Annotated in this window: 115 protein-coding genes and 4 tRNA genes; 49 read left to right on the plus strand and 70 right to left on the minus strand. The window is 64.1% G+C overall.

Going from position 1 to position 107,861, the window contains the following annotated elements; genetic code table 11:
* Nucleotides 1–139 precede the first annotated feature (139 nt).
* From ACFOHJ_RS14225 to ACFOHJ_RS14245, 5 genes are all read right to left on the minus strand, one after another.
* Nucleotides 140–1,405, minus strand: coding sequence for a phage portal protein (locus ACFOHJ_RS14225; protein WP_378221597.1), 1,266 nt, complete (start codon nucleotides 1,403–1,405; stop codon nucleotides 140–142).
* Nucleotides 1,402–3,126 (minus strand): terminase large subunit, encoded by a 1,725-nt coding sequence (locus tag ACFOHJ_RS14230; protein ID WP_378221599.1) that lies wholly within the window; start codon nucleotides 3,124–3,126, stop codon nucleotides 1,402–1,404. Before ACFOHJ_RS14230 ends, ACFOHJ_RS14225 begins: the two co-directional genes overlap by 4 nt.
* Nucleotides 3,123–3,551, minus strand: a complete 429-nt coding sequence (locus ACFOHJ_RS14235; RefSeq protein WP_378221601.1) for a hypothetical protein — start codon at nucleotides 3,549–3,551, stop codon at nucleotides 3,123–3,125. Before ACFOHJ_RS14235 ends, ACFOHJ_RS14230 begins: the two co-directional genes overlap by 4 nt.
* A gap of 173 nt (nucleotides 3,552–3,724) precedes the next feature.
* Nucleotides 3,725–3,955: a hypothetical protein gene (locus ACFOHJ_RS14240; protein ID WP_378221603.1), complete on the minus strand. Its 231-nt coding sequence runs from the start codon at nucleotides 3,953–3,955 to the stop codon at nucleotides 3,725–3,727.
* A gap of 11 nt (nucleotides 3,956–3,966) precedes the next feature.
* Nucleotides 3,967–4,362: an HNH endonuclease gene (locus ACFOHJ_RS14245; protein ID WP_378221604.1), complete on the minus strand. Its 396-nt coding sequence runs from the start codon at nucleotides 4,360–4,362 to the stop codon at nucleotides 3,967–3,969.
* Between the two features lie 43 nt (nucleotides 4,363–4,405).
* On the opposite strand from ACFOHJ_RS14245, the gene ACFOHJ_RS14250 reads away from it, so the two are divergent.
* Complete coding sequence (locus ACFOHJ_RS14250; protein WP_378221606.1) at nucleotides 4,406–4,645, plus strand: hypothetical protein; 240 nt, start codon at nucleotides 4,406–4,408, stop codon at nucleotides 4,643–4,645.
* Nucleotides 4,646–4,664: 19 nt separating this feature from the next.
* On the opposite strand, the gene ACFOHJ_RS14255 is transcribed toward ACFOHJ_RS14250, so the two are convergent.
* A complete protein-coding gene (locus ACFOHJ_RS14255; RefSeq protein WP_378221608.1) occupies nucleotides 4,665–4,886 on the minus strand; it encodes a TraR/DksA C4-type zinc finger protein in 222 nt (73 codons plus the stop codon).
* A 90-nt stretch (nucleotides 4,887–4,976) separates the two neighbouring features.
* Between ACFOHJ_RS14255 and ACFOHJ_RS14260 the strand changes: the two genes are divergently transcribed.
* Complete coding sequence (locus tag ACFOHJ_RS14260) at nucleotides 4,977–5,123, plus strand: hypothetical protein (RefSeq protein ID WP_378221610.1); 147 nt, start codon at nucleotides 4,977–4,979, stop codon at nucleotides 5,121–5,123.
* 69 nt (nucleotides 5,124–5,192) lie between these two features.
* Here the strand turns inward: ACFOHJ_RS14260 and ACFOHJ_RS14265 are convergent, their stop codons facing one another.
* The 15 genes from ACFOHJ_RS14265 to ACFOHJ_RS14335 form a co-directional block, all read right to left on the minus strand.
* Nucleotides 5,193–5,405, minus strand: coding sequence for a hypothetical protein (locus tag ACFOHJ_RS14265; RefSeq protein ID WP_378221611.1), 213 nt, complete (start codon nucleotides 5,403–5,405; stop codon nucleotides 5,193–5,195).
* Between the two features lie 507 nt (nucleotides 5,406–5,912).
* The gene (locus ACFOHJ_RS14270) at nucleotides 5,913–6,566 is read right to left on the minus strand and encodes a hypothetical protein (RefSeq protein ID WP_378221613.1); all 654 of its coding nucleotides are present in this window, start codon (nucleotides 6,564–6,566) and stop codon (nucleotides 5,913–5,915) included.
* Nucleotides 6,538–6,963, minus strand: coding sequence for a hypothetical protein (locus ACFOHJ_RS14275; RefSeq protein ID WP_378221615.1), 426 nt, complete (start codon nucleotides 6,961–6,963; stop codon nucleotides 6,538–6,540). Before ACFOHJ_RS14275 ends, ACFOHJ_RS14270 begins: the two co-directional genes overlap by 29 nt.
* The gene (locus ACFOHJ_RS14280) at nucleotides 6,960–7,625 is read right to left on the minus strand and encodes a ribonuclease H family protein (RefSeq protein ID WP_378221616.1); all 666 of its coding nucleotides are present in this window, start codon (nucleotides 7,623–7,625) and stop codon (nucleotides 6,960–6,962) included. The genes ACFOHJ_RS14275 and ACFOHJ_RS14280 overlap by 4 nt, the downstream gene beginning before the upstream one ends.
* A 14-nt stretch (nucleotides 7,626–7,639) precedes the next feature.
* The gene (locus tag ACFOHJ_RS14285) at nucleotides 7,640–7,825 is read right to left on the minus strand and encodes a hypothetical protein (RefSeq protein WP_378221617.1); all 186 of its coding nucleotides are present in this window, start codon (nucleotides 7,823–7,825) and stop codon (nucleotides 7,640–7,642) included.
* Between the two features lie 88 nt (nucleotides 7,826–7,913).
* The gene (locus ACFOHJ_RS14290; protein WP_378221619.1) at nucleotides 7,914–8,189 is read right to left on the minus strand and encodes a DUF6074 family protein; all 276 of its coding nucleotides are present in this window, start codon (nucleotides 8,187–8,189) and stop codon (nucleotides 7,914–7,916) included.
* On the minus strand, nucleotides 8,186–9,508 hold the full coding sequence (locus ACFOHJ_RS14295; RefSeq protein ID WP_378221621.1) for an AAA family ATPase: 1,323 nt from the start codon (nucleotides 9,506–9,508) through the stop codon (nucleotides 8,186–8,188). Before ACFOHJ_RS14295 ends, ACFOHJ_RS14290 begins: the two co-directional genes overlap by 4 nt.
* 3 nt (nucleotides 9,509–9,511) lie before the next feature.
* Nucleotides 9,512–9,709 (minus strand): hypothetical protein, encoded by a 198-nt coding sequence (locus ACFOHJ_RS14300; RefSeq protein WP_378221622.1) that lies wholly within the window; start codon nucleotides 9,707–9,709, stop codon nucleotides 9,512–9,514.
* A gap of 112 nt (nucleotides 9,710–9,821) precedes the next feature.
* Nucleotides 9,822–10,031: a hypothetical protein gene (locus ACFOHJ_RS14305; RefSeq protein ID WP_378221623.1), complete on the minus strand. Its 210-nt coding sequence runs from the start codon at nucleotides 10,029–10,031 to the stop codon at nucleotides 9,822–9,824.
* Nucleotides 10,024–10,275: a hypothetical protein gene (locus tag ACFOHJ_RS14310; RefSeq protein ID WP_378221625.1), complete on the minus strand. Its 252-nt coding sequence runs from the start codon at nucleotides 10,273–10,275 to the stop codon at nucleotides 10,024–10,026. Before ACFOHJ_RS14310 ends, ACFOHJ_RS14305 begins: the two co-directional genes overlap by 8 nt.
* Entirely contained in the window at nucleotides 10,268–10,690 is a 423-nt protein-coding gene (locus ACFOHJ_RS14315; RefSeq protein ID WP_378221626.1) for a hypothetical protein, read from the minus strand. The genes ACFOHJ_RS14310 and ACFOHJ_RS14315 overlap by 8 nt, the downstream gene beginning before the upstream one ends.
* An 80-nt stretch (nucleotides 10,691–10,770) precedes the next feature.
* On the minus strand, nucleotides 10,771–11,061 hold the full coding sequence (locus ACFOHJ_RS14320) for a twin-arginine translocation signal domain-containing protein (RefSeq protein ID WP_378221628.1): 291 nt from the start codon (nucleotides 11,059–11,061) through the stop codon (nucleotides 10,771–10,773).
* Nucleotides 11,058–11,390, minus strand: a complete 333-nt coding sequence (locus ACFOHJ_RS14325; RefSeq protein ID WP_378221630.1) for a hypothetical protein — start codon at nucleotides 11,388–11,390, stop codon at nucleotides 11,058–11,060. The genes ACFOHJ_RS14320 and ACFOHJ_RS14325 overlap by 4 nt, the downstream gene beginning before the upstream one ends.
* The gene (locus ACFOHJ_RS14330; RefSeq protein WP_378221631.1) at nucleotides 11,387–11,557 is read right to left on the minus strand and encodes a hypothetical protein; all 171 of its coding nucleotides are present in this window, start codon (nucleotides 11,555–11,557) and stop codon (nucleotides 11,387–11,389) included. The genes ACFOHJ_RS14325 and ACFOHJ_RS14330 overlap by 4 nt, the downstream gene beginning before the upstream one ends.
* Nucleotides 11,554–11,760, minus strand: coding sequence for a DNA-binding protein (locus tag ACFOHJ_RS14335; RefSeq protein ID WP_378221633.1), 207 nt, complete (start codon nucleotides 11,758–11,760; stop codon nucleotides 11,554–11,556). Before ACFOHJ_RS14335 ends, ACFOHJ_RS14330 begins: the two co-directional genes overlap by 4 nt.
* A gap of 112 nt (nucleotides 11,761–11,872) precedes the next feature.
* On the opposite strand from ACFOHJ_RS14335, the gene ACFOHJ_RS14340 reads away from it, so the two are divergent.
* The 3 genes from ACFOHJ_RS14340 to ACFOHJ_RS14350 all read left to right on the plus strand — a co-directional run bounded on the left by ACFOHJ_RS14340 (nucleotide 11,873) and on the right by ACFOHJ_RS14350 (nucleotide 13,691).
* Nucleotides 11,873–12,367: a hypothetical protein gene (locus ACFOHJ_RS14340; RefSeq protein WP_378221635.1), complete on the plus strand. Its 495-nt coding sequence runs from the start codon at nucleotides 11,873–11,875 to the stop codon at nucleotides 12,365–12,367.
* Nucleotides 12,364–13,521: a tyrosine-type recombinase/integrase gene (locus ACFOHJ_RS14345; protein ID WP_378221636.1), complete on the plus strand. Its 1,158-nt coding sequence runs from the start codon at nucleotides 12,364–12,366 to the stop codon at nucleotides 13,519–13,521. The genes ACFOHJ_RS14340 and ACFOHJ_RS14345 overlap by 4 nt, the downstream gene beginning before the upstream one ends.
* A gap of 80 nt (nucleotides 13,522–13,601) precedes the next feature.
* A tRNA-Ser gene (locus ACFOHJ_RS14350) sits at nucleotides 13,602–13,691 on the plus strand.
* 73 nt (nucleotides 13,692–13,764) lie between these two features.
* Here the strand turns inward: ACFOHJ_RS14350 and ACFOHJ_RS14355 are convergent.
* Complete coding sequence (locus ACFOHJ_RS14355; RefSeq protein ID WP_378221637.1) at nucleotides 13,765–14,214, minus strand: GNAT family N-acetyltransferase; 450 nt, start codon at nucleotides 14,212–14,214, stop codon at nucleotides 13,765–13,767.
* Nucleotides 14,215–14,264: 50 nt separating this feature from the next.
* Nucleotides 14,265–14,477 (minus strand): DUF4287 domain-containing protein, encoded by a 213-nt coding sequence (locus ACFOHJ_RS14360; protein WP_378221639.1) that lies wholly within the window; start codon nucleotides 14,475–14,477, stop codon nucleotides 14,265–14,267.
* A 237-nt stretch (nucleotides 14,478–14,714) separates the two neighbouring features.
* Here ACFOHJ_RS14360 and ACFOHJ_RS14365 point away from each other — a divergent pair, with 237 nt between their 5' ends.
* From ACFOHJ_RS14365 to ACFOHJ_RS14375, 3 genes are all read left to right on the plus strand, one after another.
* The gene (locus ACFOHJ_RS14365; protein ID WP_378221641.1) at nucleotides 14,715–16,253 is read left to right on the plus strand and encodes a sensor histidine kinase; all 1,539 of its coding nucleotides are present in this window, start codon (nucleotides 14,715–14,717) and stop codon (nucleotides 16,251–16,253) included.
* A complete protein-coding gene (locus ACFOHJ_RS14370; protein WP_378221643.1) occupies nucleotides 16,250–16,858 on the plus strand; it encodes a response regulator transcription factor in 609 nt (202 codons plus the stop codon). The genes ACFOHJ_RS14365 and ACFOHJ_RS14370 overlap by 4 nt, the downstream gene beginning before the upstream one ends.
* An 88-nt stretch (nucleotides 16,859–16,946) precedes the next feature.
* Entirely contained in the window at nucleotides 16,947–17,435 is a 489-nt protein-coding gene (locus tag ACFOHJ_RS14375; protein ID WP_378221795.1) for a GlcG/HbpS family heme-binding protein, read from the plus strand.
* Nucleotides 17,436–17,497: 62 nt separating this feature from the next.
* Here the strand turns inward: ACFOHJ_RS14375 and ACFOHJ_RS14380 are convergent, their stop codons facing one another.
* The gene (locus tag ACFOHJ_RS14380; protein WP_378221645.1) at nucleotides 17,498–18,415 is read right to left on the minus strand and encodes a LysR family transcriptional regulator; all 918 of its coding nucleotides are present in this window, start codon (nucleotides 18,413–18,415) and stop codon (nucleotides 17,498–17,500) included.
* Nucleotides 18,416–18,531: 116 nt separating this feature from the next.
* On the opposite strand from ACFOHJ_RS14380, the gene ACFOHJ_RS14385 reads away from it, so the two are divergent.
* The 3 genes from ACFOHJ_RS14385 to ACFOHJ_RS14395 all read left to right on the plus strand — a co-directional run bounded on the left by ACFOHJ_RS14385 (nucleotide 18,532) and on the right by ACFOHJ_RS14395 (nucleotide 21,545).
* Nucleotides 18,532–19,356, plus strand: coding sequence for an aldo/keto reductase (locus ACFOHJ_RS14385; RefSeq protein WP_378221646.1), 825 nt, complete (start codon nucleotides 18,532–18,534; stop codon nucleotides 19,354–19,356).
* Nucleotides 19,357–19,387: 31 nt separating this feature from the next.
* Nucleotides 19,388–20,587 (plus strand): MFS transporter, encoded by a 1,200-nt coding sequence (locus ACFOHJ_RS14390; protein ID WP_378221648.1) that lies wholly within the window; start codon nucleotides 19,388–19,390, stop codon nucleotides 20,585–20,587.
* Nucleotides 20,588–20,894: 307 nt separating this feature from the next.
* Nucleotides 20,895–21,545: a TerC family protein gene (locus tag ACFOHJ_RS14395; protein WP_378221650.1), complete on the plus strand. Its 651-nt coding sequence runs from the start codon at nucleotides 20,895–20,897 to the stop codon at nucleotides 21,543–21,545.
* Between the two features lie 66 nt (nucleotides 21,546–21,611).
* Here ACFOHJ_RS14395 and ACFOHJ_RS14400 read toward each other — a convergent pair whose 3' ends face one another.
* The 5 genes from ACFOHJ_RS14400 to pcsA form a co-directional block, all read right to left on the minus strand.
* On the minus strand, nucleotides 21,612–22,679 hold the full coding sequence (locus ACFOHJ_RS14400) for a BMP family ABC transporter substrate-binding protein (RefSeq protein ID WP_378221652.1): 1,068 nt from the start codon (nucleotides 22,677–22,679) through the stop codon (nucleotides 21,612–21,614).
* A gap of 48 nt (nucleotides 22,680–22,727) precedes the next feature.
* On the minus strand, nucleotides 22,728–23,702 hold the full coding sequence (locus tag ACFOHJ_RS14405; protein WP_378221653.1) for an ABC transporter permease: 975 nt from the start codon (nucleotides 23,700–23,702) through the stop codon (nucleotides 22,728–22,730).
* Nucleotides 23,702–24,802: an ABC transporter permease gene (locus tag ACFOHJ_RS14410; protein ID WP_378221654.1), complete on the minus strand. Its 1,101-nt coding sequence runs from the start codon at nucleotides 24,800–24,802 to the stop codon at nucleotides 23,702–23,704. The genes ACFOHJ_RS14405 and ACFOHJ_RS14410 overlap by 1 nt, the downstream gene beginning before the upstream one ends.
* A complete protein-coding gene (locus ACFOHJ_RS14415) occupies nucleotides 24,799–26,376 on the minus strand; it encodes an ABC transporter ATP-binding protein (RefSeq protein ID WP_378221655.1) in 1,578 nt (525 codons plus the stop codon). Before ACFOHJ_RS14415 ends, ACFOHJ_RS14410 begins: the two co-directional genes overlap by 4 nt.
* A 130-nt stretch (nucleotides 26,377–26,506) precedes the next feature.
* A complete protein-coding gene (gene pcsA, locus ACFOHJ_RS14420; protein ID WP_378221656.1) occupies nucleotides 26,507–27,316 on the minus strand; it encodes a phosphatidylcholine synthase in 810 nt (269 codons plus the stop codon).
* 321 nt (nucleotides 27,317–27,637) lie between these two features.
* On the opposite strand from pcsA, the gene ACFOHJ_RS14425 reads away from it, so the two are divergent.
* Together ACFOHJ_RS14425 and hspQ are read left to right on the plus strand one after the other, a co-directional pair.
* Entirely contained in the window at nucleotides 27,638–28,861 is a 1,224-nt protein-coding gene (locus tag ACFOHJ_RS14425) for a UbiH/UbiF family hydroxylase (RefSeq protein WP_378221657.1), read from the plus strand.
* A 74-nt stretch (nucleotides 28,862–28,935) separates the two neighbouring features.
* Nucleotides 28,936–29,259 carry a heat shock protein HspQ gene (gene hspQ, locus ACFOHJ_RS14430; protein ID WP_378221658.1) on the plus strand — a complete coding sequence of 108 codons (324 nt, stop codon included), beginning with the start codon at nucleotides 28,936–28,938 and terminating at the stop codon, nucleotides 29,257–29,259.
* Nucleotides 29,260–29,286: 27 nt separating this feature from the next.
* Here the strand turns inward: hspQ and aspS are convergent, their stop codons facing one another.
* Nucleotides 29,287–31,077, minus strand: a complete 1,791-nt coding sequence (gene aspS, locus ACFOHJ_RS14435) for an aspartate--tRNA ligase (RefSeq protein ID WP_378221797.1) — start codon at nucleotides 31,075–31,077, stop codon at nucleotides 29,287–29,289.
* Between the two features lie 199 nt (nucleotides 31,078–31,276).
* On the opposite strand from aspS, the gene rnd reads away from it, so the two are divergent.
* The gene (gene rnd / locus ACFOHJ_RS14440) at nucleotides 31,277–32,428 is read left to right on the plus strand and encodes a ribonuclease D (protein WP_378221659.1); all 1,152 of its coding nucleotides are present in this window, start codon (nucleotides 31,277–31,279) and stop codon (nucleotides 32,426–32,428) included.
* Nucleotides 32,429–32,573: 145 nt separating this feature from the next.
* On the opposite strand, the gene guaB is transcribed toward rnd, so the two are convergent.
* From guaB to ACFOHJ_RS14470, 6 genes are all read right to left on the minus strand, one after another.
* Nucleotides 32,574–34,073: an IMP dehydrogenase gene (gene guaB, locus ACFOHJ_RS14445; RefSeq protein ID WP_378221661.1), complete on the minus strand. Its 1,500-nt coding sequence runs from the start codon at nucleotides 34,071–34,073 to the stop codon at nucleotides 32,574–32,576.
* A 222-nt stretch (nucleotides 34,074–34,295) separates the two neighbouring features.
* Complete coding sequence (locus ACFOHJ_RS14450) at nucleotides 34,296–35,102, minus strand: DUF2497 domain-containing protein (protein WP_378221663.1); 807 nt, start codon at nucleotides 35,100–35,102, stop codon at nucleotides 34,296–34,298.
* A gap of 295 nt (nucleotides 35,103–35,397) precedes the next feature.
* Nucleotides 35,398–36,759, minus strand: coding sequence for a TolC family outer membrane protein (locus tag ACFOHJ_RS14455; protein WP_378221799.1), 1,362 nt, complete (start codon nucleotides 36,757–36,759; stop codon nucleotides 35,398–35,400).
* A gap of 212 nt (nucleotides 36,760–36,971) precedes the next feature.
* Nucleotides 36,972–37,640, minus strand: a complete 669-nt coding sequence (locus tag ACFOHJ_RS14460) for a protein-L-isoaspartate O-methyltransferase family protein (protein ID WP_378221665.1) — start codon at nucleotides 37,638–37,640, stop codon at nucleotides 36,972–36,974.
* A 77-nt stretch (nucleotides 37,641–37,717) separates the two neighbouring features.
* A tRNA-Cys gene (locus ACFOHJ_RS14465) sits at nucleotides 37,718–37,791 on the minus strand.
* Nucleotides 37,792–38,054: 263 nt separating this feature from the next.
* On the minus strand, nucleotides 38,055–39,986 hold the full coding sequence (locus ACFOHJ_RS14470) for a type I restriction enzyme subunit R domain-containing protein (protein ID WP_378221666.1): 1,932 nt from the start codon (nucleotides 39,984–39,986) through the stop codon (nucleotides 38,055–38,057).
* Nucleotides 39,987–40,820: 834 nt separating this feature from the next.
* Here ACFOHJ_RS14470 and ACFOHJ_RS14475 point away from each other — a divergent pair.
* Nucleotides 40,821–41,318 (plus strand): hypothetical protein, encoded by a 498-nt coding sequence (locus tag ACFOHJ_RS14475; RefSeq protein ID WP_378221668.1) that lies wholly within the window; start codon nucleotides 40,821–40,823, stop codon nucleotides 41,316–41,318.
* Nucleotides 41,319–41,512: 194 nt separating this feature from the next.
* On the opposite strand, the gene ACFOHJ_RS14480 is transcribed toward ACFOHJ_RS14475, so the two are convergent.
* Nucleotides 41,513–41,785 (minus strand): PGPGW domain-containing protein, encoded by a 273-nt coding sequence (locus tag ACFOHJ_RS14480; protein ID WP_378221669.1) that lies wholly within the window; start codon nucleotides 41,783–41,785, stop codon nucleotides 41,513–41,515.
* 194 nt (nucleotides 41,786–41,979) lie between these two features.
* On the opposite strand from ACFOHJ_RS14480, the gene ACFOHJ_RS14485 reads away from it, so the two are divergent.
* From ACFOHJ_RS14485 to ACFOHJ_RS14495, 3 genes are all read left to right on the plus strand, one after another.
* A tRNA-Asn gene (locus tag ACFOHJ_RS14485) sits at nucleotides 41,980–42,054 on the plus strand.
* Nucleotides 42,055–42,304: 250 nt separating this feature from the next.
* Entirely contained in the window at nucleotides 42,305–42,733 is a 429-nt protein-coding gene (locus ACFOHJ_RS14490) for a hypothetical protein (RefSeq protein WP_378221670.1), read from the plus strand.
* Between the two features lie 26 nt (nucleotides 42,734–42,759).
* Nucleotides 42,760–43,359 carry a DUF3011 domain-containing protein gene (locus tag ACFOHJ_RS14495; protein WP_378221672.1) on the plus strand — a complete coding sequence of 200 codons (600 nt, stop codon included), beginning with the start codon at nucleotides 42,760–42,762 and terminating at the stop codon, nucleotides 43,357–43,359.
* Nucleotides 43,360–43,386: 27 nt separating this feature from the next.
* On the opposite strand, the gene ACFOHJ_RS14500 is transcribed toward ACFOHJ_RS14495, so the two are convergent.
* From ACFOHJ_RS14500 to ACFOHJ_RS14540, 9 genes are all read right to left on the minus strand, one after another.
* Nucleotides 43,387–43,677: a Dabb family protein gene (locus ACFOHJ_RS14500; protein ID WP_378221674.1), complete on the minus strand. Its 291-nt coding sequence runs from the start codon at nucleotides 43,675–43,677 to the stop codon at nucleotides 43,387–43,389.
* 150 nt (nucleotides 43,678–43,827) lie between these two features.
* Nucleotides 43,828–43,956 carry a hypothetical protein gene (locus ACFOHJ_RS14505; protein ID WP_378221675.1) on the minus strand — a complete coding sequence of 43 codons (129 nt, stop codon included), beginning with the start codon at nucleotides 43,954–43,956 and terminating at the stop codon, nucleotides 43,828–43,830.
* Between the two features lie 86 nt (nucleotides 43,957–44,042).
* Nucleotides 44,043–44,516 carry an Lrp/AsnC family transcriptional regulator gene (locus ACFOHJ_RS14510; protein ID WP_378221676.1) on the minus strand — a complete coding sequence of 158 codons (474 nt, stop codon included), beginning with the start codon at nucleotides 44,514–44,516 and terminating at the stop codon, nucleotides 44,043–44,045.
* Between the two features lie 345 nt (nucleotides 44,517–44,861).
* Nucleotides 44,862–45,419, minus strand: a complete 558-nt coding sequence (locus ACFOHJ_RS14515; protein ID WP_378221678.1) for an OmpA family protein — start codon at nucleotides 45,417–45,419, stop codon at nucleotides 44,862–44,864.
* A gap of 101 nt (nucleotides 45,420–45,520) precedes the next feature.
* Nucleotides 45,521–46,090, minus strand: a complete 570-nt coding sequence (locus ACFOHJ_RS14520; protein ID WP_378221679.1) for a GNAT family N-acetyltransferase — start codon at nucleotides 46,088–46,090, stop codon at nucleotides 45,521–45,523.
* Nucleotides 46,087–46,938 carry a 3-mercaptopyruvate sulfurtransferase gene (gene sseA, locus ACFOHJ_RS14525; RefSeq protein ID WP_378221680.1) on the minus strand — a complete coding sequence of 284 codons (852 nt, stop codon included), beginning with the start codon at nucleotides 46,936–46,938 and terminating at the stop codon, nucleotides 46,087–46,089. Before sseA ends, ACFOHJ_RS14520 begins: the two co-directional genes overlap by 4 nt.
* A gap of 45 nt (nucleotides 46,939–46,983) precedes the next feature.
* The gene (locus ACFOHJ_RS14530) at nucleotides 46,984–47,727 is read right to left on the minus strand and encodes an alanyl-tRNA editing protein (protein WP_378221682.1); all 744 of its coding nucleotides are present in this window, start codon (nucleotides 47,725–47,727) and stop codon (nucleotides 46,984–46,986) included.
* Nucleotides 47,727–48,761 carry a cysteine synthase A gene (locus ACFOHJ_RS14535; protein ID WP_378221683.1) on the minus strand — a complete coding sequence of 345 codons (1,035 nt, stop codon included), beginning with the start codon at nucleotides 48,759–48,761 and terminating at the stop codon, nucleotides 47,727–47,729. Before ACFOHJ_RS14535 ends, ACFOHJ_RS14530 begins: the two co-directional genes overlap by 1 nt.
* Before the next feature lie 284 nt (nucleotides 48,762–49,045).
* Nucleotides 49,046–50,461, minus strand: a complete 1,416-nt coding sequence (locus ACFOHJ_RS14540; protein WP_378221685.1) for a DEAD/DEAH box helicase — start codon at nucleotides 50,459–50,461, stop codon at nucleotides 49,046–49,048.
* A 385-nt stretch (nucleotides 50,462–50,846) separates the two neighbouring features.
* Here ACFOHJ_RS14540 and ACFOHJ_RS14545 point away from each other — a divergent pair, with 385 nt between their 5' ends.
* Nucleotides 50,847–52,379: an acyl-CoA carboxylase subunit beta gene (locus tag ACFOHJ_RS14545; protein WP_378221687.1), complete on the plus strand. Its 1,533-nt coding sequence runs from the start codon at nucleotides 50,847–50,849 to the stop codon at nucleotides 52,377–52,379.
* A gap of 49 nt (nucleotides 52,380–52,428) precedes the next feature.
* Here the strand turns inward: ACFOHJ_RS14545 and ACFOHJ_RS14550 are convergent, their stop codons facing one another.
* Nucleotides 52,429–52,605, minus strand: a complete 177-nt coding sequence (locus ACFOHJ_RS14550; RefSeq protein WP_378221688.1) for a hypothetical protein — start codon at nucleotides 52,603–52,605, stop codon at nucleotides 52,429–52,431.
* 293 nt (nucleotides 52,606–52,898) lie between these two features.
* Between ACFOHJ_RS14550 and ACFOHJ_RS14555 the strand changes: the two genes are divergently transcribed.
* Nucleotides 52,899–53,309 carry a hypothetical protein gene (locus ACFOHJ_RS14555; protein ID WP_378221690.1) on the plus strand — a complete coding sequence of 137 codons (411 nt, stop codon included), beginning with the start codon at nucleotides 52,899–52,901 and terminating at the stop codon, nucleotides 53,307–53,309.
* On the opposite strand, the gene cckA is transcribed toward ACFOHJ_RS14555, so the two are convergent.
* Complete coding sequence (gene cckA / locus ACFOHJ_RS14560; protein WP_378221800.1) at nucleotides 53,304–55,895, minus strand: cell cycle histidine kinase CckA; 2,592 nt, start codon at nucleotides 55,893–55,895, stop codon at nucleotides 53,304–53,306. The two genes, ACFOHJ_RS14555 and cckA, sit on opposite strands and share 6 nt — an antisense overlap.
* Nucleotides 55,896–56,107: 212 nt before the next feature.
* On the opposite strand from cckA, the gene ACFOHJ_RS14565 reads away from it, so the two are divergent.
* Entirely contained in the window at nucleotides 56,108–56,872 is a 765-nt protein-coding gene (locus ACFOHJ_RS14565; protein WP_378221691.1) for a hypothetical protein, read from the plus strand.
* A gap of 121 nt (nucleotides 56,873–56,993) precedes the next feature.
* On the opposite strand, the gene dksA is transcribed toward ACFOHJ_RS14565, so the two are convergent.
* Nucleotides 56,994–57,410, minus strand: coding sequence for an RNA polymerase-binding protein DksA (dksA, locus tag ACFOHJ_RS14570; protein ID WP_378221692.1), 417 nt, complete (start codon nucleotides 57,408–57,410; stop codon nucleotides 56,994–56,996).
* Between the two features lie 255 nt (nucleotides 57,411–57,665).
* On the opposite strand from dksA, the gene ACFOHJ_RS14575 reads away from it, so the two are divergent.
* The 6 genes from ACFOHJ_RS14575 (at nucleotide 57,666) to ACFOHJ_RS14600 (ending at nucleotide 64,019) form a co-directional block, all read left to right on the plus strand.
* Complete coding sequence (locus ACFOHJ_RS14575; protein ID WP_378221694.1) at nucleotides 57,666–58,196, plus strand: SixA phosphatase family protein; 531 nt, start codon at nucleotides 57,666–57,668, stop codon at nucleotides 58,194–58,196.
* A 39-nt stretch (nucleotides 58,197–58,235) separates the two neighbouring features.
* The gene (locus ACFOHJ_RS14580) at nucleotides 58,236–59,708 is read left to right on the plus strand and encodes a YcjX family GTP-binding protein (protein ID WP_378221696.1); all 1,473 of its coding nucleotides are present in this window, start codon (nucleotides 58,236–58,238) and stop codon (nucleotides 59,706–59,708) included.
* The gene (locus tag ACFOHJ_RS14585; protein WP_378221698.1) at nucleotides 59,705–60,802 is read left to right on the plus strand and encodes a YcjF family protein; all 1,098 of its coding nucleotides are present in this window, start codon (nucleotides 59,705–59,707) and stop codon (nucleotides 60,800–60,802) included. The genes ACFOHJ_RS14580 and ACFOHJ_RS14585 overlap by 4 nt, the downstream gene beginning before the upstream one ends.
* 120 nt (nucleotides 60,803–60,922) lie before the next feature.
* The gene (locus tag ACFOHJ_RS14590) at nucleotides 60,923–61,477 is read left to right on the plus strand and encodes a hypothetical protein (RefSeq protein ID WP_378221700.1); all 555 of its coding nucleotides are present in this window, start codon (nucleotides 60,923–60,925) and stop codon (nucleotides 61,475–61,477) included.
* Between the two features lie 144 nt (nucleotides 61,478–61,621).
* On the plus strand, nucleotides 61,622–63,460 hold the full coding sequence (locus ACFOHJ_RS14595; RefSeq protein ID WP_378221701.1) for a monovalent cation:proton antiporter-2 (CPA2) family protein: 1,839 nt from the start codon (nucleotides 61,622–61,624) through the stop codon (nucleotides 63,458–63,460).
* Between the two features lie 10 nt (nucleotides 63,461–63,470).
* Nucleotides 63,471–64,019, plus strand: a complete 549-nt coding sequence (locus ACFOHJ_RS14600) for a DUF924 family protein (protein ID WP_378221703.1) — start codon at nucleotides 63,471–63,473, stop codon at nucleotides 64,017–64,019.
* Here the strand turns inward: ACFOHJ_RS14600 and folK are convergent.
* Entirely contained in the window at nucleotides 64,009–64,530 is a 522-nt protein-coding gene (gene folK / locus ACFOHJ_RS14605) for a 2-amino-4-hydroxy-6-hydroxymethyldihydropteridine diphosphokinase (protein ID WP_378221705.1), read from the minus strand. The two genes, ACFOHJ_RS14600 and folK, sit on opposite strands and share 11 nt — an antisense overlap.
* Before the next feature lie 14 nt (nucleotides 64,531–64,544).
* Nucleotides 64,545–65,396 (minus strand): dihydropteroate synthase, encoded by an 852-nt coding sequence (gene folP / locus ACFOHJ_RS14610; protein WP_378221707.1) that lies wholly within the window; start codon nucleotides 65,394–65,396, stop codon nucleotides 64,545–64,547.
* Nucleotides 65,397–65,523: 127 nt separating this feature from the next.
* On the opposite strand from folP, the gene ACFOHJ_RS14615 reads away from it, so the two are divergent.
* Nucleotides 65,524–66,138, plus strand: coding sequence for a DUF922 domain-containing Zn-dependent protease (locus tag ACFOHJ_RS14615; RefSeq protein WP_378221709.1), 615 nt, complete (start codon nucleotides 65,524–65,526; stop codon nucleotides 66,136–66,138).
* A 240-nt stretch (nucleotides 66,139–66,378) separates the two neighbouring features.
* Complete coding sequence (locus ACFOHJ_RS14620; protein ID WP_378221710.1) at nucleotides 66,379–67,860, plus strand: MDR family MFS transporter; 1,482 nt, start codon at nucleotides 66,379–66,381, stop codon at nucleotides 67,858–67,860.
* Nucleotides 67,861–67,866: 6 nt separating this feature from the next.
* Here the strand turns inward: ACFOHJ_RS14620 and ACFOHJ_RS14625 are convergent, their stop codons facing one another.
* The 3 genes from ACFOHJ_RS14625 to ACFOHJ_RS14635 form a co-directional block, all read right to left on the minus strand.
* Entirely contained in the window at nucleotides 67,867–68,895 is a 1,029-nt protein-coding gene (locus ACFOHJ_RS14625; RefSeq protein ID WP_378221712.1) for an NAD(P)/FAD-dependent oxidoreductase, read from the minus strand.
* 103 nt (nucleotides 68,896–68,998) lie between these two features.
* Nucleotides 68,999–69,319, minus strand: a complete 321-nt coding sequence (locus ACFOHJ_RS14630) for a 2Fe-2S iron-sulfur cluster-binding protein (RefSeq protein WP_378221713.1) — start codon at nucleotides 69,317–69,319, stop codon at nucleotides 68,999–69,001.
* A gap of 151 nt (nucleotides 69,320–69,470) precedes the next feature.
* Nucleotides 69,471–69,839, minus strand: a complete 369-nt coding sequence (locus ACFOHJ_RS14635) for an Hpt domain-containing protein (RefSeq protein ID WP_378221714.1) — start codon at nucleotides 69,837–69,839, stop codon at nucleotides 69,471–69,473.
* 273 nt (nucleotides 69,840–70,112) lie between these two features.
* Here ACFOHJ_RS14635 and ACFOHJ_RS14640 point away from each other — a divergent pair, with 273 nt between their 5' ends.
* Both ACFOHJ_RS14640 and ACFOHJ_RS14645 read left to right on the plus strand, forming a co-directional pair.
* Entirely contained in the window at nucleotides 70,113–76,685 is a 6,573-nt protein-coding gene (locus ACFOHJ_RS14640; protein WP_378221716.1) for an apolipoprotein A-IV repeat region-like domain-containing protein, read from the plus strand.
* Between the two features lie 253 nt (nucleotides 76,686–76,938).
* Nucleotides 76,939–77,014 (plus strand) — tRNA-Lys (locus ACFOHJ_RS14645).
* Between the two features lie 80 nt (nucleotides 77,015–77,094).
* Here the strand turns inward: ACFOHJ_RS14645 and ACFOHJ_RS14650 are convergent.
* Nucleotides 77,095–77,448, minus strand: coding sequence for a gamma-butyrobetaine hydroxylase-like domain-containing protein (locus ACFOHJ_RS14650; protein ID WP_378221718.1), 354 nt, complete (start codon nucleotides 77,446–77,448; stop codon nucleotides 77,095–77,097).
* Nucleotides 77,449–77,654: 206 nt separating this feature from the next.
* Here ACFOHJ_RS14650 and moaA point away from each other — a divergent pair, with 206 nt between their 5' ends.
* The 7 genes from moaA (at nucleotide 77,655) to ACFOHJ_RS14685 (ending at nucleotide 83,935) form a co-directional block, all read left to right on the plus strand.
* Nucleotides 77,655–78,650 carry a GTP 3',8-cyclase MoaA gene (gene moaA / locus ACFOHJ_RS14655; RefSeq protein WP_378221719.1) on the plus strand — a complete coding sequence of 332 codons (996 nt, stop codon included), beginning with the start codon at nucleotides 77,655–77,657 and terminating at the stop codon, nucleotides 78,648–78,650.
* A 114-nt stretch (nucleotides 78,651–78,764) separates the two neighbouring features.
* Nucleotides 78,765–79,685, plus strand: coding sequence for a DMT family transporter (locus tag ACFOHJ_RS14660; RefSeq protein WP_378221720.1), 921 nt, complete (start codon nucleotides 78,765–78,767; stop codon nucleotides 79,683–79,685).
* Nucleotides 79,686–79,799: 114 nt separating this feature from the next.
* Nucleotides 79,800–80,309 (plus strand): molybdopterin-guanine dinucleotide biosynthesis protein B, encoded by a 510-nt coding sequence (gene mobB / locus ACFOHJ_RS14665; protein ID WP_378221721.1) that lies wholly within the window; start codon nucleotides 79,800–79,802, stop codon nucleotides 80,307–80,309.
* Nucleotides 80,310–80,455: 146 nt separating this feature from the next.
* Nucleotides 80,456–81,232 (plus strand): ABC transporter substrate-binding protein, encoded by a 777-nt coding sequence (locus tag ACFOHJ_RS14670; protein ID WP_378221723.1) that lies wholly within the window; start codon nucleotides 80,456–80,458, stop codon nucleotides 81,230–81,232.
* 168 nt (nucleotides 81,233–81,400) lie between these two features.
* Entirely contained in the window at nucleotides 81,401–82,114 is a 714-nt protein-coding gene (locus tag ACFOHJ_RS14675; protein ID WP_378221724.1) for an ABC transporter permease, read from the plus strand.
* Nucleotides 82,111–82,947: an ABC transporter permease gene (locus ACFOHJ_RS14680; RefSeq protein WP_378221726.1), complete on the plus strand. Its 837-nt coding sequence runs from the start codon at nucleotides 82,111–82,113 to the stop codon at nucleotides 82,945–82,947. Before ACFOHJ_RS14675 ends, ACFOHJ_RS14680 begins: the two co-directional genes overlap by 4 nt.
* A 118-nt stretch (nucleotides 82,948–83,065) precedes the next feature.
* The gene (locus tag ACFOHJ_RS14685; protein ID WP_378221727.1) at nucleotides 83,066–83,935 is read left to right on the plus strand and encodes an NAD(P)-dependent oxidoreductase; all 870 of its coding nucleotides are present in this window, start codon (nucleotides 83,066–83,068) and stop codon (nucleotides 83,933–83,935) included.
* 55 nt (nucleotides 83,936–83,990) lie between these two features.
* Here the strand turns inward: ACFOHJ_RS14685 and ACFOHJ_RS14690 are convergent, their stop codons facing one another.
* The 4 genes from ACFOHJ_RS14690 to ACFOHJ_RS14705 form a co-directional block, all read right to left on the minus strand.
* Nucleotides 83,991–84,482, minus strand: coding sequence for an Lrp/AsnC family transcriptional regulator (locus ACFOHJ_RS14690; protein ID WP_378221729.1), 492 nt, complete (start codon nucleotides 84,480–84,482; stop codon nucleotides 83,991–83,993).
* 107 nt (nucleotides 84,483–84,589) lie between these two features.
* Nucleotides 84,590–85,207 (minus strand): uracil-DNA glycosylase family protein, encoded by a 618-nt coding sequence (locus ACFOHJ_RS14695; RefSeq protein ID WP_378221731.1) that lies wholly within the window; start codon nucleotides 85,205–85,207, stop codon nucleotides 84,590–84,592.
* Between the two features lies 1 nt (nucleotide 85,208).
* A complete protein-coding gene (locus ACFOHJ_RS14700; RefSeq protein ID WP_378221733.1) occupies nucleotides 85,209–85,820 on the minus strand; it encodes a glutathione S-transferase in 612 nt (203 codons plus the stop codon).
* Nucleotides 85,817–86,512, minus strand: coding sequence for a thermonuclease family protein (locus ACFOHJ_RS14705; RefSeq protein WP_378221735.1), 696 nt, complete (start codon nucleotides 86,510–86,512; stop codon nucleotides 85,817–85,819). The genes ACFOHJ_RS14700 and ACFOHJ_RS14705 overlap by 4 nt, the downstream gene beginning before the upstream one ends.
* A gap of 50 nt (nucleotides 86,513–86,562) precedes the next feature.
* Here ACFOHJ_RS14705 and ACFOHJ_RS14710 point away from each other — a divergent pair, with 50 nt between their 5' ends.
* Nucleotides 86,563–88,086 (plus strand): sensor histidine kinase, encoded by a 1,524-nt coding sequence (locus tag ACFOHJ_RS14710; protein WP_378221737.1) that lies wholly within the window; start codon nucleotides 86,563–86,565, stop codon nucleotides 88,084–88,086.
* A gap of 7 nt (nucleotides 88,087–88,093) precedes the next feature.
* Here the strand turns inward: ACFOHJ_RS14710 and ACFOHJ_RS14715 are convergent, their stop codons facing one another.
* A complete protein-coding gene (locus ACFOHJ_RS14715; protein WP_378221738.1) occupies nucleotides 88,094–89,089 on the minus strand; it encodes a nicotinate-nucleotide--dimethylbenzimidazole phosphoribosyltransferase in 996 nt (331 codons plus the stop codon).
* 160 nt (nucleotides 89,090–89,249) lie between these two features.
* On the opposite strand from ACFOHJ_RS14715, the gene ACFOHJ_RS14720 reads away from it, so the two are divergent.
* Both ACFOHJ_RS14720 and ACFOHJ_RS14725 read left to right on the plus strand, forming a co-directional pair.
* A complete protein-coding gene (locus ACFOHJ_RS14720) occupies nucleotides 89,250–89,483 on the plus strand; it encodes a DUF1289 domain-containing protein (RefSeq protein ID WP_378221739.1) in 234 nt (77 codons plus the stop codon).
* Complete coding sequence (locus ACFOHJ_RS14725; protein ID WP_378221741.1) at nucleotides 89,480–90,184, plus strand: TIGR02281 family clan AA aspartic protease; 705 nt, start codon at nucleotides 89,480–89,482, stop codon at nucleotides 90,182–90,184. The genes ACFOHJ_RS14720 and ACFOHJ_RS14725 overlap by 4 nt, the downstream gene beginning before the upstream one ends.
* A gap of 119 nt (nucleotides 90,185–90,303) precedes the next feature.
* Here the strand turns inward: ACFOHJ_RS14725 and dusA are convergent, their stop codons facing one another.
* Complete coding sequence (gene dusA / locus ACFOHJ_RS14730; protein WP_378221743.1) at nucleotides 90,304–91,332, minus strand: tRNA dihydrouridine(20/20a) synthase DusA; 1,029 nt, start codon at nucleotides 91,330–91,332, stop codon at nucleotides 90,304–90,306.
* A gap of 177 nt (nucleotides 91,333–91,509) precedes the next feature.
* Between dusA and ACFOHJ_RS14735 the strand changes: the two genes are divergently transcribed.
* Nucleotides 91,510–92,013 (plus strand): GNAT family N-acetyltransferase, encoded by a 504-nt coding sequence (locus ACFOHJ_RS14735; protein ID WP_378221744.1) that lies wholly within the window; start codon nucleotides 91,510–91,512, stop codon nucleotides 92,011–92,013.
* A gap of 59 nt (nucleotides 92,014–92,072) precedes the next feature.
* Here ACFOHJ_RS14735 and ACFOHJ_RS14740 read toward each other — a convergent pair whose 3' ends face one another.
* From ACFOHJ_RS14740 to ACFOHJ_RS14750, 3 genes are all read right to left on the minus strand, one after another.
* Entirely contained in the window at nucleotides 92,073–92,870 is a 798-nt protein-coding gene (locus ACFOHJ_RS14740) for an FAD binding domain-containing protein (RefSeq protein ID WP_378221745.1), read from the minus strand.
* Nucleotides 92,871–92,883: 13 nt separating this feature from the next.
* Nucleotides 92,884–95,235: a xanthine dehydrogenase family protein molybdopterin-binding subunit gene (locus tag ACFOHJ_RS14745; RefSeq protein ID WP_378221746.1), complete on the minus strand. Its 2,352-nt coding sequence runs from the start codon at nucleotides 95,233–95,235 to the stop codon at nucleotides 92,884–92,886.
* Between the two features lie 127 nt (nucleotides 95,236–95,362).
* Nucleotides 95,363–95,863, minus strand: a complete 501-nt coding sequence (locus tag ACFOHJ_RS14750; RefSeq protein WP_378221748.1) for a (2Fe-2S)-binding protein — start codon at nucleotides 95,861–95,863, stop codon at nucleotides 95,363–95,365.
* Nucleotides 95,864–96,082: 219 nt separating this feature from the next.
* Between ACFOHJ_RS14750 and ACFOHJ_RS14755 the strand changes: the two genes are divergently transcribed.
* Nucleotides 96,083–97,282 carry an FIST N-terminal domain-containing protein gene (locus ACFOHJ_RS14755; RefSeq protein ID WP_378221750.1) on the plus strand — a complete coding sequence of 400 codons (1,200 nt, stop codon included), beginning with the start codon at nucleotides 96,083–96,085 and terminating at the stop codon, nucleotides 97,280–97,282.
* 8 nt (nucleotides 97,283–97,290) lie between these two features.
* The gene (locus tag ACFOHJ_RS14760) at nucleotides 97,291–98,628 is read left to right on the plus strand and encodes an ATP-binding response regulator (RefSeq protein WP_378221752.1); all 1,338 of its coding nucleotides are present in this window, start codon (nucleotides 97,291–97,293) and stop codon (nucleotides 98,626–98,628) included.
* On the opposite strand, the gene ACFOHJ_RS14765 is transcribed toward ACFOHJ_RS14760, so the two are convergent.
* Entirely contained in the window at nucleotides 98,625–99,302 is a 678-nt protein-coding gene (locus tag ACFOHJ_RS14765) for a response regulator (RefSeq protein WP_378221753.1), read from the minus strand. The two genes, ACFOHJ_RS14760 and ACFOHJ_RS14765, sit on opposite strands and share 4 nt — an antisense overlap.
* Nucleotides 99,303–99,509: 207 nt before the next feature.
* Between ACFOHJ_RS14765 and ACFOHJ_RS14770 the strand changes: the two genes are divergently transcribed.
* Complete coding sequence (locus tag ACFOHJ_RS14770) at nucleotides 99,510–100,550, plus strand: zinc-dependent alcohol dehydrogenase family protein (protein ID WP_378221755.1); 1,041 nt, start codon at nucleotides 99,510–99,512, stop codon at nucleotides 100,548–100,550.
* A gap of 13 nt (nucleotides 100,551–100,563) precedes the next feature.
* Entirely contained in the window at nucleotides 100,564–101,367 is an 804-nt protein-coding gene (locus ACFOHJ_RS14775) for a creatininase family protein (protein ID WP_378221757.1), read from the plus strand.
* On the opposite strand, the gene ACFOHJ_RS14780 is transcribed toward ACFOHJ_RS14775, so the two are convergent.
* Together ACFOHJ_RS14780 and cobD are read right to left on the minus strand one after the other, a co-directional pair.
* Nucleotides 101,364–101,867, minus strand: a complete 504-nt coding sequence (locus ACFOHJ_RS14780) for a tyrosine phosphatase family protein (protein ID WP_378221802.1) — start codon at nucleotides 101,865–101,867, stop codon at nucleotides 101,364–101,366. The genes ACFOHJ_RS14775 and ACFOHJ_RS14780 overlap by 4 nt on opposite strands.
* Nucleotides 101,868–101,869: 2 nt before the next feature.
* The gene (gene cobD, locus ACFOHJ_RS14785) at nucleotides 101,870–102,901 is read right to left on the minus strand and encodes a threonine-phosphate decarboxylase CobD (RefSeq protein WP_378221804.1); all 1,032 of its coding nucleotides are present in this window, start codon (nucleotides 102,899–102,901) and stop codon (nucleotides 101,870–101,872) included.
* On the opposite strand from cobD, the gene cbiB reads away from it, so the two are divergent.
* Entirely contained in the window at nucleotides 102,900–103,868 is a 969-nt protein-coding gene (gene cbiB / locus ACFOHJ_RS14790) for an adenosylcobinamide-phosphate synthase CbiB (protein WP_378221759.1), read from the plus strand. The genes cobD and cbiB overlap by 2 nt on opposite strands.
* Before the next feature lie 12 nt (nucleotides 103,869–103,880).
* Here cbiB and cobU read toward each other — a convergent pair whose 3' ends face one another.
* Entirely contained in the window at nucleotides 103,881–104,393 is a 513-nt protein-coding gene (gene cobU, locus ACFOHJ_RS14795) for a bifunctional adenosylcobinamide kinase/adenosylcobinamide-phosphate guanylyltransferase (protein ID WP_378221760.1), read from the minus strand.
* A 40-nt stretch (nucleotides 104,394–104,433) separates the two neighbouring features.
* Nucleotides 104,434–105,633 carry an MFS transporter gene (locus ACFOHJ_RS14800; RefSeq protein WP_378221762.1) on the minus strand — a complete coding sequence of 400 codons (1,200 nt, stop codon included), beginning with the start codon at nucleotides 105,631–105,633 and terminating at the stop codon, nucleotides 104,434–104,436.
* A 222-nt stretch (nucleotides 105,634–105,855) separates the two neighbouring features.
* Here ACFOHJ_RS14800 and ACFOHJ_RS14805 point away from each other — a divergent pair, with 222 nt between their 5' ends.
* Nucleotides 105,856–106,851 (plus strand): heparan-alpha-glucosaminide N-acetyltransferase, encoded by a 996-nt coding sequence (locus ACFOHJ_RS14805; protein ID WP_378221764.1) that lies wholly within the window; start codon nucleotides 105,856–105,858, stop codon nucleotides 106,849–106,851.
* Nucleotides 106,848–107,324: a methyltransferase family protein gene (locus ACFOHJ_RS14810; protein ID WP_378221766.1), complete on the plus strand. Its 477-nt coding sequence runs from the start codon at nucleotides 106,848–106,850 to the stop codon at nucleotides 107,322–107,324. The genes ACFOHJ_RS14805 and ACFOHJ_RS14810 overlap by 4 nt, the downstream gene beginning before the upstream one ends.
* A 21-nt stretch (nucleotides 107,325–107,345) precedes the next feature.
* Here ACFOHJ_RS14810 and ACFOHJ_RS14815 read toward each other — a convergent pair whose 3' ends face one another.
* Complete coding sequence (locus tag ACFOHJ_RS14815) at nucleotides 107,346–107,732, minus strand: MerR family transcriptional regulator (protein WP_378221768.1); 387 nt, start codon at nucleotides 107,730–107,732, stop codon at nucleotides 107,346–107,348.
* Nucleotides 107,733–107,861: the final 129 nt, after the last annotated feature.

A 107,861-nucleotide genomic window follows, 5' to 3' on the forward strand; every position in this document is an offset into this window, starting at 1 on the left:
GCGCGCCACGACCTCACTGAACCAACCGCCAATATCTGCAACCTCGCCGAACACGGCGGCATAGCCGGTCACGGTCATTTTGCCGTTGGCGTCGGCCCGATACTCGACCGGCCGGACAAGCGAGCGCTTTTCGGCGCCCTCAGGCTTCTGGCTCATTGCCATCTCCATTTTCGGTTTTCGGCTCAGCCGGGGCAGGCTTCAACGGCTGCTTGCCGAGCACGACAGTCGCACCCTGCACCAGCAGTTCGTCGGCATCCGGATTCCCGTGCTTCGGCCTGTTCTCCAGGGCGCGGGCTTCGTTTGGCGTGATCTGCGCCGTCTGGATCGCGCGGGCGATGCCCTCGATGCGGCTCTTGAAGTCGCCGCGCTGCAGCCCGTCGAGGTTGTGTTCGACATAGCGGCCAGACCTGCCGCGGCCAAACAGCTTCAGATTGGCCTCGTCCTCGAAGGCCTTCGCCCACTGGCTGATCAGGTGTTTGACCAGATGGAGATCCTGCTGCTCGACGTTGGCGAATGTGCCCTTGCTCAAGTCCTGCAGGAAGGCTGGCGGCAGCTGCCAGGCTCGGGCGATCTCCTGTATTTGGAAGAGGCGAGCCTCTGTCATCTGCCCTTTGTCGGGCTCGTACCCGACCGGCTTCAACTCATGTCCAGGCGGGATCGGCACGATGTTCTTGCCACTGGAATGTGCCTCGTCGATGGCACGGCGCGTATCGGACAGCGCTCGCTTCAGACCGTCGGCACCCTGCGGCAACGGCCCGACGAGCGCTAGCGGGGGCACACCGCCACCGGCAAAGAAGTTCGAGCCATATTCGTTCATGGCGAGCGCCAGCTGGATCGCCTTTGCGGCCATGCGCACCGGGCCGTAGTGGCCGACCTGATCTTCCCTCAGCATGAAGGGGATATCGATCACATCGGCGGCCGGATACGTCTTGTCTTCGAACTTGTAGACCAGGTCGAACCCCACCCGCTTCACGGTCGTTTTGCGCGGGTCCATCGGCCACAGAGCTTCGATGGCCGACCCGTTGCGCTCGACCCATGCAAGCCCACGTCCGCCGGTGAACACCTGCTGCCAGAAATACTGGCGGAACTTGAACGAGCCCATGAGGTCGTTCGGTGCATCGTGGATCGTTGTTGCCGTCTTGCCCGTCAGCCTCGTCGCACCGTCCTTACCTTCACGATAGGCGTGCAGCGGCAAAGTCGCCATCGTGCGGGACAGGAACGCGACTGCGGCCAGAACGGCCGGCACGGTCAGCGCGCGGTCGATCGTGACGGCCGGCAGCTTGACCGAGTCCAGTCCGAAAAAGGCCATGAACTCCGCCGTCTGCGATACCGGAACCGCAGGGTTCTCAATGCTAGCCGACCGCGCTTCACTAGCGCCGCGGCTGATTTCCAAACCGATCTTCATGCGCCTACCAGACTGAAGTTGGGATCGTCCCACGGGGACGTGGGCGGAGCGAACGCTGCAGGATTCCGGCTCATCAGCTTTGCCGCGTTGAGCATGGCTATGAACGGGTCGATTTTGGCCGTACCCGACGTCTGCTTTGTGATCGCGCGAGCGGAGCCCTTGAGGATCTCTTTGGCGTTGCCGACCGCCCACGTCATCAGAGCCTGGCCAGCGTGCTTCAGTGTGCCGTCGGCCAGCTTGCGAGCCACGCCCACGATAACGTCGTTCAGAAAGCCGCCCTGGCCGATGCCGGTGATCGTCCCGCCATTCGCGTCCGTTTGGAACTCGGCGGCAATGAGAGCGTCCACCAGCGCCGGCAGACCGAGTTTATCGACGCCGATCCCTTCCTTTTCGGGCAGCAGGCCGGCGTCGCGCACCTGACAGCAGATCGCGACGACTTCCTCCAGGTCCTGTGTCGGCTTCTGGCAGAATACCAGTTCCGGCGGCTCGGCCTTGGCGAAGTCGCGAAGCTGCTCGGCAATCTCCTTGCGCCGCTTGAGCACGATCGGGTGCGCCCATGCCTTCGACCAGACCAGCCAATGGCGGGTTTCCTTCTCCCGCCCGACTACGGTCAGCCCGAGAAGGTCATCAAGACCGCCCCCGTCGATGCCGATCGTCGCGACCTCGCAGCGCTCCAGCAGGCTTTCGAGCGTCAGGCCGGGCTCGACCGCAGCTTCCCAATAGTCGGTCCCCGACCAGCGATCCCGCCGGTTCCGCAATCCGATCTCGACGTTCAGGTGCTTGGCAAGAAACGTCTGGAGGTCTTCGCCTTCCTCGCCTTCGCCGCGCAGCAGCTGCCTCAGCTTGTTCTCGAGCCAGGACTGTCGCACCGACCGGCCGAGGTTCGGGTTGGTCATGTAGAACGTCTTCGGGTCGAGGTGCTCCTCGGCCTCGATCATCTCCTGCGGGTGCTCATAGATGACGGGAAGGAACCGAGGATCCTCGATCACACCGTCACGTACGTCGCGCGCGTATTCCAGCTTCTCCTTGAACACACCAACCGGCGGCTCGTCGCTCTGGGTAGACAGATAGATGACGAAGCCCTCCGGGCGCGATGCCAGGCCGCCCGTCGCTTCCTGCAGCATTGCGCCGGCGCCGTCCCGCTTACCGAACATCCAGAGTTCGTCGACCAGAACAAACGCCGCCTTCTTGCCGCCGACCGTTTCCGAATCCGCGGCCACGATCTTCAAGACCGCATTGGTGCGCCGGTGCCTGATCGTGCGGACGTTCTCCTGCACATGCATCAGATCGAGCAGTTCCGGATCGGCGTAGACCATGTCGCGCGCGGGCTCGAACGAGTTCTTCGCGATCTCGATCGTCGGCGCCAGAATGTTCAACTCTGCCGAGAGCCGCCAGTTGCGGATCAGTGCCGTGAGCATGATGCCGGCAGCGATGGTGCTCTTCGTGTTCTTCTTGCTGATGAGTAGGAAGAACTCTTCGATCAGCCGTTCGGCCGTGCCGTGGTCGTAGGCGCCGAAGATTGCCCGGACGAAGCCAAACACCCACTCGTCGCTACACTCGCCGAAGGTCGGACTGCCGGCGATGTCGACGACGCGCAGCGACTTGAAGACGGAAAGCGCCGCCTCGGCCTCGTCGGGAAACAGCGGATCGAACGGGATGAGCGAACGACCCTCAACGATCCTTTCCCGCCAGTCGGGACAGGCAGTGCTCCATTTCCTCATTTGCCGTTGTTGACGACCAGCTTCGGCGGCGCGGGCGTAGCGAACTTGCCACCCACGTTCTCAGCGGCGATCCTGCGCTCTTCCTTCTTGCCCAGCTTGGGCGCTTTCGTCTCGCGCGCCTTGACCGCGTCGGCAGCGCTGGCAACCCGCCCCATTTCCTCCAGCTTCTTGATCGCCGCGACATTCTTCGACGAAGCGGCCTCGAACAGGTAGCCGATCACCTCTCGCCGGCGGTTGGCATGTCCGTTCTCCAGTTCCTCGCCGAAGTGCTTCCGCAGCGTGCCGACGTCGATCCCGAGCGAGCGCGCAATCGTGTTTTCGCTCTCGCCGCAGAACTTCATCTGCTCGACCGTCTCTCGCTCCTTCAGCGTCGGACGATATGCTGGCCGCCCACGTTTGGCGGGCGCGTCCTTAGATTTTTCCATGGATCACCGAATTCCAGCCGAAATTCCGAGCCGGCAGAAAAAATTGTGCAAATGCGGGGGGCGCGGGTCTAGGCGTCGAGGCCTTCCAGACTTTGACCTACCCCCCCTCCCGAGTGGATGGCCCGCCATTCGGCCACAGGAGGCGCAGGAGGCGCTTTCGCCAATGGGGCGGATCATTTCACCGGATGCATCACGATCGTTCTGGTGCTGCCCGCATCCCTGACCTCACAGGTCATGAACACACTGCTGCCCAATGCCACGTCTTCGCTCTCCATTACCAAGCGCACCGTGCCGTCATGCTCGCTCTTCTGCGATCCGACGACGCGATACGTCGAGGGGAACAACGTCAACGCCTGCGGGAGGAGACGAGCGTCTACGTCTATGATTGCCGTGCCCTTGGCCATGCTTTTTTCGCTCAATACCACACACCCTTGATCTCGCCCTGCTCGGCCTTCTGCTTCTCGCTGTCGTGGTAGGCCTTCGACACTGCCATCAGGTTCGCCTCATCCCAGAACAGGTCCGGGTCGCCGCGGTGCGGCTTGATGTGGTCCACCACCGGACTGTTCGGTGCCGGGTGCTTGCCGATCAGCAGCACGCCGGTGCGCTGGCAGGTGTAGAGGTCGCGCTGTAGCACCTGGCGGCGAAGCGCCTGCCATCGAGATGTCTTGTACCATTCCCGCCATGGGGCGGTCGCTGCCCGCTGCTGGTCGCGCTCAGGGCCGGTATGGGCCTGGCTGGCGAAGCGGGAGGCGATGCCGCCAAGCCGTGGCCCAATCGTCTTAAGAGATACTCCCTTGCCGCCGCGTGCCACCTTTGATTACCTTTGATTGTTTTCACATATGGGCATGGGGAAAATGGCACACGAAATTCATCTCGAAACGAACGTCAATCAGGTGGTGAACAAGGACGTCACCATTACCGTCAAGACCGGGACCAAGGCGAAGCTCAACAAGCTGGGGTCGCTCTTGATCAGCAAAGGCAACATCGAGTGGATACCCGCCAAGAATTCTGCCAACAAATACCGTATGTCTTGGGCAGACCTTGGCAAACTGATTGCCGAAAACGGCAAGCAGGTCAAAATCAACGGCGGCTAACTTCGCGCCACTCCTGCTCTCACCGCCGAATGATGGCGATGTCGTCGTCCCTCATCGTTTCCAGCATTTTGCGGTGACGGCGCTCGCGGGCCTTCTCGCATGAGATGCAGCGCCGAGCCTTGGGCTGCACCTGCAACCGGGCCGTCTCGATATCGTCACCGCAGTCGCCGCACATGCGAGGCTTGGGTAGCGCTTTGCCGAGCTTCTGCCGGCCGCGCGCCAGACTGACGACGTTGCCCATGTATGTCCGCCGCTCCTGATAGGGTGCGAGGTCCAATTTTAGTGATCCCGTCAACCGGCCTTTAGCCGGGAGCGCGTACCGTGAACCACCATGGACGCTACCGACATAATAATATCCGCCGCGATCATGCTGATCGGCGAGAAGTGGAAAACAGTCCTCGTCCTCGTGCTGTTGGCTGGCGCTTTCTTTGGCGCCTACTACCATTCCGATATTCTGGCCTGGGTGAAAGCCCTCTAGATCATTGATCCGGAGCCGCGTCCCGGGCTGCGGAGCCTAACCTCTCTGGCTGTATGGGTGCGAGGCGGGCTACGCGACCGCGCCCATGATGCGGAGATTGCGCTCGCGCCTGCGCTGCCGCTTTGCCTCCGCAGCGGCGATGCGTGCCTGTGCTGCCGTTCTTTCGGCTCTCGACAGGCGCGGCCGTGCCGGTGGGATGATCGGGTTGGAAAGGTCGATCTCACGCCGCGAGGTAATCCGGGGGGCGGCTTTCGCCAGGCCGATGGACGCAAAGGTGCTCATCGACGCCGCCAGCATGGCAGCGCCTGCAAAGGATAGGCGCATAGAGGATCCTTCCGAAATGCTGCAAGGCGGGTTGCCGGACTGAAACCGGCTGTTGCGGCGGATTATCCTGACCGCGTTCGCCTCGCCTCGCTGCGAGGAGTGCCGAGCGCCATCCCCTGCGGGAAAGTCGGCCATCAAGGCACCAGTGTGTGCCGCTCCTCGCTACACCGTCTTGCGACGGCGGTTGAATGGGCGGGGGCCTCTCTTACGGACCTCACGGCTTGCGCCCTCCTGACAGGAGCGACCTGTTTCGCTGGATGCGCCCAACTCTGCGCCCGCTCCCCTATCCTGCCGAGTGGCAGGAACGCACACCATCCGGTGACAGTTCGGGGAAGCGTGGCGACTTTCGTGCAGATTTTGCACATAAATGACAGGACGGGCGGGCCTTGGCGTTGGCCTCTTACCTTCCGTCGCTCGCCCGCTGTGGTGGGCCCGTCCTGATCTCTATCCGCCGTGACGGAAACTCTATGCCGACTTCCGCCGGGCCTTCTGCTTTTGCAGCCGTTTGTTCGATTTGGTGATGGCCTTGGCGAGCTCGCGCATCAACACAGGGTCATCGATATGAACCGGTACCGCATCGTCAGCCCGTTCGAACGTGGGTCGCGACATCTTAGCCAGATCGATACCCGAAACCCGCAACATTGGCGACACCCGACTCCAGTTGGGCACGTGTAACGATCTTGCGCTTTTGCAAAAATATTGCGCAATGCCGTTGATTTCAGCGTCTACCCAGCGCTGCGGCGTCCTACGATTTGCCTGTGTTTTGTCGCAGAAATTTCGGAACGAGCCCCACGTGCTGGCCCCGGCCATGCAGGCGGCATACTGCCCGAGCACGTAGCGGTGTGCATCATCTGTGACCAAATCGGGCAGCCACGAGTGATAGACTTCCTCGGCTCGGGATATCGCCGAAGCCGACGGCCGGTATCGCAGGCTGACCTCACTGTAATCCAGCGCCGCTTCCGGCCAGAATCCGCTCCTGTCGCTCGGGCTCAGACCGCGCAACTGGATATGCTGGAAGGTGTCGGCAGCCTCTATAAGCCTCGCCCTTACGACCAGGTGTATATCGGCAAGGTCCGCAGCAGCGGCCCAATCAAACCGCAAGCCGGTGCTCTGGTTCATCGAGGATCGCTTCCAGTCTTTTGAAGATGAGGGTACGCAGTGTCGCTCGTACGGGCCAAGGTCGGAGTTTTACCGCCTCACCACGTAGCACGCCAAGCGGAATGGCATCGAATGCTTCCATAAGTTCCCCAGCGCGCTCCATGGCCCAATCCGGCCGCTGGACCAGGATGTCGGATATGGCGCCGATTGTTTCCGACCAGAGCTCATCCCGGTTGTTCCTTGTCTGCCGGATACAGCGCAGGACGAAAATCAGGTGACCGTCGCCGTACTGGTTGCGGATTTCATGCATGGTGCCGCGGGCATGGCTCTGTGCGGCCGCGCGCCGACGGTAGATCGGGACCAACTTGATCCCGAGCCCGTCGAGCAAAGTGTCCAGCTTTCCTTTCGGACTGCTCACCAGCCACCTCGCGCGCTGTAGTCGAGCTGTTCGTCAATGAGAGAACGGACGGGAGCGAGGACTGATTCGCGGCCCATCAGGCTCAGCTCGTCGGCGCGCTCGTTACCGATGATGCCGGCATGGCCCTTGACCCACTCCAACTGGATGGGGACGGCGGTCAGGGCCGCGTCCAGTTCCTTCCATAGCTCGAGGTTCGCAATGGTGCGGTTCTCTGGCTTGGCCTTGGGGCCGCCGCGTTGCCATCCCTTGCGCTTCCAGCCGTGCCGCCAACTGTTCGCACCGGACACGACGTACTGGCTGTCGCAGAACAGGCGCACGGAAACGGGGAAGCTGCCATCCATGGTAAGCGGCTTACCATCCATGGTAGCGATCCATCGCAGCGCCCTCAGCGCGCCGGTGAGCTCCATGATGTTGTTCGTGGTCGGGTTCGAGCCGCCGCAATCCGAATGGATCTCGACACCGTCGCGGTAGACCACGAAGCCCCAGCCGCCGGCGCCGGGGTTCGGCTCGCATGCTCCGTCGCAGTAGATCACGAGGCCGGGAGGCACGGCGCGCTCTATCCGATAATTGCTGCGCTTCGCCTTCCTGCAGCAATTTCCAGACAATCCAGCAATTTCGTGCAAGGGTGCTGCGGCAGCCCCGAATAGGTCGCGTTGCTTCATCCGTACGTGCCTGGTCACTTCCCGGATTTCTCCCGTTCCTCGCGCCTCCGGCGCTTTAGCCACTCTTCGCGGGTTTCGTTCATGCGGTCCCCGAAGTGCCGCCTCTTCGTCTCGACCGTCGTCTTGACGAGCGGCCTGCCGTACATGGCTTTCTCCACGCCGCGTTTCACATCCTCGGGAATGTCGTCTTCGTCCATCATGACCAAGCCCTCCCGAGGACGAAACCAAGACCCACGCCGCCGGCAAGCGTCAGGTAGAGCATCACGAGTACAATTCGGGCATCGCGCTTCATGCTTGAATCTCCCGTCGCACGGCCATTGCGTTGAGTTCGGCTTGCACGGCGTCCTGAAACGCCATGATCTGCCGGCGGACCTCGATCTCCTCCACACCGGCATCACGAAGGCTGCGAGCCATGTCCCTGCAAATGCGCTTCCAACCGCGTTCAGCGTAGATTCCGCCACGCACGACGTTGAGGAATTTAGCGGCACGGATCACTTCCACGCGCCGGCGGTCGGCAGGGAAAGCCACCACCTCGGCCTTGAAGAGGTCGAGTTGCGATATCATCGGCTAGCCCTCCGTGCGCCCATCAACCCGTCACCGTCACCGGCGCGCAAAGTCATAGTGGGGTCTTCGACCCCCGCACCCCGAGGAAGGACATTCGTCCTTCCGACCTCTCCATGGAGGACAGAGCTTCGTCCTTCGCCGTTTGCTCTATCTGGCTTTTGAAATGGAACTTCGTTCCCCTCGCTGCCCGTCCGCCCCGCACTGTCACCCCCTTCTATAGAAGGGGGGGTGGTGACGGTGACGGTGACGTTTTCGGGTTGAGGCGTCACCAAGGGTGTCACCATAGCGTCACTGGTGACGGTGACGGTGACGTTTTCACCGGAGATCGAAACAATGCCATCGTCGATCAATTGCCGGCGGTTCTTGCTAAAGACCTTCCGGCGGGTCTCGGGTGACTTGTCCGGCCACATCTCGTAGCAGGCATCCTGCCAGTTCGAAGCGTTTGTGGAACCGTTGGTGGAAATGCGGATCAGCACCCCGAGCATCTGGTCGGCGATGGTCTGCTTGCGTTGTTCTTTTGTCGCCTCTTCATCGGTCGCCGGCTCCAGCGCGCGAAGCTGTCGGATCACCTGCACCGAGATTGTGCCGCCTGCCGTCTCCAGGTCAGCACCAGCTATGTCATAGGCGAAGCGGGCGCCCTTCGGGCCGTTCCGCATCTTCTCGACCTCGACGAAGGTAACGCCGCCCTTGCCCTGGTTCACCCTTACGACGGCATCGGCGCGGTCGAAGAACACACGGCTGCCACGCATCCCGCTATTCTCGTTCTTGCCGGTGTGGTGAATGGACAGGAAGGCGCATTCCAGTTCGCGGGCGGTCCTGTCGGCATTGCTCATGTATTCCGACGCGGCGGTGGCGTCGTCCTGGCTTTTCGGCCCGAAACTAGCCGCCAGCGTGTCGACGATGACGGCGGCAATCGGCAGATTGAAATTCTTGGCGAGGGCCTGTGCGGCACCAACTACGGCAATCCGCGCAGAATTGCTGACAAGCCCGTCGGCCGGCGCTTCCATGATCGCTACGGGCAAGGTGGAAGGATCGAGGCCGAGTTCTCGCGCGGCAGCAACGAGGCGGACCTTTGCACCTTCAATATCTTCGCCGGCCACGTAGAGGACACTTCCGCGGCTGATCATCCTACCTGCCCACTGGAGCCCACCAGCCACGGCAACACCGGTTCGGATTGCGATGCCGGTTTTGCCGACTCCGCTCGGGCCGTAGATCAGGCAAGGACCAGCCGGGAGGACATCGGGAATGATGATCCGGCGGCGCGGCTTATCATGCAGCAGCCCACGTTCGATTTCTGCGATGGTGACAAATGCTGTCACAGGTCAGGATCCTTTCTGCTCGGCCGCGTTGGCATGACGGATGGCTTCAATCGCCTGCCGGGGCGTGAGCCCAAAACGATTGCGGAGTTCGGGAACGACGTGGCCCTGCCGTTGCCTGATGGTTTCGCGGTTCGCGACGTACCAGCGCGCCGCTGCGAATATGGCTTGCTCGGCCACCTGTTTTGAGATGGGAGCATTCATCGGCCAGCCCTTTCCAGAACGGCCGCTCGGCGGTCCATGTGGTGCCTATACGCCCGGGATTGAACCCGGGCGCGGCGTGCGTGGTAGTAGGCCAGGAGGGCGAGGAGGAGCCTCATTCGATGCCCTCCAAATCGCGCATCACGAGAATGAAGGTAAAGTCTTCCTCGATGGTGACGCGACAGGGGACGGAATGCATTTCCGACAGCATCGCGGAAAGAGCTTCCGCAGCGCGGCGTATCTGGTCGCCTCGCGTATCTGTCAGAGCGTTCGTGATGCAGGCTGGGAGAGCCGGCCCGCGCGGCTTGTGAGAGATGTCAGCCATTGACGCCTCCCCGCGAAGCTTTCTCGGCCAGGCCATAGGCGCGGATCAACAGATCACGGTTTTCAGGAGAGGCGTCGTCTTCCTCGCCGCCGTTACCGGCCTCCACCCATTCGGAAAAGCGATCGAAGCTGGCCAAGGCTTCTTCGAGGGTGACTTCGCCGAACCTGGAGTGGCTGCCGCGACCGTTCGCGAACCAGACCCTGCCGCCCATGCCGACCAGAACGAGATTGCAGAGGTCAGGCATTCGCGCCTCCCGCTTTCACCGCCTTCGCCATATCACGAGCGAGGCGGAACAGCATCCGCTCGGCGACGTCGGATGGCTTCGGGTCCAGCTCGAAATCGCCCTGATCGAAGGCTATGGCGGCCGCCTTGACGGCAAAGCCTTCCAGCGTCGTCGCCTTGACCCGGTGGATTGCCTTCATCAAGACGACGCACTCGTGGATCGCCGCATTGGTGCCATCGCTGACGGCCTTGTAGCCGGTGTCCCGATAGAGTTCCCGTTCGAGGGTGCGCTGCACCTCTGACCGATCACCGGGATTCTCCGGGATACCGGCGACAGCCAATTCCGCTTCGTATTTCTTGTAGGCGCTCTTGTAAGCACCATCGAAGGAACGCGCCTTCGCCTTGGCAGCTTCGAACTGCCGCCCGAGTTCGATCAACTTGGCGTCCGGGTGCGAGAGGTCAGCGACGATCGCCGGCAACTCGTCGAGAGGGCTTTCGGAACAGGTGCGAGCCACCTTCATGATTCACCCCCTTTCGGGGCGAACATGCCTTTATTGTCCATGAGGCGACCGCTGTAATGGATGCCGAGGCACCGGCAATCCTCGTTACCGGTATAGGACCCAATGACCTGCACGACGACGTTGCTCGCTCCGTCCACCTTGGCGAGACGTTCAAGCTCGCGCAGATGCCAGAGGGCCTTTTTGCGCGGCGTAATCTCCGCCTCAGCGGCTGCCACCGGAGCGGCGACGGCAGCGACAACGCCAGCCGAAGCGGTGTGGCGCAGGAAAATGCGACGGGTGATGCTCATGCCGACGCCCTCCCGTTCTGAGCGCGCTCAAGGGCGATCTCTGCCTCGGAAAGCCTCTCGCCAGCCAGATGGAGAACAGAGCGAAGGGCATCCTGCTCAGCGGCGTGATCGTCCCGATCCAGCGCTCCCGCAGCCATCCAGGCCGCGTGGATAAGGTACTGTGCGTCGTTGATGACGTCTTTCGCCCGATGGAGTGCGTCTTGCCGCTTGGGCGCGGCGATGTTATCTGTCGTCATGTTCTGAATGTCCTGCGATGGATTGTTGGAACCACGGTCCGGGGCGATGGCAGTCGCTGCCGGGCCATTTGCTTTCTGGAGGGTCGAGGTCACTTGCCCTCGCTTTCGAGGAAGGCTTCAACCTCCTCCAACGTGGCCGGGGTGGCCCGCACAACACCGTCACCGTTCTTGGTGGTGATGACGAAGTGTCCGGCATCTATCCGCGTGACAGAGAAGCCTTTGCGGCCGGCGTCTTCACGTATTTTCTGGAGGGTGCTCATGCCGCCCTCCCGATGGTTGCCCGCAGGCCAAGCTTTTCAGCCAGCGGCACGACCGGGACCATGATCCTGCCGCCGATCTTGATTGTTGGGATGTCGCCGCTCCTGGCGGCTTCGTAGGCTGCGTTTCGAGCAAGCCCGAAAAACAGCTTCCCGGCATCTGGGACCGAAATGGTCGGCCGGGAAAGGGCTTCATCAATTGTCATGCGGGATACTCCTTTCGTGCATATCGTGTGCACGAATGAAGGGGTGCCATGAATTTAACCGCCTTGCAACTATTTTGTGCGCACGATATGCACTTATCCCGGAGTGTTTATAATGGCCCGACCAAAGCTAGGTGACAGCGAGACAGAGCGGCTGCACCTGAAGATCACTGCCGATGAAATCTCGGCGATTGACGAGTGGCGTTATGAAAATCGCGTGCCGTCGAGGTCGGAAGCGGTTCGTCGTTTGGTTCAAATGGGACTGCAGGCGGATCATAGTTTCAACCACGTCAAAGCGCAGACAGATGGGACTTTCGAGTTCATCGCCGATCGAATTCAAACGCACGTCGTCAGGAAAAAAGCTGAGTCCGAAGGTGGTGCACGGCCAGGAACCAGCGTCAGGGATTTCGCGGATATGCTCATCGACACGCTTACGATGGTCGGTAACCTCGCTGGAACTGTGAGCGCCGCAGCACGAAAGGTTGAGATTATGAAGAGGGGTGGCGAAGTCACTGAGCTTATTCAACAGTCGAAGCATTTCGAGACCGTAACGAATAAGACTGCCGAGAGGGTATCCAAGATGTTTTCGAAGTTGGAGACTGACGAATGAAAGGCCACGTCCGCGAGCGCAGTCCTGGCAACTGGGCCATCGTCATCGACCTCTACGACGAAGACGGCAAGCGCCGGCGGAAGTGGCACACCTTCCACACGACATCGAAGCGCAGGGCCGAGGAAGAATGCGCCCGGCTGATCACGCTGATGACGTCGGGCAACTACGTCGAACCCAGCAAGCAGACCGTCGCGGAATACCTCGACGAGTGGCTGGACTTCGTCAAACCGTCGGTGTCTCCGAAGACGCATGAGCGCTACAGCGAGATATGCCGGAAGACGATCGTCCCGCAGATCGGGGACGTGATCCTGTCAAAGCTGAAAACGGACAAGATCGACGCTGCCTTTTCGAAGATGCTCACCTCGGGCCGCAGGAACGGAAAGGGAGGGCTTTCGCCCCGGACGGTCCATCATGCCCGCCGGGTGCTTATCAAGGCCCTCGGGCAGGCTGTGACCTGGGAACGGCTGACAAAGAACCCTGCACAGGCGACGACGCCCCCGAAGGTCGAGCGTAAGAAGATGCTCGCCTACGACGCCGAGCAGACGGCCCTGTTGTTGGAGGCGTTCCGCCCTACCCGCAGCTTCATCCCTGTGCTGCTTGCGGTCATGTGCGGCCTGCGCCGCGGCGAAGTTCTCGCGCTGCGCTGGCGCCATGTCGAGCTGGGTGACAATCGGAGGAGCCTGTCTGTCGAGGAAAGCGCCGAACAGACGAAGGAAGGGGTGCGCTACAAGGAACCGAAGTCGGGCAAGGCGCGCACGGTTTCCCTTTCGTCCACGGTCGTTGCTGAGTTGAAGGCACATCGCGCCAGGCAGGCGGAAGAGCAGTTGCGCCTTGGCCTTCGCCCCGACGGCGACAGCTTCGTCGTTGCCCAGGCGGACGGCAGCCCTATCCAGCCGCAGTCGCTGACGCATGAATGGGTCCGGTTGCTCGGGAAGACCACCCTGCCCCGTATCCGGTTCCACGACTTGCGCCACACACATGCCAGTCAGATGCTTGCGGCCGGCGTGCACCCGAAGGTTGCCAGCGAAAGACTCGGGCATTCGACGATCGGCATAACCCTCGACCTTTACAGCCACGTTATGCCAGGAATGCAGGCGGATGCTGCGGAACAGGTTGACGCTGCGATCAGGAGCGCGGTAAAGGCGAAGCCTTGAAAGGCGTTCGGTAGCAGAATGGTAGCAAAGGCGGGGAATACCTTGCCTCTCATGCCAGAAAAGCTAACGAAATCAACGCCGGAAGGGTGGCCGAGTGGTTTAAGGCAGCGGTCTTGAAAACCGCCGAGGCAGTGATGTCTCCGTGGGTTCGAATCCCACCCCTTCCGCCATTGGCCGACGACCACACGCGATAGCCCGATATATCTTGATGGTCAGCGACCGTGGCAGGCAATCTGTGCGGCTCTATGGCAGGTCCTTGAGCAGTTCCACCGCCGGCTCGAAATCAGTCGCGGTCGTTCCGGCAAACCGGTATCCAGAAGCTTCGTAGAACGGACGGGCTCGCTCGCCTGCTACGACGTGAAGCGTTCGTGCTCCGCGCGTGGCGGCGCGATGCTCGGCTTCGGCGAGCAGCTTCCTGCCTATTCCCGTTCGCCATAGCTTTGGTGCGACGAACAGGTCCTTCAGTTCGGCCTGCATGGCATCCCTGCCCGCAACGACCGTTGCAAAGCCCACGATCCGCCCGTCAAGCTCTGCGACAATGGCATGCGGCAGGTGCGCGACCGGAATCTCCCCCGCTTGCGGAAGTGACCGCAGTTCTTCAGCATGGTCTCCCCAGGCCAGCGAAGACTGCAGCTTGACCGCCCCGAGGGCATCCCTGTCCCCTGCATGAGCCTCTCGAATGAAAACGGCCATCGCAAGTCTCCCCATGCGAACAGCGGACGACAGGCCGCGTCGGGTCGCAGTCAGGCTGCCTTCCGCGACCGGTGATAGGCAACGAGCGCATTGGCGTGCCCGTGGCCCATGCCGTGATCCGACTTGAGCAACGAAACCAGTTCCATGTGCTTCCGCTCCTTCATCGTATCGATAAGCGCCAGCCAGTAAGATATTGGTTCTCCGTATGTCTTCTCGATGGAAGGAAAATACGAAGCCGGGCCTTTCACTTTTTCCGTAGCCATGCAGGAAACCTCGTAGCCGTCTTGAACAGGATCGGTGCCAGCATAGGAAGACGGCTAAGGCGTGCAATACCCAATGGCCGTTCAAATCGGATTCGCCAGGTCGGGTGCGTGCGGCAGACAAATGCGGACGGCGCCGACCGCAAGAAACTCACCGCTTCGCGAAAAACCGGATACGATGTAGCAGCAATATCGGCGGGTGATATTTCGATCGCGCGCATCAACCGCAAGAACGCGTCCATGGCAGGCAACAGTCGTCCAGTCCTCCAAAGCCCGCTCCGGCTGATCGCCCTTGGCCTGCTTCTACTGCTGGCCGCCGCCGGTGTTTTGGCGGTCGTGGAGCGCCAATCGCTGGTTGTCGAACTGGAGCAGGAAAGCATTGTCCTGCATCGCCTGGTGTCCCAGCGGGCCGATCAGCATGACGCCCACCTGACGGCGCTTTCGGCGCTTGCCACGGCGGCGCAGGGCGAGCGGCAGGACTTGTTCCTCGACGTCGCCGAGACCATCTCGCGCTTTTATCCCCGCATCGACGAGGTGCAGTTGGTCCCGCTCGACCCGCAAGCCAGGATCGTCGGCACGGCACCGATCGACGAAGCGCTTGCCGTCGCCATCCGCTCGGCAGCGAAAGCTTCGACCGGCAGCATCGCCCTGTTGCCCTACCCTGGCAAGCCGCACCACTACGTCATGGTCAAGCGCAGCCCCAATTCGGATGCGGCGCGCTACGGCCTGATGGTGGGCATCGATGCCGAAAAGCTGCTTGACGAGGCGGGACCGTTCTGGTCGCGGAGCGGCGTCGCGCTCACCTTGTCGATGCCCGACGGCGTTCCGTTCGTGAACCGGGGCGCCAGCACTGGTACACTCCGGTTTTCCAGGGTGCTGGGCAGCGCTTCGCAGCCCTTGCTTCTGGAAGCGGGAGTTGGAATCGGGCTTGCCGACCTGTTTCCTCCCCTCACCACCGGGTTGACCCTGCTGGGCGTGGCGCTTGCCTATGTCGCCGCCCTTTCTGCCCTGAGAGAGCGTGCGCGGACACGTCGGGCGGTCGAGCAGGCGCGGCTCAGCGCGCTGGATTCGCGCCTTGCCCATGCCTCGCGCGTCAATGCGCTGGGGGAAATGGCAAGCGGACTCGCCCACGAACTGACCCAGCCGCTGACCGCCATCCTCGCGCAGGCGCAGGCCGGGCGGCGCATGCTGGGGCAGGACAACACAGCGGCGCTGGCGCCCGTCCTCGACGATACGGTGACGCAGGCGCGCCGGGCTTCCGCCATTCTGGAGCGGTTTCGCAACTGGTCGCGGCCCCAGAAGGCGGCGCGGTTGGCCTTCGACCTGCGCGATGCCCTGAAAAACGTGGAAACCCTGCTTGGTCCCCAGGCTGCCAGCCAGGGCGTCACACTGGCCTTCGACACCCCCCCGTCCCCTGTCCACGTCACCGCCGACCCGGTGGAGATGGAGCAGATCGTGTTCAACCTGGTGCGCAACGCGATCGATGCCACGGCCGGCCAGGGCAATTCGGCCGAGGTGACGGTGACGCTGCGGCAGGCCGGGGCTGAAATGGTGCTGGACATTTCCGACAACGGTCCGGGGGTGCCCGCCGAGATACGCGCGCGCCTGTTCACGCCGTTCACCACGACCCGCACCGACGGCACGGGGCTCGGGCTCGCGTTGAGCCAGCGGCTGGCGGAGCGCGCCGGCGGAGAGATCGCGCTGGTCGACAGCGATGCCGGGGCGACCTTCCGTGTCGTGCTGCCGTGCAAGCAGGAACTGGCGGAGGCCGGAGAATGATCCATCCCGTCTATCTCGTGGACGACGACGAGGCGGTGCGCAAGGCGCTCACCCTGCTTTTGTCCACCGTCGGCATCAGCGTTACGGGCTTTGCCGACCCGCAGGCCTTTCTCGCGCAGGTGCCGAAGCTCGGGCCCGGTTGCCTGATCCTCGACATAAGGATGCCGGCGATCTCCGGCCTGAAATTGCAGGAGCGGCTCGCCGAACAAGGAATCGACTGGCCGACGATCGTCATTTCCGGCCATGGCGACATCGAGGCGTGCCGCCGGGCCTTCCGCAACGGCGCGGTGGACTTCCTGTCCAAGCCCATTGACGAGCAGGACCTGATCGATGCCATCCAGAAGGGGCAGGAAGCGCTGGCGCGCACGCTCAACCTCCGCGCCGAAAAGGCCGAGACGCTGGCGTTGCTGGCGGCCCTGACGCCGCGCGAGAGCGAGGTGCTCGACCGCATCGCCGAGGGTTTCACCACCCGCCAGATCGCGGAAGGGCTCGGCCTCTCGCCGCGCACGGTGGAAAGCCATCGCGCCGCCATCGGGGCCAAGCTCGGCACGACCTCGCAGGCCGAGATGACGCGGCTATGGTTGGAGGGACGCGAGGCTCCGTAGAACTACGGATACGGCGTGTATCGCCTACGAATACCAGAAAATCGGGGGGCCGATTAGATGATGGCCATCAACAGGAAAGGAACCCATGATGATCCGCAATATCGTTTTTGCCGCCACGCTTCTCGCTCCGCTGGCCGCTACCGCGCAGGAACTGCCGACCGCTCCGTACCTGCCGCTGGAAACGGCCATCAAGGCTGCCGACGCTGCGCTCAAGGCATGCGTCGCCGACGGCAACAACGTCAGCGTCGCCATCGTCGGGCGTGACGGTTCGACCAAGGTGCTGCTGAAGGCGGATAATTCCGGCGCGCATACCGTCACCAGCGCGACCGGCAAGGCGTTCACCTCGGCGTCTCTGGGCCGCGATACGGCCGGCCTCGCCGAGTTCATCGCCGCCAAGCCGGCCAACGAAGGCCTGCGCGACATGGATCCCCGCATGGTCATCCTGGGCGGCGGCCTGCCGATCAAGTTCGGCAAGGCGCTGGTCGGCGGCATCGGCGTCGGCGGTTCCCCCTCGGGCGATATCGACGCCAAGTGCGCCGTTGCCGGCCTGAAGGCGATCGGCGCTGCCACCGAGTAAGTTTTTCGCCGGATAGCAAGCGGCCCGCCATCCGTGCGGGCCGTTTTCGTTTCCGGGGCGATTCAACTGGGCGTCGTAGCCCCGCTGAGAAAAGCCTGCATGCGCGGCACGATGAAGTCGAGGAACACGCGCACGCGCTGCGGCATGCGGGTTCCGCCCAGGAATACGGCGTGGATATATTCCTCGTCCGGCTCGACCACGTCGGCAAGCACTTCCACCAGACGGCCGGCGGCAAGATCGGCGCGCACGTGATAGTCGCCCATGCGCGCCAGGCCGACGCCGGCGAGCGCGAGGCGCCGTACCGTTTCGCCGTTATTGGCAAGCAACGATCCCCTGACCGCGCGATCGACGATGCGCCCGCTTTCCCGCATCGGCCATACCGGCGCGGCACGGCGGAAATTGAAGCCGAGGCAATTGTGCCGCGCGAGGTCGTCGACTGTGCGGGGGATGCCGTGCCGATCGAGATAGGCGGGCGCGGCGACGATCTTGCGGCGGGCAATGCCAATGCGGCGTGCAATCATGCCGGAGTCAGGCAGCGTCCCGACACGGAAGGCGATGTCGGTTCGGTCGAGATAAAGATCGACGATCTCGTCGGACAGCGACAGGTCGACCACGACATTGGGATAGAGGCGCCAGAATTCGGGCAGCAGGGGTTCCAGCCCGAGCACGCCCAAGGCCACCGAAATATTGACCCGCACCGTGCCGCTGGTTGTTGCCGCCCCCTGCGAGACCTCACGCTCGGCCTCGTCGAGTTCATGCAGCAGGGACTGGCTGCGCTCGTAGTAGATCTGACCCTCCGCCGTCAGCGACAGCCGCCGTGTCGAACGCTCCACCAAGCGTACGCCAAGCCGGGCTTCGATGCGCGAGACGAGCTTGCTGACGGTCGAGGGTGTCATGCGCAAAAGCCGCGCGGCTTCGGAAAACGAGCCCGTTTCCACTACCCGCAGGAATACCTGCATTTCGCCGGTGCGATTGTCCATCGAAGCGCCATCTTTGATTTCGTTTCACAGATGATGGGAAAAACGGGCGGATTATCAAGCCCGGATCGACGCTCTATCTCATGGCCCACGACAGGTATTTCCAGAAGGAGATTTCGATGCAGACCGTTTCCGCGCATGGCGCGACCATTCCCGCCCTTGGTTTCGGCGTGTTCCGCATGTCGGACGAGGAAGTGGAGCGCGTCGTCCCGGCCGCGCTCGAAGCCGGCTTCCGCCATTTCGACACCGCGCAAATCTATCAGAACGAGGCGGCGCTTGGCCGGGCGCTGCACGCCGCCGGTGCCCGCCGCGACGATCTGTTCCTGACCACCAAGGTTTGGATCGGCAATTATCGCCCGGAGAAATTTGCCGCTTCGGTCGATGAAAGCCTTGATGAGCTGAAGGTCGACCAGGTCGATCTGTTGCTGCTGCACTGGCCGGCTCATGAGGTGCCTGTCGCGGCGCAGGTCGAGATGCTGAACGCGGTGCAGGAAGCCGGCAAGGCGAAATTCGTCGGCGTTTCCAACCAGAACATCGCCCAGATGCGCGAGTCGATCGAGCGCTCCAGGGCGCCTGTCGTCACCAATCAGGTGGAATTGCATCCTTATCTGCCGCAGCAGGCGCTGGTCGCGGCAGCCAGGGACAGCGGCGTCGCCGTCACCGCCTATTACGGCATGGCCGATGGAGCCGTGCCGAAGGACCCGGTCCTGCAACGGATCGGCGCCCGATATGGCAAGAGCGCCGCACAGGTCGGGCTGCGCTGGCTTGTCCAGCAGGGCCATATCGCCCTGTCCAAGACGGCGAAGCCCGAACGGGTGAAGGAAAACATCGCCATCTTCGATTTCACCCTCGATGAGGCCGACATGGCCGCCATCGCCAGGCTGGCACGGCCGGATGGCCGGCTCGTCAGCCCGCCCGGCCTCGCGCCGGAATGGGATATCTGAAACACCTGAGGGATCCGTCATGAGCGTGCAAATGCCAGCGGCCGCAGTGGCCGCACCGTCTTCCCATGCCCGCTGGGCGCTGCTTGCGCTCGCCATCGGCGCTTTCGGCATCGGTACGACCGAGTTCTCGCCGATGGGGCTGCTACCCGTGATTGCCGAGGGGGTCGATGTCTCGATCCCCACGGCCGGGCTTCTCATCAGCGCCTATGCCATCGGCGTCATGGTCGGCGCGCCGGTCATGACGCTCGCCTTCAGCCGCTTCGGCAAGCGTACCGCGCTGATGCTGCTGATGACGATCTTCACCATCGGCAACCTGATGTCGGCCATGGCTCCGGGCTATTTCACGCTGCTTGCGGCGCGGCTGGTCACCAGCCTCAACCATGGCGCGTTCTTCGGGCTTGGCGCGGTGGTGGCGGCAAGCGTCGTGCCGAAGGAAAAGCAGGCGAGCGCTGTCGCCGCCATGTTCATGGGGCTGACCGTCGCCAATATCGGCGGTGTACCGGCCGCGACCTGGGTCGGACAGCAAGTCGGCTGGCGCATGGCCTTTGCCGGGACGGCGCTGATCGGCATAGCCGCCATCTCGGCGCTGTGGATCGCCCTGCCGAAAGGCGAGCGTGGCGCGATGCCCGATATCAGGCGTGAACTCTATGTCCTGACGCGGCCGGCCGTATTGCTCGCCATGGCGACCACGGTGATGGGCGCGGGTGCGATGTTCACGCTCTATACCTATGTGGCTCCGACGCTGACGACGTTGACGGGCGCGTCCGACGGTTTCGTAACCCTTGCGCTGGCGCTGATCGGCGTCGGCTTCACCATCGGCAACGGGCTCGGTGGGCGGCTGGCCGATTGGTCGCTGTACGGGGCGACGACGATATTCCTTGGCGCGCTGGCCGCCATCATGTTCGTTCTGCCGTTGCTGTTTGCCAGCCATATGGGCGCCACCGTTGGCCTGCTTGTCTGGGGCGGCGCCGCCTTCGCCATCGTCCCGCCGGTGCAGATGCGGGTGATGCAGGCCGCGGCCGAGGCGCCCGGCCTTGCTTCCTCGATCAATGTCGGGGCCTTCAACCTCGGCAACGCAATCGGTGCCGCGGTCGGGGCCTGCGTCATCAGCCTCGGCTTCGGCTATGGCACCGTTTCGGTCGCAGGAGGCCTGCTGGCCGCCGCCGGACTGGTGCTGGTCGTGGCCGGTGCGCGCGAAAAGTACCGGCCCGTCCAGGCATGCCGGGCCTGAGCGGGCGAGCTCAGTCCGGCGGTGGAAGGTCATCCGGCGGCCAGACACTTCGTCTTCGTAATGCGGCTCGTGACATTCGAGCCGCCCTGCCCTCTTGCCGGCTTCGCGCTGGCCCAGATGCTGCCGTCGATCCAGATTCCGGCCGGAAAACTCTGGTCATCATGGCATTTTCTGTGTCAAAAGCGTCCCATTCCAGGCGGCAACGTTTGCGCAGGCGGCATATCGACGTGTGATTTCGCGCCAGCAGCCCTCTAAGCCAGAAGCCCGGCTGGTGGATCGTTGAATCGAGGGAAAGGGCAAACGGACGATGGAGATTTTCACGGCGGCGGGTTTTGCCGCATTGCTACAGGTCATTGCCATCGACCTGGTACTGGCGGGGGACAACGCCATCGTCATCGGGCTTGCGGCAGCCGGGTTGCCGGCCGAGCAGCGCAAGAAAGCCATCCTGATCGGTGTCCTCGCCGCAACGGTGCTGCGCATCCTGTTTGCCGTGGTGACCGTCAAGCTGCTGGCCATCGTCGGCCTGCTGCTGGCCGGCGGTATCCTGCTCCTGTGGGTGTGTTGGAAAATGTGGCGCGAGCTGCGTGTTTCGGCAGAAGATGAGCGCGAGGCGACGGAAGCGCTGTCCAATTCACCCGGCGATGCCGCGGCGGGTGCCAAGCCGCGAAAGACGCTCATGCAGGCCGCAGTCCAGATCGTGGTCGCCGACGTCTCCATGTCGCTCGACAACGTGCTGGCCGTCGCCGGTGCCGCGCGCGAGCACCTGACGGTGCTGATCGTCGGCCTCATCCTGTCGATCGGCCTGATGGGGCTTGCCGCCAGCTTCATCGCCAAGCTGCTGCACCGTCACCGCTGGATCGCCTATATCGGCCTGCTGATCATCCTCTACGTGGCGCTCGACATGATCTACCGCGGCGTCTTGGAAGTATGGCCGCACGTGAACGGCATCGCCGGCTGAGGCCGCTTCCCTCCCAAATGAAAAGGGCGCCACGCGGCGCCCTTTTTTATTCGGTGATCCTGCCGCTTATTGCGGTAGCTTGTCGTCCACGCCCTTGACGTAGAAGTTCATGCCGAGCAGCGTGGCGTCGTCGGCGACCTCGCCGTCCTTCAGCCACTCGCTGCCGTCCTGCTTGGCGATCGGGCCGGTGAAGGGGTTCCAGCCGCCGGCGATCTTCTTCTCGGTCGCCTCGGCCATCGCCTTGGTCTCATCCGACATGTTGGCGAACTCGGCCATGTGGACCGCGTCGTCCTTGATGCCCAGCCAGACGTTGTCCGGCTTCCAGGTGCCGTCGAGAACGGCCTTCACGCGCTCGACATAGTAGTGGCCCCAATTGTCGACGATGGCCGTGTACTGTGCCTTCGGGGCGAACTTGATCATGTCCGAGGCCTGGCCGAAGCCATGGAAGCCGCGCTCCTGCGCCACCTGCAGCGGTGCCGTGGAATCGGTGTGCTGGACGATGACGTCGGCGCCTTGGTCGAACAGCGCCTTGGCGGCGTCCGCTTCCTTGCCCGGGTCGAACCAGGAGTTCACCCACACGATCTTGGCCTTGAAGTCCGGGTTGACCGACTGAGCGCCGAGCATGAAGGCGTTGATGCCCATCACCACTTCGGGGATCGGGAACGACACAATGTAGCCGGCGACGCCCGTCTTGGATTCCTTGGCGGCGATCTGGCCGATCACGTAGCGGCCTTCGTAGAAGCGGGCGTTGTAGATGCCGAGATTGTCGCCGGTCTTGTAGCCGGTGGCGTGCTCGAACTTGATGTCGGGGAAGCGCTTGGCGACCTTGACCTCGGAATCCATGAAGCCGAACGAGGTGCCGAAGATGATCTTGCAGCCTTCGCGCGCCAGGCGCTCGAAGGCGCGGTCGGCATCGGGGCCTTCCGCGACGTTCTCGAGATAGGCGGTATCGACCTTGTCCCCCAGTTCCTTCACCACTTCGAGGCGGCCCTGGTCGTGCTGGTAGGAATAGCCGAAATCGCCGATCGGGCCGACATAGACCCAGCAGGCCTTGAGTTTTTCCTGAGCCTGCGCGCTGACCGCCATGGACATGGCAGCCGTCGTCGTCATCAGGGCAATGAGCAGTTTTTTCATTAAGTCACCTCTCCGTATTAAGCTTGCAGCTTGCGATCATCTACCGTGTCAGCGATCCGGAACAAAGGCCTGGCCGAGCGATGCGGGCGTATTCATCATCGTCAGGCGCTTGTTGCGGGAGATTAGAACGAGAACAACGATGGTTGCCAGATAGGGCAGCGAAGAAAGGAACTGCGGCGGGAAGGATTTTATGAATTCCATCAGGCCGTAGACGATCCGCGGAGCCCCGGCGAAATCGTTCAGGTCGATTGCCTGCACATGGAGCTGGCCGATCCAGATGGCGCCGAAGATATAGGCGCCCGCCAGCACGCGCCACGGCCGCCAGGAAGCGAACACGACCAGCGCCAGCGCGATCCAGCCCCGCCCCGCGCTCATGTTCTCCACCCATTGCGGCGTATAGACCAGCGACAGGTGGCCGCCGGCGAGTCCGGCGCAGGCGCCGCCGAACAGGACCGCCAGATAGCGGTAGCGGATGACCTTGATGCCGAGCGCGTGCGCCGAGCCGTGGCTGTCGCCGATCGAGCGCAGGGTGAGGCCGCTGCGGGTGCGGAACAGGAACCACATGACGGCGACGACCAGCACGATCGAGATGTAGAAGATCGGGTCCTGGCCGAAGAGAAGCCGTCCGACGACCGGGATCGACGTCAGCCCCGGAATATCCAGATTGGGCAGCCTTTCGCCGGGAAGGCCGACGAAGCTCGTTCCCATCATGCCCGAAAGGCCGAGGCCGAGGATCGTCAGCGACAGGCCGGTCGCCACCTGGTTGGTGGCAAGCGTCAGCGTCATCACGGCAAACAGCATCGAAAAAATCGCACCGAGCGCGATGGCGGCAAGCACGCCGATCCAGGGCGAACCGGTGTAATAGGCCGCGCCGAAGCCGCCTACCGCGCCCATGATCATCATGCCTTCGACGCCGAGATTGAGCACGCCGGAGCGTTCGACCACCAGTTCGCCCATGGCCGCGATCAGAAGCGGCGTCGCGGCGGTGGCGATGGTGAGCAGGATGTTGACGGTGATATCCATCAGTGGGCCTCTTCAGCTTTCGGTGCGGCGGCCATCAGGCCGACGAGGCGGATGCGGTAGTGGATGAGCGTGTCGCAGCCCAGCACGAAGAACAGCAGCATGCCCTGGAAGACGCGCGCCACCTTGTCGGAAACCCCGAGCGCGGTCTGCGCCGCTTCGCCGCCGAGATAGGTCAGGCCAAGCACGAGGCCGGCGGCGACGATGCCGAGCGGATTGAGCCGGCCGAGGAAGGCCACGATGATGGCGGCAAAGCCGTATCCGGGCGAGATCGAGGGTTGCAACTGGCCGATGGCGCCGGAGACTTCCGAGATGCCGGCAAGGCCGGCAAGCGCGCCGGAGAGCATGAAGGCGAAGAACACCATCCGGTTGAAGCTGAATCCGGCGAAGCGCCCTGCCCGCGGGCTCGATCCGAGGACGCGGACCTCGAAACCCTTGAGCATGCGGCTCATCAGGATCCAGACCAGGACGGCGGCGACCAGCGCAAAGACAAAACCCCAGTTGGCGCGGCCGGAATCCGGGAAGATTTGCGGCAGCGTCGCGGCGTCGCTGAAAAGCACCGTTTGCGGGAAGTTGAAGCCCTTCGGATCGCGCCAGGGGCCGCGCACCATCCAGTCGAGCAGAAGCTGGGCGACATAGACCAGCATCAGGCTGGTCAGGATCTCGTTGGTGTTGAAGCGCGCCTTGAGGAACGCCGGGATCGCCGCATAGGCAGCACCGCCGACCATGCCGAGGATGAGCATCAGCGGCAGCACGACCGGGCTTTGGAAATCCGGATACATCACCGGAATGATCGAGCCGACGATGCCGCCGAGGATGAACTGGCCTTCGGCGCCGATGTTCCAGATATTGGCCCGGTAGCAGACCGAAAGGCCGACGGCGATGAGGATCAGCGGCGCTGCCTTGATCGCCAGTTCGTGCAATTGCCAGACCTGCGTGACCGGCGAGATGAAGTAGGTGTAGAACGCCTTCACCGGGTTGACGCCGAGCAGCGCGAACATGATCGAGCCGGCGATGACGGTCAGAACGAAGGCGATGAACGGCGACAGCATCGAAAACAGCACGGAGCGCTGCGGCCGCTTGACGAGTTCGAGGCGCATCATGCGGTCTCCAGCGTTTGTTCCTGGTGCCCCGTTTCGGCGCCGCCCATCAGGAGGCCGATCTTCTCGAAGCTGGCCTCGGCAATCGGCATGGGCTGCGACAGGGTGCCGTTGTGCATCACCGCGATCGAATCTGAGACTTCGAACAGTTCGTCGAGGTCCTGGCTGATGATCAGCACGGCCGAGCCGCGTCGCGCTAGTTCGATCAGGGCCTGGCGGATATGGGCGGCAGCGCCCGCGTCGACGCCCCAGGTCGGCTGGTTTACCACCATGACGGCCGGGTTGCGGTCGAGTTCGCGGCCGACGATGAACTTTTGCAGGTTTCCGCCTGAGAGGGCGGACGCTTCCGGGTCCGGCGCGCTCTTGCGCACGTCCATCTCCTTGATGATGCGCTGGGCCGCCGCATAGACCGCCCCGGCCTTGACCGAACCGCCTGAGCCGACGAACGCCTTGCCGTCGGTGGCGTGGCGCGTCAACAGCAGGTTTTCCGAAAGCTTCATGTTGGAGGCGGTGCCGTGGCCAAGCCGTTCCTCCGGAACGAACGCGGCCCCGAGCAACCTGCGTCCGGTGATGGACAGGTCGCCGGCGTCCTTGCCGCGGATGCGCACAGAGCCGCGCTCGTGCTGGCGCACTTCGCCGGAGATCGATTCGAAGAACTCGCCCTGACCGTTGCCGGCCACGCCCGCGATACCGATCACCTCGCCGGCACGCACGCTGAGGCTGATGTCGCGAAGCGGGATCGAGAACGGCGTCGCCGGCTTGCGGCTTAGGTTGCGAACCTCGAGCAGCACGGGCGCCTGCTCGATGCCCTTGGCGGGCTCGCGCACCACCGCCTGCACCTCGTTGCCGACCATCATGCGGGCCAGCGAAGACGCTGTCTCCTCCCGCGGATTGCAGTGGCCGACGACCTTGCCGTGGCGAAGCACGGTGGCCCGGTCGCAGATGCGCTTCACCTCTTCCAGCCGGTGCGAGATATAAAGGATCGACTTGCCCTCGTCCCGCAGCCTGAGCAGCGTTTCGAACAGCTTGTCGGCCTCCTGCGGCGTCAGCACCGAGGTCGGCTCGTCGAGGATGATGAGTTGCGGCGTTTGCAGCAGGCAGCGGATAATCTCGATGCGCTGGCGCTCGCCGACCGACAGGTCGCCGACCAGCGAATTGGGGTCGAGCGGCAAGCCGTAGCTATAGGAGAGCGCCCTCGCCTTGGCCGCAATGCTGCTGATCGGCGATCCGTCGTCCAGCGAGAGCGCGATGTTCTCGGCCGCGGTCAGCGCCTCGAACAGCGAGAAATGCTGGAACACCATGCCGATGCCGAGCTTCTTGGCCACGCCGGGGCTGGTGATCCGGACGGGCTCGCCGTTCCAGAAGATTTCGCCGGAATACGGTTCGAGCGAACCGAACAGCATCTTCACCAGCGTCGACTTGCCGGCCCCGTTCTCACCGAGAAGGGCGTGAATCTCGCCCTTTGCGATTTCGAGATTGATATGATCGCACGCGGTCAGCGAGCCGAATATTTTGGTCAGGCCGCGAACCTCCAGGAGGTTGGCGGCGTCCTCTTGTCCACTCACAGTGCCTCCCATCTGCTACCAGACATGTTCTGTGTTCCCGCAAGCATCGTAGGCACCACTTTGCCGGAACGCAAAGTAAGGCACGCCTTGAAAGTGCTTCAAGAATTTCAGCGGGAAGCCGGTCGCCGCCCCGCCCCGCCGATCATCCGGTTTTCTTTGCCCCAAGCTTCGGAAAAAGCTGCATGATTCCGCCGATGCAAAACAGGTAGAGGCCGGTGCTGGCGATGCCGATCTTGGTGAACAGGCTGACGTTTTCGGCCAGCACGCCGATCTGGCTATAAAACTGCGCCAAGGCCGACTCCGCCAAAGCCAGTGCTCCGAAACCGCACCACAGAAGCGTGACGGTGAGGTTGGCCGGCCGCAGCCTCTTGACGCGCACCGGATGCAGGAAATGGATCGGGACGAAGGTGAGGAGGGCCGCAATGACGACGACGGCAAAGGAGGGCCATTCGCCCGGCCCGACCACGAACAGGGTGAACACGACCATGTTCCACACCACCGGGAAGCCCTTGAAGAAGTTCTCCTTGGTCTTCATGCCGGTGTCTGCGTAGTAGATCGCGCTCGACACCACGATGATCGCCGCCGACAGGAACGACAGTTTCTCGCCCATCAGCCCGAACTGGTAGAGCGCGAAGGCGGGGATCAGCACGTAGGTCACGTAGTCGATGATGTTGTCGAGCAGTTCACCCGACCAGGTGGGCAGGATTTCCTTCACATCGAGCTTGCGGGCAATCGGCCCGTCGATGCCGTCCACGAACAGCGCCAGCCCCAGCCACCAGAACATCGCCGTCCATCGCTCTTCGCTGGCAGCGACGAGCGACAGGAAGGCCAGGAAGGAACCCGACGCCGTCAACAGGTGGACGGAGAAAGCGCGCGCCTGCGGCCAGGTGACTTTCTTCTTCGGCCTCGGTATCCGGGCGGCGATTTTCTGTTTGCGTACGGTCTTGGTCACGGTCACCGGCAATCTGCCTCGATGGCTTCGGGCGGATGGCAGGAAGGAGCCCGGCGCAAGCAACGGCGTCCTGTGGGCATGCTTGCCACCCTCGTTTCGCGGTCAGCCATCGGCTCTACCCCATTGGTGCGGATGACTAAACAGCAGCGCCCGCCTGCGGACAAGGGGCATCGCACCTGTAAATCCAGTTAGGCACGGTTGATTGCGTCGATACGTCCTTTTGCCCATCGGTTGGTCAGCCGGCCGGATCATTCTATAAGAAGCGATATCCATGGCCCCTCTGCCTTGAAGGGCGATGCAATGCGCACCGGGGAACCTGCTTTGGCCGCTCTCGAATCTTCGCAACTGCTGGTGGCGGGCACCGGGCCCGCCGGCCTGATCGCCGCGCTGCGCCTGGCCGAGGCCGGGTTCCCGGTGACGCTGGTCGGCCCGGAAGCCTCCGCAACGGACGGGCGCACGACGGCGCTGATGAACCCGGCGCTGGAGACGCTGGAGCGCATCGGCGTACTGGAAAGGTTGGCGCAAGGTGCTGCCCCCCTGAAGGCGATGCGAATCATCGATGCCACGCAACGGCTTATCCGCAGCCCCGTGGTGACCTTCCGCGCCAGCGAGATCGGCGAGGAGCGGTTCGGCCTGAACATGCCGAACAAGACGCTGGTCGCGACCCTCGCGGCTGCCGTCCACGATCATCCGGCCATCTCGTGGCGCAAATCGCTGGTCGCTGCATGGCGGCTGGAGGCAGGCCATGCCGTCGCCGAACTGGCCGACGGCTCATACGTCGCGGCCTTGCTGGCGGTGGCCGCCGACGGACGGCACTCGGCTGCGCGGCAGGCCGCAGGCATCTCCACGCGGGCGCATCCCTACCCGCAGGCCGCGCTCGTGCTCAATTTCGGCCATAGCCGCGAGCATGGCTTTATCTCGACGGAATTCCACACCGAAACCGGGCCGTTCACGCAGGTTCCCCTGCCCGGCAACCGGTCCAGCCTGGTCTGGGTGGTGAGGCCGGAAACGGCAACGGAACTCGCCGCCATGGATGATTCCGACCTGTCGATGCTGATCGAAGAGAAGATGCAGTCGATGCTCGGTCGCGTCACGGTCGAATCCGGCCGCCAGGTCTATCCGCTGTCGGCGGCCACCCCTCACCGCTTTGCCCAGCGGCGCATCGCTTTGATCGGCGAGGCGGCGCACCTGTTCCCGCCGATCGGCGCCCAGGGCCTCAACCTCGGCATCAGGGACATCCAGGACCTTGCTGATATCGTTGGTGAAAACCGACTTGATCCGGGCGCGGAAAAGGCGCTTGCGGCCTATGATTCCCGTCGCCGCCCCGACATCCTGGCCCGTTCGAGCGCGGTCAACCTGCTCAACCGGTCGCTGCTTTCGGACCTGTTGCCGGCCCAGGTGGTGCGCAGCGCCGGCCTCGGCATGCTGAAAGCCTTCTCGCCGCTTCGCAGCTTCTTCATGCGCGAAGGCCTGCGCCCGGGCAGCGGCCTCGGTGCGCTTTCCCGGGATCTAGCCCGAGGTGTGGGAAGCCGGCTGCAGCGGTAGCAAACGGCTGGCGGGATTGAATTTTACCCGGCCCTGCTCCAGATTGTACCGAGTGTATCGAGTGGTATGGTGCGATGAAAACAGCCAAATTTTCCATCGGGCAGGTCGTTCGGCACCGACTGTTTTCCTTCCGCGGCGTCATCTTCGACGTCGATGCGGAGTTTGCCAACACCGAGGAGTGGTACGAAGCGATCCCGGCCGAGGTCCGACCGCGCAAGGACCAGCCGTTCTACCATCTTCTGGCCGAGAATTCGGAAACGGAATATGTCGCCTATGTCTCCGAGCAGAACCTGCTCGAGGACGATACGGGCGAGCCGGTCCGCCACCCGCAAATCCGCGAAATGTTCGAGAAGAAGTCCGACGGCCGCTATCTGCCGAAGGGCCAGTTGCGGCACTGAAACGCCGCAACCGGCATTCCGTCCGGCTCAGCCTTCCTTCTTGACGGCGGCAACCCGCAGCGACAGTTCGCGCAACTGCTGCGCGGTCGCCTCCGAGGGCGCGTTCATCAACAGGTCGTAGGCCTGCTGGTTCATCGGGAACATGGTGATTTCACGCAGGTTCTTCGCGCCGACCAGCAGCATCACCACCCGGTCCACGCCTGCCGCCATGCCGCCATGCGGCGGCGCGCCATACTGGAACGCGCGGTAGAGGCCGCCGAAGCGCTCTTCCACCGTCTGGCGGTCTAGCCCGACGATCTCGAATGCCTTGACCATGGTTTCAGGCAGGTGGTTGCGGATGCCGCCGGAGGCGATCTCGAAGCCGTTGCAGACCATGTCGTACTGGAAAGCCTTGATCGACAGCGGGTCGGAGCCGTTCAGCGCGTCGATGCCGCCCTGCGGCATGGAGAACGGATTGTGGCCGAAATCGATGCGCTTTTCGTCCTCGTTCCACTCGTAGAAGGGGAAATCGACGATCCAGCACAGTTCGAAGCGGTCGCGATCGACGAGGTTCAGTTCCTCGCCGGCGCGGGTGCGTGCGGCGCCGGCAAAGGCGACGAATTTCTTCGGGTCGCCGGCGACGAAGAAAGCGGCGTCGCCTTCGCTCAGGCCGAGTTGCTGCCGGATCGCCTCGGTGCGCTCCTCGCCGATGTTCTTGGCAACCGGCCCGGCGCCCTCGATCTTGTCGCCTTCCTTGCGCCAGAAGATGTAGCCGAGGCCCGGCTGCCCCTCGCCCTGCGCCCATGAATTCATGCGGTCGCAGAAGGCGCGCGAGCCGCCGGTCCTGGCGGGGATAGCCCATACTTCCGCCTTCGGGTCGTTGGCGAGGATGTTGGCGAATACCTTGAAGCCCGAACCGCGATAGTGCTCGGAAACCTCCTGCATCTCGATCGGGTTGCGCAGGTCCGGCTTGTCGGAGCCGTATTTGCGCATAGCTTCGTCATAGGCGATGCGCGGGAATTTCTGCGTCACCGGCTTGCCGTCGGCGAAGGTCTCGAACACGCCGCGCATCACCGGCTCCATGGTGGCCAGCACCTCGTCCTGCTCGACGAAGCTCATTTCGAGGTCGAGCTGGTAGAATTCGCCGGGCAGCCGGTCGGCGCGCGGATCCTCGTCGCGGAAGCACGGCGCGATCTGGAAATAGCGGTCGAAGCCCGACACCATGATGAGCTGCTTGTACTGCTGCGGCGCCTGCGGCAGCGCGTAGAACGTGCCGGGGTGGATGCGCGACGGCACCAGGAAGTCGCGTGCGCCCTCCGGCGAGGAGGCAGTGAGGATCGGCGTCGAGAACTCGGTGAAGCCCGCCTCGCCCATGCGGCGGCGCATCTCGGCGATGATCCGGGTGCGCTGGACAATATTCTTGTGTAGCGTCTCACGGCGCAGGTCGAGGAAGCGGTACTTCAGGCGGATATCCTCGGGATAATCCGGCTCACCGAACACCGGCAGCGGCAGTTCCTTCGCCGCCGACAAGACCTCGATTTCCTGCGCGAAAACCTCGATGTCGCCGGTCTGGAGGTTGGGGTTGACGGCTTCTTCCGTGCGCGCCTTGACCTCGCCGTCGACCCGGATCACCCACTCGCCGCGCACCGTCTCGGCCGCCTTGAAAGCGGGCGAATCCGGGTCGGCGACGATCTGGGTCAGGCCGTAGTGGTCGCGAAGGTCGATGAACAGCAGTCCGCCATGGTCGCGCACCCGATGGACCCAGCCGGAAAGGCGCACGGACTGGCCGACATCGGCCTTGCGCAACTGGGCGCAGGTATGGCTACGGTAACGGTGCATCGTCATGGAAGGAATCCGGGTCTTACGTTGTGGGTCGCGGCTTCGGCGCGGGGCTTTCAAATTGGCGCGAAAAGCGCATGGGAGACCTTGTTTGTCAAGGTAATCAGGCCTGCCGGCCCCGATGGTGGCCATGAAGCTTGACGAAAGCGGCTCCGGCTGAAATGGAAAGGAACCTTTTCCTTTTCCAAAAAGCGTTTTGATGCAGGTCATCACCACCCAAAGAGAACTCGAAGCCGTTCTCGCCGAATTCGAAAAATCGGACTTCGTCACGGTCGACACGGAATTCATCCGCGAAACCACGTTCTGGCCGATCCTGTGCCTGATCCAGATGGCGGCGCCGGGCGTCACCGCGCTGATCGACCCGTTGTCGCCCGATATCGACCTGAAACCGTTCTACGAGCTGATGGCCAACGAGAAGGTGGTCAAGGTCTTCCATGCCGCTAGGCAGGATATCGAGATCATCGTCCATCAGGGCGACCTGGTCCCGCACCCGATCTTCGATACGCAGGTGGCGGCGATGGTGTGCGGCTTCGGCGACAGCGTGTCCTACGAGCAGATCGTCCAGAAGATCACCCATGCGCAGATCGACAAGTCCTCGCGCTTCACCGACTGGCGGCACCGGCCGCTGACGGACAAGCAACTGGCCTATGCGCTTGCCGACGTGACCCATTTGATCGACGTCTACCAGTATCTTGTCGCCAAGCTGGCGCGCGAGGACCGCGCCCACTGGCTGAACGAGGAAATGGCGGTGCTGACGGCGCGCGAGACCTACGACCCGAGGCCGGAGGACGCCTGGAAGCGGCTGAAGATGCGCCTGCGCAAGCCGCAGGAACTGGCCATCGTGCAGGCCGTCGCCGAGTGGCGCGAGCGCGAGGCGCGCGAGCGGGACGTGCCGCGCGGCCGCGTGCTGAAGGACGACGCCATCTACGAGATTGCCCAGCAGGCCCCGCGAAACGCCGAGGCGCTGGCGCGGCTGCGCACCATTCCCAAGGGCTGGGAGCGTTCGTCGAGTGCCGCCGCACTGCTGGAGGCGGTCAATGCCGCGTTCGGCCTGCCCAAGGAAGCGATGCCGCGGCTGCCCAAGCCCGTACAGCCGCCGGAAGGTTCCAATGCCGCCGCCGAACTGCTGAAGGTGCTGTTGCGGCTCATCGCCGACAAGGAGGGTGTCGCCGCCAAGGTGCTCGCCTCCAGCGACGACATCGACCACATCGCGGCGGAAGGCGAGAAGGCGGACGTGCCGGCGCTGAAGGGCTGGCGGCGCGCCGTGTTCGGCGAGGCCGCGCTCAAGCTGGTGCATGGCGAACTCGCCATCAAGTTCGACAAGCGCAAGATCGCGGTTTTCGATCTCTAGAGTATTTCCAGCAAAAGTGTGAAACGGTTTTGCGTCCGGAAATGCGGCTAAAACAAAGAGATAGAGCGGTTCTGCCGATTTCGCGGAAACCAGAACCGCTCTAAGGGCCCGGGCGGCCTCGCCTGCCCGGCCCTTCCGTTACGTGTCACAGGCCCGGATAGTTCGGGCTTTCGCGCGTGATGGTGACGTCATGGGCGTGGCTTTCGCGCAGGCCGGCGCTCGAGATGCGCACGAAGGTGGCCTTCTGCCGGAAATCGGCGAGGTCGTGGCCGCCGACATAGCCCATGGCGGCTCGCAGGCCGCCGGCAAGCTGGTGAAGCACGCCGCCTACCGGCCCCTTGTAGGGCACCTGCCCCTCGATCCCTTCCGGAACCAGCTTCAGCGTGTCGCGCACTTCCGCCTGAAAATAGCGGTCGGCCGAGCCGCGCGCCATCGCGCCGACCGAACCCATGCCGCGGTAGGCCTTGAACGAGCGGCCCTGGTGCAGGTAGACCTCGCCCGGGCTTTCGTCGGTGCCGGCCAGCAGCGAGCCGATCATGGCGGCGCTGGCGCCGGCGGCAAGCGCCTTGGCAAGATCGCCCGAAAACTTGATGCCACCATCGGCGATGACGGAGATGTCGGCCTTCTGCGCCGTTTCGACCGCCGCCATGATCGCCGACAGTTGCGGCACGCCAACACCGGCAACGATGCGCGTGGTGCAGATCGATCCCGGGCCGATGCCGACCTTGACGGCGTCGGCGCCTGCGTCGATCAGCGCCTGCGTGCCGTCGGCGGTAGCGACGTTGCCGGCAAGGATGCGAACCGAGTTCGACAGTTTCTTCGCCCGCGCCACCGCGTCCAGCACGCGCTGGGAATGGCCGTGGGCGGTATCGATGACCAGGAGGTCGACGCCGGCGTCGATCAGCCGCTCGGCCCGTTCGAAGCCGTCATTGCCCACGCTGGTGGCGGCGGCGGCGCGCAGGCGCCCCTGTGCGTCCTTGGTGGCGTTGGGGTTCAACTGCGACTTCTCGATGTCCTTGACGGTGATCAGGCCGACGCAATTGCCGCGGCCGTCCACCACCACCAGTTTCTCGATGCGGTGCTGGTGCAGAAGCCGCTTGGCTTCGTCGTGATCGACGTTTTCCTTGACCGTGATCAGGTTCTCGCGAGTCATCAACTCGTAGACTTTTTGCGCCGGATCGGACGCAAAGCGCACGTCGCGGTTGGTCAGGATGCCGACCAGGCGGCCCGACTTGTGGCCGCCGGTGCCGCCGTTCTCGACCACCGGGATGCCGGAAATGCCATGGCTGCGCATCAGGTCCAGCGCGTCGGCCAGCGTGGCGTCAGGCCCGATCGTCACCGGGTTGATGACCATGCCGGATTCGAATTTCTTGACCTGGCGGACTTCCTCCGCCTGCTCGGCCGGCGTCAGGTTGCGGTGGATGACGCCGATGCCGCCAGCCTGCGCCATGGCGATGGCGAGCCGCGATTCGGTCACCGTATCCATGGCGGCCGACAGGATCGGCACGTTGAGATCGATGTCACGGGCAATGCGGGTGCTGATGTCGGTCTCGCCGGGCATCACCTCGGAATGGCCGGGCTGCAGCAGCACGTCGTCAAAGGTAAGCGCCAGCGCGCCGGTGGACGTTTCGATGATTTTTGCCATGGCCAGTCCCAATAGACGAAACGCGCCCCAGCCCGCAGGCACGGCGTCGACTCGTGGTTATTCCCTTTCAGGATTGGCGCTGGCTGGTAACACTTCTTCGGGCCGTTGAAAAGTGACGATAGCGACAGTTAGGCCGCCGAGCGTCCTTTTGCATGCATAAAAGGCCCTCCGACGGCTGCCGAAATCACGTGATCCTGTCTTTTCGGGGTGGTTGGCGAGCGGTCAGGCGCCGCGCGCGACCCGCTCGATTTCCTCGCGCACCAGCCGCTCCACCAGCGTCGGCAGGTTGTTGTCGAGCCAGTCCTGGAGCATGGGCCGCAGCATCTCCTCGGCCATCTCATCAAACGTCTTCTTGCTGCGGCTGGCAAACGCTTCGGAAAGCTCTTCGAAGGCGGCGGCCACCTGACGGCCGGTATGTTCGGAAACGAGCGCCAACCGGGGCGCCGGTACCGCTTCCGCCGTCACGGCCGCCTCGGCTTGCGGCGCCGCAGAATCCGGCTCCGGGCGATCCCCCAGTTCTTCGGCGGAAATTCCCACATCCGGCTGCGCCTCGTAGCGCGGCTCCTGCCGGGCCTCGGGCTCAAGCGGCCGGCTGGAGGTTTCCACCGTCTTGCCGGAGTTCTCGGGCCAACTGGAGACGGCGGGCCGTACCGCCTCGGTTATCGGTTCCGGCGCAATGGCGGCCGGGCGTTCTTCGGCGCCTCGCGAATCGGCCGGCGCCCGGGCTCCGATCTCCGCCAGCGTCATCGACGGGCGGGGCGAGGCTGGAGCCTCGTTCTGCGCCTCGGGGAGTTCGCGCTGGCGCTCCGCCGCGATCTTGGCCTGCACGTCGGCCAGCGTGAAGGGTTTTTTGGCTTCGGGTCCGGGAACGGCGCGAAGCTCGGCGCGGAACGTCTCGACCTCGGCTTCCGCCTTCTCCACCGGCTCCGGGCGAATATCCTGATTAAGGTCGGCCGCCTGCTCCGGCTGCTTGCGGCCGGGGTCGCTGTCCTCGATGATCCTGCGAATGGAAGCCAGAATCTCTTCCATCGAAGGTTCGCGTTGTACGCTGCTTGCGGTAGCCATTGTCACTTTCGCCGCCTTTGTGATCAGTTCCGTCCCGATACGCGGGACGGTTTCGAATCATGCCTGCAAGCGTAACCGACGCATGGCCATCCGAGAATCCCCATTGTGACGCGAAGCGGGATTTCAACAATTTAGCGGATTTGGCCGGCAGCAGAGGCAAAATGCTGCCCGAACAACGCGGCAAGCCGCCGCCGCTTCAAGTCGCGGCAATCGGCGGCCGGCTCAAGCCGGCACGGGAATCATCAAGTGGAGGGAAACGTCAGCGGCCGTCCGGCGTGCGCAGGCCGTACCACTTGTCCTTGACGGCCTTGTAATGCTCTTCCGGGCGATACTTCGTCACCTGCAGGCCGAGGCGTTCCGTGGAAAGCCGGCCGATCGCCGAAAGGATGGCGTAGCTGGCCACCACGACGTCGCGCTCGGAACTGACCAGGTTGATCTTAGCGGTGATGACGTCGTTTTGCGCGTTGAGCACGTCGAGAGTCGTGCGCTGGCCGACATTGCGCTCCTCGATGACGCCGTTCAGCGCAAGCTGTGCGGCAGAAACCAGGGCGCGGTTGGCATCGACGCTTTCGCGTGCGGAGGTGTACTGCGTCCAGGCCGACGTCACCGCGGCGCGCACGTTATCGCGGCTGACATCGACTTCGATGCGCGCCTGGCTGAGCGATTCCTTGGACTGGCGCACCTGCGCCGAGGCGCGGCCGCCCTGGTAGATCGGCACCGTCAGGGTCGCGCCGACGCCGGCGGAGTTGGAATAGCCGTCCGAGTTTCCGGGCGTGCTAGCACCAAAGCCTTCGGTGTGGCGGTAGTTGCGAGAAATGCCGGCGTTGGCGGAAAGCTGCGGCAGCAGCGCGCCTTCGGCCGACTTCACCGAGAAGCCCGCAGCGTCGACCAGATGCTCGGTGGCAAGGATCGCCGGGTGCTCGCTCGCAGCAATGGTCAACGCCGAATCGATGCTGGACGGCAGCAGCTTGGCGACAGGCGCCGCAGCCTTCAGCTTGCCCGGCTCGTCGCCGACGATCTGGCGGTAGATCGCGGCACTCGACAGCGCCTGCGCCCGTGCGGCGCTGACCTTGGCGACGGCAGCGGAACGCGAGGCGTCGGCCTGCGCGACGTCGGTGCGGGTGCCCTCGCCGACTTCCAGGCGCGAGCGCGCGGCGCGCGCCTGCTCGGTCAGGAACTGCAGGTTCTGCTCGGTAAGCACGGCAACCTGCCGGTCGCGAATGACGTCCATATAGGACGTCGCGGCGTTCAGCAGGATGTTTTCCTCGGTGTTGCGCAGCGTTTCGACCGAGGCTTTCACCTGCGATTCGGCTGCCGCCACGTTATTCTTGGTCTGGAAGCCGTCGAACAGCGTCTGGTTGATCTGGACGCCGAAGCTGCCGGTCGTCAACTGGGTGCTGCCGTTGTTCTGGGTCGTGTTGCGGGTGGTCGAATAGTCGATGCTGGCTGAACCGGCGACGGTCGGCCGGTAGCCGGACTTGGCGATGGCGACGCCTTCGTCGGTGACGCGCACCCCGGCGCGCGCCGAATTCAACTGCGAATTGTTCTGGTAAGCCTTGGCCATGGCGCCGAGGATGGTTTCCGCGGACGCCGTGATCGGCGAAAGCGCGGTGGCGGACATCAGCACGGCGGCAAGAACGATCTTGTTTATACGCGACACGACGTATCCCTCACTGTTTTCACGGAAAGCGCGCCGCAGCGACTGACACCGGTCAGCCAGCGCGGCGCTGCCATTCCCTGCTGCGTGTGCACGATATCTCGTAAATACCGCCCGGCAGCGATTCAGTAGCGGCAAGGCAACACGACAACAAAGCCGCTGCAAGCCAAAACCGTTCAGAACACGAACGCTTCCACACGTTCGAAACCCGGTAGTGGCTTAATTGCCGCATTAAACGCCCGCCTGCCGGTGACGACGCCTTCCGCTTTCACGTACAAACGAGCCACGCCGGCGTTGCCTCTTCCCTCGACGGCCACGAGGCGACCGCCTTCGGCAAGCTGTTCGGTCAGCCCGGACGGCAGTTCCTCAACGGCGCCGTCGATGAAAATCACGTCGTACGGCGCCTTGGCCGCATGGCCATCCCGCAGCGTCCCCCTGACCACGGTCACGGTATCGCAGCCCAACTGCGAAAACGTCGATTCGGCGAGTTCGGCCAAGGTTGCGTCGCTTTCCAGCGCCACCACGGAGCCGGCGAGGCGCGAAAGCACGGCGGCGGAGTAGCCGCTGCCGCAGCCGATCACCAGCGCGTGGTCGGTCGCGTCGACTTCGGCAAGCTGCAGAAGCTTGGCCATCGGCGACGGCTCCATCAGATAGCGCGCGCCATCCGAACTGGTCGCAATGCGGATATCCTCGTCGATATAGGCAATATCCCGCTGGTCGGCGGGAACGAAGGCTTCGCGCGGCAGCGACAGGAAGGCTTCCAGCAGTGCCGCGTCGGTGACGTCGGTCGTGCGAAGCTGGCCGTCGACCATCTTGACGCGGCGTTCGGAGAACTCATCATTCATGTTGACGCCCCATTCCCGGCGCGGAAAGCACGCGGGTCTTCCGGATCGAACCACCCTGCACAGGCAGGAGCCGGGATTGGAGGCCTCGCCCGGAATCGAACCGGGGTGCAAGGATTTGCAGTCCTCTGCGTAACCACTCCGCCACGAGGCCTCTTAACTCCGGCGTTCCACAGGGCGCTCAATAGGTTAGGCCGGAAGCGCGGTCAAGTCGGCGCAGCCCATTCTGAATAGAATCAGACCGCCTGTTCTGAAAAGGTGCAGGGACGCCTCGGTTCCTGGTCGGTGCCAAGGGCGGCTTGGAGGTAGGGCTTGTCCCCACTTCACGAATCCTTCAGGTACACTGTATCCAAATGTGGACGGAGAGCATGTCTGACCCGCTAGCCACAGGCGCTTGAGATGCCTGAACGTGCGCGATCACGCCGCCCCTCCCTGCTCATAGGTCGCGGCAAAGATTGTCTCCGAAAGCCATTTCTTGAATGATGGGTTGTCGCTGAATTGCTTGAACAACTCGGTGTGATCCGACAGCAGCTCGATCACAGCACGTTGTAACGCCTTGTCGTGTTCTATACGGGCGTTCTGTTTGTCGGAATTCTTCATGGCGTTCTGATAGGCCTTGTCGGCCGCGACCTTTGCCGGAAGCTCCTCGGCTATGACCTTGCCGATCTTGTCCCGGTCCTTCCAGTCGATGTTGCCAAACATCTCGTTGAAGGTTTTCAGGATGTTGCTGAGGATGTCCAATTCGGGTTCGGGTTTGCGGCCGCCGCCGGCTGCTGGTACAGGCCCGATTTCGGCATCCGCATCCGGGAGCACAATGGCCATGGTCGCCTGCGCCTCGACACGATAGCTGTCCATGTCGATTGCTTCGAGGATTCCTTTCGAAAGGTCTTGTTCCTCCGGCGCCGGCAGCTTCGGGACGAGGAAGTTCAGGAAGATCGACAGCTTTTCCCAATCGGCGTTGCTGAAGGGCAGGATCGAGGCCAGGAAACCGTAGGTCCGCGTAAACGCCTTGCCCTTGCCCTTGAAATCAACCTGGCCATTCTCATCGAGATCAGCCTTGTAGGCGGCGACGCAGGCATCGAGGATCGGGTCGAGCCTGTCCCTGTCGGCCCCGCCGAGATAGAGCGCCACCAGTTCCTCGACCTGGCCCCACGCGTAGACCTGATAATTGTCGAGCGCGGCCTTCAGATCGTGGAGCTTGTTGGGGTCGGTCTCCTCACTCAGGATCGTGGTCCGGTAATAGGGTTCGAACGAATCCCTGATCGCATCGGCATCGTTCATGAAGTCGAGGACGAAGGTATCGTATTTCTGGGGACGGGCGCGGTTGAGACGCGACAGGGTCTGCACCGCCTTCACGCCGGAAAGCGTTTTGTCCACATACATGGTGTGTAGCAGCGGCTCGTCGTAGCCGGTCTGGAACTTGTCCGCCACGATCAGGAATCGATACGGGTCCTTCTGGATCAAATCCTCGATCTGGCTGCTTGGGAAGCCGTTCAGCGTCGCTTCGGTAACCTTCCGGCCGCCATATTCATGCTCGCCGGAGAAGGCGACGACCGCCTGGTAGGGGCTCTTGCGTTCGGCCAGATAGGTTTGGAAGGCGTGGAAATACTGGATCGCGCGCTGGATACCGTTGGTGATGACCATAGCCCGTGCGGCGCCGCCGATCTTGCGGTGTGCAATGACCTGGCTGTGGAAATGGTCGACCATGATTTCCGCCTTCTGGCGGATCGCATGGTCGTGGGATTCGACATATTTGCGCAGCTTCTTCTGCGCCCGCTTGGTGTCAAACCGGGGGTCATCCTCCACCGTCTTCATGAGGCGATAGTAGCTGTCGACCGGTGTGTAGTATTTCAGCACGTCCAGGATGAATCCTTCCTGGATCGCCTGCTTCATCGTGTAGCTGTGGAAGGGAACGTGCCTGATCTTGCCGCCGTCCGGAACGGCAACGCCGAAAACCTCCAGCGTCCTGTTCTTCGGGGTGGCAGTGAAGGCGAAATAGCTGGCGTTGGGCAGCACCTTGCGCGCTTCCATCAGCCGGTTGATCGCGTCTTCGACCGTTTCCTCTTCCTCCTCGGCGCCACCCGCGGCGAGCGCGATGTTCATCTTCGCCGCGGTGCGACCGCCCTGGCTCGAATGCGCCTCGTCGATGATGATGGCAAAGGTCCGTCCCCGGTGGTCGTCGCCGATCTCGTCAAGGATGAACGGGAATTTCTGGACCGTCGTGATGATGATCTTCTTGCCGGCCGTCAGGAAGCGGCGCAGGTCGCCTGCCCCCGGAGATAGCAGCCGGATATGTCGGAGAACGAACCGTCGAGTCGTTTCTTCGCCGAGTCGGGACGGAGTATCCACCGCCCGTTGTCGACGAAGGGACTGGTAGAGGGAGAAGACGGCTATGGCTAAAGGCTCATCTCGACGCCAAGCTCGGAATACATCAGGCGGACGATCTCGATCCTCCTCAGGTAGTCTGACCTACACGATAAAGTTACCTCGTAACGTGCAGCCTAAACCGTTGCGGTCGGGAGCAACGGGCTTTTACTGGATCGTCCCTACGGTCTACAAAAAAGCGGGATGCCCCTGGCATTCGACTCCTCTCGGCCAGAACCTATCCCAGTCAGAACTCGATTTGGCTGCGGACGCCTGCAATGCGCGACTCGACGAGTGGCGTGAGAATAGGAAGTGCCTCGCGCCGGAAGTCAGGCCACTACATGCGCACTTTCGGTTTGGAACAGTTGGATGGCTGCTGGACTACTACGTAACATCAGATGCCTTTCTCGAGCGTGTCGCCGCGCCATCTCGAAAGGATTACATCAATATATATATAAGCGTGTTTCGGAATGCAGAAGCACAACGACCAATGTTCGGTATGGTGATTTGCAGGTTCGAGAATTCGGCGTTCTCACAGCAATAGCCGTTTATAATATATTCGCAGCTTCAGGAGCGCTTCGTCAGGCCGAAAAAGTCCTGATGTATTGTGAGACGGCATGGGCGAGAATGTATCCTCTGTTTCCCCATCTGTTTCGAAGGGACGTTCCGATTCCGTGGAACGGAGTAACAAAGAAGCGTAGGACGATGCTCAAAAAGGGCTACTCTGATCGCCAGGAAGTGTACCGCTTCGCGCGGGGCGCCGTTGCAAAAGATCGTCCGTAGCTCGGGGCAGCAGCCGTGTTGGCATACGAGTTTCTTATGCGTCCGACCAGCATTTCAGCAGGATATGCGACTTGGGACAACTATCGCCCTCCGGAAATGCCGGACAAGTTCAAGGTGCGTCACCGTAAGAACGGAGGTGAGGTAGATCATCCTCTTGAAGCCACCCTGCTCATCAACGGCGAACTGAAGAGAGTGGCGTTCTACGAGGAGGCTGAAAAAATCTTCGCCGCGGTGCCTCGTCGGCATGCGTCTATCGTCTCTAAGCGAAACGGCACTCTCTACGGAGATAGCAGCCTCCTGTCGCAGGAGGTGCATGAATTGGCGGACGAACTTGGCATCTCAGGATTCACGATCGACAAAGCCCGCCATGGTGGGATGACAGAACTAGAGGAATCAGAGTTAACCGAAGGACAGGGAAAGGCCCTTTCAACACATAGGTCCTCAGCCTATAGGCTGTATGCGAAAGAGACGGAAAAACGCGTTTTGACCGCAACGATGAAGCGTTTCCACATTTCTGAAATCGACGAGAACTGATCAGAAACAAGGCGTTAAAATCGCCCATTTCAGCGCTTTTGCGATGTCAAATTCAGAATGGCCATTGATTTTGTTACAACGTCGCCGGATTTGCAGTCCTCTGCGTAACCACTCCGCCACGAGGCCTCTATGCTCCCGGCGCTTTACCCGCGTTCCAATAGGTTGCCCGCATTTTTGCGTCAAGCCGTCAGGCTTCATTGCTGACGCTTTCCCGCGCGGCGGCGCTCCCACCAGACCACGAAACGCCGTCGCCAGCGCCTGACCTTCGCGAATTCGTAGGAAAGGACGAGCAGTCCGAGCGGAATCATCCAGAATCCGAGAATCGGCAGGAAGCCGAAAATGCCCAACACGACCAGGACGACGCCGATGGTGATTCGAGCGCCCCGGGATTGAGGCATCCTGAATTCGCGGCCGAAGACCGAAATTTTGTGCATCGCGGCGGTGTGCTCGTCGTTTGTTGCCGTCATACCGGATCTGGAGGCCTTATCGCGCTCGCGGCGCCACCCGATGGCATCGGGAACCGCGTCGCTTTACGTCTATATAAGGGAGGCAAGCGGAAGATTGCGACACAAGGCGGGAAAAGATCGAAAAAAGCGAAATGCTTCTTTGCAAAGCCGAAATGGGTTTGCTATAGGCTGCCCCGTTCGCGCAAGAGCCCTGTTCCCCGGTAGCTCAGCGGTAGAGCAACCGGCTGTTAACCGGTTGGTCGATGGTTCGAATCCGTCCCGGGGAGCCAGTTCTTAGCCGTCGATTCGCCTGGTTTTCCGGCGGGCGAGGCTCTTTGCCTGGCGCATTCCCCTTCCCCACCATGGGTACGACCCTTTCGCCAGGGGCGTCGCAGCGCAAAATTGTCCGCGATGTTCGGCCTCGCAAACGGGTTCGTTAAATTCCTGCCGGCGAAAAGCAGGGATATTTAACGCTTGTCGGTTCTGGTTAGCCTCGTGCCATCAATCCGGGTGCGCCCGACTTTACGAGGTTTCATCACGATGCGAGCGTTCTTTTATTCCTTTGTCATCGGTTTTGGCCTGCTGGCCGTCACTCCGGCGTCCGCACAGACGGCCGCCGAGATGGATGCTTCGCTCGACGCCGTCTTCGGCGTCCACGAGCCCTATCGGCAGTTTTTCGAAAAACTCCAGAAATCCGTGGCGGCCAATGACAAGGCGGCGGTCGCGGCGATGATCGACTATCCGTTCCGGGCGCGCATCAACGGCAAGGCCGTCAAATTGCGCGACGCGGCGCATTTCGTGCAGGACTACAACAAGATCGTAACCCCGAAGGTCAAGCACGCCATCGCGAACCAGACCTATCCGGCCCTGTTCGCCAACTGGCAGGGCGTTTCCATCGGCGATGGCGAGGTCTGGTTCTCCGGGATCGACGGAAACGACAAGATCAAGGTCACGGCGATCAACGACTGATACGCGTAACACCGGAGATTCCCGATATGATCAGATGGTTGGCGATCGCTGCCCTCGCCTGCGCAGCGCCTGTGTTCGTCCCTCCGGCAATGGCCCAATCGACGGTCGAATGCCGTTCCAGGGACTATCAATATGACGAATGTTTCGCGGGAAAGCTGAAGCGGCCGCAACTGATCCACCAGATTTCCAGCAGTGCCTGCATCCTCAACCGCACCTGGGGCTATAACCCGCGCAGCCGGTACATCTGGGTCGCCCAGGGTTGTTCCGGAGTTTTCGCCGACGTCGCCGGCTACCATCACGGCCGCGGCGATACGTTCGACCCCAACGCCCGCCGCTATGACAATCGGGGGCACGATGTCGGGGCGGTGGTGGCCGGTGTTGTAATCGACGCGCTCGTCAGCGGCCTGGCTGACAGCGGCAAGCACAGTCACCGCCATGCGACGAGCAACTATCGCGACTCCGGCGGCTATAACGGCTGCCATGGTGTCGGCTGCATGGTCGACAATCCGGACGAAGTCGACGACACCCCGCAGTTCGACAAATATGCCGAGCCCAATTTCGATACCCATGGCAACTATCAGGGCTGCCACGGCGTCGGCTGCCTGGTCGACGACCCCGACGAATGACCGGAGGTCGATCGGTCGATTTCGGAATCAGGCGCTAGCGGGAATATCGGCCGAGAAGCGCAATTCCCGCTGCGGGCGCACCTTCGCCGTGGTTTCGGCATAAAGCGGGTGCGCCTTGTAGGCGGCCAGCGCCGCTTCGTCCTCGAATTCGGCATAGACGACGACGTCGATCCGGTCGCAGAGCGGGTCGACCTTGCTATTCAGCGTGACCTCGAAAAGGCGTGAGTGCGGGATTTTTCCCAGGGCAAGCAGGCCGGATCGCACTGCCTCGACGTCTTCCTGCCGCTTTGCGCTGAAGAATACGATGTGCCGGATCAACGGAGCCTCCCTGATGCTCGCCCTCAAGGGACTGGCGTACGATTAAATTCCGTGGGTGGCCTTTTCCGTCAGTCGCCCGGCGACGTCAATCGGCAGGATGTCGCGGCGGCAAGTGCGTGAAAGCCGCCGGGCTCGTTCCAGGCGAATCGTTCAGCCCGTGACGTAATGCACGACCGTCTTCATTTCGCGCACGGAATAGTCGAGGTAGCGGCCTTCGTTATAAAGGCCGTCCCAGATGATGAAAAACGCGATCGCGACGATGACGATGACATAGCGCATGGCCGAACCATGCCACGCCTGCGAGCCCGGTCAAGCCGTGTCGGACGGATGGCGGCGTCTTCTCAAGGCTTTTGTTGCGGGTGCTCTCAAGCCATGTCCGATTTCAACCCCATCGCCGTGCGGTCGACGATCTCGCGCAGCGCGAAGGAGGAGTTGATCTTCGTCACATGCGGCATAGCCGACAGCCACTCCTTGTGGATGCGCTCGTAATCGGCGAGGTCGCGCGAGGCGATGCGCAGGACGTAGTCGTATTCCCCCGACATCAGGTGGCACGACAGCACGTTCGGACAGCGTTTGATGGCGGCCTCGAAGTCCGACAGCGTTTTTTCGAACTGGCCCGACAACGATATGTGGACGATGGCCGTCATCTGGTGCCCCAGCGCCGCGTTGGACAGCCGGGCGTGGTAGCCGCGGATCGCGCCCGATTTTTCCAGGTTGTCCAGCCGGCGCGAACAGGCCGATTGCGACAGGCCAACCTTCTCGGCAAGCGCCGCATTGGGCATCCGGCCATCCTTCTGCAAGGCGTCGAGAATGGCGATATCGATCCTGTCGAGGGGCATTTTTCGTGGTTCCTGCGAAAAAACAACGGATTTCCGCAACCATTATCGGCGATCGACGTGCCCGACAAGGCCGTTCTCAGTGCCTGCCCGGCTATGCGTGGTTAAAACTGAGAGGCCGGAGCATAGCCCGACGTGGCGCCCTTCCGCCGAAGCCGATCAGGCAACAAAAAAGCGGGGCATCAACCCCGCTTCCTCGTCTGTCGCGATCTTCCGCCGGTACATCCGCGGTCGAAAAACCGTTCGACAATCGCCTGATACCAAGTCTGTGCGACGGTAGCATGACAACTGCCGATCATGGTGCCTGTCTTTGGTTAACGACCGGTTAACCGCGAGCAGGCTGCCGCATCAGCGGACGAACTCGTCGAAGCGGCGCAGGGTAACGCGGCGGTTCTGCCAGTTTTCCGCCTGCGTCTGCACCAGCAGGAATTCCTCGCCGTAGCCGACGGTTTCCAGCGCCCTGGCCGGGATGCGGAATTCGCGCACCAGAACGCGCTTGAGCGATTCGGCTCGCCGTTCCGAAAGGATCTGGTTCGACGCGAAGGAACCGACGGCATCGGTGTGGCCCTCGATCAGCACGCGGGCGTTGCGCTGGCGGCGCAGGATCCGGCGCAGGCCATCGGCGATGATCTCGACCTTTTCGTACTGCGAATTGGGGATTTCGGCGGAGCCGAAGGCGAAATTGATCGACTGGATATCAATGGAGGGGGCTGCGCGCCGCAGGTCCGGCCGGCGCTTGAATTCCTGCACGGTGACGCGCTGGTTCTTCTTAAGCCGCATCCGCGGGGCCGCGTCGAGCTGGCGCTCGATCTGCATGCCCGAGGGCGTCCTGGCCTGCGCGAAGGCAAGCGTCGGGACGGCGACGGCAGCGACCAGCGCGGCGGCAAAAGTGCGTCGGTTAAGCATGGGCTCTTCTCCTTCATGGCCGGCGGCGCCGGGTTGATCCGGGCGGCACCATGGCAAAGATTAGATGAAGGAGCAGTGAACGGGCCGTTCAGCCAGCAGGATCACGGGCGCATGACGATGGCCGCCCGCTCCTCAAGGGAAAGCGGCCGGATCACTTCCTTTTTCTGCCCTACCGGCTGGAAGCCGAGTTTCTGGTAAAGCGGCAGCGCGGCCGGGTGATCGAGCGTGCAGGTCTGGACGACCACCCGCTTCGGCCCGTACGACCAGCACGCTGCGACGGCGGCGCCGAGGAACCAGCGCCCGAGCCCCTGCCCCGTCGCATGTTCCATCATGCCGAAATAGGCCAGTTCCACTTCGTCGGGCAGATGCTGCTTGAGGTCGAAGAAGCCGGCGGGCGAACCGTCGAGGTAAAGGACGCGGATGTCGCGGTCCGCATGGTGGACGCCGGCGGCAAGTTCCTCGTCGCTCAACTCCAGCGCGCTCACCCAGTGCCATTTGCGCCCGACCCGGTCGGTCAAATAGCGGTAGAAATGCAGCGGAATGTCGTGTGCCCGCAACAGGGCGACCTGCCGGTTATAAGGCAGCGACGGATAGTGCGCCGGCGGCGCGGCCATTTCGAGGAATGTGACCGTTACCTCGATGTCGTCCAACTCCCGGGTCGTCACCGTCATTCCTTGCCGGTTACCACCGGCGTATCCGCAAGGCCGCCCCACTCCGTCCAAGAGCCATCATAGAGCCGGTTGTCGGTGTGACCAAGCGACTCCAGCGCCAACGTGATCACGGCGGCGGTGATGCCGGAGCCGCAGGAGGTGACCACCGGCTTGCCGAGATCGATGCCAGCGTCCGTTATCAGCTTCGCCAACTGGTCCTTGGGCAGCAGTTCGCCATCCTTGGACAGCAGCGAGGCCGGAACGTTCTTTGCGCCCGGCATGTGGCCGGAGCGGATTCCGGCGCGCGGTTCCGGTTCGCTGCCGGCAAATCGGCCGGGCCCGCGCGCGTCCGCGATCTGGCTCTCGCCGTTGCCGACGATGCGGCGCATGTCCGCAAGGCCGGCGACGCGCGAGGCATCGAAATCGGCATGGAAGACGCAAGGGGCGATGCGCGTCTTGTCGTCCGTCACCGGCCTGCCTGCCGCTTTCCAGCGGTCGAAGCCGCCGTCGAGGACATAGACCTGGAAGACGCCCATGACCCGGAACATCCACCAGGCGCGCGGCGCCGAAAAAAAGCCGGGGCCGTCATAGACGACGATGGTGTCGTCGGCCGATACGCCCATCGTGCCCACATATTGCGCGAAATCCTGCGGCGACGGCAGCGTGTGGGGAAGCGTTGAATCCTGGTCGGAAACCAGGTCATGGTCGAAAAACACGGCTCCCGGAATGTGCGCCGCATCGTATTCGTCGCGGCCGTCCCGCTTCTGCGCCGGCAGATACCAGGAGGCGTCGACAATCGACAGTCCGGGCTGGCCGAGCCGCTGCTGCAACCAGTCGGCATCGACGGTAAAAGGGCTGTCCTGAGCCATCTCGTTCTCCCGGGCAAGGTATCGTAGGAGACGTGTAGCCCCATCTCAGGCTGCGGGCAACGGCCCGAACCTTATGCGGAAGCGCCGGTTTTCGCGGCCTTTCTTCTCGATCTTGCCGATGTGAATCTCGCCGATCTCGCCCGTGCTCTTCACATGCGTGCCGCCGCAGGGCTGGCTGTCGATGGAGCCGTCCTTGCCGATGCAGACCAGCCGGATGCTGCCATTGCCCGTCGGCGGGCGCACGTTCTTCGACTTCACCAAGGTAGGATTAGCCGCGAGTTCCTCGTCGCTGATGGCGCGAATGAAGATCGGGTGGTCGGCCCGCACCAGTTCCATCAGCCGTGCCGTCACCTCTTCCTTGGTCAGCGCATGGTCCGGCATGTCGAAATCGACGCGGGAATCGTCCTGCGAGACGGCGGCGCCGGTGATCGGAAACGGGCAGACCACGGTCAGCAGGTGGCAGGCGGCATGCATGCGCATCAAGAGATGCCGGCGCTCCCAGTCGATGGCGAGCTTCACCGTCTCGCCGACGGCAGGCAGCGCAAGTTCCGGCGCGGGCACATGGATGATTTCTTCCTTCGTCTCGCCGGTGACGGTCGCGGCGACCGTGATCCGGCTGCCGTCGGCCCGTTCGAGGAAACCCGTATCGCCGGGCTGGCCGCCCGAGGTCGCGTAGAAAATGGTGCGGTCAAGCAGGATGCCGCCGCGCTCGTTGACCGCGACGACCTTTGCTTCCGCTGCTTTCAGGTACGCGTCGTCGCGAAACAGCGTCTGTGTCACATAAGCCATCAGGCGGCTGCTTCGAACGGAACCGGAATCTCGCTCTTGCGGGCCATCCATTCCGGCACCGGCAGGTTCTTGCCGCGCAGGAATTCGGGGTTGAACAGCTTGGACTGATAGCGCGTGCCGAAATCGCACAGGATGGTGACGATGGTGTGCCCCGGCCCGAGGTCGCGCGCCAGCCGGATCGCCCCGGCGATGTTGATGCCGGTGGAGCCGCCCACGCACAGGCCTTCTTCCTGGATCAGGTCGAAGATGATCGGCAAGGCTTCCTCGTCGGGGATCTGGTAGGAAAAATCGGGCGCGAACCCCTCCAGATTGGCGGTGATGCGCCCCTGCCCGATGCCTTCAGTGATCGAGTTGCCTTCAGATTTCAATTCGCCATGGGCGTAGAAATTGTAGAGCGCGGCCCCTAGCGGGTCGGCAAGCGCCACCTTCACGTCCTTGCTGCGGCCGCGAAGGCCCGCCGCCACACCGGCCAGCGTGCCGCCCGAGCCAACCGCCGACACGAAGCCGTCGACCTTGCCGCCGGTCTGCTCCCAGATTTCCTGCGCCGTGGTGTGGATGTGGCCGTCGCGGTTGGCGACGTTGTCGAACTGGTTGGCCCAGATCGCCCCGTTCGGTTCGGTCCTCGCCATCTGCTCGGCCAACCGGCCCGACAGCTTCACGTAGTTGTTGGGATTGCGGTACGGCACCGCCGGCACCTCGATCAGCTCGGCGCCAAGGATCTTGATCGTATCCTTCTTTTCCTGGCTCTGCGTCTCGGGGATGACGATGACGGTGCGGTAGCCAAGCGCCTTGGCGACAAGGGTGAGGCCGATGCCGGTATTGCCCGCCGTGCCTTCGACAATGACGCCGCCCGGCTTCAGGATGCCGCGCTTTTCCGCATCGCGGATGATGAACAGGCCGGCGCGGTCCTTGACCGACTGCCCCGGGTTCATGAATTCGGCCTTGCCGAGAATTTCGCACCCTGTCGCTTCCGACGCGCGCTTCAATCGAATGAGGGGCGTGTTGCCGATCGCGTCGATCACCGAACCAACCATGAGATGCTATCCTTCCAGCGTTTCGCTGGACCGTAGAAACCTCGGCGCGGCGATTCAAGGCAATAAATTGCCCTCGATCCACATAATCGCAGCGATTTTTTTGAGATAATTCGAAAAGATCGGATTCGTTTTGCGTGCTTTGCGCCGTAGCGGAAAAATGCGCTCCCGCGGGCGCCAGCAAAAGCCCGCAAAGGCGTAAAATGCTGCCGAAACGGCGCTACGGCATAAAAAAGCGGCCGGGGCTTTCGCTCCCGGCCGCTCCACTAATTTCTTGCCGAAGCGCGTCAGGCGGCGTGCCTGGCCGGCTTCTTGCCGCCGAAGCGGCGCTTGTTGTTGCCCCGGAACGGCTTTTCGGCGCCCGGCTTGCGCTCGCCCGCAGGCTTGCCGCCGAAGCGCTGCTTGCCGTTGTTGCGGTTGCCGCCGTTCGGCCGCTTGGCGTCGAGGCGGACATTGTCGTTGGTGGCCGCCTCGTTGCGCTCGTGCTTCTCGGCCGGATTGCGTACCGGGTCCGGGCTGCCGAGATGGTCGGCGATCACCGACAGCTTGGCGCGGATGATGCGCTCGACCTGCCTCAGCTTGGCGTTCTCCGACGGATCGACCAGCGTGACGGCAACCCCGTCCCTGCCGTTGCGGCCGGTGCGGCCGATACGGTGGACGTAGCTTTCGGCCTCGTCCGGCAGGTCGAAATTCACGACATGGCTGATGCCGGGTACGTCGATGCCGCGCGCCGCGATGTCCGTTGCCACGAGGATACGCACCGAACCGTCGCGGAAATCGTTCAGCGCCCGCTGGCGGGCATTCTGCGACTTGTTGCCGTGGATCACGGCGGCCTTGAAGCCGTCGCGCTCGAGGTCGCGGGTGACGCGGTCTGCGCCGTGCTTGGTGCGGGCAAAGACCATGACCGATTTCATCGAGGCATCCGCCAGCATGGCCGACAGCACCTGCCGCTTCTGCTTGGTGCGGGCAAGGACCACGCTCTGCACGATTTCGGCGGCCGTGGTGCTCTGCGGCGAGACTTCCACGCGCACCGGTTCCTTCAGCAGGTCCTTTGCCAGTTCGGCGATCTCGTCGGGCATGGTTGCCGAAAACAGGGCCGTCTGGCGATCCGGCGCGGTCGCGCGGGCAATGCGCTTGACATCGTTGATGAAGCCCATGTCGAGCATGCGGTCGCCTTCATCCAGCACCAGCCATTTAGTGTCGGCCAGCATCAGGTCGCGTTCGCGCACCAGGTCGGTAAGCCGGCCCGGCGTCGCCACCAGGACGTCGACGCCGGGGGCGATCTTCTTCACTTGGCTGTTGCGCGAAACGCCGCCAAGCACCAACGCCGTCGAGATGTGCGCGCCCTTGGCGAGGATCTTGATGGTGTCCTCGATCTGCACCGCGAGCTCGCGGGTCGGCGCCAGGATGAGGGCGCGGCAGGTCTTGGGCCGGCGCTTGGTGCCGAGCGCGATGATCTTCGACAGGATCGGCAGCGAGAACGCGGCCGTCTTGCCGGAACCGGTCTGGGCGATGCCGAAGATGTCGCGCCCTTCCATCTGCGGCGGGATCGCCTGCACCTGGATGGGCTTAGGCGTGGAAAAGCCGGCGGCATGGGTGGCCTTCAGCAGCACGCCGGCAATGCCGAGTTCGGCGAAACCGGTCTGGTTGTCGGAATTCTGTTCAGCGGAAACAATCGCTTCCGCAGTGTTTTGATGATCCAAAATGCTCTTCTTTCATGCGGCCGGATGGCCGCGAACGATGGCGGCAGGGCGCAACCTGCCGTCGAAAAATTGTCAGGAACGACAAGGCGGCGGGCCTTTCTGATGCCCGCACGGCTGCGCTGTCGTGCCCGCGGGCATCGCGCCTGCGGGGCTTTTCGCCATTCGCCGCCGAGCGGTCGAAGGGAAAACAGACGCAACCAGTCCCACTCTCGAGAAAGCCGGATCGATTTCCGGCCCAAGCGCCTATGGCCGCGCATATGGGCTGGTTCGCGCACAAAAGCAAGAGGCATCATGCTGCATCGCAACATAGCGCCGATGCATCATCGCTTGCACTCCCCTTTGCGCGTCAGTACCAAAGAGGCGATACTTGGCCCGGGGAACTCCGATGAAAGACGTGCTGAAAGAACTTGAGCGCCGCCGCGACGTAGCGCGTCTCGGAGGCGGGCAAGCGCGCATCGACGCCCAGCACCGCAAGGGCAAGCTGACCGCGCGCGAGCGCATCGAGATTTTCCTCGACGAGGGTTCGTTCGAGGAATTCGACATGTTCGTGGAGCACCGCTCGACCGACTTCGGCATGGAAAAGACCCGCATTGCCGGGGATGGCGTGGTCACCGGCTGGGGCACCGTCAACGGCCGCCCGGTCTATCTGTTCGCCAAGGATTTCACCGTGTTCGGCGGCTCGCTGTCGGAAGCCCATGCCGAAAAGGTGCAGAAGGTCCAGGACATGGCGCTCCGCAACCGCGCGCCGATCATCGGCCTTTACGACGCCGGTGGCGCACGCATCCAGGAAGGCGTGGCGGCGCTCGGCGGTTATGCCGAGATTTTCCAGCGCAACGTGCTGGCTTCCGGAGTCATCCCGCAGATTTCGCTGATCATGGGCCCCTGCGCCGGCGGCGACGTCTATTCCCCGGCGATGACCGACTTCATCTTCATGGTGCGCGACACCTCCTACATGTTTGTCACCGGGCCGGACGTGGTGAAGACCGTCACAAACGAGACGGTGACCGCCGAGGAACTGGGCGGCGCTTCGGTGCACACCACCAAATCTTCGATCGCCGACGGCGCCTATGACGACGATGTCGAGGCGCTTTTGCAGATGCGGCGGCTGGTCGATCTCCTGCCGTCTTCCAACACGGCCGAACTGCCGGAAATCGAGTGCTACCAGTCGGTCAACGACAGCGACCTGTCGCTCGACCGGCTGATCCCCGATAACGCCAACAAGCCCTACGACATCAAGGAACTGATCCTGAAGACCTGCGACGAGGGCGATTTCTTCGAAATCCAGCCGAGTTTCGCCAAGAACATCGTCACCGGTTTCGGGCGCATGGAAGGCCGCACCGTCGGCTTCGTCGCCAACCAGCCAATGGTGCTGGCGGGCGTGCTGGATTCGGACGCCAGCCGCAAGGCGGCCCGTTTCGTGCGCTTCTGCGACTGCTTCAACATCCCGATCGTCACCTTCGTGGACGTGCCGGGCTTCCTGCCGGGCACGGCGCAGGAATATGGCGGCCTGATCAAGCACGGCGCCAAGCTGCTGTTCGCCTACGGCGAGGCGACCGTGCCGAAGGTCACCGTCATCACCCGCAAGGCATTCGGCGGGGCCTATGACGTGATGGCGTCCAAGCACCTGCGCGGCGACATGAACTACGCCTGGCCGACCGCGCAGATCGCGGTGATGGGTGCCAAGGGCGCGGTCGAGATCATCTATCGCAAGGATATCGGCAACGACGAAAAGATCGCCGCCCATACCAGCGCCTATGAGGACCGCTTCCTGTCGCCGTTCGTCGCGGCCGAGCGCGGCTATATCGACGAGGTGATCATGCCGCACTCGACCCGCCGGCGCATTGCCCGCGCGCTCCGGATGCTGCGCAACAAGGATCTGCAAAATCCCTGGAAGAAGCACGACAACATCCCGCTGTAGCGGAACGCTGCCGCGCGTGGTGTTTCAACCTGCTGGGGTCTGAACCGTCTCAGGCGGCCATGACGATTTCGTTGTAGGCGTCGAGATCGACGTAGAACACACGGATGATCTCCGTGATCAGTTCCTCGTCGTTATAGCCCTTCGATTTCAGGATGTTGATGGCTGTGAGGATATCGATACGCTCGGTCAACCGACGCTTCTGGTAGTCCTCGACATAACGTTCCATCGGCTCGCCCCCTGCCGCTTGCCAACGCACCACTGACGCCAACCCACAGGAGGAAAGCTAGAACGGCTTGCTTGCGTGGAACTTGCCGATGCCGTCGAACCTTCCCGTCAAGCGGGAACCAGACTGACGCGGAAAGCGGCCGACTCACCGAGGCCGGTTCCAGTCTACCATGCGGCCGGCCTGCTCCAAATACGGGCCCATGCGGGCGGCGCGGCAGGTGCCGCCCGGTTGACGCTGGCCGCCAGCCCCTTAATAACATTCGCGCGAAGCGAATTGCCGTGGGAGGCGGCTTGATGCGGGTCAAGCGGACAGTTTTTTCTGCCGCGTTGCTGGCTACGGCAACGGCGGGTGACGCACGGGCGGCCATCGCCGACGGCAAGCTGCCGGACGGCGCCTACCATTGCGAGGTCTACATGCTCGGCCTGTTCCTCGACCTGGGAGAGATCACGATCCGGGGCAATGTGTACAGCGGCCCGCGGCTGTTCGGCGAGCCGCAGCAGAGCTACAACTACCAGCTAAGCCCCAATGGCGAGATCGCCTGGCTCGGCCCGGTCGGCGGCTATACCTCGGGCGGCAACAGCATTTCGCTGACCCAGGTCACTTCGGACGGCGAGACGGATGCTTCGTTCGACATCATCATGCGCCAGCCGGACGGGGCGTTTACCGCCTCGACCTGCACGATCGTCACGCCGCAAAAGTCATGATTCCAGCACTTCCTTGACCACCGTCGCCAGTTGCTTCAACGAGAATGGCTTCGGCAGGAAGCCGAATTGCGCATCGGCGGGCAGGTTCTTGGCGAAAGCATCTTCCGCATAGCCGGACACGAACACGAACTTGATGTCGGGCTGCCGCTTGCGCAACTCGCCGAGCAGGGTCGGCCCGTCCATTTCCGGCATGACCACGTCCGACACCACGATGTCGATCTTGCCTTCGAGCGAATCGAACAGTTCCAGCGCTTCCACGCCGGAGGAGGCTTCGTGGACGGTATAGCCGCGCGAGGTCAGCGCGCGGATGCCGCCCATGCGCACGGCGTCCTCATCCTCGACCAGAAGGACGTTGGCCGAGCCGGACAGGTCCTTCGCCGTGTCGGCGGTCTTTTGCGGCGCGGGCACTGGAGCGGCGGCCGTCGCATTGGGCGAGGCTTCCGGTGCGGCAACGACCCCCGGTACGTGGCGCGGCAGGAAGATGCGGAACGTCGTGCCCTTGCCGAGTTCGGAATCGCAGAAAATGAAACCGCCCGTCTGCTTGATGATGCCATAGACCATCGACAGGCCGAGGCCGGTGCCCTTGCCGACTTCCTTGGTGGTGAAGAACGGCTCGAAGATCTTCTTCAGCACGTCCGGCGCGATGCCGCTGCCGGTATCCTCGGTCTCGACGAGGACGTAATCGGCTGCCGCGAGTTCCCGGTAGGGATAGCTGTGGCATTCCTCGGTGGTGACGTTGCGCGTGCGAAGCGTCAGTTCGCCGCCGGCCGGCATGGCGTCGCGCGCATTGACGGTGAGGTTGACGATCACCTGCTCGAACTGGCCGAGGTCGACCTTGACCGGCCAGAGGTCGCGGCCGTGGTCGACCTTGAGCTTGATCTCGGTGCCGACCAGCCGGGCCAGAAGCATCCTGAGATCGGCGAGCACGTCGGTCAGGTTCAGGACTTCCGGGCGCAGCGTCTGCTTGCGCGAGAACGCCAGCAGTTGCCTGACCAGCGACGCGGCGCGGTTGGCGTTCTGCTTGATGTTCATGATGTCGGGGAAGGACGGGTCCGACGGTCGGTGGTTGGTCAGCAGCAGGTCGGACGCCATGATGATGGCGGTGAGCACGTTGTTGAAGTCGTGGGCGATGCCGCCGGCCAACTGGCCCACGGCCTGCATCTTCTGGCTCTGGGCCATCTGCCCTTCGAGCGCCTTCTGCTCGGTGGTCTCGACCGCGTAGACGATCGCCGCTTCCTCGGCCCCCTCGCCCGCCGTGCCGTCGGCGACGGCATTGACGTAGAAGCGGATGTGGCGCTCCTCGTTGTTGGGCAGCACCGTGTCGATCGGCGCGATGTCGGCCTGCAACTGGCGTGCCCGCTCGAAGGCTGCGGCGAAGGCGGGATGGTCGCGTTCGTGGATCACGGTGTCCAGCCGCACGCGGCGGTCGAGCGCGTCGCGGTCCACCACCGAGGAGAACAGCGACAGGAACGGCGCGTTGGTGCGCAGGATGCGCCCTTCCTGGTCAACGCCGGCGATCGCCATCGGCGTGGAGTTGAAGAAGCGGGTGAAGCGGACTTCCGAAGCCCTCAGGTCGGCGGAAGCGTCCTCGCCCTGGGTGCGGTTGAGCACGATGGTGCGCGTCGGGCCGCTCGACCCTTCCCGGCTGGCCGAGACGCGGTGCATGAAGCGCACCGGCAGCACCTCGCCGCCCATGGTCGTCAGGTCGAGGTCGATGACGGCATTGCGCGTGGTGCCGGGGTCGGGCTTGACCGAGCGGACCAGCGCCATGCCGTCGCCGGCGACGATCTCGGCAAGGTTGATGGCGCCGGGCGTGAAGCTGGCGAGGTCGATGCCCAGCCATTCGGCGAGCGTCGCGTTGATATAGGTGACCCGCCCTTCCTGGTCGGCCGAAAAAAAGCCGGCAGGCGCATGGTCGAGATGGTCGATCGCCTGTTGCAGGTCGAGGAAGAAGCGCTCCTGCTCGGCGCGTTCGCGCGAGATGTCGGCCAGTTCCCACGCCATCAGCGGCTGGCGCTGGCCCGGCACCTTGAAGGTGCGGGCACGCACGCGATACCAGCAGGCCCCGGCGTCGGCTCCCGGCCGTACCGAATGCGCAAGACGGAATTCGCCGTCGCCGGGCAGGCCGTCGCGCAGGCCCGAAGCCAGGCGATTGACCGTCGACGAAGCCTCGGGCACGTCGCCCAGCAGGCTTTCGACCGTCTTGAGGTCGGCAACGGAGCCGGCGCCGGTCATGTCGGCATAGGCGCGGTTGGCATAGACGATGCGCCCTTTGGTGTCTGTCACCAGCAGTCCGTGCGCCGTCGAATCGACGAAGGCCTTCGACAGTTCGTCGCTGGTCGAGCGCGGCGTGATCTGCACGAAGCCGATTGCCGTGGCGAACAGGAAACCGACGCCGATCATGGCGAGCACGCCGAGCATGCCGAGCAGGAAAGGGTCGCCCAGGCGCTCGCGGAAAAGGCCGAAGACGACCGCCGATCCGGTCAGCACGATAATGAACACGACGAGCCGGGTGATCGGACCGGGGCGCATGCCCTGGTCGACGATGGGGACGGGATAGAAATCGCCGCGCGCTTCCTTGGCCATGGTCCCCCTGTTCACGATTCCACTGCCGCTGACAACCGCTCCAGCCGCTTGAATCACATTCTTGCGGCGCCGAAAAGCTTGCCGCTGCAAATGGTCGTGCAAAACGGCAAGGTTGTCACGACTCGATCACGAAGTATGGCAACGGGAAAGCAACTTGCGATAGCCCGCGGCAAAGGGCTAGTGTTCCTGTCGAAAAAGATACGGGGGAGACGATGGACTGGCTGGATGGCATTGCCGGACCCGATTTCGCGCGGGCGGTGCTCTGGACCGTCGTTGCGCTGATCGTCCTGGTCATCGTGCTCGTCATCGTCCGGCTGATCCGCAGCATGACATTCGGGACCTTCGTTGCAGGCGGACGCAACCGCAAGACGCGGCTGGCGGTCATGGATGCCACCGCCATCGACAGCCACAGGCGGCTGGTACTGGTGCGGCGCGACGACATCGAGCACCTGCTGCTGATCGGCGGGCCGACCGATGTCGTGGTGGAACGCGATATCCGCATGGCCGCGCCGAGGCGACCGGCCGCGACGGCCGGAGGGCCGCCGCCTTCTGCCGCGCAAAAGCCGCATGGGCCGCAGCAGCCCCCAACCCCGCAACCTCCGCGAAGCACGCTGCCGCCACGAGGGTCATTGGCCGCGGGCGGTCCGCAGGCGGGGCACGGCCATTCCTACACCACTTCAACCTCGATCCGGCACGATGAAGCTGCCGCTTCCGGTGCCGCCGAGCCGAGATTGGCGCCGGTTGCCGCTAACGAGCCGCGATCGGCCCATGCCGCCTCAGCGTCGGCGTTTTCCCGGCCGACCGGGCAGAAGCCCGCACATGCGGATGACGGCATCGACGAGACCTTCGCAAGCGAACTCGAAGTGTCGCTTGGAGATTTCTCCACAGATCATGAGGCAGAACTGCCCAAGGCGGCGGCCACGCCGGATGACGAGATGGCCAAGCTTCTCGGTGAACTCGCGAGCCACAAACGCTAGCGTTGTGCGGGCTATGACGTCGTCAGGCCAAGGCGGATGAAGCCGCCCGGCGCATGACGATGCGCCAAAGAAAAAATGGCCGAAGCGGCCATCAAAATTTCAGTCGATAAAAGAACGAGGCTTAGTCGTCGCGGTAGACGCGTTCGCGTCGCTCATGGCGCTCCTGCGCCTCGATCGACAGGGTCGCGATCGGGCGGGCATCGAGCCGTTTCAGCGCGATCGGCTCGCCGGTTTCCTCGCAATAGCCGTAGGTACCCTCTTCCAGCCGCTGCAAGGCCGAATCGATCTTGGCGATCAGCTTGCGCTGCCGGTCGCGCGCCCGCAATTCGATGGCGCGGTCCGTTTCCGACGACGCGCGGTCGGCAAGGTCGGGATGATTGGCGTTTTCCTGCTGCAGGATTTCGAGCGTTTCGCGCGCTTCGCGGAAAATGTCGCTCTTCCAGGCGATCAGCTTCTGGCGGAAGTACGATTTTTGCCGTTCATTCATGAAGGGCTCGTCTTCGGACGGTACGTAATCGGTCGCAACGATTTCGTTCATTCGACTCACCCGACAACCCAAATTTGTGGCCTATATATTCGCCAGTCGAGGCGTAGACAAGAGCAAACGAGATTGTGTTCACGCATCTGTTAAAGGCCGATATAAAGGCGGCGCTTTACCCGGTAAAATAGGCGGCTGCGGCAGCAAGCGAGCAGGCTCGGCAGCCTGCCCGCCGTTGCATCGAACACTTGCGACAGATAATCCTGTCATGGTGTCCGGCGCGAATTTGCCGATCCGACTGAACCGGGAGGGTGGGTGAACAGGCTCTTTCTTCTCAGGCATGCGAAGGCCGGTTGGGCGCTGCCCGGCGTCCGCGACTTCGACCGTCCCCTCGATGCTTCGGGTATCGCCGATGCCGAGGCGCTGGGGGTGGCGATGCGAGCGGCGAGCCATGTTCCCGACCTCACCTTATGCTCCAACGCCAGGCGGGCGCGCGAGACGCTGGAAGGCGTGGCGACGCATGCCGACACCGGGCGCGTCGTTTTCACCGATGCCCTCTATAGTGCGGATGCCGCCGGCTATCTTGCCATCATCCGGCAGAACGGGGCGCTGGGCTCCCTGCTGGTCGTCGGCCATAATCCGATGATGGAAGACCTGACCATCGCCATTGCCGGCAGTGGCGACGGCGAGGCCAGCGAAACCCTGAGCCACGGCTTCCCGACCTCGGGCCTGGCGGTGCTGCGCTTCGCTGACGGCCTCGACAAGGCCGTGCCCGGCGCCGGATACCTGGAAGCGTTCCTGACCCCCGCCGCCCTCGAACGCGGCCGGCCATTCCAAAATCGGTAGCAGTTCCTATATCGAGGGACGGAGCCGAGAGGGCATATATTGGCATCATCGCTGACTACTTTCGCCGACGAGACGCGCATTGCCCTCGACACGCTGGCCGGACGAGCCGTCGGGCTGTTTTCCCCGTCGCTGCGCCTTGGCGTCACCGGGCTGTCGCGCGCCGGCAAGACAGTGTTCATTTCGGCCCTCGTCCATAACCTCATCCATGGCGGCCGCCTGCCGTTGTTCGAGGCGCAGAAATCCGGACGCATCGCGCGCGCCTTCCTCGAACACCAGCCGGACGACGCGGTGCCGCGCTTCCAGTACGAGGACCATGTCGCCGCCCTCGTCGACGACCGTATCTGGCCGGATTCGACGCGCGCCATCTCCGAAATGCGCCTTACCGTCGAATACGAATCCGCCTCCGGCTGGAACCGGATGTTTTCGGCCGGCAAGCTCTCCATCGACATCGTCGACTATCCCGGCGAATGGCTGCTCGACCTGCCGCTGCTCGGCAAATCCTTCGCCGAATTCTCGCACGAGGCCTTCGAGATGGCCGAATTGCCGGTCCGCTCCGACCTTTCGCAGGCATGGCGCGACCTGTCGGCCGGCATCGACCCGAACGCCGACGCCGACGAGATGACCGCGCGACGGCTGGCCGAAAGTTTTGCGCTCTATCTGAAGGCCTGCAAGCAGGACGAACGCGCCCTTTCCACGCTGCCGCCCGGCCGTTTCCTCATGCCTGGCGACCTTGACGGCTCGCCCGCCCTGACCTTTGCGCCGCTGCCGGGGCTCGGCGAAGCGCGCGCGCGCGCCGGCTCGCTGCATGCGATGATGGAGCGGCGCTACGAGGCCTACAAGACGCATGTGGTGAAGCCGTTCTTTCGCGAGCACATTGCCCGGCTCGACCGCCAGATCGTGCTCGTCGATGCGCTCCAGGCGCTGAACGCGGGACCGGGCGCGGTTGCCGACCTCGAACGCGCGCTGACCGAAATTTTGGCCTGTTTCCGGCCCGGGCGCGGCAATCTCCTCACCGATCTCTATTCGCGGCGCATCGACCGCATCCTGATCGCGGCCACCAAGGCGGACCACCTTCACCACGAAAGCCACGACCGCCTGCAGGCGATCGTGCGGCGGCTTGCCGACCGCGCCATCGCTCGCGCCAATTTCTCCGGGGCGGCCGTCGACGTGGTGGCGATGGCGGCGGTGCGCGCGACACGCGAAGGCACCGTCAAACAGGGACGCGAGACGCTGCCCGTCATCATCGGCACGCCGCTTTCCGGCGAGCGCATCGGCGACGAGACGTTTGACGGCACGACCGAAACCGCGATCTTTCCGGGCGATCTGCCGGCGAAGCCCGCCGAAGTCTTTTCCAGGCGCGATCGGGATACGGATGGCAGCGACCCACTGATTCGCTTCGTCCGCTTCCGCCCGCCGAAGCTGGAGCGCACCGCAGAGGGCGCCACCTTGTCGCTGCCGCACATCCGGCTCGACCGGGCCCTGCAATTCCTGATCGGAGATCGCCTGGCATGACGGAGCCCCGAAAGCCCGCCGCGTTCCGCGTCGATCCGCAACCGCGATCCGCCCCGGACGCGTTCTCCAGCGGCACGGGGCAGGCCGCACCCTACCCTGCCCGCAAGCCGCGCGCGCTGAAACCTGAGACGGCGATCGCCATCCCCGAAGCCGTCGATGTGTTCGACGAACCCGATATCGCAGTAGCCGAGCCGCCCCTGCCCGTCGCGCCGCGAAAGAAGTCACTGCTCGGCGCGATCTTCGCCGGATCGCTCGGTATCCTCGTATCGCTGGCCGTCGGCCTGTGGACGGATCGCCTGATCCGCGACCTGTTCGAGCGCGCGCCGTGGCTTGGCTTTCTGGCGGCGGGCGTGGCCGCTGTCGCCGCCGTAGCGCTGCTCATCATCCTTGCCCGAGAATTCATCGCCATCGGCCGCCTTGCCGAGGTCGAAAAGCTCCAGAGGAAAGCGCTCGACGCCATCGCCAGCGACGACCCTAAGGCAGGGCGGGCGGTGGTGGACGAACTGTCGGCCTTCGTGGCCGGCAAGCCGGAAACCGCTGCCGGCCGGCGTGCGCTTGCTGAACTCAAGGACGATATCGTCGACGGCGGCGATCTGGTGCGCCTGGCCGAGGCGGAGATTCTCGGTCCCCTCGACGCGCGTGCGAAAATCCTGGTCCTCGACGCCGCCAAGCGGGTGTCGCTGGTGACGGCCGTCAGTCCGCGCGCGCTGGTGGACATCGCCTATGTCGTGTTCGAGGCCGGGCGCCTGATTCGACGCCTGTCGGAACTTTATGGTGGTCGGCCGGGCACGCTCGGCTTTTTCCGCTTGGCGCGAAGCGTGCTTGCCCACCTCGCCGTCACCGGCTCGATCGCCGTCGGCGACGGTTTCGTCCAGCAGGTCGTCGGCCACGGGCTGGCGGCACGGTTGTCGGCCAAACTCGGCGAAGGCGTCGTCAACGGCATGATGACAGCGCGAATCGGCATCGCCGCGATGGAGACGGCAAGGCCGCTTCCGTTCAGCGCCGGCCGACGCCCCGGCATGGGCGACTTCCTGACCGCGCTAGCCTCGTTTGCGTCGAAGAAAGCCGCCGAACCGGCTGATGCAGGCCGGTAACACCTGCTTTTTTCCATGGGCCGGATCGACCGACCGGGTTGCCAGGTCACGAAGCATTAACCATTCTTGTTCATGGTTCGGACAACGTCCACTTCAGTAAATCGGTGCCAGGTGTCCCTGATGAAAAGCGCAATCGTGTCGTGCGTAATGCCCCTGACGCTTGCTGTCGCGATGGCGGCGGGAATGGCCGCCGACGCTTTCGGCGCCGAGCGGGACAAGCAGTTTTTCAAATCCATCGAGGGCCAATGGGCGGGCCCCGGCGAAATCGTCGCCGGCAAGTACAAGGGCACGAAATTCACCTGCAACTTCACCGGCACCACGCCCGACAGCAAGGCGGGCATGACGCTCGACGGCGGCTGCCGCGTCGGAGTGTTCACGCAGAAGATGTCGGCCAAGGTCGAGAATGTCGGCCGCCAGGGCTACAAGGGCAGCTTCATGGGCGGCTCCGACGGCAGCGGCCTCGATATCGTTTCCGGCAATGTCGTCGATGCCCGCAAGGTCGTCTTCGGTATCAACCGCAAGCAGCTGAACGGCGTCATGCAGGCGCGCCTGCCCGACGACGGCTCGATGGTCGTGACGGTTTCGGTACGTGTCGAAAAGCAGCTCATCCCCGTCATCGGCATGAGCCTGAAACGGCTCGACGGCGCTGCGGTCGGCGCCATCGCGAAGAACTGATCCCTCTCAACCAACCGCCGTGCGGCATCCGCGCCACACTCGCCGGCGCCTTGCTTGATTGAGGCTGTTACAGAGCCAATGAAGCCCCTATCTTGGCGGGCTTGAACGGTCTTTTTTGCGGCCGTGCGGACGGGACGGCGGAGCATGGCGCTGGAGACAACGGCTGGCAGCGATCTGATACAGGTGGTGGCGCTGCTTGGCGCGGCCGTCATCGCCGTGCCGATCTTCAGGCGCGCGGGGCTGGGCTCCATCCTCGGCTATCTCGCTGCCGGCGTGGTGATCGGGCCGTTCGGCCTGAAGATCTTCTCCGAATCGGAAACCATCCTGCATATCGCCGAACTCGGCGTCGTCATGTTTCTGTTCATTATCGGACTGGAGATGCAGCCTTCGCGCCTGTGGGGGCTGCGGCGCGAGATCTTTGGCCTCGGCGCGTTGCAGGTCGGGTTCTGTGCGCTGCTTTTGACCTCGGTCGGCTGGCTCGGCGGCTTCCCGGTCGTCCAGTCCTTCGTTGCGGGCGTAGGCTTCGTGCTGACCTCCACCGCCGTCGTCATGCAGACCCTGGAGGAGCGCGGTGAACTGGGCTCGCCGAACGGCCAGCGCATCGTCTCCATCCTCCTGCTGGAGGACCTCGCGATCGTGCCGCTGCTGGCGCTGGTCGCCTTCCTGGCGCCGGGCGGCGAGCACACCAGTCTATCGGAGCGCATGACGGGGATCGGCATCGGCGTGGCGGCGATCGCGGCGCTGGTCGTCGCCGGACGCTACCTGCTCAACCCGCTGTTTCGCGTTCTCGCCGATTCGCGCGCCCGCGAAGTGATGACGGCAGCGGCCCTGCTGGTGGTGCTGGGATCGGCGCTCGTCATGCAGCTTAGCGGACTGTCGATGGCCATGGGCGCATTCCTCGCCGGCGTGCTCCTCTCGGAATCGACCTTCCGCCATCAGCTCGAAGCCGATATCGAGCCGTTTCGCGGCATCCTGCTCGGCCTGTTCTTCCTCGCCGTCGGCATGTCGCTCGACCTTAGGGTCGTCGCCGATCACTGGATGCTGATCGCCGTCTATGTCCTTGCCTACATGGCGATGAAGGCGATCGGCATCTACGCCGTCGCGCGCTTCCTCAGGACCAGCCACCGTGCCGCGCTGGAGCGGGCCGTGGTCATGGCGCAAGGCGGCGAGTTCGCCTTCGTCCTCTACTCGGCGGCCGCCGCGGTCGGCCTGATCGACAGCGAGGCCAACGCCATGCTGACGGCGATCATCATCCTTTCCATGGTGCTGACGCCGCTCGCCATCATCGCCCTGCGCTGGTTTACGCCGCGCGACGAGCAGTCGCTCGACGGCGTCGATGTCGCCGACGGGCTGACCGGCAGCGTGCTGATCATCGGCTTCGGCCGTTTCGGTCAGATCGCCAGCCAGCCGCTGATCCTGCGTGGCGTCGATGTGTCGATCATCGACAACGACGTGGAGATGATCCAGGCGGCGGCCGATTTCGGCTTCAAGATCTATTACGGCGACGGCACGCGTCTCGACATCCTGCACGCCGCCGGTGTCGGAAATGCGCGCGCGGTGCTGGTGTGCGTGGACAAGCCCGAGGTTGCCGTGCGCATCACCCAACTGGTCAAGGCGGAATTCCCGCTGGTCACCGTGTTGGCGCGTGCCTACGATCGCGGCACCGCCTTGCAGCTCATCCACGCCGGCGTGGACTACCAGCTTCGCGAGACCTTCGAATCGGCCCTCGTCTTCGGCGGCTCGACGCTGGAGGCGCTCGGCGTCGATCCCGAAGTGGTGGCCGAGGTGGTCGAGGACGTGCGCCGGCGGGACGCGGCCCGGCTCGACACGCAGATAACCGGCGATCTCCGCGACGGGCGCAACTTCCTCAAGGGCAACATCGCCACGCCGGTTCCGGCGCCGGTCGCGCCGCCGCGCCGGCCGGGACAACCGCTCAACGCGGAAACGGCAAGCGTGCTAACCAAGCAGGTACCGGAAAACTAGGAGGCTTTCGATGGCTGGAACGGACAAGAACGCACTGGCGGTGACGAAATTCTGGCGCGAGGCGGGTGCGGAGGCCTGGTTCGCCAAGAACGACGTCTTCGATACGGAGTTCAGGAATCGCTTCCTCGACCTCCACTATGCCGCCGCGCGGCGCGAGTGCGATTCATGGCTGGCGGATGCCGAAGGCGCGCTGGCGCTGATGATCCTGCTCGACCAGTTCCCCCGCAACTGTTTTCGCGGTACCGGCCATATGTTCGCCACCGATCCGCTGGCGCGCAGCCTCGCCGCCAAGGCGATCGCGGCCGGCCACGACCTCGCGATCGATGAGGAGGTCCGTGTCTTCCTCTATCTGCCGTTCGAGCATTCCGAGGACTTGGCCGACCAGGAACGGTCGGTGGCGCTGCACGAGGCAAATGCCCAGCCTTACCTCTCCTATGCCGTCGACCACCGCGACATTGTCCAGAAGTTCGGCCGGTTCCCGCACCGCAACCGGGCTTTGGGGCGCGAGACGACGCCGGAGGAACAGGCGTTCCTCGATGGCGGCGGCTTCAGCGGCTAGATTTCCACCAGTCCTGGCCGGACGGCAGTTTTTCGATACCGGCGGCATCGATGGCGGCAAGGCGATCGGCGATACGCTTTCCCGCCACGACGGCATCCGGCGCGATTTCGGCCAGCGGCACCAGCACGAAGGCGCGTTCCAGCATTCGCGGGTGCGGCACGTCCAGCCCCGCCTCGCTGATGGCTTCGTTGCCGTAGGTGAGGATATCGACGTCGATCAGGCGCGGTCCCCACCGCTCCTTGCGGACCCGCTTCAGCTTGCGCTCGGCCTCGAGGCACCGCTCCAGCAACTCGCGCGGCGCGTGGCCGGTGGCGATCCCGGCTGCCGCGTTGAGGAAATCCGGCTGGTCGAGCTTGCCCCAGGGCGGCGTGCGGTAGAGCGAGGACACCGCGATGACCCGGATGCCGGCATCGGCATCGAGCATGCGCAGGGCCTCGGCCATCGACGCCGCCGGGTCGCCGAGATTGCCGCCAAGGCTGAGATAGGCGATGATTTCACGCTGCTCCGACACGCATCCTCCCCGCTTCAGTGGCCGGCGGCATCGCCCTGGCGCGCCAGCATGGCGTCGGCCATGGCCAGGGCGTCGACGTTGAAGGCGACGTCGTGGACGCGGAACAGGTGCGCGCCCTGCAGGCGCAGGATCACGCTGGTTGCGGCCGTTCCCGCCACCCGCGAGGCCGCCTCGCGGCCGACGACATGGCCGACGAAGCGCTTTCGCGACGTGCCGATGGCCAGCGGAAAGCCGAGCGCATGCAGTTCGTGGACGCGCGCCATCAGGTCGAGGTTTTCCTTCGTCGTTTCCTTGGCGAAGCCGAAACCCGGGTCGAGCATGATCTGGCCGTCGGCGATGCCGGCCTCGCGCGCGATCGCCAGCGACTTTTCGAGGAAGAAGAACTGGTCCTCGATCACGTCAGGCAGTTTCTCGCGCTCCCGCCCCGTATGCATGATGATCAGCCCGGCTCCGGTCTCGGCCGCCACCCGGGCGATGCCCGGCTCCCGCTGCAGGCCCCACACGTCGTTGACGATGTGGGCGCCGGCGGCGACCGCCAGCCGCGCGGTTTCCTCGCGATAGGTGTCGATGGAGATCAGCGTCTCGCCGAGCGCCGCGAGCGCCTCGATGACGGGCAGCGCGCGGGCCTGCTCCTCCTTGGCGCTGACGGGCTCGGCCTTGGGGTTCGTCGATTCCCCGCCGACATCGATGATCGAGGCGCCTTCCTGCGCCATCAGCCGGGCCTGGGCGATCGCCGCATCGAAATTGTCGAACTTGCCACCGTCCGAAAAACTGTTCGGCGTGACGTTCAGAATGCCCATCACTTCGGCCTTGTCGCCGAAATCCAGGTGGCGCCCATGCGCCAGTTGCCATCGTCTCATCAACATTTCCGGCCAACCAGATTAGAGAGGAGGTCGCTTAACCCTTTTCGGATAGGAAGGGGCAGGCTCGTTCGGGTCGATCTCCGTTGCGCCCGAAACGGGCGTAACGCAAGCCAGAAGCAGAGGCAACACCATGAAACGCATCCTGTTTGCCGTCTTGCTGCCCCTTGTCGCCGCCCTTCCCGCACAGGCGGCCAACGTCGTCAAAACCTACAGCTATTTCACGGTCGGCGGCTCGACCCTGGACCAGATCGAGACGCAACTGTCGAAGAACGGGCCGCATGTCAAAACCACCGGGCACCGCCATCCCGGCGCGACGCGGATGGCCTTCACCACGCGCCTCGGCTTTGCCGAAAACGCCAGTTCCTGCCGCATCACTTCGGCCGTGGTCACGGTGAAGGCAAATGTCATTTTGCCCCGCTGGAAACGCCCTCGCGGCGCGGATGCGGGCGTGCGGCTGTTCTGGGACACGCTTTCAGCCGACATAAAGCGGCATGAGGAAAGCCATATCGTGATCGCCCGCAATTACGGCCGGGAACTGGAACAGGCGCTTCTCGCAATCGGACGCCAGAAGGATTGCGACGCCGCCAGGGCCAGGACGAAGGTGGTTTCGGAGACGATCCTTGCCAAGCACGACCGCGCCCAAGTCCAGTTCGACCGGGTCGAGGGAATCAATTTCGAAAGCCGCCTGCTGCGGCTGCTCAACTACCGGATCGAACAGATCGAAAGCACCCGCAAGGCCAGGTAACAATTTCGATACAGGCCGGCCGTCGTCTCGACAGTTTTCGCGGTGTCTGGTATTGGCGCGGCGCTGTTTTCAGGAAACGCATGCCGGTTGGTAGTCCGGCAATCCCGCAGGGATTCGAAGCCCGTCCACAGACGTGGTCCACAGCCAGCCCGAAGTCGATCGATGCCTTGCCGTTGCCGATGCGGTGTGGCCCGATGAAGTACGGCGATGGCGCATGCAGGCACGGGAGTAGGCGGATCGATGGATAGCATCGCCGGAAAGTCGCAAAAACGGGAATTTGAGGCGCTGCCTCTTTCCGAGAAGGAAAAGAACGTCATCATTGCCGGCGTTCTCCTGTCGATGCTGCTTGCGGCGCTCGACCAGGCCATCGTCGCGCCGGCAATGCCGACGATCGGCGGCGCGCTCGGCCATGCCGACTACCTGCCTTGGATCGTCACCGGCTACCTGCTGACGGCGACGGCGGTAGCGCCGCTCTACGGCAAGATTTCCGACGTGCTCGGCCGCCGGCCGACCCTCTATGCGGCGATCCTCATCTTCCTTGCCGGCTCGGTGATCAGCGCGGTCGCCCCCAACATGCTGGTTCTCATCATCGGCCGGGCCGTGCAGGGCATCGGCGGCGGCGGGCTTTTCGCACTGTCGCAGACGGTGATCGGCGACCTCGTGCCGCCGCTGGAGCGCGCCCGCTACGCCGCGTGGATTTCCGGCACCTGGGCGATCGCGAGCATTGCCGGGCCGCTGCTCGGCGGCACCTTCGCCGAGCACCTCCACTGGTCGTTGATCTTCTGGATCAACATCCCGCTCGGCCTGCTGGCGATGGCGATCATCAATACCCCGCTCAAGAAACTGCCGATCGTCGCCAAGCATCACCGCATCGATTTTTTGGGCGCGGCCCTGCTCATCGTGGCGACATCGCTGCTTTTGCTGGCGCTCAACTGGGGCGGCAGCGAGTATGCGTGGCTTTCGGCCGAAATCCTCGGGATCCTGGCCTGCTCGGCCGTTTTCTGGTTCGGTTTCGCCGTGCGGCTGATGAGGGCGGTCGAGCCGCTGGTGTCGCTCGAAGTCCTCGGCAATGCGATCGTGCTCAGCGGGACGCTCGGGATTTTCCTGGTGCAGGCGGCCAATGTCGGGCTTGCCGTCTACCTGCCAGTCTACATGCAGGCGTCGCTTGGGCTTTCGGTCAGCGATTCCGGCATCGCCATGCTCGGCCTGCTCCTGGGTACCGTGGCCGGGGCCATGTCGAGCGGCTATCTGATCCCGCATGTGCGCCACTACAAGCGCCTGGCGCTTGGCGGCGGCCTGTTCAGTGCCGCCGGCCTCGTGCTGCTGGGCCTCGTCGCCGACAGCGCTTCGCTGCTCACGGTCGAGTTCCTGACCGTCTGCATCGGGGTGGGCACGGGCGCGGCCTTCCCGGTCGCGACGGTATCGGTGCAGAACGCCGTCGACCGGATGCACCTGGGCGTTGCCACCGGCGTGCTCACCTTCCTGCGCTCGCTCGGCGGTGCGCTCGGCGTTGCCCTGCTCGGCGCGGTGGCGCTCGGCTATGGCCTGCCGCTTGGCCGGGAGGGCGCGACCTTTGCGTCCCACGCTGTATCGGGGCAGGCTTTCTCCATGATCTTCTACGTCTGCGCCGCAATCGCGCTCGGCGGCTTCGTCGGCTTCGTACTGATGCCGGAGAAGGCGTTGCGCGGCTATGCGAAGGATTCGGTGCCCAGCCTGGAATAGGAAAATCTACTCCCGGACGCCGAGCTTCTTTTGCAGGCTGGTCGAGGACGTCGTGTACTGGAAGACGATCCGCTCGCCCGGGCTGACGCGGCGCTTGGCCGCCTGCGCCATCAGCGCCGCCTCGTGGAAACCCGAAAGGATCAGCTTCAGCTTGCCCGGATAGGTGTTGATGTCGCCGATAGCGAAAATCCCGGGTACCGAGGTCTCGAACTTTTCGGTGTCCACGGGGATCAGGTTTTCGTGCAGGTTGAGCCCCCATTCGGCGATCGGCCCGAGTTTCATCGTCAGGCCGAAGAACGGCAGCAGCCGCGTGCACGGCACCTCGATTTCGCCGTCCGGTCCCTTGACGAGCGCCGAGGCAAGCTGGCCGTCGGCGCCGGTCAGGCCGCTGACCTGGCCGACCTCGAACCTCAGCTTCTTCATCTCCTGCAAGGCGTACATCTTGTTGACGCTGTCGGGCGCTGCGCGGAATTCCGGGCGCCGGTGCACCAGCGTCACGCTTTTCGCTACCGGTTGCAGGTTGAGCGTCCAGTCGAGCGCCGAATCCCCGCCGCCGACGATCAGGAGGTCGTGGCCGCGGAAATCTTCCATGCGGCGCACCGAGTAGAAGACGCTGTTGCCCTCAAAGGCCTCGATGCCCGGAATGGGCGGCCGTTTCGGCTGGAAGGAGCCGCCGCCGGCGGCGATGACGACGACCTTGGCCTCGAAGACGTCGTTTTCGTCGGTGGTGACGCGAAACGTCCCGTCCTCGAGCCGCTCGAGGGTCGCAACCATGCGGTTGAAGGAAAAGGCAGGCTTGAAGGGTTCGATCTGCTCCAGCAGCTTGTCGACCAGTCCTTGCGCGGAAATCGACGGCCAGCCGGGAATGTCGTAGATCGGCTTTTCCGGATAGAGCTCGGCGCACTGGCCGCCGGGACGGTCGAGGATGTCGACCAGATGGCACTCGAGATCGAGCAGGCCGAGTTCGAAGACCGAAAACAGGCCGACAGGCCCGGCCCCGACGATCAACACATCGGTCTTGATAGTTCCGTCCATCGTGCGTCTCCCCGGCCGGCTCCGGATATCAAATCCGGCTGCCGCAATGGGTCAGGCGGCCACGGAACGGAAAGCGACGCCGGCTGCGAAGAACGCGGCGGCGTCAGCCCTGCCGCTCGGGCACGCGAACCACGAGTCCGTCCAGTTCGTCGCGGACCTTGATCTGGCACGAAAGGCGGGAATTGGGCTGAACGTCGTAGGCGAAGTCGAGCATGTCTTCTTCCATCGCCTGCGGCTCGCCGACCACGCTCGTCCATTCCTCGTCGACATAGACGTGGCAGGTCGCGCAAGCGCAGGCGCCGCCACATTCGGCCTCGATGCCCGGCACGGCGTTGCGAACCGCGTTCTCCATGACGGAAGAGCCGTTTTCGGCTTCTACGTCAAAACGGGTACCGTCGTGGGCGATGTAGGTAAGCTTGGTCATTTGTCACCTGAAAGAGTCACCGCCGAGATAATCACTCCGGCGCACAAGTCAACCGCTGCGCGAAAGCGCCACCGCGTGACGTTTTCCTTAAAAATTCGCGCTCCAGGCGCAGCTGGGCAGGAATAAGACGGAATCGATCGGCGGCTGAGGGTCAGCGCCCGATGGCGGCGACGAAATCGCTGGCTGCCTCCACCAGGCCGGCGAGCCGTTCCCAGGCGGCGGCATCCTCCGGGTCGCGTTCGATGGCGGTGGCGCAATCGGCGATGGCGAAAGCCCCTACCCCGCGCGCGGAGCCTTTCAGCCCATGCGCCATCACCAGGCGCTCCTGGACGGCGGCGCCGGCGAGCGTCCGGCTGACGGTGCCAGCCTGCTGGAGGAACAGCGCAAGCACCTCCTGCTCCAGCATCCGGTCACCCATCGTCTGGCGCGAAAGATGCGCCAGGTCGATCGGCCTGTCCGCACCGGATTGGCCCGTTTCCCCGCCCGGCATCGAAAAGGCGATGCTGTTTTCGCTGCTCATTCCGCATCGCTCCGATTGCCGCCAGAAGGCCATTTTCGAGCGCGAATGCTAGGATCGGCGGGTTAACGGGACGTTGCGAAAAACGGCCAATCCCGTCCGTTAAAATCACGGCGGCGTTAACCTTATATTTAAAGTTTTACGTATCGGCCCGAATGCATGTTTTATTTACCCCCCTGTGTCATTACGATACGCGGGGTCCATATTGAGCCTCGGGCGCGGGCTAAGAAGCGATAATAACAGGTTCCGCGGCAGCTAGTACAGGGTAGCGAAGGCATGGCGAAGAAGTCGACCACCAGCAAGAATCTTGACAGTGAAGTGGCCAGCGAGCTGGAAAAAGCGCTGGATCTCGACCTATCGAACGATACAGGCGATCTCGACATGGCGGCCTCCATGGAGGACCTGGAAGCGCAGATCTCCCAGGCGGCCGAAGAGCTGGCGCGGGCCAACCAGCCGCAAACGGAAGTGTCGGCAGTCGAGGTGAAGAGGCCGGCGCAACCTGCCCCGAAGCCGAAGCCTGCCGCCGAACTGCGGCCCATCGAGTCCCCGAACGGGACACAGCAGGGATTCTCACCTGCCAATGACGATCGCCAGAAAGACTACCGCTCCCTGCTCCATTCGCTCAACCGGCGTTCTTCGAATGCCGTCTACTGGGTCGTCGCCCTCGTCTCGCTGGCGTGGGTCGCCGGCGCCGGCGCGCTTGCCAACATGCTGTTCGGTCCCGACGTGTGGACGATCCGCTCGCTCGACCAGCTGATGGCCCGTCCGGGCCTGATCGGCCTTGCGGTCGCCACCGTCCTGCCGATCGTCCTGTTCTGGGCGTTCGCGGCCATGATCCGCCGGGCCCAGGACATGCGCCTGGCGGCGCAGTCGATGACCGAGGTCGCCTTCCGCCTGGCGGAGCCGGAAAACCTTGCCCAGGACCGCGTCATGATGATCGGCCAGGCGGTGCGCCGCGAGGTCGCGGCCATGGGCGAAGGCATCGAGCGCACGCTCGCCCGCGCCGTCGAGCTGGAAACGCTGGTCCATAGCGAGGTCAGCCAGATCGAACGCTCCTATACGGAGAACGAGGCGCGCATCCGCATGCTGGTCGACGGGCTGGGCAGCGAGCGCGAGGCCGTGGTCGGGCATGCCGAGCGCGTGCGCGCTTCGATCATGGGCGCCCACGAGACGCTGAAGGAAGAGATCGATTCCGCCGGTGACACGATCCGCAACAGCATCCTCAGCGCCTCGACCAACCTGTCGATGACGATCACCAATTCCGGCGACACGCTGATCGACCGCATCAATGCGAGTTCCATGTCGATCTTCGATTCCGTCGAAGGGCGCCTCGATTCCATCACCGACCGGCTTTCGACCTCCGGCGAGGCGTTCGCCAGCCTGCTCGACACCCGCATCGCCAAGCTGACCGACAGTGCCGACGGGCTGACCCGTTCGCTGACCGACCTGCTCGACGACCGTACGGCCGGCATGGTTTCCCTGCTGGGCGGCGCTGCCCGCACCCTAAATACCGAATTCGAGAACAGCCTCCAGAGCATCGAACGGACGCTTGCCGAGCGCGGCCAGGCCCTGATCAGCGAGTTCGAGACGCGCGCCGAAGCGCTCGACACCGGCACGCAGAAGCTGAACGCGGCCCTCGAGGCCCGCGCCCGCCAGATCAACGAGACGCTGGTCGAGCGTGCGCGCGATATCTCCAATGCCTTCACAAGCGGCAAGGACGCCCTGTCGACCCTGATCGACGAGGGCCGGACGCAGATCGGCGTCGAGATGGCCGGCATCGTCACCTCCGCCTCCACCATGCTGGAAACGCATGCAAACGATTTCGCCGGACGCATGGAAGCGGCTCGCGACGTCGTCTCGCGCTCGTTCGAAAGCGATATCCAGCGCCTCACCGATGCCCGCAGCGGCATTGAGGATGCGGTCGAGGAGCACAGCCGCCGGCTGGCCGAGAGCGGCGAACGCATGGCGGCGGCCTTGAAGGCCGACCTTGACCAGTTCGCCGAGGGCCGCGCCGGCATCGATGCCGTGGTGGCGAGCCAGGTGCAGAAGCTGGCCGAAGGACGCGCGCTGATCTCGCGGGCGCTCGAGGACGACCTGCGCAAGGTCGACGCCTCCCGCGCTGCCATGGACGCGGCGATGGAAGGCCACCTGCAGCGGCTGGACAGCAGCCGTGACCGGCTCTCCCACGCGCTCAACGAAGACTCTGAAAAGATCGTCCAAGCCCGCAACACCATTGATGAAATGGTCGCTGGGCATGTTGGGAAACTGATTGAGGGCCGCAGCATCCTCACCCGCGCGCTCGAAGCCGACATGGCCAAGCTCGCCGAAAGCCGCGCCGATATCGACGGGCTGGTCGCCGGCCAGGTCGAGAAAATCGCCGAAGGCCGCGCCACCCTCGCCCGGGCGCTCGAAGCCGATATCGGCGTCCTCAAGGCGCTGATGGACAGCCATTCGACGAAGCTTGCCGAGGACCGCGGCCATCTCGCCGAGGCGCTGGAGTCCGACCTCGCCGGTATCCGCAGGCTGATCGACGAGCACGCCGACAAGCTGGCGGGTGACCGCAGCCTGCTGTCGCAGACGCTGGAAACCGACCTCGCCAAGCTGGCGGAGAGCCGTTCGAGCATCGACGGGCTGGTTGCCGGCCAGGTCGAGAAACTGGCCGAGGGCCGCGACATCCTCAAGCGAGCGCTCGAAGCCGATCTCAATACTATCCAGAACGTGATTGCCGGGCATTCCGACAAGCTGCTGCAGGACCGTTCGCAGTTCTCGCAGTCGCTCGAGAGCGACCTCGAAGCGGTCCGCGGCGAAGTATCCAGCCACATGGCCAAGCTCACCGCCGACCGGGCGACCCTGTCGCAGGCGCTGGAAGAGGATCTGGCCAAGCTGGCCGAAAGCCGTTCGAGCATCGACGGGCTGGTCGCCGGCCAGGTCGAGAAGCTGGCCGAGGGCCGCGATATCCTCAAGCGCGCGCTCGAAGAAGACCTCGCCAAGCTGGCGGAAAGCCGCGCGGGCATCGACGGGCTCGTCACCGGCCAGGTGGAAAAGCTGGCCGAGGGCCGCGACATCCTCAAACGCGCGCTGGAAGCCGATCTCGACGCCATCAGCGGCACCCTCTCCGATCAGGCCGCGAAGCTGGTCCAGGAGCGTGCGCAGTTCTCGCAGACGCTGGAAAGCGACCTCGAGCGCGTGCGCGAAGCCGTTTCCAGTCACCGGGACCAGTTGGCCGACGAGCGCGGCCTGCTGTCCCGCGCGCTGGAGGACGACCTCGCCAAGCTGGCGGAAAGCCGTTCGAGCATCGACGGGCTGGTCGCCGGCCAGGTGGAAAAGCTGGCGGAAGGCCGTGACATCCTCAAGCGCGCGCTGGAAGCCGACCTCGCCACCATCAAGGGGGCCGTCGCCGACCAGGCCGAAAAGCTGCTGCAGGACCGTTCGCAGTTCTCGCAGGCACTGGAAGGCGACCTGGAGCAGGTTCGCGGAACCGTTGCCGATCACATGAACCGGCTGACGGAAGACCGTGCCACGCTGTCGAAAGCGCTGGAGGACGATCTGGCGAAGCTGGCGGAAAGCCGCTCCAGCATCGACGGACTGGTTGCCGGCCAGGTGGAAAAGCTGGCCGAAGGCCGCGACATTCTCAAGCGCGCGCTGGCGGCCGATCTCGACGCGATCCAGAGCGTCGTCGCCAGCCAGTCCGACAGGCTGCTGGAAGGCCGCGCGCAGTTCTCGCAGGCACTGGACAGCGATCTCAACAGCGTCCATGGCCTGATCGGCGACCAGATGCAGCGGATCGCCGAGGAGCGCGCCCGTCTTTCCGGAGCCCTGGAAGAAGACCTGGCCAAGCTGGCCGAAAGCCGCTCCAGCATCGACGGTCTTGTCGCCGGCCAGGTGGAAAAGCTGGCGGAAGGCCGCGACATCCTGCGGCGTGCCCTGGAAGCCGACCTGCAAAAGCTTTCCGAGAGCCGCGGCGACATCGACGCCGTCATCGGCAGCCATATCGACAAGCTGGCCGACGGCCGCGCCATGCTCAGCAATGCGCTGGAAGACGACCTCGGCAAGCTCGCCGAGGCGCGGCGGGGGATCGACCTCGCCGTTTCCGGCCATATCGACCAGATCGCGGCAAAGAGCGCCAGCATCTCCGACATGATCGCGACCGATATCCAGAAAATCGAAGCCGCGTTCGACCGCCAGACCGGCGTCATCGAGGAGCGCACCGGCACGATGGAGCGGGCCCTGTCGTCCGGCGTCGACAGCATCCGTGGGGCGCTGGAAAACAGTGCCGTCGTCGTTGCCGGCCAGTTGCGCGACAAGGTGATGGAAGTCACCGCCGCCCTCCATGAGCAGGCCGGAGCCGCCTTCAGCGACGCCGACCGCCAGATCGCGGAGCGCGCCGAAAAGACGGCCGCGGCCCTGCTGCTTCGGGCCGAAGACATCGCCCGCACCTTCGACGAGGCGGACCAGCGGCTTTCGGCGCGCGCGCAGGACAGTTCGAACGCCCTGCTCTCGCGCACCCGGGAAACCGCCGACGAACTCGCCGCCCGCGCCGATGCCATCGCCGGCACGTTCGACGCGGCGGACCAGAAACTGGCTGCGCGTGCTATCGAGACGGCGCAGTCGCTGGCGGCCCGCGCCGGCGATATCCTGCGCAACTTCGAGGACGCCGACCAGAAACTCGGCCTGCGCATCGGCGAATCGGCCGAGGCGCTGGCGGCGCGCGCCGCCGATCTCGGCCGGATCTTCGACAATGCCGACCAGAAGCTGGTTTCTCGCATCTCCGAGGGCGAGGCCGCCCTTTCCTCGCGCGTCGAGGAAATCGGCCGCGTGTTCGACGAGGCCGACAACCGCATGCTGTCGCGGATCGCCGACAGCGCCTCGGCCATCGGGGGCCATGCCGACAACATCGTCGAGGCGTTCTCCGATACCGAACGCCGCGTTGCCGAGCGTGCCCGCCTGACCGGCACCGAACTTGCGGCCCATGCCCGCGAGATCGAGCAGGCTCTGACCGGTGCAGACGAGCGTCTGGCCAACAGCGCGGCGGCGACGGCCGCGCGGGTCGAGGAGCAGGTATCGGGCGTCGAGAGCCGGCTTGCCCAGACGGCCGACACGATGGGCCAGAAGCTCAGCGAGCAGATCGCGCAGGCCGAAAGCCAGCTCGTGGCGCGCGCCAACACCATCGCCGAGACGTTCACCGCCGTCGGCCAGCATATCGGCCAGAGCACCAACGAGGCGGCCAAGACGATCGGGGCCAACACCCGCGAGCTGAATTCCATGCTCGCGGCCCGCTCGGCCGAGATCACCAAGATCCTCGACGAAACCGCGCGGCCGCTGGTCGACCGCTTCGCCGAGGGCGGCGCCGAACTGCAACGCAGCATGGAAGAGGCGACCGAGCGCGCCACCACCAAACTGCGGACCGAAAACGCGGCGCTCGTCGACGCTCTCGCCAGCCGGACGGCGGAGACCCTGTCGGCGGTCGAAGGAGCCAACTCGACGCTGGCCGAAAGCGTCCAGAGCCTCATCGCCCGCATGACCGCCTCCTCCTCGCAGCTCAACGGGCTGATCGAGCGCGCGGCAGCCAATCTCAGCGAGGTCGACGGCCGCCTGAGCGAAAGCACGCAGGGTTTTGCGGCGACCACGGAGAAGGCGGCGCAGACCTTCGCCAGCTCCGCGCGCCTGGTCGATTCGAACACCACGCGGCTGACCGAGCTGTCCTCGGCGACGCTGCGTGAAGTGGCCTCGATCGCCACCCGCTTCGACGAGCACAGCCGGCTTCTTTCCAACGCCTCCAGCCTGCTCAGCTCCGCGCAGAGCAACCTGGAGCACACGCTGGAACGCCAGTCCTCGATCGAGGACCTGGCAGTCGGGCTGGTCAAGAAGTCGGAAGAGCTCGAGAAGGTGATGCAGTCCTTCGAGAACCTCGTCGGCCAGACCCTCGAAAAGGCCGAGGGCCGGACGGCGCATTCCGCCGACAAGATCCGCACCACCATCACCGAGGTGGTCGAATCGGCGACCAAGCGCTTCGCCGACGCCACCGAGGAAATGCGCCGCACGGCAGGCTCGATCAAGAGCGAACTGGACCTCACCCGCGCCGAGCTGAAAAAGGGCGTGGTGGAGATGCCGCAGGAGGCCAAGGAATCGACCACGGCGATTCGCCGCGCCGTTTCCGAGCAGATCAACGCGCTCAAGGAACTGTCGGATATCGTTGCGAAATCCGGCCGCAGCGTCGATGTTTCCGAGCCGCGCACCCTGCGCCCGGCCGCACAGGCGCCCGTTCCGAGGGCCCCGCAGCCCGAGCGCCCTGCGCCCCGGGCTCCTGCCGCGGATACGGCGCTGCGCGGTGGGCTGGAGCCTGCCCGGCCCGCCGAAACCGCCTTGCGGCCGCGCGAGGGCGCTGCGCGGGCATCGCAGGGCGGCTGGGTCCAGGACCTGCTCGCCGGTGCGTCGCGTGAAGACGAGCCGAACCCCGCCCCGGTGGAACAGCCGCGCGCGGCCCCTGCCCGGCGCTCGCCGCTTCACGTGGTCGAGTCGCTGAACTCGCTGTCGGTCGACATCGCCCGCGCCATCGACCACGAAGCGTCGATCGAACTGTGGAATCGCTACCGGCGTGGCGAGCGCGACGTGTTCACGCGCCGCCTCTACACCCTGAAGGGCCAGCAGACATTCGACGAGATTCGCCGCAAGTACCAGTCCGAGGCGGAATTCCGTGCCGCCGTGGACCGCTACTGCGACGATTTCGAGAAACTGCTGAAGGACGTGTCGCGCAACGACCGCGACAACATGGTGACGCAGACCTACCTGACCTCCGACACCGGCAAGGTCTACACCATGCTTGCCCACGCCAGCGGTCGCCTGCACTGACCACGGAAAAACAGGGCGGTCGGGATAAATCCCCGCCATCGGACAAAAAACCCGCCGCATCCCGGCGGGTTTTTTGCGTTTTCGGGTGTGGAAAACCGCGCCTCGCCGGCCCCCGCGGCGGCGTTTTCCAAGGCTGATCGCCCCATGCGGCTACTTGTCGTGATCGAATTGTTACGAATTGCTCCCATGGGGCTGGACATCGCCGAAAGCGCCGGATATATGCCCGCCAACGCTGGTTTTTCCGGCGCACCGTGGGTGATTAGCTCAGTTGGTAGAGCAGCTGACTCTTAATCAGCGGGTCGCAGGTTCGATCCCTGCATCACCCACCAAATCCCTCTTTTTTCGAACCGTTCCTTCCGCCAGCGGCCAATGCCGGCCTTCGCGAGGCCAGCCTTTGGCTTCCGTCGCGCTATCGGTCGCGACTCAGTCCCTTTTCCTGCAGTTCGGCGAGATAGGCGTTCCAGCGCGCCTCCTTTTCCTGGGCGAGATCCAGCAGATAGGCCCAGGTGAAGATGCCGGTGTCGTGGAAATCGTCGAAGGTGATGCGCACGGCGTAATTGCCGACCGGTTCGACCTTGAGGATGGCGACCTCGCGCTTGCCGGGAACGGTCACGCGCTGTTCCGGCGAATGGCCCTGTACTTCAGCCGAAGGAGACGCGACCCGCAGCAGCTCCGCCGTCAGTTCCATCGGCGCCATGTCGGGAAAGGTGATGGTCATCAGCCTGCGGTCTTTCGATACCCGGAGTTCCTTTGGTGCTGTCATGGTGTCGCTCGATCTTCCCGTTTGCCCTACTATAACGCTAGCCGGCGGACCTGGCGCTTCCAATGCGGCGCGGCGTCCCGGCACACCGCATATTACCAAAGGTTGGGCCTTGCACCCTTGCACCGGCTGCGCGATCGTATCACATAGGAGAATATAACGGCGCGGTGGATGAATGGCGCGTCGCTCGAGAGGAAAGTCGTCGTAGCATGGACATGATCGATCCGTTCGGCCGTACGATCAGCTACCTGCGCGTATCGGTAACCGACCGCTGCGATTTCCGCTGCACCTATTGCATGGCGGAGAACATGACCTTCCTGCCCAAGAAGGACCTGCTGACGCTGGAGGAACTCGACCGGCTGTGCACCGTGTTCATCGAAAAGGGCGTGCGCAAGCTGCGCCTGACCGGCGGCGAACCGCTGGTGCGCAAGAACATCCTGCATCTGGTGCGCGAACTTTCCCGGCACCTCAAGAGCGGCGCTCTCGATGAATTGACGCTCACCACCAACGGCTCGCAGCTTTCGCGCTTTGCCGGGGAACTGGCCGACTGCGGCGTCAAGCGCATCAACGTCTCGCTCGATACGCTTGATCCGGTGAAATTCCACCAGGTGACCCGCTGGGGACGCATCGAGAAGGTCATGGAAGGCATCGACGCGGCCCAGGCCGCCGGCCTGAAGGTCAAGCTCAACGCCGTCGCGCTGAAGGCCTTCAACGACGCCGAACTCCCCGAGATGATCCGCTGGGCGCACGGGCGCGGCATGGACCTGACGGTCATCGAAACCATGCCCATGGGTGAGATCGAGGAAGACCGGACCGACCAGTACCTGCCGCTGTCGCTGCTGCGCGCGTCGCTCGAGCGCCAGTTCACGCTCAAGGATATTCCCTACAAGACCGGCGGGCCGGCGCGTTACGTCGAGGTCGCAGAGACCGGCGGGCGGCTCGGCTTTATCACGCCGATGACCCATAATTTCTGCGAGAGCTGCAATCGGGTACGCCTTACCTGCACCGGCACGCTCTATATGTGCCTCGGCCAGGAAGACGCCGCCGATCTTCGCGCGCCGCTGCGCGCCTCCGAGGGCAATGAATTGCTGGCAGCCGCGATTGACGAAGCGATCGGCCGCAAGCCCAAGGGGCACGATTTCGTCATCGACCGGCGCACCAAGCGGCCGTCGGTGTCGCGCCATATGAGCGTCACGGGCGGCTGATTTTCCTGCCGTCAGGCGGCAGAACGTAATCTCCCTCGTGGCATAGCGCTTTGATGTTGCTGTTTTTCCCGCGCCTGCTACAGGCTGGAAGCGGTTCGCAACGGGAAGCGCGACGTGCCCCTATCCCATAATTCTCGCGGAGCCCTGTTCATGGCCGTCGCCATGGCCGGTTTCACCATCAGCGACGCCATCACAAAGCATCTCTCCGAGGCGATGAATATCGGCCAGATCATGGCTGTGCGCGGTGTATTCGCGACGCTGCTGGTCGCCCTGCTTGCCTGGCAACGCGGCGCGCTCTCACGCCCCAGCGCCGTCCTGCACCCCATGGTGGCGCTGCGCGTGGCCGGCGAGGCCCTCGCCACGCTGACCTACTTCATCGCGCTGTCGCACTTGCCGATCGCCAATGTCTCGGCGGTGCAGCAGGCGCTGCCGCTTGCCGTGACCATGGGGGCGGCCCTTTTCTTCGGCGAGTATGTCGGCCCGCGCCGCTGGCTGGCGATCGCGGCCGGGCTCGTCGGCGTGCTGATCATCGTTCGTCCGGGCTTCGAGGGGTTCAGCGCCTATTCGCTGCTGGTGCTGTTGTGCGTGATCCTGTGCGCGATGCGCGATCTCGCCACCAAGCAGGTCCCCAACGCCATCCCGACCCTGCTGATCTCGGCCGCGACATCCGTGGCTGTCACTTCCGTCGGCGCGGCCATGGTCCAGCCCATGGGCGGCTGGACGCCCATGACCGTCGAGGAAGTCCTGCTGCTGGTGGTCGGCGCCGTGCTTCTGTTGATCGGCTACCAGTTCATCATCATGGCGATGCGCATCGGCGACATTTCGTTCATCGCGCCGTTCCGCTACACTGCCCTGCTGTGGGCTATCGTGATCGGCGTGATCGCTTTCGGTGATTTCCCGGATGCGCCCATGATCGTCGGCGCCTCGATCATCATTGGCTCGGGTCTCTACACGCTCTACCGGGAACGCGTCGTCGGCCGGGGCAAGGCGGCGGCCGAAAGCACTGGACCTGCGATGGCGCCGGACGGCATATAGGCCGCATGACTCCCGCAGGCTGGCGCACAGGCATCTGGCAATGAGGAACAAGATCGCAGGCGTCGTTCTTCCGGACGGCGGTCGTCAACCGCTGCGCCTGATGGAAACGCAGCCATGACCAGGCGGGTTTTCGGCATCACCGGCTGGAAGAATTCCGGCAAGACGACGCTGACGGAAAGGCTGGTGGCCGAACTGACGGCGCGCGGCTGGCGGGTCTCCACGGTCAAGCACGCCCATCATGCCTTCGATATCGACCAGGAAGGCACCGACAGTTTCCGCCACCGCCAGGCGGGTGCGTCGGAGGTCGCCCTTGTTTCGGGACGGCGCTGGGCCCTGATGCATGAACTGAGCGGCGAGGCGGAGCCTCCTTTGGAGGCGATCCTGGCGAGGCTTGCGGACTGCGACATCATCTTGGTGGAGGGCTACAAGCGCGAATCCCACCAGAAGATCGAGACCCGCCGGTCCGGCGCCAAGGTTACGGTTCCCCTTTCGGCGAGCGATCCGAATATCGTGGCGATTGCCGCCGACCGGCCCCAGCCGCAGGAAAGCCTGCCGGTATTCGATCTCGACGACGTTTCGGCCATTGCCGACTTCATCGAGCGGGTTACCGCGCTTGGCCGGTGAATGCGGCGATCGTGTTTGCCGGGCCAAGTAGTTTGCGGTTGCTTTTCTGTCGGAAAGAGTGGGAGTATCCGGCCAGCGAGCGATCGGGAGGATCGCCCGGAGCGTTGTGGAAACAACGGCTTGGCTTTGTATAAGAAGGGAACACCATGCGTATTGCTTTGCGTATCGCGCTGGCGGCCTCGGCCGCGCTGATGACTGTGGGCATTGCCCAGGCGCAGGAGAAAACACTCAAGATCGGCACCGAAGGCGCCTATCCGCCATTCAACAACCTGACCGCCGACGGCAAGCTGGAAGGCTTCGACGTCGATATCGCGCAGGCGCTGTGCGACGAGATGAAGGTCAAGTGCGAGTTCGTCGCCCAGGACTGGGACGGCATCATTCCCGCCCTTCAGGCCGGCAAGTTCGACGCCATCATCGCCTCGATGTCGATCACGCCGGAGCGCCTGAAGCAGGTCGACTTCACGCATAAATACTACAACACGCCGCCGGCGATCGCCGCGCCGAAGGATACCGACATCAAGGGCGTCACCAAGGAAGACCTCGCCGGCAAGACCATCGGCGTGCAAGCTTCCACGACCCATTTCAACTACTCGACCGCGACCTATACCGATTCGACGGTCAAGCCTTATCCGACCGCGCAGGAATACCAACTCGACCTGGCCAACGGCCGCCTCGACGCCGTCAACGACGATATCGTGGTGCTGACCCAGTGGCTCGACACGCCGGAGGGCGCCTGCTGCAAGATCGTCGGCGCGATCAAGCCGGTGGTGGAGATCCACGGCCCAGGCGCCGGCATCGCCATCCGCAAGGGCGAGACGGACCTCGCCAACCGGTTCAATGCCGCGATCGATGCCATTCGCGCCAATGGCAAATACAAGGAAATCAACGACAAGTACTTCAAGTTCGACGTTTACGGCGGCTGAGGCACATCGCTGGAACTGTGGATGGCGGACAATACCGCCGTCCACACTACCAATAGATACCTATTGTAATTCAATAGCGTAACAATTTTCATTGAACCATTTTCACTCGCGATTTTCCGATGGCGGTGCTGCCACTGGAAGGAACTGAGCGGGAGGACAGGCCGGCGGATGCAGAATATGTGGACCCTGCTCAGTTGGGGGCCTCAGGGATGGATGGATGATATCGCCTATGGCGTCTTCATCACCGTTTCGCTGGCCTTGGCCACCCTGCCCGTCGGCCTTGCCATCGGCTTTCTCGCTTCGCTGGCCAAGCAGTCGGACGAGCCGTCGCTGCGGCTTGCCGGCGACATCTACACCACCATTTTTCGGGGCCTGCCCGAACTGCTGACGCTGTTCCTGGTATTTTACGGCGCGCAGATCGGCATCCAGAAGGTGATGCAGTTTTTCTCCCCGGGGACGACGGTGGAGGTCAACAGCTTCATTTCGGGCATGGTGGCGCTTGGCGCCGTTTTCTCCGCCTATGCCAGCGAGGTCTTCCTATCGGCCTTCCGCGCCATCCCGAAAGGGCAGTACGAGGGCGGTTACGCGATCGGCCTGTCGAATGGGCAGACCATGCGACTGGTGGTCCTGCCGCAACTGATCCGCATCGCCCTGCCCGGCCTCGCCAATCTGTGGCTGATCCTGCTGAAGGACACCGCCCTGGTTTCCGCCATCGGCCTCACCGATATCCTGCGACAGGCAGGGGTTGCCGCGCGCGTGACCAAGCACGCCTTCCTGTTCTTCGGTGTCGCCACGCTGATCTACCTCGTCCTGTCCATCATCTCCTCCTTCGGCATCAGCGCCATCGAGCGCGCCGTCAGCCGGCAGGATGCACGGCGATGAGCACCTCGACGCATTCCGCCGCCGTCGCAGACGACCTTCCGCCGCCCGTACCGGCGCAGGCATGGACGCCCCGGCGCGTCGCCGGCTATGGCATCGTCTGCCTGTGGGCCCTGCTCGGCATTGGGCTGGTGTGGTTCCTGATCGCGTCATGGGACGCGGAACTGTTCAGGAAATATGCCCCCGGCTATGTCTCCGGCCTCGGCGTGACGCTGGCGCTGGTCGGGATTTCGATCGTGGTCGGGGCGCTCATTTCCATCCCCGTCGCCTATGGCCGCATGTCGAAGAACCCCATCCTGTCCGGGCTGGCCTACATCTACGTCTATTTCTTTCGCGGCACGCCGCTCCTGGCGCAGACATTCCTGGTCTATTACGGCGTCGGCTCGTTCAAGGCCGAACTCGATGCGGTAGGCCTGTGGAGCTTCTTCCGTGACGCGTTCAACTGCGCGATCTTCGCCTTTTCGCTGAACACGGCCGCCTACCAGGCTGAAATCCTGCGTGGCGCCATAGAAAGCGTTCCGAGAGGACAATGGGAAGGCGCTGCCTCCCTTGGCCTCCACAAGCTTGAAACCATGTGGAAGGTCATCCTGCCGCAGGCGCTGGTCGTGGCGCTGAGGCCCTACGGCAACGAGGTGATCCTGATGGTCAAGGGCTCGGCCATCGTCGCCATCATCACCGTCTATGACCTGATGGGCATCACGCGGCTGACCTATGCGCGCACCTTCGATTTCCAGTCCTATATCTGGGCCGCCATCATCTACCTGATGATCGTGGAGGTGCTGCGTCATGGCATCGACTGGATCGAGCGGCGCATCACCCGGCACCTGAAGCGGTAGGGCAGCACCGGCCGCCGGCTGCTGTCCAGAGCGGGGCCGTCATCTGGTTCTTGACGAATCCGTTTCATGCCATAGACATCGGCGGCAGTTTTTCATTTCCCAATTGGAAGGTAGATCAATGGCATCGGTCGCATTTCTCGGTCTTGGCGTGATGGGGTACCCGATGGCCGCCCATCTCAAGCACAAGGGCGGCCACGATGTCACCGTCTACAACCGCAGCACGGCGAAGGCGCAGAAATGGGTGGCCGAGCATGGCGGCGCCCTGGCCGAAACGCCGGCCGAGGCCGCGCGAGGCAAGGATTTCGTGTTCTCCTGCGTCGGCAACGACGACGACCTGCGCCAGGTCACGATCGGCGAGCATGGCGCCTTCGGCACGATGAAGAAGGGCGCGATCTATATCGACAACACCACCGCCTCCGCCGAGGTCGCGCGCGAACTGGATGCCAAGGCGAAGGAAGCCGGCTTCTCCTTCCTCGATGCGCCGGTGTCCGGCGGCCAGGCGGGCGCGGAGAACGGCGTGCTGACCGTCATGGTCGGCGGCGAGCAGGCGGTTTTCGACACGGCCAGGCCCGTAATCGACGCCTTTGCCCGCATGGTCGGCCTGATGGGACCGGCGGGCGCCGGCCAGCTTACCAAGATGGTCAACCAGATCACCATCGCCGGCCTCATCCAGGGGCTCTCAGAAGCCATCCACTTCGGCAAGAAGGCCGGGCTCGACATCGAGAAGGTGGTCGAGGTCATCTCGAAGGGCGCGGCCGGGTCCTGGCAGATGGAAAACCGCCACAAGACCATGAACATCGGCAAATACGACTACGGCTTCGCCGTCGACTGGATGCGCAAGGACCTCGGCATCTGCCTCGAGGAAGCGGACCGCAACGGCGCCAGCCTGCCGGTCACCGCGCTGGTCGACCAGTTCTACAAGGACGTGCAGGCGATGGGCGGCAACCGCTGGGATACTTCCGCACTGCTGGCGCGCCTGGAGCGCTGACCACCCCGAAAGCAGCCAACGCCGGCTTCGATATAGGACATGCGACGCGGCCGGATCAGGCCGCGTTCGCTCCGGACTCCTTGTCCAGCACCATGTAGTCGAGCGGCAGTTCGGTCGTGTACTTGATCTGCTCCATGGCGAAGGACGACGACACGTCGCGGATTTCGATCTTCGAGATCAGCCGCTTGTAGAAGGCGTCGTAGGCGGCAATGTCGGGCACCACCACCCGCAGCAGGTAATCGACGTCGCCGCTCATGCGGTAGAACTCGATCACCTCGGGAAACTCCTGGATGACCTCGGAGAATCGTCGCAGCCATTCATGGCTGTGCGAGTTGGTGCGGATCGAGACGAAGACGGTGACCTTGACGTTGATCTTGGCCGCATCGAGAACCGCCACGCGGCGCTTGATGACGCCTTCTTCCTCCAGCTTCTGGATGCGCCGCCAGCAAGGCGTGGTCGACAGGCCGACCTTCTTGGCCACGTCGGCGACCGCGAGGGTCGCATCCTCTTGCAAAAGGCGCAGAATTTTCCTGTCCAGGCGATCCATTCGGCTTCCCTCAAGAAAAGATTGCCTATAATCCCCGCAAAACCCTACCTTCACAAGAAAGAATTTCTGCCTTCAGCCTCTGCCGGTAGGCAAATATTGCGCAGACTTCAGCCGAGCCGGGAGCGGATTTCTGCGCGCAGGAAAGGCAGCAAATCCGTTTCGAACCACGGATTGCGTTTCAGCCAGCCGGTGTTGCGCCAGGACGGGTGCGGCAAGGGCAGGACCTTGCGGGTCTCGGAACTGTCCCAAGCGGCGCGCCAGTTCATGACCGTTTCGCTGAGCGAGGCGCGGCGTGCGGTTCCCATATGCCAGCCTTGCGCATAGATGCCGATGGTGAGAACCAGGTCGATCTGCGGCATCAGGTCCATCAGCGGCTGGCGCCACTGGAGCGCGCATTCGCGGCGCGGCGGCAGGTCGCCGCCATGGGCGTCCTGCCCGGGAAAGCAGAACCCCATCGGCACGATGGCGAATTTCTGCGGATCGTAGAATTCCTCGTCGGTCACGCCGAGCCAGTTCCGCAGCCTGTCGCCGGAAGCGTCGGTGAACGGCCTCCCGCTCAGATTGACCTTGGTGCCGGGCGCCTGGCTGGCGATGAGGATGCGCGCCGAAGACGAGGCGGCGATGACCGGCCGGGGCTCATGCGGCAACGGCTTGCCGGTCGGACTTTCCACGCAGATGCGGCAGCCGCGGATTTGCGCCAGCAACTGGTCGAGGGCTTCGCTCATGTCAGGCCGTCGCGCTCGGCCGGCTTGAAACCGCCTGGTACCACCTCTGCACATGCGTGCAGTCGGGCGGCATCTGGATGCGCGCCGGCTTCATGAAGTCGACGGCGATCAGGCCGGTGATATCGGCGATGCTATAGGAATCTCCGGCGACAAACTCCCTGCCGGCGAGTTCGCCATCGAGAAAGCGCAGGAACTCGACCGCCTTGGGCTTGTTCGCCTCGCCCCATTCCGGGATCTGCGGTACCTCCCACTCCTTCATCGCCGGATGAAGGTGGCGAAAGGTGGCGGCCACCGCGTTGAAAAGGTTGAGTTCCACGCGCCGCTGCCACATCTCGACCTGCGCCTTGCCGAGCGCCTCCTTGCCGAACAGCGGCGGTTCCGGCTGCAATTCCTCGAAATAGCGGCAGATGGCGACGGATTCGGTGAGGATCGTGCCGTCGTCCAGTTCCAGTACCGGCAGCCGCTGCAACGGGTTGCGCGAACTCACCGCTTCCTGCCGATGCTCCATCGCGCCCATGTCGACGGGAACCAGCGGAACGCTCAGGCCCTTTTCGGCCAGGAACACGCGAACGCGCCGCGGATTTGGCGCGCGACCACCATCGAAGAGCTTCATTTATCGTTTCCGCCCGGGTCCATCGCTAGGTCCATCAGCAGACTATAGGTCGCCTGCGCCCAAAACCGAAGGGTCTGGCGCAGCCAATCGCCGGTTTGGGCCAAAAGATCGCCCTCGCCTGTTTCTGTCGCCGTTCCGTGATCGCGGCGCCAGTCCTGTGGCCGCTCGAAACCGCCGGCCCAGATGCCGGCCCCCGCCGCCCGTGCTTTTGCTTCCTCCGCCCGGTAATCGCCATAGGAGACGGCCCATCCCGCCTCGACCTGCGCCCGGTTGAGGTCGAGGCTGCCGGCGGTGCAGACGGCGAGGAGCCGGCCGTAGCGGTCGTGTTCGCTGCCGCTGCAAGATACCTCCTGCCCGCCTATGGCCTTGACCAGCGCCTCGCGCGAGCGCTTGCCGCAGGCATAGTCGGCACCTTCCAGCCTGCAGGCCTGGCCGTATTCCGGCGCATCGATGCCGACCAGCCGCACGCGCAACGAACCGAAGGTCAGGGAATCGCCGTCATTCACGGTCGGCCGCCCCTGCGACTCGACCGGCTCCCTGCGGTCGAGCCGGGCCGCGACCGCAACCAGCACTGCCAGAAGGACAAGCGTCAGCGCATAGTCCAGCAGCCTGCGCCCGGGGCGCCGGCGTCGGGGTGCGCCACGGCGGCCGCGCGGCCCGGAACTAGCATGGAAAAACAGTCTCTTAATCATTCGGTTGTAGTGTTGAAAATTGAAACCACCGCTCGAAAATCGAATTTTTCATGTCGCTGCAAATCGCCAGCACGGCGGACAAGAACATCGTGGACCGCCGCAAGCCGCATCGCAACAGCGATGTTGCGCGTGCCGTGCGCAAGATGCGCGACCGACTGGCCCAGCAATCCGCGACGCCCGACTTCGACCGCGAGCTCCTTAAACTGCATGCACGCGCCATGGTCGGCGGCGCTACGGCGATCGCGCTTCTAGTGCTTGCCATCGCGGTAGCCGGCCTTGCCATCGGCATGAGCGGCAAGATCGTGATCTGGGCGGTGCTGACGGTTGCCTGCCATGCCGGCCTCGTCTTCGTCGCCCGCCATGTCGACCGCACGGAGACGGCGAATCTCAAGCCACGACAGAACCGCCGCAGCTTCCTCGTCGCGCATCTTTTGAGCGGACTCGGCTGGGTCTATTTCGCCTCGCTCGGCTGCGATACGTGCTCGGTCGACCAGTTCCCGGTCATCAAGGCGGTCATGCTCCTGTTCGCGATGGCCGCCACGGCAATCATGACGTCGTCGTTGCGCGGGGCCCTGATCGCGACGTTTGCCGGTCCGATAGTGGCCTATGCCTATTTCGCCACGCGGCCATGGAGCCCGGTCGAGGCCATCATGGTCGGGCTGCTTGCCGTCGCCCTTCCCTTTTTCGCCTATGTGGCAAGCCACCTCTACCGCTCCTCGGTCATGCTGATGTCGTTCCAGACCGAGAAGGACGCGCTGATCGCGGAACTGGAGACGGCAAAGTCGATGTCGGACGAAGCGCGCCGGCGCGCCGAGGAGGCCAACCTCGCCAAGTCGCGGTTCCTTGCCTCGATGAGCCACGAACTGCGCACGCCGCTCAACGCCATCCTCGGGTTTTCCGAGGTCATGAGCAACGAGGTGCTGGGACCGATGAACAATCCCACCTATCGCGACTACGCGAAGGACGTGCACGATTCGGGCCAGCACCTGCTCAATCTCATCAACGAAATCCTCGACCTGTCGCGCATCGAAGCCGGCCGCTACCAGCTGCATGAAGAGCCGGTGGTGCTGCTCAACATCGCCGAAGACTGCTGCCACATGATGGAGTTGCGCGCGCGCAACAAGGACATCCGCATCATCCAGGATTTCGAGGCCTCGCTGCCGCGCCTGTTCGCAGACGAGCGGGCCCTGCGCCAGGTGATCCTGAACCTGCTTTCCAACGCGATAAAGTTCACCTCGACCGGCGGCGAGGTGCGTGTCCGCGTCGGCTGGACGGCGGGCGGCGGGCAGTATGTCTCGGTGCGCGACAACGGCCCCGGCATCCCGCCGGAGGAAATCCCGATCGTGCTGTCGGCCTTCGGCCAGGGTTCGATCGCCATCAAGAGCGCGGAACAGGGAACGGGACTCGGCCTGCCGATCGTGCAGGGCCTTGTCGCCATGCACGGCGGCGAGTTCCAACTGGTGTCCAAGCTGCGCGAGGGCACCGAGGCGATCGCCATCTTCCCGCTGAGCCGGGTGATGGAAGAGCTGCCGGCGCTGCCGATGAAGTCCGTCGCCGGCGGGCGGCGGCGCTAAACCACCGTCAGTGTTCGCGCACGGCGGCCGCCATGCCGGAACTGCACAGCGCGGCCGCCTTGACGATACCGGCCGCGAGCCCAGCGCCCACCCCTTCGTCATGGTCGATGCCGAGGTCGAGCAACGGGCTGAGGCCGATGCTGGCCGCTGCCTGCCTGTAGGCGGCCAGCGCCGGCATGCCGGCCAAAAGGCAATGGTCGAGCGCTGCCGGGCTGGCGGCGTGCAGAACGGCGGCGGCGGCGAAAGCGACGCGCCCGCCGATCAGGACCGGTACCTTTTGCGTGCGCGCGGCAAGGATCGCGCCGGCAATTGCCGCGAACTCGCGCCCGCCGACGCGCCGCAATGCTTCCAGCGGCTCCTTGAGGTGGTTGCCGTGGAAGGCGAGCGCGGCGTCCACGGCCTCGGCCCGGCGGGCTGTCGTGGCGTCCTCCTCGCTCGCCCCTACCCAGTCGGCACTGCGACCGCCGAACAAGGCAGCCAGCAGCGCTGCCGCGACGGTGGCGTTGCCGGCGCCGAGCGCGCCGAGGCACAGCAGGTCGGTGCCATCGGCCACCGCCTCCATGCCGAAGGCCATGGTGGCAGCACAGTCGCGCTCGCTGAGCGCTGCCTCCATGGTGATGTCGCCGGTCGGAATGTCGAGGGCGAGGTCGAAGACCTTCAGCCCGAGGTCATGGGCGATGCAGATCTGGTTGATCGCCGCGCCGCCCGCCGCACACAGTTCGACCGCCCTGACGGTCGAGCTCATTTCGCCCGGCACGATGCCGTTATGCACGACGCCGTGGTTGCCGGCGAACAACGCCACCAATGGCCGCCGCACGAAGGGCGGCGCCCGGCCGCTCCATGCTGCCAGCCAGGCGGCGACTTCCTCGATGCGGCCAAGGGAGCCGTGCGGTTTCTCGGCCTTGTCGAACAGCGTGCGCACTCTTGCTGCCGCTTGAGCATCCGCGGGCGGCAGGTTGGCGAGCAGGTCGCGAATGTCGTCGAAAGGGAGTGCGCTGTTCATGTGTTTCCGAGCCCCTTGCAGATGGCATGCGGATAGACCTGTTGGCGTCCGGGCACAACCTTTGCGTCGTGGCGCGAAAATGGCCAGGCACGGCGGGTTTGGAAAGGCTTGCATTGGCTGCGATGTTGCACCATGTGGGAGCAATCGAAGGATTTTTCTGATGTCGGCCATCGCATCCCCCTGCATTCTCGTCTGCTCGATCGACCAGGTGACGGGCTACTGCTTCGGCTGTGGCCGCACGAAGGCCGAGATCGGCGCATGGATCGAAATGACACCCGAGACGCGGCAGTCGGTAATGGCCGAACTGCCGGCACGCCTTGAGACGGTGGAGCGCAAGCCGCGCCGCGAGACCCGCCGCAGCCGCATGGCGCGCGAGCGCAACACACCTGCATGAATAGGCTTTTCTGGATCATCATGGCGGCGATCGGCCTCGCGCTGGTCCTGCTGATGCTCAACAATTCCGCCGGACAGACTTTTGGCATCGCCAATGACGATTTTGCCCAACTCGTCTGGGTGGGCACGCTCGCAGCGGTGATCGGCGCTTTCGTGCTGCGGTCGGGCCGTCCCCTCGGCACGCTGGCCAAGCAGTTCGGCGGCTGGTTCCTGATCGTGCTCGCGCTGGTCGCCGGCTATCAGTATCGCTATGAATTGCAGGATTTCGCCAACCGCGTCAGCGCCGGGCTCGTGCCCGGCAGCCCGCTGGCGCTCGGCCAGGATGACGGCCGCGCGACGGTAACGCTGCAAAAAGCCCTCAACGGTCATTTCGAGGCGCGCATCCTCATCAACGATGCGCCGGTCCGGGTGGTGGTCGACACCGGGGCCAGCAGCACCGTGCTGACCGCGGCCGACGCCCAAGCCGCCGGCTTCGACCCGGCCGGGTTGCGCTATACCGTGCCGGTCTCCACCGCCAATGGCGTGACGCAGGCGGCGGGTGCGCGCGCCTCGCAGATCGCAATAGGCGGCATCGTGCGAAACGACATGCAGATCCTGATCGCCGCACCCGGCGCGCTCGGCCAAAGCCTGCTCGGCATGAATTTCATCTCGACGCTGTCGGGCTTCGACGTTCGCGGCGACCGCATGATCCTGCGCGACTGATCTGGAGCATGATGCCGAAAAGCGTGAAGCGGTTTTCGGACGACATCATGCTCTATCCTTTTCATTCAGAGCCGGATGATCTCAGGTCGAATCGGCCTGAGATCATCCGGCTCCAAGTGTCAGGCTGCCTCGCCCTGCTCGCTGTCGAGGTCGACCGAAGCGAAGGCGGCCCGCAGCACTTCCGGCCCTGCGTTGGGCTTCGTCCCGTCGGTGGAGAGAATCTGCCGCCACCGGCGCGCACCGGGCAGGCCATGGAACAGGCCGACCATGTGGCGGGTGATATGGCCTAGCCGCCCGCCCTGTTCGATATGACGGGCCGCGTAGGCGGCCATGGTCTCGATGAGCGCGGCGTAGTCGAAGGCTTCGTACGGGTCGTCATGGATGGCGGCATCGACGCCGGTCAGGATGCCCGGCGTGTGATAGGCTACGCGGCCGAGCATGGCGCCGTCCAGCCTTTGCAGATGGCCCTGCACCTCGGCCAATGTCTGGATCCCGCCGTTGATGCCGATGAAGCGGCCGGGATTTTCTGCCTTGAGGCCGTAGACGCGGCCATAGTCGAGCGGCGGAATTTCCCGGTTTTCCTTCGGTGACAACCCTTCCAGCCAGGCCTTGCGGGCATGCACCCACAGCGCATCGGCGCCGGCCGCGAAAACGCCGCCGGCGAGTTCGTCGAGTGCGGCCTGCGGGTCCTGGTCGTCGACGCCGATCCGGCATTTCACGGTGACCGGCACGGAAACGCTCGCCTTCATGGCCGTCACGCAATCGGCCACCAGCGCCGGCGTCTTCATCAGGCAGGCGCCGAAGGTGCCCGACTGCACCCGGTCGGACGGGCAGCCGACATTGAGGTTGATCTCGCCATAGCCGAACGCCTCGCCGATGCGCGCCGCCTCGGCGAGCTTGCGCGGGTCCGAGCCGCCAAGCTGCAGGGCGACCGGATGCTCGACCGCATCGAAGCCCAGCAAGCGCTCGCGCGCGCCATGGATGACGGCCTCGGCGACGACCATCTCGGTGTAAAGCAAGGCCCGGCGCGTCAACTGCCGATGAAAGAACCGGCAATGCCTGTCCGTCCAGTCCATCATCGGTGCGACAGCGACGATCGGCGCCTTGTAGGCGACCGCCGCTTGCTGAAGTTCGTTATCCCGTGCCATCCAGTCCATGCCCGCGGATTTGGCAGATGTTCCCGCTGCGCGGGAACGTCGAAGCGCCGCTATACAGGTCCCCTGTTAATAAAGCGAGCCTGGACGCTGCCCGCGAGGAACGCGCTTGCGGGATCGCAGCGGCCATGGCAATCCGCGCCGGTTGCGCTTCATCAACGTGGGTATTCCATGCCGACCGACTTTTCCGTCCCGATTAGCCTCATTTCGCCGGCCGACGAACCGGCGATCCTGTCGCTCAACAACGAGCATGCGGCCGAACTGTCGTGGCTGGAGCCCGAAAACCTCGCCCGGCTTCTCGGCCAGGGCTTTTATGTCCGGCGCATCGGCGCGGCCGAAGCCTTCATCATCGCGCTCGACCAGGACGCGGATTACGGCAGCCCGAATTTCCGGTGGTTTCGCGACCGTTACCCGCGCTTCGTCTATGTCGACCGCGTCGTCGTCGCCAAATCGGCGCGGGGTCGCGGCCATGCGCGCCGGCTCTACGAAGCGCTGTTTGCCGAGGCGCGCGCGGCGGGCCACACGATCGTCACCTGCGAGGTGAATGCCGAGCCGCCGAACCCGGCTTCGGACGCGTTCCACGCTAGCCTCGGCTTCGTCGAGGTCGGGGACGCCGTCATCCATGGCGGCGAGAAAACCGTCCGCTATTTCATCCGCGATCTGGGCGCGGAATAGGAAGTCCCGTTCCATCGGCCCGCCTGCCCGGCCGACCGATGGAACCGATTGGCGCCGCCTCAGGCGGCGTTGGCCTGCGTCACCGCCCGCTTCGCCATTACCGTGATCAGATGGGCGCGGTATTCGGCGCTGGCGTGCATGTCGCTCATCAGCCCCTTGGCCGGAACGCTCACGCCCGCGAGCGCCGAGGCGTCGAAATTCTTCGAAAGAGCCGCTTCCAGTTCCTTCGAGCGGAAAACGCCGTCGTCCCCGGCCCCGGTCACGGCAACAGTGACGCCCTTCCCCTTGGCCACGAACACGCCGACCATGGCGTAGCGCGAGGCCGGGTTGCGGAACTTTTCGTAGCCGGCATTGGCGGGCGCCGTGAAGGTCACGGCAGTGACGATCTCGCCGTCCTTCAGCGCCGTCTCGAACAGGCCCTTGAAGAACTTTTCGGCCGCGATCTCGCGCTTGTTGGTGACGATGGTGGCGCCCAGCGCCAGCATCGCCGCCGGATAGTCCGCCGCCGGATCGTTGTTAGCGATCGAGCCGCCGATCGTCCCGCGGTGGCGAACGGCCGGGTCGCCGATCAGCGAGGCGAGATGCGCCAGCGCCGGGCACACCTTGGCCAGCTTTTCGTTGGTCGAGACCTCGTAATGCGTCGTGGCGGCGCCGATGGTGACGTTCTTGCCCGAAACCTTGATGCCCTTCAGCGCATCGATGCGGGAAATGTCGACCAGGTCCGACGGCGCCGCGAGACGCGTCTTCATGGCCGGCAGCAACGTCATGCCGCCGGAAAGCAGCTTGGCGTCGCCGGTCTTCAGGAGTTTGCCGGCATCGGCAAGCGAGGCGGCGCGATGGTAATTGACCGAATACATGGTTTCGTCCTCCTCAGTGCTTTGCCGCGCGGATGGCCGCCCAGACCTTCTGCGGGGTCGCGGGCATGGTGATTTCCTCGGTGCCGATCGCGTCGGTGATGGCGTTGATGACTGCCGGCGGCGAACCGATGGCGCCGGCCTCGCCGCAGCCCTTGAGGCCGAGCGGGTTGGACGGCGACGGCGTGCTCGACGTCGACAGCTTGTAGGACGGCACGTCGCCGGCGCGCGGCATGGTGTAGTCCATGTAGCTTGCCGTCAGCAGCTGGCCGCTGGCCGGGTCGTAGTTGGCGCCTTCGAGAAGCGCCTGCCCGATGCCCTGGGTCACGCCGCCATGCACCTGGCCCTCGACGATCATCGGGTTGATGATGTTGCCGAAATCGTCGGCCGCCACGAACTGCACGATATCGGTATGCCCGGTATCGGGATCGATCTCGACCTCGCAGATGTAGCAGCCTGCCGGGAAGGTGAAGTTGGCCGGGTCGTAGAAGGCGGTCTCTTTCAGGCCCGGCTCCATGCCCTGCGGCAGGTTGTGGGCGGTATAGGCCGCCAACGCCATCTGGAACCACGGCACCGACTTGTCGGTACCGGCGACCTTCAGCGCGCCGTCTTCGATGACGACGTCGGCCTCGTCGGCCTCCATCAGGTGCGCGGCGATCTTCTTGGCCTTGGCCTCGACCTTGTCGAGCGCCTTGACGATGGCGCTCATGCCGACCGCGCCGGAGCGCGAGCCGTAGGTGCCCATGCCCATCTGCACCTTGTCGGTGTCGCCATGGACGATGGAGATCGAGTCGAGCGGAACGGCAAGGCGCTGCGCGACGAGCTGCGCGAACGTCGTCTCATGGCCCTGGCCGTGGCTGTGCGAGCCGGTCAGCACTTCGATGGTGCCGACCGCGTTGACGCGCACTTCCGCCGATTCCCACAGGCCGACGCCGGCGCCGAGGCTGCCGACCGCCGCCGAGGGCGCAATGCCGCAGGCCTCGATGTAGCAGGAGAAGCCGATGCCGCGCAGCTTGCCGGCCTTGCGGGCCTTCTCGCGGCGCTTCTCGAAACCGGCGTAGTCGGCCGCTTTCAACGCCATATCGAGCGAGGTGGCGAAATCGCCGGCATCGTAGTTCATGATGACCGGCGTCTGGTGCGGGAAGCTCTTGATAAAGTTCCTGCGGCGAAGCTCCGCCGGGGAAATGCCGAACTGGCGAGCGGCGACTTCCATCATCCGCTCGACGTTGTAGGCTGCCTCGGGCCGGCCTGCGCCGCGATAGGCGTCGACGGGCGCGGTATTGGTGTAGATGGCCTTCACGTTGGCATGGATGGCCGGGATGTCGTACTGGCCCGACAGCAGCGTGGCGTAGAGATAGGTCGGCGTCGCCGACGAGAACAGCGACATGTAGGCGCCGAGATTGGCTTTGGTTTCAACCTTGAAGCCGAGAATCTTGTAGTCCTTGTCGAAGGCCATCGCCAAATGGCTGTGATGGTCGCGGCCATGGGCGTCGCACATGAAGCTTTCGGTGCGGTCCGCCACCCACTTCACCGGCACGCCGGTGCGCTTGGACGCCCACAGGCAGACGATCTCCTCCGGATAGATGTAGATCTTCGAGCCGAAGCCGCCGCCGACATCGGGGGCGATGACGCGCAGCTTGTTTTCCGGGGCGACGTTGTAGAAGGCGCTCATCACCAGGCGAGCGACATGCGGGTTCTGCGAGGTCGTCCAGCAGGTGTAGTGGTCTTCGGCCTTGTCGTAGTGGCCGAGCGCCGCGCGCGGCTCCATCGCGTTCGGCACGAGACGGTTGTTGACGATGTCCATCTCGACGACATGGGCGGCCTTCTTGAAGGCTGCCGCGGTTTCGTCGGCATTGCCGATATCCCAGTCGAAAATCAGGTTGTTTTCGGCTTCGGGGTGGATTTGCGGCGCGCCCTTGTCCATCGCCTTGGAGGCGTCGGTGACGGACTTGAGTTCCTTGTAGGTGACCTCGACCGCCTCGGCGGCGTCGCGCGCCTGCGCCTTGGTATCGGCCACCACGACGGCTACCGCGTCGCCGACATAGCGCACCTTGTCGACGGCCAGCGCCGACCAGGCGCCCATCTTCATCGGCGAGCCGTCCTTGGAATGGATCATCCAGCCGCAGATCAGGTTGCCGATGCCGTCCGCCTTCAGTTCCTTGCCGGTCAGCACGCCGATGACGCCGGGCATGGCCTGCGCGGCCTTGACGTCGATCTTCTTGATCTGCGCATGCGCGTGCGGGCTGCGCACAAACATCGCATGTTTCATGCCGGGCACGACCATGTCGTCGACATAGCGCCCCGCGCCGGTGATGAAACGCTTGTCTTCCTTGCGCGCAACCCGCGCGCCGATACCTTCGATACCCATCAGAGATCTCCTCCAGAGCTTTCGGTGAATGGTGGATGAAACAGGTGTGAACGGTCGAAGGCCCCAGCGGGCCGAGCGCCAATCGAAGATCGGCTGCTACCGGCCATTCATCACCGGCCGCCCACCACTAAGCCGCTTTCTTCGCCTTGCCCTTGCCGGCCTTCGACATCTCCTTCGAGGCGGCGAGCACGGCCTTGACGATGTTGTGGTAGCCGGTGCAGCGGCAGATATTGCCTTCCAGTTCGTCGCGAACCGTCGCTTCGTCCAGCCCTTCGGGATGGCGCGCGATCATGTCGACCGACGTCATGATCATGCCCGGCGTGCAGAAGCCGCATTGCAGGCCGTGGTACTCCTTGAACGCAGCCTGCACCGGGTGCAGGTCGGCGCCGTCGGCCAGGCCCTCGATGGTGGTTACCACCGAGCCGGAAGCCTGTACCGCCAGCATCGTGCACGACTTGACCGCCTTGCCGTCGACATGGACGACGCAGGCGCCGCACTGGGACGTGTCACAACCGACATGGGTGCCGGTAAGGCCGAGATTTTCCCTCAGAAAATGAACCAGAAGCGTGCGGTCCTCGACGGTGCCGCTCACCTGCCTCCCGTTCACCGTCAACGATACGTCCGACATGAAACCTCCCTGGGTAATCAACCTTGGTATCCATCCGCCGCGCTCGTCGGGGCGCGGCGTCTGCCGTTATTCATATCCTGTATAACGCTTGAAAAACAGCCCTCTGGATTCCCGAATTATACGAGAATGCAATCCGCCCGAAAGGCCGTATATTGTACTTTCGGTCACGCGAACGGCGTCTCCAGCCCCCCATTGCCAAAGCCGCCCGGACAACCCACAATGCCCTCCGACATACCAGGGAGGAACCTGCTGGCCTGTTCGCGGACACGATACGCCTGCGGCCTTTCCGCGCTCACCACCGATGCCGCGGATGCTGACGGTTTTGCTCGTGCAATAGCGCTGGAAGTAGCGGCCATCGAAGCGGGATTCGCCCTCATTTTCTTCTCGCAAAGCCTGATCGACGCCGACACCCTTTCATCGGCGTTGAAGGCTCATGTGCCGGCCCTCCACTATGCCGGCTGCTCGACGGCCGGGGAGATCACGCCGGACGGGCTGACGGAAGGCCATATGGTAGCGGTGCTGTTCCCGACTGCGCTGTTTTGCGTGACCAGCGCCATGATCGACGATCTTTCGTCCACCGGCATGGACAAGATAACCAGCAATGTCAGCGAGTTACGTCGCCATATTCGCACCAAGGCGGAGCTCAGGCCCGCCGGCAGCACTTTCGCGCTCTGCTTCATCGACGGTCTTTCCAACACCGAGGAGGCGGTGACCTCGGCCATTCACTGGGGCCTGGACGACATTCCCCTGATCGGCGGCTCGGCAGGCGACGACCTCAAGTTCCAAACGACGCGCCTCATTTCCAACGGCCGCGTCGCGTCCGACAGCGCCATCGTCGTCCTCATCGCCACGGAGATTCCCTTCCGCGTCTTCAAGACCGACAATTTCCTGCCGACCGAGGAAAAGCTGGTGGTTACGGCTTCGGACCCGGAGCATCGCCTGGTCCGCGAATTCAATGCGGCCAACGCCGCCGAGGAATACGCGGTCTCGGTCGGCATCGACAAGCAGTCGCTGACGCCGATGAGCTTTGCCTCGCACCCGGTGGTGGTGAAGGTCGGGGGCGAATATTACTGCCGTTCGATCCAAAAGCTGAACGAGGACGGCTCGCTGTCCTTCTTCTGCGCCATCGACGACGGCGTGGTGCTTTCCATCGCCGAGCCCAAGAGCATGGTCGAAAGCACGCGCGCCGCCCTCACTTCGGTCGAGCGGCGCCTTGGCGGCATCGACATGATTCTGGGCTTCGACTGCGTTCTGCGGCGGCTCGATGCGCATAACCGGCAGGTGCTGCGCGGCATATCGGAACTCTATCGCGAACATCGGGTGATCGGCTTCGGTACCTATGGCGAGCAGTACCGGTCGATGCACCTCAACCAGACCTTTACCGGCATCGCCTTCGGCCGGCGCCAGGCGGCGGAATAGGAACTTCGATGCCCCTGAAGGACATAACGGACGTCGCGCGGCTGAAGAAGATCAACGCCGCGCTGGTCGACCGCGTCGAACGAGCGATGGACCAGCAGGGCAACGCCTTCTCGCTGTTCCAGACGGCGATTGCGCTCGAGAACCAGGTGCGCACGCGCACGGACGAGCTTCATTCGACGCTGCGCCGGCTCGAGCAGTCGAATGCCGACCTCAGCGCGGCCAAGGAAAACGCCGAACTCGCCAATCTGTCGAAGACACGCTTCCTTGCCGCCGCCAGCCACGACGTTCTCCAGCCCCTGAACGCCGCCCACCTCTCGATCTCCGCCCTGGCCGAAATCCAGATGGGCGAGGAAGGCAGGAAACTGGTGCGCCAGGTCGAGCGCTCGCTGGAAACGATGGAGGATCTGCTGCGCACCCTGCTCGACATATCCAAGCTCGACGCCGGCGTGGTGCGGCCGGAAATCGGCGATGTCAGCCTGGAATCGCTGTTCGCCTCGCTGCGCTCGGATTTCCAGCCGCTGGCGGATCTGAACGGGCTGAAGCTCAAGTTCCGCCCGGCGCCGGCGACCGTGCGTTCGGACCGCACGCTTTTGCGCCGCATCCTGCAGAACATCATCTCCAACGCCCTGCGCTATACCCGCGCGGGCGGCGTCCTGGTCGGCATACGCCATCGCGGCGACACGGTGCGCATCGACGTGGCGGATACCGGCTGCGGCATTCCCGAAGACCAGCACGACGCGGTGTTCGAGGAATTCAACCGCGGCAGCATTTCGGCCAACACCTCGCTCGCCAGCGGCGGGCTGGGGTTGGGGCTGGCGATCGTGCGGCGCATCGCGGGCGCACTCGACCATCCCATCACGTTCTCGTCGCGGGTTGGGCGCGGCACGATCTTCCATATCGACGTGCCGGCCGGCAGCGGCCGTCACGGCGAGATCGAGGTCGTCGGCGAGATGGAGCGGCCGCGCGGCTACGGCCTGTTCGGCACCAAGGTGCTGCTGATCGAGAACGACGTCGATGTCCTGCGGGCGATGACCTCGCTGCTGGAACGCTGGCAGTGCGTGGTGCGGCAGGCGACCGCCACCGACGAAGCGCTCGACCTGCTCGGCGATACCGCATGGGTGCCCGACATCATCATCGCCGACCAGCACCTCAACGACGGCGACCTCGGCAGCCATACCATCGCCGAGGTGCGCGACTATCTCGGTCGCATCGTCCCTGCCCTGATCATCACCGGCGACCCTTCGGACGCGGTGGTCAAGGCCGCCCGTTCAGCAGGGATAGAACTGATGCGCAAGCCGCTGAAGCCGGCGCAGTTGCGCGCGCTGCTGGCGCACCTTCTAGCTTAAACTTGGTCGCGGAACAGGTCGGCGTTGTCGAGCTTGGAAACCTCGATCACGGCCTGCGTGCGGCTGTAGACATTGAGCTTGCGCAGGATCTCGGAGACATGCGCCTTCACCGTGGTCTCGCCCACCTGCAACTCATAGGCGATCTGCTTGTTGAGCAGCCCCTGTTGCAGCATGCGAAGGACGCGCAGTTGCTGCGGCGTCAGCTTGGAAAGCCGCGAGACGAGGTCGGCGCGATCGATGCTGTCCGCCCCCTGCGCGCCTGCCTGGTAGGTTTCCGGCACGAAGACGGCCCCGTCCATCACCGTGCGTATGGCGTCGGCCAGTTCGCTCTTGCGCGCCGATTTGGGAATGAAGCCGGCGGCCCCGTAGGACAGCGCCTCGGAAATGATCTTGGCATCCTCGTAGCCGGAGACGATGACGACCGGCAGGCGCGGATAGCGGGTGCGCAGTTGCAGCAGCCCCTCGAAACCGCGCACATCCGGCATCGACAGATCGAGCAGCGCCAGGTCGAAGGATTTTCCCGAAGCGAGAACATCCACCGCCTCGGCGATGGAGCGCGCCTCGACCGTATCGACATCGGGATAGGCCATCTGGACGGCACTATGCAGCGCCTCCCGAAACAGCGGGTGGTCGTCGATGATGAGAAAACGAGCGGCTTCCAGCGGTGCGGTCATGGCATGATACGGCGAGGTGCTTTATTTCTGGCTGAGACAAGGTAGCAGCGGCAAGATAGGCCGATAATTGCAAAATAGTACATTGCCGGCATCTGTCGCGGCCAGCGGGACATTTTTCACGGTGCGGTGCCTTGCCTGGCCGCGCGATCCGGCCGAATGTCGCTGCGCGCCCCTGTCGGCGTCCATAAAACCCAGCAAGGAACACCGATGAGAGCGGTTGTCTTCGAGGAATTTGGCCAGGCGCCGGCGATCCGGACGGTGCCGGACCCGCGGCCGGCGCCGGAAGGCGTGGTGATCAAGCTCGAGGCGACCGGCATTTGCCGCTCGGACTGGCACGGCTGGATGGGGCACGACCCCGACATCCGCCTGCCGCATGTGCCGGGGCATGAACTGGCCGGCACAGTGGTGGCGGTGGGCCGGCAGGTGAGTCGCTGGAAGGCCGGCGACCGCGTGACCGTGCCGTTCGTCGCCGGCTGCGGCCGCTGCGTCGAATGCACTTCGGGCAACCACCAGGTATGCGAGCACCAGTTCCAGCCCGGTTTCACGGCCTGGGGCTCGTTCGCCGAATATGTCGCCATCGACTTCGCCGACACCAATCTGGTGCGGCTGCCCGAATCCATGGATTTCGCCACCGCCGCCAGCCTCGGCTGCCGGTTCGTGACTTCGTTCCGGGCGGTCGTCGACCAGGGCCGGGTGACGCCGGGCGAATGGGTAGCGGTGCATGGCTGCGGCGGTGTCGGGCTTTCGGCCATCATGATCGCCAGCGCCATGGGCGCCAATGTCGTCGCCATCGACCTTACCGAGGAAAAGCTGGAATTCGCGAAAAAGATCGGTGCGGTCGCGACCGTCAACGCGGCAACGACGCCGAACGTCGTCAAGGCGGTCAAGCAGATCACCAATGGCGGCGCGCATATGTCGATGGACGCGCTCGGCCATCCGACTACCTCGTTCAACTCGATCTCCAACCTGCGCCGGCGCGGCCGCCATGTGCAGGTGGGGCTGATGCTCGGCGACCATGCCAAGGCGGCGGTGCCGATGGCCAAGATCATTGCCTTCGAGCTGGAAATCCGCGGCAGCCACGGCATGCAGGCGTTCCGTTATCAGGCGATGATGGATATGATCGCGACCGGCAAGCTGAAGCCCGAAATACTCGTCGGGCGCAGGATGAGCCTCGAGGAGGCCCCTGCCGCGCTGATGGCGATGGACCGCTTCGACGGCGTCGGCATCGGCGTCGTGACGCGTTTTTGACAGGAAGCAGCCTATGAACACGCCAAAGCGGCGGGTGTGGTGGGGCGACTACCGCGCAACCGAATACGCCCTGATCGATCCCGAAGCGACCATCGCCGTCCTGCCGGTGGCGGCGATCGAGCAGCATGGCCCGCACCTGCCGGTCTCGACCGACACCACGATCATGGAAGGAATGCTGGAGACGGTCATTTCCCGGCTGCCGGACGACCTCGACATCCGCATCCTGCCGGTGCAGGCCGTCGGCAAATCCAACGAGCACATCGAGGTTCCGGGCACGCTGACCCTGCCGCCCGCCACGCTGACCGACGCCTGGAGGGAACTCGGCCTGTCGGTGGCACGGGCCGGGATCAAGAAGATCGTCGTCGTCAATTCGCATGGCGGCAACGAGGAGGTCATGAGCATCGTCACGCGCGAACTCCGGGTGCGTGAAAAGATGCTGGCGGTGAAGACGAGCTGGCAGCGCTTCGGCCGCCCCGCCGGACTTTATACCGAGAGCGAGGACCGCTACGGCATCCATGGCGGCGACGTGGAAACCTCGCTGATGCTGCATTTTCGCCCCGACCTCGTGGACATGGGCAAGGCGCAGGACTTTGTTTCCAACGTCACCCGCGCCGAGGGCGAGTTCGCGCTGCTGCGCCAGACCGGCACCCACTCCTTCGCCTGGCTCGCCGCCGACCTCAACCCCAACGGCGTGGTCGGCGACGCCGCCTCCGCCACGGCGGAGAAAGGCCGGCTGACGGCGCAACATCAGGCCGACGGGTTCATCACCCTGCTGCGGGATATCCGCAAGGCGGCGCTGGCGGACTGGATTCTCTAGATCTCCAATGCGAAGGGGGCTCCCTCGAAGGCATCGGCCCCACGTCCGATTGCCCTGATCGCCGCGATCATGCGACCCTGCCGGCCCAAAATGGCGTCGGCGACCTCGATCAACCGGGGGTTCGGCGTCGCCGAGGGCGACAGGAAGCGCAGCGTATGCGCCAGTTCCATCTCGTCCAGCGAAGGATCAAAGGCCGCCGCGACGATATAGGCGGCGGCGGTCGAGCGACTGACCCCGGCATAGCAATTGATCGCCAGCGGCGCAGTTCGATCTCCCGCCTGTACGAAATCGAGCATGCGCCGCACGTGGGATTCGCCGGGCAAGGTCATGCCGTCGCGCAATTCGGCAATGTCGTTCATGGCGAGCAGAAGGTGGTTTTCGGCAGCGATCACCGCTGGCCGGGTCATCGTCGTGCCGGCCGAAAGCAGGGAAACCAGCCGTGCCGCGCCGGATTGCGCCACGACCCGATCGACCTTCGACAAGGGGCAGACATGGATCAGCATCAGCGTCGCTCCCCGGCCCATTCTCGGAGCGCGGTTTCCAGGCGCGACCATTCTTCCTCGTTGCCCGGCAAGCCTGCCCGCAACACCGTGGGGCGCTCGTCGTAGTGTCGGAGCAGGATGCCCCGGCGGCCGAGCGCGGAAAACAGGCCTGCGGCCTGCGGAAAGTCGAGATAGCGGTAGAGCGGCGTGCCGCCGCCAACCGGGGCGTCGTGACGGAGGAAAAGCGCGTCGAGCCGTCCCGATTCGTCGTGCAGCCTCGCCCGCATGGCGTCCTGCCAGTTTCGGTCACTCAGCGCGCGGAACCCGTATTCCAGCGCCGGGCCGGACACGGCCCATGGACCGAGTTGCGTTTCGAGGCGGCCTGCCGTTTCGGGCTCGGCCAAGGCGAAGCCCAGGCGCGCGCCGGCTATGCCGAAGAATTTGCCGAACGAGCGCAGCACCACGATGCCGCCCTGCCCGACATCGCCGGCGAGGCTCTGCTCGCGCGGCCCCACGTCCATAAAGGCCTCGTCCACGATCAGAAGGCCGCCTTTCGCGCGCAGCTTCTCGGCCAGAGCCAGAAGGCGGGTGCGCTCGATCACGCGGCCGTCCGGGTTGTTCGGGTTGACCACTACGGCAAGATCGGCGTTGGCCAGTTCGTCGAAATCCTGCGCCTCCCGCACCGCATGCCCGGCGATGGCCGCCGCGCGCGCATGCTCGGCATAGGTGGGCGACAATACCGCCGCCCTGCCCGGACGCACCAGCCGCGCTACCTGCGGCAACAGGATCTGGGTTCCGGGCGCGGCAACCACCTCCTGCAGCGAGGGCGCGCCATAGGCTGCCGCCGCCACCGCCTTGAGGTCGTGCAGCCGCTGCTGTTCCGGCAAGCGCAACAGCGCGGTGGCGGGCAGGTCGAAAAGCGGATAGGAGTGCGGGTTGATCCCGGTCGAGAGATCGACGAACGGTTCGGGCGCCTGTGGAAACAGCGCTCTCGCCCGGGCAAGGCTTCCGCCGTGATCGACCGCCGCCATCGCCTGTTGCAGAATCCCCATGTCCATGCTGATCGCTTTCCTGTCGCTGGCTGTCGAAATCCGGCTGGGCTACCCGGACCGACTGTTCCGTCTCGCCGGTCATCCGGTCACATGGATCGGCAGGTTGATAACCCTTCTCGATAAAACGCTCAACCGCGCCACCGATGCCGACCACACGCGGCGCATTTGCGGCGTCATAGCCTTGCTGGTGCTCGTCGCCGTCTCTGCGGCCATCGCTTTCGGCATCGAGCGGGCGCTGCTGCCGATTCCGCTCGGCTTTCTCGCTGTCGCCCTGCTGGGCAGCACGCTTCTATCGCAGAAAAGCCTTGCCGAGCATGTCGAGGCGGTCGCCGACGCGCTGGATCAGGGGGGATTGCCGGCCGGGCGACAAGCGGTGTCGATGATCGTCGGCCGCGATCCGGAAACGCTCGACACGGCCGGTGTCAGCCGCGCAGCAATCGAGAGCCTGGCCGAAAATTTTTCCGACGGCATCGTCGCGCCGGCGTTCTGGCTGGCCATCGGCGGGTTGCCAGGGGGCGTTGCCTATAAGGCCGCCAACACCGCCGATTCGATGATCGGGCATCGTTCGCCGCGCCACCAGGCGTTCGGGTGGGCCGCCGCCCGCTTCGACGACCTCGTCAACTTGCCAGCGTCGCGGTTGACCGCGCTGCTCGTCGTGGCCGGAGCGAATTTCATTGAGGGCGCCAGCCCGCGGCGGGCATGGGACGCGATCTGGCGCGATGCCGGAAAACACTGCTCGCCCAATGCCGGCTGGCCGGAAGCGGCGATGGCCGGGGCGCTCGGGCTGGCACTGGCCGGGCCGCGCGTTTATGGCGGGGTCCTGGCCGACGATCCGTTCATGGGCGAAGGCGGCCGGCGGGAGGCGACCAGCGCCGATATCAGGCGGGCGCTACGGCTCTACTGGGCGGCCGATCTCCTGCTGGTCGCCCTTTTCGGCTTGCTGGCGCTGGCGGCGGCGCTTTTCTAGACGCCGCTGCCGTCACTTCACCTTCATCGGCAGCCCCGCCACCATCAGGATCACGCTATCGGCGACGGCGGCGACCTGCTGGTTGAGGCGCCCGGCGGCATCGCGAAAGCGGCGCGCCAGCGCATTGTCGGGGACGATGCCCTGCCCGACCTCGTTGGAGACCACGAACCACGGGCCGCGCGGCTTCGACAGGCATTGCACGAGCTTCGCACATTCCGCCGCGACATCGTGCTCGGCCAGCATGTGGTTGGTCAGCCACAGCGTCAGGCAATCGATCAACATCGGGCGTCCGTCGGGCACCGCCTCGATGGCGCCTACGAGGTCGAGCGGCGCGTCGAGGGTCTGCCAGCCGTCGCCGCGCTGCGCCCGGTGCAGGGCGATGCGCTCGCGCATCTCCTCGTCATAGGCTTGTGCCGTCGCGATATAGGCCCACGGCGCCGGATACCGCCTCACCAGTTGCTCGGCGTGGCTGCTCTTGCCGGAGCGCGCGCCGCCGATCAGCAAAGTCAGGTTTCGTTCAGCCAAGCCGGTCATCGCTCGTTGTCACTCACGCATTGACTGTCGTTTACATCTTCTTCGGCAGGTAGCGCCAGGAGACGACGGCACAGGCCAGCGTGAGGAAGCTTAGCGTCACGAATACCGACCCCAACCCGAAGAAGGCAAGCACGACGGAGTAGACCATCGGCGGGGTGAGTTCGGAAAAGTCCAGATAGGTGCGGTAGACCGCCGCCATCTGCGCCCGCTCATACGGGTGCACCGCGCGCATGAACACCGTGGAACCCAGCGCATCGAGCGCGATGACGAAGAAGGCCCCGACCAGCAGCAGGCCGGCGGTAAGCAGCGGAGCGGCCGCGCCGATCGAGCCGGCCGCGAAAAGCGACAGCGTCATGCAGGCGAAAGCAAGCGTGATGATGCGCCTCGCCCCAAAACGTCGGCCGGCCTTGCCCCAGAAGATGGCCATGAACAGCAGGCCGTTGCCGGCCGAGATCAGCAAGCCGCCGGCGATGTCGCCCTGGCCGGTGATGACCATGAACAGCGGACCGTAGACGAAGAACGTCGTCCAGAAGCAGGAGCGCCCGAAGGCGATCAGCCAGGCAAGGCGCAGGCGCGGCTGCGAGACGAAGCGGCCGATGTTGGCGATCGGGTTGATCGCCCGGCTCTTGCCGGCCGCGATCAACTGGTTGTCGCTGAGGCGATAGAACCAGAACAGCGCCAGCAGGAACAGGGCGAAGGCCGCCACCGCGCCATGGGCGGCATAGATGCCGAAATGCGAATAGAGGAAGATGCCGAGCGTCGGCCCGCAGGTCCAGGCCACCATGGACCAGGCCATGCGCAGCGATTCGGAGCGCATGAAATCCGTCTTGCGGATGTGGTCCATGATGTAGAGGTTGAGCGTGATGGATAGCGCGCTGGCGCCCATGACGCGGCAAAGCATGCCGAGGAACTGGCCGACCAGCGTATGCGTCACGAAAAACAGCGAGCCGACGGCAAGCAGGCAGGCGCCTGCCGTGTAGACCCAGCGCCGCGCAAAGCGATGGATGAGGATCGGCATGAACAGCGTTACCGACAGGCCGAGCAGCGAAACGGCTGTGTAAAGCACCGAAACCGTCTGCTCGTTGCGCAGGATTTCGTAGGCCTGGATCGGGATGACGCTGGAGACGGTCGCGCGGGCAAAGGATTCGACCGTATAAAGCGAGGCGAAAGTGCGAGCCCCCGCATGCTTTACGGAAGGCAGCCACATCGGATGGCGGACATGGATGGCCATGGGCGTCTGTTACTCTCGCAATTCCGCGACGATGTGACGATTCGCTATCGTTCCCGGTAGCAGGAAACCGACCCTTGCGGCCCCAAAAGCGATACCGCCAACCGTTTCCGCGCAGTGGCCCAAAAGCCAGGCGGTCGGATTGCGGATCGTAAGCCGTTTCAGCTCTCGCCCGCCGTGACCGGCATGGTAATCGTTAGCAATCGAAAGCAGCAAGGTTCCCGCATGAGCATCGATCCGCCCGCGCCGCCTGCCCTCGCATCAAAACGCATCATTGCCATCGACGTGGCGCGCGGCCTCGCGCTGCTTGCGATGGCGAGTTACCACTTTACCTGGGACCTCGGCTTCTTCGGCTATACCGATCCCAGCCTGACGGCGTTCGGCGGCTGGAAACTCTATGCCCGCTGCATCGCCAGCACTTTCCTGTTCCTCGTCGGCGTCAGCCTCGTTCTCGCACATGGCCGGGGAATCCGCTGGCGCGGGTTCTGGAGACGCCTCGCCATGGTGGGAGGCGCCGCGCTCGCCATCACGGCCGTGACGCTGGTCGCCATCCCGGATGAATTCATCTTTTTCGGCATCCTGCATGAAATAACCGTGGCGAGCCTGCTCGGCCTGTTGTTCGTGCGGCTGCCGGGCCTGCTCACCTTGCTGGTCGCGGCGCTGGTCATCGCCGCACCGTTCTTCCTGAGCTTCGGCCTGTTCGACCACCCCCTGCTCTGGTGGGTCGGGCTCTCGACAGTGATCCCGCGCTCCAACGATTATGTGCCGATCTTCCCGTGGTTCGGCGCGGTGCTTGCCGGCATCGGCGCGACACGGCTCGCCGTCACGTCCGGCCTGCTGGCCTGGCTCGGCACTTTCCCGGCCAACCGTTTCGTGCGCCCGCTGGTCTTCATCGGCCGGCACAGCCTTGCCTTCTACCTGATCCACCAGCCGGTGCTGATTGCCTGCGTATGGCTGTTCTCGCAGATATCGCCGGCGCCCGTGCAAACCAATGAGCAGGGGTTCCTCCATTCCTGCGCCGCCTCGTGCGAGGAAACCCGAGACAGCGCGTTTTGTACCGCCTATTGTGGCTGCATGCTCGATGCCCTGGGCAAGGACGGCACGCTCCAGCGCATGAGCGGCGGGCACGAAGACCCGGAACTGCGGGCGCATGTGACGGAAATGGCCGGCATGTGCACGGCAACGACCGACGAGGCGGTGACAGGGGGAGAAACGCAGTGAGCGAAACCGATGCAAAAGCCGGCTGGCTGCCATGGCCGCCGCTGATCTACCTTTCGGCGATCGTGATCGCGGTTCTCCTCACCGTGTTTTATCCCCTGCCCTGGATAGTCGGCCTGCTTGGCGACCTGCTGTTCGTCATCGGCCTGCTGGTCGTGCTGGCGGTCATCGCCCTGTGGGCCACCGCCTTCCGGATCATGATCGCGGCCAGGACCACCATCCACCCGAACGGCATGCCCGCGCATCTGGTCACGACCGGGCCGTTCTCGATGTCGCGCAACCCGATCTACCTGGCCAACAGCCTGCTTCTGATCGCCATCGGCCTCGCCGGCGGCATGGCCTGGTTCGTAGTGCTGGCCTTCATCGCGTCGTTCGCGGTTTCAAAACTCGCGATCGAGCGCGAGGAAAAGGTGCTGGCGCTGAACTTCGGCAAGAAATATCGCGACTACCAGAAGCGGGTTCGGCGCTGGCTGTAGGGCTTAGCCGCATCGGCTGGATCAGGTGGTGACGCCCAGTTCCACCAGACGCTCTACACAGGATTCCTCGGCCTGATCGAGTTCGGCCAGCGTCTCTTCCAGGTCGCGGCGCTTCTGCCGCAAATCCTCGCGCTTTTCCTCGATCCGCTTGATCATCAGCTTCAGTTGCCCGACCTCGCCGGGCGGCGCCTTGTACATCTGGATGATCTCGCGGATCTCGTTGATGGAAAATCCGAGCCGCTTGCCACGCAGAATCTGGCGGATGAGATGGCGGTCCGAGGGGCGAAAAAGCCGCGTTCGGCCACGCCGGACCGGCTGGATCAGGCCCTCGTCCTCATAGAACCGCAGCGTTCGCGTCGAAATGTCGAACTCTCGGGTCAGTTCGGTGATCGAATAATATTCACGCATCCAAACTCCCCTGTCGAAGAATGGCCTCCCCCCTTCGACGGCATGTGCACGAACAGGCGCAGCCGTGCATACAAAGCCGGCTTTCGCGCGCGGATTTCGCATGTCATTTACGTAAAAGTCAATCGGCGA

Origin of the sequence: Aquamicrobium soli, assembly GCF_042646345.1 — a bacterium.
GTDB lineage: Bacteria > Pseudomonadota > Alphaproteobacteria > Rhizobiales > Rhizobiaceae > Mesorhizobium > Mesorhizobium soli_A.

Bases quoted from the DNA above. Each gene is read 5' to 3' on its own strand.
- ACFOHJ_RS14455 (WP_378221799.1), bottom strand. From the start codon at position 36,759: ATGTCCGCCACCGCGCTTTCGCCGATCACGGCGTCCGCGGAAACCATC.
- ACFOHJ_RS14330 (WP_378221631.1), bottom strand. From the start codon at position 11,557: ATGAGCACCCTCCAGAAAATACGTGAAGACGCCGGCCGCAAAGGCTTC.
- ACFOHJ_RS14410 (WP_378221654.1), bottom strand. From the start codon at position 24,802: ATGATGCGCCTCGAACTCGTCAAGCGGCCGCAGCGCTCCGTGCTGTTT.
- ACFOHJ_RS14585 (WP_378221698.1), top strand. From the start codon at position 59,705: ATGACGGAGCCCCGAAAGCCCGCCGCGTTCCGCGTCGATCCGCAACCG.
- ACFOHJ_RS14770 (WP_378221755.1), top strand. From the start codon at position 99,510: ATGAGAGCGGTTGTCTTCGAGGAATTTGGCCAGGCGCCGGCGATCCGG.
- ACFOHJ_RS14745 (WP_378221746.1), bottom strand. From the start codon at position 95,235: ATGGGTATCGAAGGTATCGGCGCGCGGGTTGCGCGCAAGGAAGACAAG.
- ACFOHJ_RS14515 (WP_378221678.1), bottom strand. From the start codon at position 45,419: ATGCTTAACCGACGCACTTTTGCCGCCGCGCTGGTCGCTGCCGTCGCC.
- ACFOHJ_RS14530 (WP_378221682.1), bottom strand. From the start codon at position 47,727: ATGGCTTATGTGACACAGACGCTGTTTCGCGACGACGCGTACCTGAAA.
- ACFOHJ_RS14380 (WP_378221645.1), bottom strand. From the start codon at position 18,415: ATGGACAATCGCACCGGCGAAATGCAGGTATTCCTGCGGGTAGTGGAA.
- ACFOHJ_RS14565 (WP_378221691.1), top strand. From the start codon at position 56,108: ATGGACTGGCTGGATGGCATTGCCGGACCCGATTTCGCGCGGGCGGTG.
- ACFOHJ_RS14305 (WP_378221623.1), bottom strand. From the start codon at position 10,031: ATGGCTGACATCTCTCACAAGCCGCGCGGGCCGGCTCTCCCAGCCTGC.
- ACFOHJ_RS14600 (WP_378221703.1), top strand. From the start codon at position 63,471: ATGGCTGGAACGGACAAGAACGCACTGGCGGTGACGAAATTCTGGCGC.
- ACFOHJ_RS14550 (WP_378221688.1), bottom strand. From the start codon at position 52,605: ATGGAACGTTATGTCGAGGACTACCAGAAGCGTCGGTTGACCGAGCGT.
- ACFOHJ_RS14650 (WP_378221718.1), bottom strand. From the start codon at position 77,448: ATGACAGCACCAAAGGAACTCCGGGTATCGAAAGACCGCAGGCTGATG.
- ACFOHJ_RS14735 (WP_378221744.1), top strand. From the start codon at position 91,510: ATGCCGACCGACTTTTCCGTCCCGATTAGCCTCATTTCGCCGGCCGAC.
- ACFOHJ_RS14375 (WP_378221795.1), top strand. From the start codon at position 16,947: ATGATCCGCAATATCGTTTTTGCCGCCACGCTTCTCGCTCCGCTGGCC.
- ACFOHJ_RS14310 (WP_378221625.1), bottom strand. From the start codon at position 10,275: ATGCCTGACCTCTGCAATCTCGTTCTGGTCGGCATGGGCGGCAGGGTC.
- ACFOHJ_RS14740 (WP_378221745.1), bottom strand. From the start codon at position 92,870: ATGTATTCGGTCAATTACCATCGCGCCGCCTCGCTTGCCGATGCCGGC.
- cckA (WP_378221800.1), bottom strand. From the start codon at position 55,895: ATGGCCAAGGAAGCGCGCGGCGATTTCTATCCCGTCCCCATCGTCGAC.
- ACFOHJ_RS14405 (WP_378221653.1), bottom strand. From the start codon at position 23,702: ATGGATATCACCGTCAACATCCTGCTCACCATCGCCACCGCCGCGACG.
- ACFOHJ_RS14450 (WP_378221663.1), bottom strand. From the start codon at position 35,102: ATGGAAGAGATTCTGGCTTCCATTCGCAGGATCATCGAGGACAGCGAC.
- ACFOHJ_RS14720 (WP_378221739.1), top strand. From the start codon at position 89,250: ATGTCGGCCATCGCATCCCCCTGCATTCTCGTCTGCTCGATCGACCAG.
- ACFOHJ_RS14815 (WP_378221768.1), bottom strand. From the start codon at position 107,732: ATGCGTGAATATTATTCGATCACCGAACTGACCCGAGAGTTCGACATT.
- ACFOHJ_RS14370 (WP_378221643.1), top strand. From the start codon at position 16,250: ATGATCCATCCCGTCTATCTCGTGGACGACGACGAGGCGGTGCGCAAG.
- ACFOHJ_RS14345 (WP_378221636.1), top strand. From the start codon at position 12,364: ATGAAAGGCCACGTCCGCGAGCGCAGTCCTGGCAACTGGGCCATCGTC.
- ACFOHJ_RS14240 (WP_378221603.1), bottom strand. From the start codon at position 3,955: ATGGCCAAGGGCACGGCAATCATAGACGTAGACGCTCGTCTCCTCCCG.
- ACFOHJ_RS14590 (WP_378221700.1), top strand. From the start codon at position 60,923: ATGAAAAGCGCAATCGTGTCGTGCGTAATGCCCCTGACGCTTGCTGTC.
- ACFOHJ_RS14695 (WP_378221731.1), bottom strand. From the start codon at position 85,207: ATGAGCGAAGCCCTCGACCAGTTGCTGGCGCAAATCCGCGGCTGCCGC.
- ACFOHJ_RS14250 (WP_378221606.1), top strand. From the start codon at position 4,406: ATGGCACACGAAATTCATCTCGAAACGAACGTCAATCAGGTGGTGAAC.
- sseA (WP_378221680.1), bottom strand. From the start codon at position 46,938: ATGGCTCAGGACAGCCCTTTTACCGTCGATGCCGACTGGTTGCAGCAG.
- ACFOHJ_RS14800 (WP_378221762.1), bottom strand. From the start codon at position 105,633: ATGGCCATCCATGTCCGCCATCCGATGTGGCTGCCTTCCGTAAAGCAT.
- ACFOHJ_RS14520 (WP_378221679.1), bottom strand. From the start codon at position 46,090: ATGACGGTGACGACCCGGGAGTTGGACGACATCGAGGTAACGGTCACA.
- ACFOHJ_RS14710 (WP_378221737.1), top strand. From the start codon at position 86,563: ATGTCGCTGCAAATCGCCAGCACGGCGGACAAGAACATCGTGGACCGC.
- ACFOHJ_RS14490 (WP_378221670.1), top strand. From the start codon at position 42,305: ATGCGAGCGTTCTTTTATTCCTTTGTCATCGGTTTTGGCCTGCTGGCC.
- ACFOHJ_RS14510 (WP_378221676.1), bottom strand. From the start codon at position 44,516: ATGCCCCTCGACAGGATCGATATCGCCATTCTCGACGCCTTGCAGAAG.
- ACFOHJ_RS14750 (WP_378221748.1), bottom strand. From the start codon at position 95,863: ATGTCGGACGTATCGTTGACGGTGAACGGGAGGCAGGTGAGCGGCACC.
- ACFOHJ_RS14755 (WP_378221750.1), top strand. From the start codon at position 96,083: ATGCCCTCCGACATACCAGGGAGGAACCTGCTGGCCTGTTCGCGGACA.
- ACFOHJ_RS14265 (WP_378221611.1), bottom strand. From the start codon at position 5,405: ATGAGCACCTTTGCGTCCATCGGCCTGGCGAAAGCCGCCCCCCGGATT.
- ACFOHJ_RS14700 (WP_378221733.1), bottom strand. From the start codon at position 85,820: ATGAAGCTCTTCGATGGTGGTCGCGCGCCAAATCCGCGGCGCGTTCGC.
- cobD (WP_378221804.1), bottom strand. From the start codon at position 102,901: ATGGGGATTCTGCAACAGGCGATGGCGGCGGTCGATCACGGCGGAAGC.
- ACFOHJ_RS14765 (WP_378221753.1), bottom strand. From the start codon at position 99,302: ATGACCGCACCGCTGGAAGCCGCTCGTTTTCTCATCATCGACGACCAC.
- ACFOHJ_RS14685 (WP_378221727.1), top strand. From the start codon at position 83,066: ATGGCATCGGTCGCATTTCTCGGTCTTGGCGTGATGGGGTACCCGATG.
- aspS (WP_378221797.1), bottom strand. From the start codon at position 31,077: ATGCACCGTTACCGTAGCCATACCTGCGCCCAGTTGCGCAAGGCCGAT.
- ACFOHJ_RS14390 (WP_378221648.1), top strand. From the start codon at position 19,388: ATGCCAGCGGCCGCAGTGGCCGCACCGTCTTCCCATGCCCGCTGGGCG.
- ACFOHJ_RS14635 (WP_378221714.1), bottom strand. From the start codon at position 69,839: ATGAGCAGCGAAAACAGCATCGCCTTTTCGATGCCGGGCGGGGAAACG.
- ACFOHJ_RS14625 (WP_378221712.1), bottom strand. From the start codon at position 68,895: ATGGACGGAACTATCAAGACCGATGTGTTGATCGTCGGGGCCGGGCCT.
- ACFOHJ_RS14460 (WP_378221665.1), bottom strand. From the start codon at position 37,640: ATGAATGATGAGTTCTCCGAACGCCGCGTCAAGATGGTCGACGGCCAG.
- ACFOHJ_RS14690 (WP_378221729.1), bottom strand. From the start codon at position 84,482: ATGGATCGCCTGGACAGGAAAATTCTGCGCCTTTTGCAAGAGGATGCG.
- ACFOHJ_RS14675 (WP_378221724.1), top strand. From the start codon at position 81,401: ATGCAGAATATGTGGACCCTGCTCAGTTGGGGGCCTCAGGGATGGATG.
- ACFOHJ_RS14230 (WP_378221599.1), bottom strand. From the start codon at position 3,126: ATGAGGAAATGGAGCACTGCCTGTCCCGACTGGCGGGAAAGGATCGTT.
- ACFOHJ_RS14300 (WP_378221622.1), bottom strand. From the start codon at position 9,709: ATGAATGCTCCCATCTCAAAACAGGTGGCCGAGCAAGCCATATTCGCA.
- folP (WP_378221707.1), bottom strand. From the start codon at position 65,396: ATGTTGATGAGACGATGGCAACTGGCGCATGGGCGCCACCTGGATTTC.
- ACFOHJ_RS14285 (WP_378221617.1), bottom strand. From the start codon at position 7,825: ATGATGGACGAAGACGACATTCCCGAGGATGTGAAACGCGGCGTGGAG.
- hspQ (WP_378221658.1), top strand. From the start codon at position 28,936: ATGAAAACAGCCAAATTTTCCATCGGGCAGGTCGTTCGGCACCGACTG.
- dusA (WP_378221743.1), bottom strand. From the start codon at position 91,332: ATGGCACGGGATAACGAACTTCAGCAAGCGGCGGTCGCCTACAAGGCG.
- mobB (WP_378221721.1), top strand. From the start codon at position 79,800: ATGACCAGGCGGGTTTTCGGCATCACCGGCTGGAAGAATTCCGGCAAG.
- ACFOHJ_RS14255 (WP_378221608.1), bottom strand. From the start codon at position 4,886: ATGGGCAACGTCGTCAGTCTGGCGCGCGGCCGGCAGAAGCTCGGCAAA.
- ACFOHJ_RS14620 (WP_378221710.1), top strand. From the start codon at position 66,379: ATGGATAGCATCGCCGGAAAGTCGCAAAAACGGGAATTTGAGGCGCTG.
- ACFOHJ_RS14725 (WP_378221741.1), top strand. From the start codon at position 89,480: ATGAATAGGCTTTTCTGGATCATCATGGCGGCGATCGGCCTCGCGCTG.
- ACFOHJ_RS14225 (WP_378221597.1), bottom strand. From the start codon at position 1,405: ATGAAGATCGGTTTGGAAATCAGCCGCGGCGCTAGTGAAGCGCGGTCG.
- ACFOHJ_RS14495 (WP_378221672.1), top strand. From the start codon at position 42,760: ATGATCAGATGGTTGGCGATCGCTGCCCTCGCCTGCGCAGCGCCTGTG.
- ACFOHJ_RS14270 (WP_378221613.1), bottom strand. From the start codon at position 6,566: ATGAACCAGAGCACCGGCTTGCGGTTTGATTGGGCCGCTGCTGCGGAC.
- ACFOHJ_RS14670 (WP_378221723.1), top strand. From the start codon at position 80,456: ATGCGTATTGCTTTGCGTATCGCGCTGGCGGCCTCGGCCGCGCTGATG.
- ACFOHJ_RS14555 (WP_378221690.1), top strand. From the start codon at position 52,899: ATGCGGGTCAAGCGGACAGTTTTTTCTGCCGCGTTGCTGGCTACGGCA.
- ACFOHJ_RS14280 (WP_378221616.1), bottom strand. From the start codon at position 7,625: ATGAAGCAACGCGACCTATTCGGGGCTGCCGCAGCACCCTTGCACGAA.
- ACFOHJ_RS14400 (WP_378221652.1), bottom strand. From the start codon at position 22,679: ATGAAAAAACTGCTCATTGCCCTGATGACGACGACGGCTGCCATGTCC.
- ACFOHJ_RS14630 (WP_378221713.1), bottom strand. From the start codon at position 69,319: ATGACCAAGCTTACCTACATCGCCCACGACGGTACCCGTTTTGACGTA.
- moaA (WP_378221719.1), top strand. From the start codon at position 77,655: ATGGACATGATCGATCCGTTCGGCCGTACGATCAGCTACCTGCGCGTA.
- ACFOHJ_RS14340 (WP_378221635.1), top strand. From the start codon at position 11,873: ATGGCCCGACCAAAGCTAGGTGACAGCGAGACAGAGCGGCTGCACCTG.
- cbiB (WP_378221759.1), top strand. From the start codon at position 102,900: ATGTCCATGCTGATCGCTTTCCTGTCGCTGGCTGTCGAAATCCGGCTG.
- ACFOHJ_RS14415 (WP_378221655.1), bottom strand. From the start codon at position 26,376: ATGGGAGGCACTGTGAGTGGACAAGAGGACGCCGCCAACCTCCTGGAG.
- ACFOHJ_RS14680 (WP_378221726.1), top strand. From the start codon at position 82,111: ATGAGCACCTCGACGCATTCCGCCGCCGTCGCAGACGACCTTCCGCCG.
- ACFOHJ_RS14290 (WP_378221619.1), bottom strand. From the start codon at position 8,189: ATGATATCGCAACTCGACCTCTTCAAGGCCGAGGTGGTGGCTTTCCCT.
- ACFOHJ_RS14705 (WP_378221735.1), bottom strand. From the start codon at position 86,512: ATGATTAAGAGACTGTTTTTCCATGCTAGTTCCGGGCCGCGCGGCCGC.
- ACFOHJ_RS14385 (WP_378221646.1), top strand. From the start codon at position 18,532: ATGCAGACCGTTTCCGCGCATGGCGCGACCATTCCCGCCCTTGGTTTC.
- dksA (WP_378221692.1), bottom strand. From the start codon at position 57,410: ATGAACGAAATCGTTGCGACCGATTACGTACCGTCCGAAGACGAGCCC.
- guaB (WP_378221661.1), bottom strand. From the start codon at position 34,073: ATGGCAAAAATCATCGAAACGTCCACCGGCGCGCTGGCGCTTACCTTT.
- ACFOHJ_RS14480 (WP_378221669.1), bottom strand. From the start codon at position 41,785: ATGACGGCAACAAACGACGAGCACACCGCCGCGATGCACAAAATTTCG.
- ACFOHJ_RS14715 (WP_378221738.1), bottom strand. From the start codon at position 89,089: ATGAACAGCGCACTCCCTTTCGACGACATTCGCGACCTGCTCGCCAAC.
- ACFOHJ_RS14505 (WP_378221675.1), bottom strand. From the start codon at position 43,956: ATGCGCTATGTCATCGTCATCGTCGCGATCGCGTTTTTCATCATCTGG.
- ACFOHJ_RS14235 (WP_378221601.1), bottom strand. From the start codon at position 3,551: ATGGAAAAATCTAAGGACGCGCCCGCCAAACGTGGGCGGCCAGCATAT.
- ACFOHJ_RS14360 (WP_378221639.1), bottom strand. From the start codon at position 14,477: ATGGCTACGGAAAAAGTGAAAGGCCCGGCTTCGTATTTTCCTTCCATC.
- ACFOHJ_RS14355 (WP_378221637.1), bottom strand. From the start codon at position 14,214: ATGGCCGTTTTCATTCGAGAGGCTCATGCAGGGGACAGGGATGCCCTC.
- ACFOHJ_RS14260 (WP_378221610.1), top strand. From the start codon at position 4,977: ATGGACGCTACCGACATAATAATATCCGCCGCGATCATGCTGATCGGC.
- ACFOHJ_RS14760 (WP_378221752.1), top strand. From the start codon at position 97,291: ATGCCCCTGAAGGACATAACGGACGTCGCGCGGCTGAAGAAGATCAAC.
- ACFOHJ_RS14775 (WP_378221757.1), top strand. From the start codon at position 100,564: ATGAACACGCCAAAGCGGCGGGTGTGGTGGGGCGACTACCGCGCAACC.
- ACFOHJ_RS14365 (WP_378221641.1), top strand. From the start codon at position 14,715: ATGGCAGGCAACAGTCGTCCAGTCCTCCAAAGCCCGCTCCGGCTGATC.
- ACFOHJ_RS14395 (WP_378221650.1), top strand. From the start codon at position 20,895: ATGGAGATTTTCACGGCGGCGGGTTTTGCCGCATTGCTACAGGTCATT.
- ACFOHJ_RS14535 (WP_378221683.1), bottom strand. From the start codon at position 48,761: ATGGTTGGTTCGGTGATCGACGCGATCGGCAACACGCCCCTCATTCGA.
- ACFOHJ_RS14475 (WP_378221668.1), top strand. From the start codon at position 40,821: ATGCGTCCGACCAGCATTTCAGCAGGATATGCGACTTGGGACAACTAT.
- rnd (WP_378221659.1), top strand. From the start codon at position 31,277: ATGCAGGTCATCACCACCCAAAGAGAACTCGAAGCCGTTCTCGCCGAA.
- ACFOHJ_RS14615 (WP_378221709.1), top strand. From the start codon at position 65,524: ATGAAACGCATCCTGTTTGCCGTCTTGCTGCCCCTTGTCGCCGCCCTT.
- ACFOHJ_RS14320 (WP_378221628.1), bottom strand. From the start codon at position 11,061: ATGAGCATCACCCGTCGCATTTTCCTGCGCCACACCGCTTCGGCTGGC.
- ACFOHJ_RS14595 (WP_378221701.1), top strand. From the start codon at position 61,622: ATGGCGCTGGAGACAACGGCTGGCAGCGATCTGATACAGGTGGTGGCG.
- ACFOHJ_RS14805 (WP_378221764.1), top strand. From the start codon at position 105,856: ATGAGCATCGATCCGCCCGCGCCGCCTGCCCTCGCATCAAAACGCATC.
- ACFOHJ_RS14335 (WP_378221633.1), bottom strand. From the start codon at position 11,760: ATGACAATTGATGAAGCCCTTTCCCGGCCGACCATTTCGGTCCCAGAT.
- ACFOHJ_RS14545 (WP_378221687.1), top strand. From the start codon at position 50,847: ATGAAAGACGTGCTGAAAGAACTTGAGCGCCGCCGCGACGTAGCGCGT.
- ACFOHJ_RS14640 (WP_378221716.1), top strand. From the start codon at position 70,113: ATGGCGAAGAAGTCGACCACCAGCAAGAATCTTGACAGTGAAGTGGCC.